This is a genomic window from Ancylobacter sp. (assembly GCF_965229075.1).
Classification (GTDB): domain Bacteria; phylum Pseudomonadota; class Alphaproteobacteria; order Rhizobiales; family Xanthobacteraceae; genus Ancylobacter.
Window position 1 is genome coordinate 1,860,001 of record NZ_CBDDIO010000002.1, and the last position, 110,516, is coordinate 1,970,516.

The window sequence follows — 110,516 nt, forward strand, 5'->3', positions numbered from 1 at the left end:
GGGTCTCTCAAAACCGCCACGCCCCCACGAACCGCCGCTCGGGTTGCACACCCGGACGGAGCCCGGTTCGTGTTTGGAGTTCCATGGGGTGGGTATCGAAGATGAGAACGATCAAGTGTCTTAAGGGCATTCGGTGGATGCCTTGGTGCTGAGAGGCGATGAAGGACGTGGTACGCTGCGATAAGTCACGGGGAGCTGCGAACAAGCTTTGATCCGTGAATTTCCGAATGGGGAAACCCACCTTCGACGACTGGGACTCTGAAGTCTTGCCACACTGGAGCGATCCGGTGCGATGAGGCTTTGGAATTCCAGTTGTCAGATGAAGGTATCAAATCCTGAATACATAGGGGTTTGAAGCGAACCCGGGGAACTGAAACATCTAAGTACCCGGAGGAAAGGACATCAACAGAGACTCCGTTAGTAGTGGCGAGCGAACGCGGACCAGGCCAGTGGTGAATGTGCGACAAGTGGAATCGGTCAGGAAAGCCGAGCCTTAGTGGGTGATAGCCCCGTACACGTAATGCAAGCATTCATCCTCGAGTAAGGCGGGACACGAGAAATCCTGTCTGAACATGGGGGGACCACCCTCCAAGCCTAAGTACTCCTCAGCGACCGATAGCGAACAAGTACCGTGAGGGAAAGGTGAAAAGCACCCCGACAAGGGGAGTGAAAGAGTTCCTGAAACCGGATGCCTACAAACAGTAGGAGCCCAAGGTTCGTCCTGGGTGACTGCGTACCTTTTGTATAATGGGTCAGCGACTTAGTCTGGCGAGCAAGCTTAAACCGATAGGTGTAGGCGCAGCGAAAGCGAGTCTGAACAGGGCGTTCAGTTCGTCGGATTAGACCCGAAGCCGAGTGATCTAGCCATGAGCAGGTTGAAGGTGCGGTAACACGCACTGGAGGACCGAACCGGTGCCCGTTGAAAAGGTCTCGGATGACTTGTGGCTAGGGGTGAAAGGCCAATCAAACTCGGAAATAGCTGGTTCTCCGCGAAAACTATTTAGGTAGTGCCTCGCGTGAATACTCCAGGGGGTAGAGCACTGGATGGGCTAGGGGGATTTACCATCTTACCAAACCTAACCAAACTCCGAATACCTGGAAGTACTGCGCGGGAGACAGACGGCGGGTGCTAACGTCCGTCGTCGAGAGGGAAACAACCCTGACCTACAGCTAAGGCCCCCAAGTCGTGGTTAAGTGTGAAAGGATGTGAGAGTCCGAAAACAACCAGGAGGTTGGCTTAGAAGCAGCCATCCTTTAAAGAAAGCGTAACAGCTCACTGGTCTAGGATTCTTGCGCCGAAAATGTAACGGGGCTCAAACCACGCGCCGAAGCTTAGGGTTCATCTTCGGATGAGCGGTAGCGGAGCGTTCCGTAAGCCTGCGAAGGAGGACCCGTGAGGGCCTCTGGAGGTATCGGAAGTGCGAATGCTGACATGAGTAACGACAAACAGTGTGAGAGACACTGTCGCCGAAAGTCCAAGGGTTCCTGCGTAAAGCTAATCTGCGCAGGGTTAGCCGGCCCCTAAGGCGAGGCCGAAAGGCGTAGTCGATGGGAATCAGGTGAATATTCCTGAGCCTGTGGGTAGTGACGAATCCCGTGTGTTGTCAGACGAATTGGTTCTGTTCTGGCTTCGAAGGGGTTCCAGGAAATAGCTCCCACAACATAGACCGTACCCGAAACCGACACAGGTGGACTGGTAGAGTATACCAAGGCGCTTGAGAGAACTATGCTGAAGGAACTCGGCAATTTACCTCCGTAACTTCGGGATAAGGAGGCCTCCATTCTGGGCAACCAGTGTGGAGGGGCACAGACCAGGGGGTGGCAACTGTTTAGCAAAAACACAGGGCTCTGCGAAATCGCAAGATGACGTATAGGGTCTGACGCCTGCCCGGTGCCGGAAGGTTAAGAGGAGAGGTGCAAGCTTTGAATCGAAGCCCCGGTAAACGGCGGCCGTAACTATAACGGTCCTAAGGTAGCGAAATTCCTTGTCGGGTAAGTTCCGACCTGCACGAATGGCGTAATGACTTCCCCGCTGTCTCCAGCATAGACTCAGTGAAATTGAATTCCCCGTGAAGATGCGGGGTTCCTGCGGTCAGACGGAAAGACCCCGTGCACCTTTACTGCAACTTTGCACTGGCATTCGTGTCGGTATGTGTAGGATAGGTGGTAGGCTTTGAAGCGAGGGCGCCAGCTCTCGTGGAGCCATCCTTGAAATACCACCCTTATAGATATGGATGTCTAACCGCGGTCCGTCATCCGGATCCGGGACATTGCATGGTGGGCAGTTTGACTGGGGCGGTCGCCTCCCAAAGAGTAACGGAGGCGCGCGATGGTGGGCTCAGACCGGTCGGAAATCGGTCGTCGAGTGCAATGGCATAAGCCCGCCTGACTGCGAGACTGACAAGTCGAGCAGAGACGAAAGTCGGCCATAGTGATCCGGTGGTCCCACGTGGACGGGCCATCGCTCAACGAATAAAAGGTACGCCGGGGATAACAGGCTGATGATGCCCAAGAGTCCATATCGACGGCATCGTTTGGCACCTCGATGTCGGCTCATCACATCCTGGGGCTGGAGCAGGTCCCAAGGGTTCGGCTGTTCGCCGATTAAAGTGGTACGTGAGCTGGGTTCAGAACGTCGTGAGACAGTTCGGTCCCTATCTGCCGTGGGTGTAGGAATATTGAGAGGATTTGTCCCTAGTACGAGAGGACCGGGATGAACGTACCTCTGGTGGAGCTGTTGTGGCGCCAGCCGCAGTGCAGCGTAGCTATGTACGGACGGGATAACCGCTGAAAGCATCTAAGCGGGAAACCCACCTCAAAACGAGTATTCCCTTGAGAACCGTGGAAGACGACCACGTTGATAGGCCGGGTGTGTAAGTATGGCAACATATTGAGCTTACCGGTACTAATCGTTCGATTGGCTTGATCGTTCTCATCCTCGATGGCCATCCCATCAAGGATCAAAGACATCCAAAGACCAGGCGCAAACGCGCCGACCCTAACGGGTCCTTGCTTCGCAAAATGCTGTGCTTCGCCGGCCTGGTGGCCATTGCGAGGAGCCCCAACCCGATCCCATCCCGAACTCGGCCGTTAAACTCCTCAGCGCCGATGGTACTATGTCTCAAGACCTGGGAGAGTAGGTCGCTGCCAGGCCTGCTAAGCACAGCAAAACAGCTTCTTCACACCCCAATCAAAACCCCGCCCGTGAGACATCACAGGCGGGGTTTTGCTATGGGGACGCGGCTGAACTACCGCAGCCACGCGTCCCGACCAGAGCCGGCGCGCCGACGGGCGACGAAGTGTGCCGATCGCAAAGCGACATCCGCTCGGCAGCACAACCTGCGAAAGCCGGCGGCTGCGCGACCGGCCGGTCCGCCACGGGCATCACAAGCCAGGAATTCTCAGTCGACCCCCGTCCGGTTCACCACCACGCTGAACCGAGGCGCTTCCATGCATGCGCCACTTCCGCGCCTCGTCGCCGCGCCCCCTCAGGGGGCATCCACACGATACAGATCGGCTGCGACCGGCCTTCCCGCTGTCGCGGGGTGGGGCTCTCACCGCCGCGCCTCAACACTTGGCCGTCCCGTCACCACACGCTCCGCGCCCCACCGGCCACCATCTGCAGAGGTGACAGCTCCGCGCGCCGGCGACTGTTTCCCCTGGGTCCGGCGCCCGCGAGGGGCGGCGGGCGACGCAACAAAAAGGGCGAGCCGTGGTTCACACGGCACGCCCAGTCGGGTCTTTGGGAGAGTGGCCGTCCGTTCGCGGCGGACGACCGATAGCCGGCTTATTGTGGGGCGACCTACACCGCCTTCTTGAACTTCGCCGCTTCTTCCGAGCCGCCGGTCGCGTTGCCCTTGGAATAGGAATGCGCGCCGACACCCGCGAGGTTGCCGCCCTGGACGATGAGGTATTCGTCCCGGATCGCCCGGCCCTCGAAGAAGCATTCGAGAATTTCCCGCGTGCCGGCGGCGTAGCGGGTCTGAGCGGTGAGCGAGGTGCCGGACATGTGAGGGGTCATGCCGTTCCAGGCCATGGTGCGCCAGGGGTGATCGGCCGGCGCCGGCTGCGGGAACCAGACATCTCCGGCATAGCCCGCGAGCGTGCCGTTCTCCAGCGCCCGGGCAATCGCGTCGCGGTCGCACAGCTTGCCGCGCGCGGTGTTGACGATATAGGCGCCGCGCTTGAACAGCTTCAGCGTCTCCTCATTCACCATATGCTCGGTCTCGGGATGCAGCGGACAGTTCAGCGTCACCACATCGCAATGCGGGTACATGTCGGTGGGCGAGGCGTGCCAGGTGAGGTTCAGTTCCTTCTCCACCGACTCAGGCAGGCGGTGACGGTCGGTGTAGTGCAGCTTCACGTCGAAGGGCGCGAGGCGGCGCAGCACGGCGAGGCCGATACGGCCGGCGGCGACGGTGCCGACGCTCATCGCTTCCAGATCGTAGGAGTGCTTCACGCAGTCGGCTATGTTCCAGCCGCCCTTGCGCGCCCAGTCATGCGCGGGGAGATAGTTGCGCACCAGGCCGAGGATCATCATCACCACATGTTCGGCGACGCTGATCGAGTTGCAATAGGTGACTTCCGCCACGGTAACGCCGCGATCAATAGCCGACTGAAGGTCGACATGGTCGGAGCCGATGCCGGCCGTCAGCGCCAGCTTGAGGTTCTTCGCCTTGGCGAAGCGCTCGGGCGTGAGATAGGCCGGCCAGAAGGGCTGGGAGATGACGATGTCCGCGTCCGCCAGCTCCCTTTCAAACACCGAATCCGGGCCGTCCTTGTCGGAGGTCACCACCAGCGTATGGCCGTTGGATTCGAGGTATGTGCGCAGGCCGAGCTCACCGGAGACGCTGCCGAGCATGGTGCCCGGTGTGAAATCGATCGCCTTCGGCGTCGGCAGGGTCTGGCCGCCGGGATAATGATCAATCTTCGGCAGGTCGTCGCGGGCATAGGTGGTGGGGTAGCCGTCGATCGGGTCATCGTAGAGAACGCACAGAACCTTCGCCATCGGGTCATTTCCTCGCTTGGGGTTGAGCGGGGACGTTTCCGCCGCGTCGCGCGGCAGAGCCTGCCTGCCGGCCGGGCCGGCTTCTCCATCTCAGCAGGGCACCGGTCGGGGAAACAGTTCCGAAACGGCGCGGCGGTCGTCCTTGTGCCGGGCGGGGCGGGGTGATCGGCCCCGCCTCTCGCCGGCCCGCTGACACTGGCCCGGGGGCGAGGCCGCTTCAAATTGAAAGCAGTGAACAATTGATAGACGGCGGATATGAAGGTTCGGGCATCGGCCGGCGCTTCGCCCCGCGCGGGGTTGTCGGAGGCGGTTCGGAACGGCCCCGCCGGTGGTGCATCAACTGAACAGCCCTTCCAGCGTCCCCTCACGCGCCAGTTTCTGCGCCAGCCGGTGCAGCGCGCCGGCCACCGGGCTCAGCGGGTCGCGCTCGGAGAGCACAAGGCCGATCGGCTGCACATGCACCGGGTCCACCAGCGGCACGGCGGCGAGATCGGCGCCGTCGCCCAGCCCGCGAAAGCTCGCCTCCGGCACCAGGCTGTTCCACGGGCCCCGGCGGACGAAGGACCACACGCCCATGAAGGAATTGGTCTCGATGACCGGGGCGGAGGCGAGGCCGGCCTCGGCCATCACCTGGTCGATGATGCGGCGGTTCTGCATGTCCGGGGTGAGCAGGCACAGAGGCTGCGCCGCCGCTTCCGCCCAGCGCAGGCTGCGCCGGCGGGCGAGCGGCTCGTCCGGGCGGGTGATGAAGACATAATGCTCGCGGTAGAGCGGCACGCGGCGCACGCGGTTCAGCGGCTCATTGTCGAGATAGGTGATGCCGGCGTCGAGCTCCATCGCATCGAGCCCGCGCTGGATCGCCGCCGAGGAGAGGGTGAGCATCTGCACCCTAACCCCGGGATGGCGGTCGCGGAACGGGGCGAGCAAAGCCGGGGCGGCGGCGGTCGCGGCGGGAATGGCGCCGACGCGCAGCGTGCCGGTGATGCTGCTGCCGGTCTCCACCTTTTCCTGCTTCAGGCTCTCATAATCGGCGGCGATCTGCCGGGCCCAGCCGAGCACCCGCTCGCCTTCCGCGGTGAAGCCGAGAAAGCGATGGCCGCGCGCGACGATGGGCACGCCAAGTTCCTGCTCCAGCTTGCGGATGCCGGCGGACAGGGTCGGCTGGGTGACATGGCAGGCGGCTGCCGCCCGGCCGAAGTGCTTCTCGCGGGCCAAAGCGACGAGATAGTGCATCTGCCGCACGAACATGGGCGGGTCCCAATCTCTTCAAGGGCGCGGCATGGGCGTCCCGGCCCCGCTATTTCCGCTCGGATACAGCAGACATATAGGCGGAAAGCCGGCGGCGAAAGGCCTTCGGCTTCTCCGCAAACAGCCGGGCGTGGAGTAGCAGGGCGGAATGGGCGAGCTTGGCCTGCCGCGCGGTGATGGCGGCGAGCAGCGCGGCGCACCAGGCCGGGGGCCGGCCGGCGCGCGCGGGCTGCACCTCGGTGAGGGTGCGCAGCACGGCGAGATCGTGATGCTTGCCGAGCTTGTCGCGCAGCCGCTGCAATTCGTCGACCCAGAACTGGCCGAGCGCCGGCCAATCGGCGACCACCAGCTCCATCTGGTAGCGCTGGGCGATCACATCCTTGCGCAGCTCATGCAGGCTGTCGTCGTCGGCCGGATCGACGGCGCGGCCGGCGCGGCGCGCCTTGGCATAGGAGGCGGCCAGAGCCGCACACAGCGCGTCGTCATCCAGCGCGGCGCCGAGCCGGGGCAGCGCCTCGGCCAAAGCCGCCATCTCCGCCTCCAGCGCGGCACGATGCGCGCCGACGCCGTCGCCCGCCGGGGCCGGCGCGTCGGTGCTGGCGAGAGCGCGGCCGGCGGCGCGGCGAGTGGTCTTGGCGAGGCCCGCCTTGGCGACGAGATCGTCCAGCGCGTCCTCCCGCGCCGCCGCGTCGCGGGCCTGCGCGAGATGGCGCGCCGTTTGCGCCAAAGCGCGCCGGGCGGCGCGGGCTCGCTGGGAAACCGCGCGTGCGCGGGCGGCCTCGGCGAGGCGCAGCAGCGCCCGCAGCCGCTTGAAGCCCTTGCGCACCCCATGCACCGCCGCTTCCGGATCGCGGAGGGCAAGCGCGTCGCGGGCCTCGGTGAAGGCGTCGTCCAGGGCCAGCGCCAGACGCGTGGGCGGCGTATGGTCCGCCGGAACGGGGCTATCCACCGCTGCCGCAGCGCTGTCCGAAACCTTCTCCACGATGAAACACCTTTCCAAATCAGCCTGTTAGGTGCTTTCTCAACGCCCGAGACGACGATAGGGTGACAAAAAGATAGCCCGGACCCCTTTCATTTGGCCATGCGGATTGCTAGATAGCCGCCATAGGCAAGACGCCACGGCGACTTCCCGTCTCTGACGCGGGGTGGAGCAGCCCGGTAGCTCGTCAGGCTCATAACCTGAAGGCCGCAGGTTCAAATCCTGCCCCCGCAACCATCAAGACGACAAAACCCGCAGCCTTGGCTGCGGGTTTTGTTTTTCTGGCGGTCCGCCCTCCGCCGCGGCGCGGCCCGCCCGCCGCGTTGATGGCCGGGCGCCCGCGGCCGAGGTGTCCCGCATGCCCGGAACTGATGGTTGCATGCCCGAAAAGCATTGCCGCTACGGCATTTAGCTCCGGTAGTCTCCAGCATTCCCGATCGCCGGGTGCGATGGGTCGGAAGGAGATCAGATCATGCGGCAGGTCGAGGTAGCGGTCATTGGCACGGGCTGGTGCGGCGGGATCCGCGCCGAGACCCTTTCGCGATCGGCACTGGTGGACAAGCTGCACATCTGTGACATCCGGCCCGAGCGGCTCGAGGAGGTGCGCACCCTCACCAACGCGGCCACGGCGACCCTCGACTATCGTGACATCGTCGAAAACGACGCCATCCAGGTCGTCTACATCTCGACCACGCCCGAGAGCACGCACTACCCGATCGCCCGCGACTGCCTCAAGGCCGGCAAGCATGTCCTGCTGGAGAAGCCGATCGCGATGGAGCTATGGGAGGCGAATGAGCTGATCGAGCTGTCGAACCGCAACAGGGTGAAATTCACCATCGGCTATTCGCAGCGCTTCAACCCCAAGATCGCCTACGCCAAGAAGCAGATCGCCGAGGGGACTCTGGGCCGCGTGGTCAATGTGATGGTGTCACGCCATTTGTCGCGCAGCCTTGGCAAAAAGATCGCCTCGCGGGTGAAGCTGTCACCGGCCGCGATGGAATCGACACACGACCTCGATTTCGTGTTCTGGCTCCTGGAGCCGGCCAAGCCCGTGCGGGTCTATTCGCAGGGTGCCTATGGCTACATGCAGGATGTCAACGGTTCCTATGATTGCATGTGGTCCACCGTGACCATGGATAATGGCATGCTGGTGGTGATTGGCGGCGGCTGGAACCTGCCGCCGGCCTATCCGAACTATTGCGGCACCTGGATCGAGATCACCGGCACCGAGGGAGCCCTGATCCTCGACGACACGCAGCGCGATAACTGGCTGAGCACGGTGAGCGGGGGCACGCGCTTCCCGATGTCGACCATGCCCGGCGAGCAGGTCGATCACGTCTTTGCCGGCCAGATGGGGCCGGAGACCATCCATTTCCTTGAATCGGTGCTGCTCGACCGCGCGCCCATGGTGGCGCCCGAACATGCCCGTATGGTGATGGAGAGCTATCTGGCGGCCGATCTCTCGGCGGCGATCAACGAGCCGGTGGACCTGCCGCTGTCGAACCGCTCCATCGCCCAGATCAACGATCTGAAAGCGGCGATGATCGCCGCTTCCTGACCCTCAGCAAAGCGATGCCGGCAAGCGACCGGCGCCCGTGGGCGCCGGTCGTCTCATGTCAGGCGGTCGCCGGGCGCCGGCCGCTTCGGCGCGCCTGACTCGACCGCCGGAAGGCCAGGACCACGGTGACGAAGGAGATCAGCAGCAGGCCCATGGTGATCGGCCGTGTCAGCATGAAGCTGAGATCGCCGCCATGGATCACCATGGCCCGGTTGAGATTGGATTCGACGATCGGGCCCATGACAAAGGCGAGCACGATCGGGATCACCGGCATCTGGATCTTGTCGAACCAGAAGGCGACCGCCCCGAGCATCAGCGCCATGATGATGTGCGGGGTATAGGTCTGGTCGGCGAAGACGCCGATGGTCAGAAGGATCAGCACGAACGGGCCGAGTATGTAGCGGGGAATCTGCGCGACGAGCGCGAAGACCCGGACACCCGCCATGCCGACGAGCAGCATCAGCAGCGCCGAGACGACGAGGCCGACAAAGATCGCCATTACCAGCAGCCCGTTCCGCTCGAACAGCAGCGGGCCGGGCACCACACCCTTGGAGATCAGCAGGCCGAGCAGGATCGCGATGGCGCCCGATCCCGGTACACCCAGTGCCAGCGAGGGGATGAGCGCGCCGGCGACGATGGCGTTGTTGGCGGTTTCCGGCGCGGCGACGCCTTCATCGCAGCCGGTGCCGAATTTCTCCGGGTGTTTGGAGGCGCGGCGCTCCTCATTATAGGCGACGATCGAGGACACGGTGGCGCCGGGGCCGGGAATGGAGCCGATGGCGGTGCCGATCACCGTCGCGCGCAGCATGGTCGGCGAGAGCTTCTTCATCTCCTTCCAGCCGACATGGTTTTTCTCGCGGTCCGCGCCCTTGATCGACTGCAGGTCGAGCCCGGCCTCGCCCTTGCGTGCCATCAACAACCGGAACGCTTCCGGCATTGCCATGAGGCCGGTGATGACGACGATCAGCGGCAGGCCTTCCATCAGCGATTCCAGGCCGAAGGTGAAGCGTAGACCGGCAAAACCGGAACTGCCGATGGTCGCCAGGAATAGGCCGATGCCGGTAGCGACGAAGCCCTTCACTGGGCTGTTGCCGAAGAACGAGCCGATCATCGACAGACCGAACACGCCGACCGCGAACATTTCGCTGGGGCCGAACTGCAGGCCGATCCAGGCCAGGCCCGACGCGGCGAACAGGAAGATCAGGCTGGAGGCGATGGAGCCGACCACGCCGGTATAGAGCGAGATCTTGAGCGCGCGCGCCGCCTTGCCCTGCTGGGCCATCGGGTAGCCGTCGAGCAGCGTGACCGCCGCCGCTGCAGTCCCGGGCGTGCGAATCAGGATCGCCGGGATCGAGCCGCCATATTCCGCCGCCGCATAGATCGAGATGAAGAACAGCGCTCCCGCTTCCGGCGACATGAAGAAGGTGAAGGGGAACATCAGCGCCAGCGCCTGCGCCGCGCCGAAGCCCGGCAGGGCGCCCAGCACCGTGCCGACGACGACGCCGGCCAACATGATCAGGATATTTGTCGGCGACAGGACCAGAAGCGTCGCCGGGATCAGGTTGTCGAGTAGAACCTCCATCGCGGCCTCCTCAGAAGGTGATGTAGCTGGGCAGGAAGGCCAGCGGGATCGACACGCCGAGGGCCAGCACGAAGACGAGATAGATCGTCAGCATGGTCGCAACGGCGGCGAAGGCGCTCGTCGCCGGGGAATCGAGCCGCGGATAGAGCAGCGCGAAAGCGATCGCCACGCAGGTGATCTCGAAGCCGACCGTGTCGAGGCCGACCGCGAACAGAGCGCCGGCGCCGATGGCGACGGCGAAATCGCGATACTCGAAGACGACCGGCGCCGCCTCCGCTTCCGCCTCGGGCGACCCCGGGTCATGCCGGCGGCCCCCCCGGCCGAGATAGAGCCGGCCGAGCCAGAGTAAGGCGAAGGCGCCGGTGAAGAGCAGGATGATGCGGGGAATGAAGCCGGGGCCGGGATAACCGCGCATTGGCGATGGCGGCAGGCTCAGGCTGTTGATGAACAGGGCTATGACGGCGGCGAGAACCACCAATGCGGTGACCACCTCCGCGACGCCGCGATTGATGCGGACGATGCCACGCTCTTCCATGGCGATGCTCCCTTGGATCGGGGCCGTTGACGGGCCGTCCGCGCCCTTTGGCCGATCGCGGACAGAAGGGGGCAAGGCTCAGAGAATGCCGTTCTGCTGCATGAAGGTGCGGTAGCCCTCACGTTCGTCGTCGAACGATTTCTTCAGCTTCGCGCCATCGGTCTCGAACGCCTTTTCGACATGCGGGCTGTTCTTCAGATATTCGGCATATTCCGGCCCATCGACCACCTTCTGAAAGGCGGCGCGCACCTTGACCTTTACGTCCTCGGGGGTGCCCTTCTTGACGAAGATGCCCTGCCATTGATGCGAGATCGGGTAGACGTAGCCGAGCTCCTGAATGGTGGGCACGTCGGGCATTTTGGGCGAGCGCGTCTCGTTCAACACCACGAGGGTGCGCAGCTTGCCGGCTTCCTGATGCGGCATGATCTGGCCGATCGTGCCGAGCCCCGCCGGGACATGGCCGCCGAGCAGGTCGCGGATCGCGTCGCCCGAGCCCTCATAGGGAATGTGGTTGACGTTCGCGCCCGCCGCCGTGAAGGCGGAGAGGATGTGCTTGTGGTGGATTGAGCCGATCTTGTTGCCGGCGACGCCGATGCTGCCCGGCGCCAGCTTGGCGGCGGTGACCAGTTCACCGAAGGTCTGGTACTTGCTGTCGGAGCGGACGGCGAGCGCGTAGACGAACTTCTCGACCTTGACCACGAATTCGAAATCATCCGGCTTGGCGGAGAAGGTCGGCAGGTTCATGTAGCCCGCGAAGCTCGCGCTGGCGTGCAGCAGCGTGTAGCCATCCGCCGGGCGGCTCATCACATAGACCGCCGCCTCATTGCCGGAGCCGGCGCCCTTGTAGACCACGTTCACCGGCTTGCCGAGCACGTCGGGCTTGGAGAGCACCTGCGCCATGAGCTGGCACCATTGCGCGGCGGTGGAGCCGGGCGAGGTCGAGCAGACAAGTTCAATCGGTTTGGCGGGATAGACCTGCGCATGCGCCGCCGGGGCGACGGCGACGGAGAGCATCACGGCCGCGAGGCCGGCGGCGAGTTTCATCATGTGTTTTCCTCCCAGGTTTTGGCCGCGCGGTTTTTGTGCGCTGGCCGGCCCGCGCGCACCGGCGCGGTGCGGGCGGTCGAGAAGAGACGCGGGTGTTGGCGCAGCCGCGTCTTCCGGGCGATCAGGCTTGCATCAGGCCTTGGGCTCGAAGCCCTTTTCATAGAAAGCGCCGCTGTTCTTGCCGTCGGCGGCGACACCGGCAATGCCGAAGGACAGATCCTTGGCGACAAAGAAGATCACGTCTTCGTCCGGCAGGGCGACGGTGGAATGGACCTTGTTGGCGGGAAAGAAGATCAGCGTGCCGGGACCGGCGATCCGTTCCGGCTCGCCCTCGATGTTCACGCGCAGCCGCCCCTGAATGACGTAGTTCCACTGCTCATTGGGGTGCGAATGCGGCCGGGCGCCCGTGCCGCGCGCCTTGCGCATCAAGCCGACCTGCGTGCGCTCGCCTTCGACCACCGGGCCGATGGCGGTGCTGTAGGTCGGGCCGGCTTCCATCTTATCGAGGGTGAGCAGGTCGAAAATATAGGCGCCGTCGCCGGCTTTCACCGCGCCTTCGTTCTTGGTTTCACGCGACATGGCGGCTTGTGCGGACATGTGTGGCTTCCTCCCGTTGCAGTCCCGCCGGCCCGTTCTTCGGTTTGCGTGGCGGGATCGATGTCAGGACGTGTTCGGCGCATGCTCCAGGCAGGAGGAGCGCCGCACCGAATGAGATTAACATATGAACGATGTTTGAACATTTTTCACAAGTCAATAAATTCTGACTAATTTTCGAACCGACGTCCGGAGGACCCGTTCTGACCTTGGTACCGGTCCTGCATCCATGCCCTTTCACTATGTCCCAATGGCGAAAGAGCATTTGCGCGGCCTCGAAACGCATGGTCCGCTCCACATCAACAACAACGGTTGAGCAGGTGGAAACCATGAGGAAAACGGACGGCGACGCCAGCACTTCGCGTCCGCAGGCCGATGTCTGCGTCGCGGCGGCAGAGGGATCACGGTGATGGGTCGCCAGTCTCCCAAGGGTATTGGCCTCGCCATCATCGGCGCCGGACGTGTCGGCCTGTTCCGCGGCGCTGTCGCCGCGCGCCATCCGGCGGTGGAATGGATCGGCCTCGCCGAGATCAATCCCGAGCGCGGCCAGCGCGTGGGGGCCGAAATCGGCGCCGACTTCATCACCACCGATCATCGCGAATTGCTGAAGCGGCCGGAGGTGACGGCGGTGATCGTCGCCACCGACGAGCATCTGCATGTCGAGCCAGTCATGGCGGCGCTGGAACGCGAACTGCCGATGCTGATCGAAAAGCCGCTCGCCACCCATCTCGACGATTCCATGCGTGTGCTGCGCGAGATCGAGAACGCCGGTGTCGACGCGGTGGTGGGCTATACCCAGCGCTTCCGCCGCCGCTGGCTCGCCGCCAAGGAGAAAGTGCGCACCGGCGCGCTCGGCGACGTGACCATGGTGACCTCTCGCGCCTTCATGAACCGGCTGGTCGCCATCGATAATTACCGGCGCTCCGATGCGCCGAAGACCATCTCGCCTATGGTGATTTCCGGCACCCACGCCCTCGATATCGTGATGTGGTACCTGGAGGCGAAGACCCCGGTCGAGGTCTATGCCCGCTCGGTCGACAAGGTGCTCGGCGCCGACTGGCAGGGCATCGACGGCACCGCCGGCATGATCATGATGAGCGACGGCTCGGTCTATCACCTCGCCATCTCGTGGGCGCTGCCGGTGACCTGGCCCGGCGCGGTCTACAGCCTTGAGGTGGGCATTGTTGGCACCACCGGCGTGCTCACTATCGATGACACCCATCGCGATATCGTGTTGGCGGTCTCGGCGCCACAGGAAGAAGGCTATCTGCCGGACAAGACCCGGCTCGTCGATTTTATGGGCAGCTATCCGCCGGGCGACATGGCCCTTGGCGAGTTGCGCGGCCCGATGCGCACCGAGACGGAATCCTGGCTTAACCGCGTCGCGCTCGACCTTCCGACCCAGCACGCGACCGCGGCCGAGGCCCATAACCGGCTCATGCTGACCAAGGCGCTCGATCTTTCCGCCAAACTCAAGCGGCCGGTGAAGCTGCCGCTCGAAGTGGAAGGCGAGCGCGAGATGATGCGTGAGGCCGCCATGGCCTGAAGGCGCCGTGCCTGACATCGCTAAAGCGAGCCGGCGTCAGCCAGAATAAGAAGCGGCGCGGCTATCCTGGGAGGGAACGATGAACACGTCCGTCACGCGCCGTGCCGTAAATTCCTTAGCCGTGTGCGCGGCCGCCGCACTCGCCGTCGGCCTCGCCACCCCGCGCCCCGCATCGGCACAGTCCGACTATCCGACCCAGCCGATCACGCTGATCGTGCCCTTCGCGCCCGGCGGCGCGTCGGACTTTGCCGCCCGGCTGCTGCAGCCGCGCCTCTCGGAAATCCTCGGTCAGCAGATCGTCATCGAGAATCGTGACGGCGCGGCCGGCAATGTCGGCATGGACTTCGCCGCCCGGGCCAAGCCGGACGGCTACACGCTGTTCCTCGGCAATGTCGGCACGGTGTCGATCAACCCGTCGCTGTTCTCCAGCCTGCGGGTGAAGCCGCTGCAGGACTTCATCCCGATCTCCATCGTCGCCGACACACCCGGCCTGCTGATTGCCAACCCGCAATTCCCGCCGAACAACGTCAAGGAACTGGTCGAGTATGTGAAGGCCCGCCCCGGGCAGGTGAACTTCGCCTCGCCCGGCACCGGCTCGGTGAACCGGCTGGAAATAGAGGCGTTCCGGCGCGAGGCAGGGCTCGACATGATCCATGTCCCCTATAAGGGCGGCGCCGGCCCGGCCACGGCCGATGTGATGGGCGGCCATGTCAGCCTGATGTTCGTGACCATCTCGTCCGGCATCAACCATGTGAAGGGTGGGCGGCTCAAGGCGCTGGGCGTTTCCACCAAGGAACGCGTGTCGCAACTGCCGGACGTGGCCACCATGACCGAGCAGGGCTTCCCCAAGAGCGTGTCATCGTCCTGGCAGGGCATTCTGGCGCCGGCCGGCACGCCGCAACCGATCATCGACAAGCTGCATGCCGCGATCGTCGAGGCGATGAAGGATCCGACCATCAAGACGCGGATGGCGGATGCCGGCGTGATGGCGGTGTCGAGCCCCAGCCCGGCGGACTTCAAGGCCTATATCCAGGCCGACGCCGACAAATGGAGCGCCGTCATCAAGGATATCGGCGCCAAGGCCGATTGATGTCCCGCCAGCGAAGGGGCGGCGCCACAGCCACAGGCGTCGGCCTCTCGTTGTTCTGACCGATCCTTCCGCCTCGACGCCTCAAGCTGCGGCGGACCATCCATTGGGGTTGTGCATGGACATCAGGATTTCCTCCGATTTCGTGACCGGACTGTTCTTCTGCGCCCTCGGCGCGGTCGCCATGATCATCGGTTCCGACTATCCCATCGGCACCGCGGCCCGCATGGGTGCCGGCTATTTCCCGTTGATGATCAGCTGCGGGCTAATCCTGCTCGGCGGCATCCTCGTCCTGCGGTCCTTCCTCACCGAGACCGAAGAGGTCGGGTCGATCGACTTCCGGCCGCTGGCGCTGCTGATCGTCAGCATCCTGCTGTTCGGCCTGCTGATCGAGGACTGGGGGTTCCCGGTCGCCGGCCTGGTGGTCGTCATAGGCGCGCGCATCGCCGGCAAGCACTACAGGCCGCTGGAGACCGGGCTGCTCGCGGTCGGGCTGGTCGGTTTCTGCCTGCTCCTGTTCTCCTATGGGCTGGGCCTGCATCTGCCCGCCACGCATCTGTGGTGAGGGGCAGTGATGGAACTCTTCAACGATGTCTTCCTCGGTTTCTCGGTGGCGATGACGCCGGCAAACCTGGTCTATGGTTTTCTCGGCGTGCTGCTCGGCACGATCATCGGCGTGTTGCCCGGCCTCGGGCCTGTCGCGACGATCTCGATCCTGCTGCCGGTCACCTTCGCGCTGCCGGCGCCGGCGGCGCTGATCATGCTCGCCGGCATTTATTACGGCGCGCAATATGGCGGCTCGACCACGGCGATCCTCGTCAATCTTCCCGGTGAGAGTTCCTCGGTGGTGACGGCCATCGACGGCTACCAGATGGCCCGCAAGGGACAGGCCGGGCTGGCACTCGCTACGGCGGCGCTCTGTTCCTTCATCGCCGGCACGCTGGCGACCGTCGTGATCGCGGTGGCGGCGCCGGCGCTGGCGGAGGTGGCGCTTGATTTCGGGCCGGCCGACTATTTCTCGCTGATGCTGTTCGGCCTGGTGGCCGCCGTGATCCTTGCGCACGGATCTGTCGTCAAGGCGGTGGGCATGATCCTGGTCGGCATCCTCTTCGGAACGATGGGCATCGACGCCAATACCAGCCTGGAGCGCTACACCTTCGGCGTTCCCGCCTTTGCCGATGGCATCGACTTCGCCGTGATCGCCATGGGCATGTTCGGCATTGGCGAGACCATCTCCAATCTCACGCAGAAGGACGAGGAGCGCAGCTTCGTGAAGGAAGTGCGCGGGCTTTGGCCGCGCTGGGCGGATTTTCGCCGCTTCGTGCCGCCGGCCTTGCGCGGAACCCTGCTCGGCGGCGCGCTCGGCCTGCTGCCGGGCGGCGGGCCGGTGCTGGCGTCGTTCTCCACCTACGCGCTGGAAAAGAAGCTGTCGAAGACCCCTGGCGAATTCGGCAAAGGCGCCATCGCCGGCGTCGCCGGGCCGGAGGCGGCCAATAACGCTGCGGCGCAGACGGCCTTCATCCCCATGCTGACGCTGGGCCTGCCGTCGAGCGCGGTGATGGCGCTGATGATCGGCGCGCTGATGATGCAGGGCCTGTCGCCCGGCCCGCAGCTCATGACCCAGCGGCCGGATCTGTTCTGGGGCCTCATCGCCTCGATGTGGTTGGGCAATCTCATGCTGGTGGTGCTCAACCTGCCGCTGGTCGGCATCTGGGTGAAGCTGCTTTCGGTGCCCTACCGCATGCTCTATCCCGCCATCATGCTGTTCTGCTGCATCGGCGTGTACAGCATCAACAATAACGCGCTCGATGTGGTGCTGGCAGCGGTGTTCGGGGCGTTCGGCTATCTGATGAAGCGCCTGCATTGCGAGCCGGCGCCCCTGCTGCTCGGCTTCATCCTCGGCCCGATGATCGAGGAAACGCTGCGCCGCGCGCTGCTGATCTCCCACGGAGACCCGATGGTGTTCGTCCAGCGGCCCATCAGCCTAAGCTTCTTGGTGATGACGGTCCTGCTGCTGATCGTGCTGGTGGCGCCGATGATCCGCATGACACGCCAGCGTGCCTTCGAGGAGAGCGCGGATTAGGACCTGCTCTCTGGCTCAAACGACAACGGCCGGGCAGGGGGCCCGGCCGTTTTGCTGTGGGGGAGGCGGAAAACCCGTCAGGCCACGCCGGCAAGGGTGCGGTGCTGCGGGGCGGCCCAGTGCGAGGCGTTGGTGTCCGGGAGCGCGCTGAAGATGCCACGCTGGGCCAATGTGTCGATCTCGGCGCGCAGCAGTCCCATTACCGCATGCGCCGCCGGGCTGACCTTGTCGCCGACATGCGAGAGCATGATGGTGCGGCTGAGATTGACGCCGCCAACCGCAAGCCCGGTGAGCTGGCCTTCGTCGATCTCCTTGCGAAAGGTCGAGATCGGCATGATCGAGGCACCACGCCCACGCAGCAGCATCCGCCGAATGGCCTCCACCGCATCGATTTCGCAATCCACCTCGACGCAGATGCCGTGCGAGGCGAGTTGCTCGTCGACCAGCGCGCGGATGCCGCGGGTGACCAGCATGGGCGTCGAGGCCAGTTCGTCCAGCGTCACCACCGGCGACACGCCACGCTGCTGGCGCGGCATCACCACGACGATCGGCTCGGTCAGCACCGCCGTGAAGCGCAGGGCACGGTTCGGCGGCGGGTTGGTGAGCAGGGCGAGATCGACCTGGGCATTGACCAGATCGACCTGCAGCCGCCGGGTGAACTCCTCGACGATGGTGAGGTTGATCGCCGGGTAGGTCGCGACACAGCGCTCGATGAGTCCGGGCGCGAGAAGCGAGGAAAGGGTCGGCGAGATGCCGACCACCACCTTGCCCGACACGCCGTCACCGCCAATGTTCATCTCCTGCGCGGCATGAGCCACCTCCTGGAGGATGCGGCGGCTGTGCTGGAGGAAACGACGACCGGCGAGGGTGAGCTGCACCCCGCGGGGCAACCGGACCAGGAGTTGGGCGCCGATCTCGGTCTCGATGCGCTGGATATGCCGGCTCAGCGCCGGCTGGACGATACCGAGATCGCGGGAGGCGCGTGTGATGCTGCCAAGTTCGGCAACGCGCACGAAGGCTTCAATGCTTCGCAATTCCATGGCGTCTTCCTCCGGAAGGGCGCCTATTGTTTTGTGGCGTGCCCTTCGTGCTGATCGCAAATCCTCTCACGCGGGCGAGGGAACCCGAAACACCCGCAGGGCGATGGCAAGCATCGAGTAGTAGCCGAGCAATCCGGTCAACTCGATCACCGTGCGACGGCCGAAGCGCGTCACTGCTGCCGCGAACAGATCGTCCGGCACATCCTTGTGCTGGTAGATCGCGGCGGAAAAATCATGCACCAGCGCGGCGTCGTCATCCGTGAAATCCGGCCGGCGGCCGGCGGCGAGCGCCTCGATCTCGAATTCCGGCACCCCGGCCTTGCGCGCCTCGCCGGCATGCACGCCAAACTCATATTCCGCGCCCCAGAAGGAGGCGGTGGTGAGAATGGCGAGTTCCGACAGGCGCGGCGAAAGACCGGTGCGATAGCGGCAGAAGGCGCCGACCGCCTGCGCGGTCGCGGCCAACTCCGGGCTCTCGACATAGATGTGGAAGGGCGCCGGCACCGCACCGGCCCGCGGACGGCCGATGGCGTCGAAGATGCGGAGCTGGTCGGCATCGAGATCGGCGGGGTTCAGTTCGCGGTAGCGGGGCGGGGCGTCGGTCAGGCTGTCCATGTCACCTCCTCAGGCGCTGACGGCGAGCGAGGGACGGTCGAACGGCGCGGCCGCCTCGACCGCGACCGGCATATTGGTCGCCACCGAGCGGCAGATCGCTTCGAGCACGGCGATGTTGCCGACCTTCTGTTCGTCGGTGAACACGTAGGGCGCGTCCGTCTCGATCGAGCGGGCGAAGGCTTCGAGATTGGCGCGCACCGTGTCGGTCCACTCATATTCGCGCACGTCCCGCCGCCCGTCCTTGTACTGGATGGTCAGCGTGGTCGGGCCAGGGGTGTCGGGGTGTGTCTGGTTGCGCGCCTCGACCCAGGCATCGGTGCCGAAAACGGTGATGCCGATATAGAGCGGCGTCACCAGTATGGCATTAAGATAGCCGGTGGCGCCGGACGCGAAGCGCGTGTGGACCGAGACCACATCGCCATTCGGCCGGTCGGTCGCCCGCGTCGAGGTCGCGGCATAGACCTCGCTGATCGGGCCGAACAGTTCGAGAAAACCGTCGGTGAGGTGAATGCCCATGGCGGTCATGCCGGCGGCGGGCGCATCGACAGTGGAGGCGCGCCAGTCGGTCTTCGGCACGGCGGCAAGCTTGTCATGGCTGAAATTCGCCTCGACATGCATGATGGTGCCGAGCGCGCCGGATTGCACGAGCTCCTTGATCTGCAGCATGGCGAGTTCGTAGCGACGCTCATGGCCGATGCCGAGCCTGACCCCCGCGGCGCGGCAGGCAGCGACCGAGCGCTCGGCGTCAGCGCGGGTCAAAGCGAGGGGCTTCTCGCAGAACACGTGTTTTCCAGCCCGCGCGACCATGGCGACCTGCGCGGTGTGCAGCGAATGCGGGGTGCACAGGATCACCGCGTCGATCGAGGGATCGGACAGGACGTCGTCCCAGTTCGTGGTGAGCGGGATGCCATGCTCGGCGGCGAAGGCGGCCTGGGCGTCGGATGTGTCGATGGCGGCGACGATGCGGAGCTGGTCCGAATCCGCCATGCGGCGGATCATGTGCTTGCCCCACCAGCCAAGGCCGGCGATTGCGGCGCGGATCATATGGTCCTCCCTTGCCGCCTTGCCGGCGGCTCTTGATCTTGGGGATACTATTCGGCGGCTGCGGAGTGGCGCCCGGCATTCACCGCCGGCATCACTTTCTCCGCCATCAGCTCAAGGGAACGGATGGCGAGTTGCTTGTCCGCCCAGTCATGGCCGGCATAAAGCAGGGTTCCGAAGTCGCCGACCTCATCCTGGAACGCGGCAAGTTCGTCGGCAACCTTGTCCGGTGTGCCCCAGATGACGAGATCCGACAGCACGCTGTCGACCGTCACGGAACTGTCCGGCGCATTCTGGTCGCGCTTGAACAGGTTCGCCCGGCCATTGCCGACCAGCTTGGTCGCCAGCGAGTTGTAATAGGCATAATAGGGGCTGCCGGGCTCGGTCGCGTAACGCTTCGCCGTGGCGAGGTCATCAGCGACGAAAATGCTCTTGGCGACGCGCCAGTTGGCGGGGTCGGCCGGTCGACCGCCTTTCTCGCAACCTTCGACATATTTCGGCCAGTGGGTCTTGACCCAGCAGGGCAGCAGGAAGTTCGCCGAGATCGGCTCCCAGCCGCGCTGCGCGGCCTCGGTTACGCCCTTGGAGAACGGCGCGACCGCGGTGATGACGATGGGCGGGTGCGGCGATTGATAGGGTTTGTGCATCGCCCCCTGTCCGAGCGCGGGGATGTAGGTCCGCTCGGTGGTGATGTTCCAGTACTTGCCTTCCCGCTTGTAGGGCGGCTCACCCGACCAGATGGCGAGGATGTGATCGATGGCCTCGACGAACATCTCGGTGCGGTTCTTGTCGAGATTGCCGAACACTTCGGCGTCGGATAGCAGGCCGCCAGGGCTGATGCCCATGAGATAGCGGCCCTTGGCCATGTGATCGAGCATCGCCACCTCGCCGGCCACGCGCGCGGGGTGCTGGTTCGGCAGGTTGATGGTGCCGGAGCCAAGCTTGATGGTCTTGGTCTCGTTCAGCAGCCAGGCGATGAAGATGAGCGAGGAGGTAATGGTCTCGGCGGCGTCGGTCACATGCTCGCCGAAGAAGCCCTCGCAGAACCCCAGCTTCTCGGCGATGAGACAGAACTCCCGGTCCTCCTGCAGCGTCTCGGTCAGCGGCCGGTGGAGCGGGTGGATGGGCATAGTGAAAAAGCCGAGTTTCATGATGCGCGTTCCCGGTTCGCGAAAGCGTTGTTCGCGGAGCTGTCGTTGGCCAGCGTGTCGGCCGGCAGAGTCGCGGCGCTGCAAAGAGCGCCGGTGGCGAAAATCAGCGGTTCGCCATCGCGGTGCGCGGCGCGGAGCACCCGGCCGAGGAAGATGAGATGGTCACCGGCCTCGATGATCTGCTCGGTGCGGCACTCGAAACGGGCGATCGCATCCTCGATCAGCGGCGCGCCGTGATCACCGATGCGGTGCGCGACGGTTTCGAACTTGTCCGGCTGCGGCGTCGCGAAATGCCGGCACAGATGCTTCTGATGGGTGCCGAGCACATTGACCGCGAAATGGCCGGCCGTTGTGAAGTTCCCGAGTGAAGGAGCCTGTCGGCGCAGGCTCCACAGCACCAGCGGCGGATCGAGCGAGACCGAGGAGAAGCTGTTGGCCGTCAGCCCTTCGAGCTTTCCGTCGGCCGTGCGCGTGGTGACGATGGTGACCCCGGTGGCGAAGCGCCCGAGCGCCCGTCGGAAATGACCATGATCGTCGGTAGATCGGAAATCGATGACATGTTCGCTCATGAGGACGACGTTAAGGCGGTGGCGCTCGCTGTAGAAATGATATGATCTGCTCGTCTCCATCAGGAATCGTAATGGCGATGAGCGACACCTTGCGCGACATCCGGCTGTTTGTGGCGGCCTTTGAAGAGCGCTCCTTCACTGCCGCAGCGGAGCGCGAGAACGCCACCCAGTCCGGCGTCTCCCAGCACATCCGCAAGATGGAGGACCGTTTTGGGGTGAAGCTGTTCGCGCGCGGTGGCGGCACGGTGCAGCCGACACCGGCGGGCGAAAGCTATTACCGGCACTGTATCGAGCTGTTGCGGCTTAACGAGGCGGCTAATCGCTCGGTGGGCCGGTTCGGCGCCGGCCTCGACGGCGAGATGGTGGTGGGACTGATGCCGACCATGACCCGCTCTGTGCTGGCTCCGGCGCTCGCCCGCTTCGTCGCGCTGCATCCCAATGTCGTGGTGCGCGTTACCGAAGCCTATTCGGCGATCCTTACCCAGCAGGTGCGGGCCGGCGAGCTCGCTTTCTCCGTCGTGCCGGCCTCGACCGCGACAGTCGGTGTGAAGACCACGCGGTTCGCCTATACGCCGGAAGTTCTGGTCTCGGCGGCGGACGCGGAGCGGGAGCATATGCGGCCGGTGCGGCTTGCCGATCTCCGCTCTCTAAAAGTTGTGGTGCCGAGCGCGCAGAACGCCCGGCGCGCCAGCATCGAAACCTATCTCGCCTCGAACGGCGTCGCTGTGGAGCAGCGACTCGAACTCGATGCCATGATGGGCACGCTGGACTTCATCGCCTCGACCGACTGGGTCGCGATCCTGCCTGGGCTGATGATGGCGCAGGAGGTCGCATGGTCGGCCGGATCCGACACCATGCGTCGCTTCACCGTCAACCCGATCGACGATCCCCCGCTCGGTATCGACCTCGTGCAAATCGAGCCGGCGCGCCGCTCACTGGAGCCGGCGGCCGCAGCCTTTCTCGATATCCTCGCGCAGGAGACGGCGCGGATCGGCCGGGTCTGGGGCGAGCGCGCCGGGCTGTATGAGGATGCCGGCGTGCCGTAGCGATCGCCGGCCACCGTGCCGTCCCGCGCGTTCAACGCCGGCGACGGTGCCCGCCCGTCCATTTTCTTCACACGCGGCGGGCGAGCGGCGGAATAGCGAGATCGGCGGCGAGCGTATCGAGTTGGCGTTGCAGAGCTGCCGGCATCGGTACGCCATCGCGGGCGCGGGCCTCGCGCAGCACGGCGCGGCGGTCGCCGGGAATGCGCACGCCATCGGTGCCGGGCAGGGGGACATCGTTGCGCAGCTCATCGAGCTGGGTCGCCAGCAGCGCCGCGAAAGCCTCCGGCTTCATGAACCGGGCAACATCCAGCGCCAGAATGAAATGGCCGGTATTGGTTTCCGTAGAGGAATCGGCGTTGAAGTCGACCACTTCGCTGCCGAAAGCCGCGCCATTCAGCGTTCCGGCGAGCAGGCCCAGCATCAGGGCGAGGCCGGAGCCCTTATAGCCGCCGATCGGCAGCAGCAGGCCCTCGCCGCTCCGCTTGGGGTCGGTGATGGCGCTGCCATCGGCCTTGCTGACCAGCCAGCCCGCAGGCATCGGAACGTCGTTCAACAGGTGCTTCTTCACGGTGCCATAGGAGACGACGGTGGTAGCGATGTCGAGCAGCACCGGCGGCTTGCCCTCGCCGGCGGGAATGGCGATGGCGAGCGGGTTGGTGCCGAGCAAGGACGAGGTGCCGCCCCAGATCGCCATATGGTTCGAACTCGCAACCACGGAATAGATGCCGACCATGCCGCGCCTTGCGAGCATGTCGACATAAAGCGAGGCCGGACCGGCATGATTGGAACGGCGCACGCCGACCCAGGCGACGCCGATCTCGCGGGCCAGCTCCGCCGCCGTGTCGACGGCGGTCGACATCACCAGATGGCCCATGCCGTTATCGCCATCGACCCGCGCGACGCCGGGGGCGGCGCGCTCGACGGAGATGGTCGGGGTCGGATTGACCGCACCACCCTTTAGCCGCCTCACATATTGCGGCAGGCGGAAGATACCGTGACCGTCGGCGCCGGTAAGGTCCGCCTCGACCATCAGGGTCGCGACGCGCTGCGCTTCATGGGTCGGCAGGCCGCAAACTCGCATCGCGTCGGCGATCAGGCCTTCAAGGGCGGCCGGCGGAAGGGGGGCGGCGGAGCCGGACTCCGGCTTCACGGCAGCATTCATTGGGGCGTACCTGCGGAAGGGGTTTTCGGGCCTGCCGAATGTTCGGAAGCGATGGAGCGGGTCTCGCCGCTTGCCGTCAGGGTGCGGGTGGCCTCGACATCGGCATAGGTCCAGAAGATGGCGAGCGGCGCATTGTCCGAGGCGTTGCGGAAGCGGTGCGGCACGTCCGGGGGAATCCAGGTCGTGTCGTGCTGCGACAGCGAATAGGTGACGCCGTCGATCTCGAACACTGCGTCGCCTTCGAGGATGATCACGCTCTCCTCGCAATTATGGCTGTGCAGGGGGATCGCCGCGCCGGGGCCGAAGCGGGTGATACCGTTCAGCAGTTTCTGCGAGCCGATCTCGGCGGTAACGAGCCGGACGGTGCGCGCACCGCCGCCACGCTCGGTCACGGGCAGTTCGTTCGGGCGCAGGATGGCGGGAGCGGATGGCTGCGTGCTCATGCGTTCACCGCCTTGCGGGTCTGCGCGTCGAGACCGAACCAGCCGGCGGCGGTGCTGCCAAGGATCGTGGTCTCGTCCGCTTTCGACAAACCGGCGGCGCGGACCTGCCGGGCACCTTCCAGCGTGCCCATATCGAACGGGTAGTCGCTGCCCAGCAGCACATGATCGGCACCGAACGTATCGGCGAGATAGCGCAGCGCCGGACCGAAATGGGTCAGCGTGTCGAAATAGAGCCGGCGGATCGAGACTTCCGGGCTCTCCTTGATGAAACGCCGGCATTCCGGCCGCTCCTTCCAGCCATGGATCATGCGGCCGGTCTGGAACGGCATGAAGCCTCCGCCATGCACAAGGCAGATTCTCAGGTCGGGGTGGCGCTCCAGCACACCGCCGAACACCAGCGAGGCCGCCGCGATGGTGGTTTCCAGCGGATTGCCGATCAGGTTCTTGAGATAGAACTCGTTGGTCCGGTTGCCTGCCGCGGTCTTCTGCGGATGTATCAGGATGAAGGCGCCGAGTTCCTCGGCGGTGGCCCAGATCGGTTCCAGCGCCGGGTCGTCGAGGTTCTTGCCTTCGATGTGCGAACCGATCTGCGCGCCTTTCAGCCCCAGCTTGGTCACGGCGCGCCGCAGCTCGTCCGCCGCCCGGGCGGGATCCTGCATCGGCAGGGTGGCGATGCCGAGGAAGCGGGTCGGGTGACGCCGCACCAGATCGGCGATCGCCTCGTTCTGGATCTGGCACAGCGCGGCGGTGAGCGCCGCCTCGCGCTCATAAAGGAAGGTCTGCGGGCAGTTGGAGAGCACCTGCAGATCGAAGCCCGCATGATCGAGATCGGCGAAGCGCCGGTCGAGATCCCAGCCGCCGCGCGGAAACGGCCGCTGCACGATGTCGCCGACCTTCAGAACGCCGCCTTCCTCGTCGACCTCCGAGAGTGTCGGCCCGATCTCAGGCGCCTCGCGCCGCATGTGGGCCATCATTTCCTCGGTAAGGATATGGGCGTGAACGTCGATGACAGGAGCGGCAAGCGAGAGAGAGGTCATGCGGATGTCCTAATCAGAGGAATGCGACAGGGCCTCGGCAACGCCGGCACGGCGCGCCGCGCGGCGGGCGATGAGAAAGCTGAGCAGGGGCAGGGCGAGCGAGCCGATGACCAAGAGGGCCAGCACGGCGGAGAGCGGGCGCTGCACGAAGATCCCCGCGCTGCCTTCCGACAGCATCAGGCTCTGGCGCAGCGAGCTTTCCATCATCGGCGCCAGCACCACGGCGAGCACCAGCGGCGCCCGCGGTATGTCGGCGCGGATCATGAGATAGCCGACCATGCCGAACAGCAGCGTCAGCCCGACATTGAACAGGCTGAGGCTGATGGCGTAGGCGCCGACCAGCGAGACGATGAGGATGCCGGCGACGAGGTAGGAATAAGGGATGCGCAGCACGCTCGCGAACAGCGGGGCGAGCGGCAGGTTCATGATCAGCAGGATCACATTGCCGATGAACATCGAGGCGATGAGGCCCCAGACCAGATCGGCCTGCTCGGTGAGCAGCATCGGCCCCGGCCGGATGCCGAGCAGCACCAGCGCGGCAAGCAGCACGGCGGTCGAGGCCGAGCCGGGAATGCCGAGCGCGAGCATCGGTATCATCGCGCCATGGGCCGCCGAATTATTGGCGGATTCCGCCGCGGCCACCCCATCAAGGGCGCCATGGCCGAACTTCTCCGGGTGGCGGCTCGCCTTCTTCTCCACGACATAGGCCAGCAGCGCCGCAACCGTCGGCCCCGCGCCGGGCATGAGCCCGATGAGCAGGCCGATGAAGCCGCCGCGCACGATCGCCATCCGGCATTGCGCCCAGTCCTTGCTGGTCAGCCACATATCCTTGAGCCGGGTGCGGATGACCTGACCCGACTGGGTCTGCTCCATCGACACCAGAATTTCGGCGATGCCGAACACGCCGATGGCCACGGGAAGGAAATCGATGCCTTCCAGCAGATCCAGCGAGCCGAAGGTGAGCCGCGACGTGCCCTGGATCGGGTCAGTGCCGACAAGCGCGATCATCAGGCCGAGTGTGGCGCCGATCATCGCCTTGAGCGCCGAGCCGGTGCCGAGGCTGGCCGTCGCGGTGATGCCGAGCAGCGCCAGCAGGAAATATTCCGGCGCGGAGAAATTGAGCGCAAACGAACTGAGCGCTGGCGTCAGGAACACCAGGGCGGTGACGGAGCCGATGCCGGCGAGGAAAGAGCCGATGGCCGCCACGGCCAGCGCCTGTCCCGCGCGCCCCTGCTTCGCGAGCTGGTTGCCGTCAATCGCCGTCATGACGCTCGCGGCTTCGCCGGGCACGTTCACCAGCACCGAGGTGAGCGTGCCGCCATACATGCCGCCATACATGATGCCGGAGAGCATCACGAGCGCGGTGACGGGATCGAGGCCGAAGGTGATGGGCAGCAGCAGCGCCATGCCGGCCGATGGCCCGATGCCGGGCAGCGCGCCGATAAGCTGGCCGAGCGTGACGCCGATCAGCACGAACAGCAGGTTGGTGGGCGTCAGCGCGACGGCGAAACCGTTGGCGAGCGAGACGAGTGCGTCCATGTGCGGTCCCTCGCCTCAGATGCCGAGCGGGCCGGTCGGCAAAGCGATGCCGAGCCACGCGATGAAGACGCCATAGACCAGTCCGACCACGATCACGGTGGTGAACAGGCTGGCCATGACCGGGCGCCGCTCGATGCCGAGCAGCAGGAACAGACAGAACAGGACGCTGGCGGTGACGAAGCCCAGCGACGGGATCAACAGCACCATCAGCCAGAGCCCGGCGGTGAGCGCGGCAATGCGCAGGAGGCCGGCCCGACCGGGAAAGCTGTGGGGCTCGGCGCTGTCATCCATCACCGAGGTGACGAGAAGGCCGAGTGCCAGAATGACGCCGATCGCGCCGACCCAGAACGCGGCGAATGACGAGCCGGGGGCAAAGTCCGCCCAATAGGGCAGTTGCCACGTTCCGAGCAGCACCGTGGCGGCGAGGACGAGCAGCACCAGTGCTGCGATGATGTTGGTGAAGCGCATGCCGAACCCTTGTCTGAAGGCTGACATTGGCGGGCCGGGGATCGCCTGGCCCGCCGGGTCAGCTTCCTCACTGCACCGTGGGCTGTTTGGCGAGGCCGAGATCGCGCAGCAGAGCGAGGTGCTCGTCGTGCAGTTTCTGCATGTAGGGCTTCACCTGGGCGGCCGGGATCATCTGGCTGCGCAGGAAGTTCTCCTTCAGGCTCGCCTGCCATTCCGGGGTGGCGACCAGCTTGGCGATGGCGTCGTCCCAGAACTTCACCGTCTCGGCGTCGAGGCCGGGCGGGCCGGCAAGGCCCCAGGCCTGACCCCACACCACGTCGTAGCCCTGCTCCTTCGCGGTCGGGATGTCCTTCAGCTCGGGCGCGGTGCGACGCTCGCTGGCGAGGATCGCGATGATCCGCGCCTTGCCGGCCTTCACCAAAGGCAGTGCTTCGCCAGGTGTCAGGGTCATGAAGTCGACATTGCCGCCAAGGAACGCCGCCTGAGCGGCGCCGCCGCCGTCGAACGGCACATAGTTCAGCTTCACCTTTCCGGCCTTTTCGACCAGCCCGGACACCATGTGGTCGGTCGAGCCCGACTGGGCACCGGCGACCTTGACCGAGCGCTCGCGCTTGGCGGCCAACTCGACGAGTTGCTTCATGTCCTTGATCGGCGAGCTTTCCTGGACGACCAGAACCAGATCGCCCTGGATGAACATGCTGATCGGGGTCAGCTTGTCATAGAGCGTCGGCAGGCCCTGGGTGATCGGCGTGGTCAGGATCGGCTGGGCGATGCACAGCACGACGTTGCGGTCGCCCGCCTTGCCCATCACGAAATTGCCGGCGACCATCCAGGAGCCGCCAGTGCGGTTCTGCACCACCAGCGGGTTGGTGATGATCTTCTGCTCGTTGAGGATCTTGGCGGCACGGCGCATCAGCACGTCCGGCGTGCCGCCGGGGCTGGTGCCTGTGGTGATTTCGATCGGGCCGGTGGGGGCCCCCTGCGCCTGCAGGGCGGTGGGCGCGGCGAGGCAGGCGGCGCCAAGCGCGAACGCGATGGCGGTGTGCTTCAGGCGCAGATGAAGCGGCACGCGTGGCCGCATCTCAGTGTTTATCTGAATCATGTGGCGTTCCTTCCCAGGCTTGCGGCGGCACAGCGTCTTTTGACGTCTTGTGGTGCAGAGGAAATGGCGACTGCCCGGTGATGTCAAGTTAAAACGAAATAATTATGCGGCATAAGCCATGTCGAAACGGCATTGGTATAGTACAAATCGTTATCGGTTGTGTATAGGTGGTGTAGAGTGTCCACCTTCTGGGGTGTTTTGAGGTATCGATTCCGCTGGCGCGCGGTCTGACAGCGCACCCCGCGGTCTGGAGGTGCGTTGGTCTCTAGGTCAACTAGAGCGCTTGTGGCGTTCAAGCCGAAAAGCGCCAACCGATATTCTTTGAAATGAGAATTTCCCGTGCTAATATAAGAGAAATAAAACAAAGTCCGGAGGAAGCGAGAATGTCAGAATTACTTACAAGATTCTTGAATTATGTATACCAATGCTTAGTCGTTACTGGGGCTTCGCACTGTGTCGCGGCCGATGAGGGCGCGGGGGTGGGCCGTTCCAAAGGGCGCGATCCGGCATCACGCGGCGTTCCCCATCGCAAGGGTGTCCAGACTCCGCTGTAGCGCGGCGGGCGGTATATTGCGGGTGATGAAGACGATCCGCGTGGTGTGGTCCGCGCTCGGCCACGCCTCCAGCTGCACCGGTGGATGCAGCACGTTCTGCACCGCGTGGACGATGAGAGGCGCCGCTTCGCCGCGCAGCGCCACGATGCCCTTCATGCGCAGGAGATCGCGGCCGCGCAGCGAGAGGATGGCGCGCAGCCATCCGCGCAGCGCGTCGCGGCTGACCGGCCGATCCAGCGTGATCGCGAATGCCTGGATGCCATCGTCGTGGTGGGAATGGGCATGCTCCGCCGGTGCGTGTGGTGCCTGGGCGGCTGCGAAGGCGGCGTCGTTCAGCCAGCGCAGCACGTCGCCGCTGTCGCGCGTCGGCGCTCGCGCAGCGTGGGCGAACAGATCGTCCGGGGCGATGTTCCCCTGAACCACGGGCAGGATTTCGGCGCCGGGGTTTATCGCTCTCAGCCGCTCGCGCAGCGTCGCGATCGCCTCCGGCGTGGCGAGATCGGGCTTGGTAAGCACCAGCACGTCTGCGAGCCCGACCTGATGCCGTGCTTCTCCGAACTCGTCGAGCTGGCCGGCACCATTGACGGCATCGACCGTGGTGATCACCGCGCGTAGCGCGAAGCGCTCCGACAATGTGCGCTCCGTCAGGAACAGCTGCACCAGCGAGGCCGGATCCGCGAGGCCCGTGGTTTCGACGGCGATACGCGAGAAGGGCGGCACCTCGCCCCGCGCCGCCTTGCCGGTCAGGTCGTCCAGCGTATCGACAAGGTCGCCGCGCACGGTGCAGCAGATGCAGCCGCTCTGCAGCACGACGGTGTTCTCGATCGAACTCTCGACCAGCAAATGATCGATGGCGACATCGCCGAATTCGTTGATGACCACGGCGCTGTCCGCCATGCCGGGATCGCGCAGCAAATGGTTCAGCAGCGTGGTCTTGCCGCTGCCGAGGAAGCCGGTGATCAGCACGACGGGGATCATGGCGGCGTTTCCCCCTAGACGTCGAGTTCCAAGACATAGAGCCCGCCCGCGTGACGGTCGGCGCAGTAGACGATGCCGTTCTCGTCGACATAGACCTCGTTGATCTGGGTCGCCGGGACGCGCGCACCGGGCGCCGCGGCCGGCACGAAGGCCCCGACCTCGCGCGGAATCAGCGGGTCGCTGATGTCGTGGATGCGCAGGCCGCCATTGAACAGCGTCGAGAACAGCAGGGTCTCGGAGTGCAGGGCCGTCTCGCGCGGCGGGTTTTCATGCAGATTGTGGCAGCCGAAACGGCCGCCCTTGCGGGAATATTCGTCGAAGGAGGGCATGGGCAACGTCGAAAGCGGCACCGGGTTGTCCTCGCAGCGTATGTCGAGAAGCCAGGTCAGCTTCGGCCAGTCGAACCCGTCATCATGGATGCACTCATGGCTTGCGACCGCCAGATCGCGGCCGAACAGCGGCATCAGCGTATGGGCGAAGCCCGGGAAGGGCGGATTGGGGCTGAAGCGGGAGATGACGGTTGGACGAGACTTGTCCGAGATGTCCATCACGAAGAAGCCCCCGTCGATATAGCCGACATAGGCGCGGTCCGGGCGGGCCGGGTAGACATTGGTATTGTGGCAGCGAATCCCGGTGTCGATCTTCAGGCGCGGCGGTGGTGGGGCGTCATCGCCTTCCGCCGTGCCCGGCATCCACCAGCGGCCGGCCTCGACCGGCTTCGACGGATTGCGCACATCGATGATGCGGTAGGGTTGGTCGTCGAGCGGGTTGCGCGGGGTGAAGTCGGGTGCCCCGGCTGCGCAGTGGATGAATTCGCCATCGACGAACCAGACCTGATGCACGCCGCGCGAATGCGGGCCGGAGCAGTCGAAGAAGCTGACGGAGCGCGGGTGCTCGGGCACCGAGATATCGAACAGCTCGATGCCGGCAGGCTGCTCGCCATGCTCATAGGTCTGATAGGCCACCGCCATCAGATTGCCCGTGGTCTCCAGCGAATTCGAGCGCACCCTGTTATGCGGCAGGTCGGTCTGGACGATCACCTTGGGGCGGCGCGGATCGGTGACGTCGACGCCGGTGAAGTTCTTCGGCGGCCCTTCATGGGCCAGCCAGAGAATGCGGCGGCCGTCCGGTGCGCTCTGGAGCGACATGCCCTCGCCGATGCCGCCGAATCCGGCAATCGGGTCATGGGCGATGAGCTTCATGCCGTGGATCAGGTCGATCTTAACGTCGGCGACCCTGGTGTGGTCGAGCATGCACGGTCCTCCCGTTGGACCCACGCGGACAAGACCCGTCGATCGGTCCTTCTGATTGTTAATCAAAAGGATGTTCGAACAAAACTGCTATGTCAATAAAGACGAGTGTTGTTTGTTCGGTGCGCGGCTAGTTTCCCTCGTCGCCATTGCCCGCCGAAAGGCTCCGGGAGACCTCCTCATAGTTGCGGACCACCACTTCCACACTGCCCTGAAAATGCTCGGCGAGCACGACGGTGGCGCGGTCCGCGTCGCGGGCGATGGCGGCTTCCGCAATGGTGCGATGCTGGTCGCGCACGCGTTTCAGCAGCTCCTGCGACGACGAGGTGACGACGATCACGCCGCGCCGATAGCGCTGGAAATGATCGGACAGCGCCCCGCAGAAATGCAGCAGCCAGGGCGAGTCGCAGGCGGCGATCAGGCTGTGGTGGAAGCGGTCGTGCCGCAGCTCCCATTCGTCCACCGTCTTGCGGTCCTCGACCGAATGCGGCACCGGCGTGCGCTCCAGCCGGTGCAGAGCGGCCAGGATCTCCGCCTCCCAATCCTCGTCGCCGCGGGCGATGGCGCGGCGCAGCGCGTTGCAGCTCAGCTCGGTCCGCAGCGCGCACAGATCATGCAGGTCCGACAGCGAGAGCGGGGCGACGGTGTAGCCGCGATGGCCTTCGAAACGCACCAGCTGATCGGACACCAGACGCGACAGCGCCTCGCGCAGCGGCGCGATGCCGACGCCATAGATCGCGCTCAGCTGGCGAAAGCGCAGCCGCTCGCCGGGCTTGAGATGACCGGCGATCAGGTCGCGGCGCAGCCGGGCGTAAATCTCGATGCCGAGCGTTGTCGATTCGTCGTCCGCGACCGCGACGGGCTGAAGGGACACAGGGCACTCTCCACGGCTACAATTACCGGTGGATCATACGCGCGGGGGACGTTCGATCAAAGCGAAGATGTTCGAGGCCCAATTGGCCAATCGTCTAGCGCTTTGTGTTGTCCCCGGTTTCCCGACCGGCGAGGTGGGTCAGCACCGGGCCGACGCCGGAGAGGAAGGTGTCGACCGCGTTGCGGATCATGGTCGGCCGGTCGACGGGCATCGGGAACTGGTACACGATCTCGCGGACTCCGTAATAGAAGATGCCGCCCTGGAGGGTCCAGAACAGTTCGACCTCCTCCGGCCTCGGCGGTTCGTTCCCGCTCAGCCCGAAACTCTGCCGGGTCGCCAAGGTGATGGGCCGCAGGATCTCAGCCTCCACCTTTGCGGCATAGCGCCGGTTGATGTCGACGCCGCGCAGCCCCGCGAAGATGTAGATGCGGATCCATTCCGGCGTGAAGATGGTGCGCGTGTAGTCCTCATAGAAGTGAATGATGCGCTCGCGGATCGGGCGGTTCTCGTCCATCAATCCCTCGCGCCATTCGCTCTTCCAGCGATTGACGTAGATTTCCTGGTAGACGGCGGCGATCAGGTCGTCCTTGCTCGGGAAATACCGGTAGAGCAGCGGCTGGGTGACGCCAAGGCGCTGGGCAAGTTCGCGGGTGCCGGCTTCGAACCCGACCTCCGCGAACAGCTCGATGGCCCTGCGGATGAATTCGCGATGCCGGTCCTCGGGCTTGTTTCGGGTGCGCCGAGCCGCGCGAACCGCGCCGGCCGCCTCGGCGGATGGAGATGACGGGCCGTCCATTGATCTTGCGTCGATGTCCTTGTCGAGGCTGCGTCTCACACGGCCGGGTTGTCGGCTTCCATCCCGAGCGCGAGGCGCCCGAAGGCGGCGTTCGCGACATCGGTGCTGAAGGCGATATGGGCACTTATAGCATGGGCGTCGCGAAAACGGCGCTGCGGGCTTCCCGAAAGATAGAGCGCCTGCGCGCCGCCCGCGCCATTGATTTCGTCCACCGCCTGCGTCGTCAAGCCGGTCGCGAAGGCCAGATCCCGGCGATAGGCGAATTTCGTCACCAGATCGGGGACATGCCCGCGTTCGGCATCGCGCATCGCCTCGTTGCAGATCGCCAGCATCATGCGCCGGGCGTGGGACAGCCGGGTTGCGGCGCTGCCAATGTGAATCTGCACGCTCTGCAGTTCGGCCAGCCGCGCGCCGGTGTAGCTCGCCGCACGCTTGCGGGTGGAAGTGACGTGATCGGTGAGAGCGCCTTCGCCATTGCCGAGCCCGACGCCCGAGAGAATGGCCGGGAACAGGGCGAACACCGGCAGTCGGTAGAGTGGCGCGGGATGCCGCTCGGCACCCGGCGCCCCGCCGCCCTTCAGATGCGCGACGGAGACGGTCATCTCCTCCGGCACGAAAACCTCCTCGCACACCACGTCGTTGGAGCCCGTGCCCTTGAGCCCGGTGACCTGCCAGGTGTCGAGAATCCCATAGTCCGCGCGGGGCAGCAGGAACACACGGTGGTCCGGCGCCGCGCCGTCCTCGCGCACGATGCCGGCGAGCATGTTCCAGCCGCAGACATCGACGCCCGAGGAGAAGGGCCAGCGGCCCGACAGTACATAGCCGCCCGGCGCCTTCGCCACCTTGGCGGCAGGAAAGACGAAGGAGGAAGCAATGAGCGCGTCGCGGTCCTCGTTCCAGACGCGGTCCTGCGCGGCCGGCGGGAACATGGCCAGCATCCAGTGATGGCTGGCGAGGTTGGTGAGATTCCACGCCGTTGAGGCACAGCCGGCGGCGAGCGCGGCGCCGATGGTGATCAGGCTTTCGTAACCGAGTTCGGCGCCGCCGATCGCCTGCGGCTGAAGCATCCGGTAGAGGCCGCTGTCGTGCAGATCGCGCTCGCTTTCCGGCGGCAGGCGACGCAAATCCTCGGCGCGCGGAGCGCGTGCGGCAAACACCGAGGCGAGTTCGACGGCGCGCCCGAGCAGTTCATCGTGGCGCCGCTCCACCGGCGAACTGGCGATGGCGGGCGCCGAGATTGTGGAGATCATCACGGCCTCCCTCACGCGCGCCGGCGGCGGTCGAGATAGAGGGTCGCTTCGAGATTCTCGCCGACCTGCTCGAAGCGATCGGCGAGGCGTTTGAGCTCGGGAATCCGGGAGGTGTCGAGGCTGGAGACATCCGGCCAGTCGACCTCGACGAGATTGCCGCCGGGATCGCGCAGATAAAGCTGCACCGTGCCATCGGGCATCTCGTTCACGCCATTGCCGAAGGTCGCGTGGTCGATGAGGCCAGCGTCGCGGGCTCGCTCATACACGCCCATGAAATCGTCCACGTTGAGCGCGAAATGCTGGTAGTTCGGCGTCGTGTCCGGCAGGCCGAATATGTGCAGCTGTTGGTTGCCGCAGCGCAGATACTGGGTGCGGAAGCCGAAATTATACGTCGGGATGACCTCCATGCCGAACAGCTCGACATAGAAGCGAACGGATTCCTCGACATCGCGGGCGCCGATCGAAAGATGGTTCAGGCCGGTGGCGTGCATAGCGTTCCCTGCCATATTAGTTATCGACCGATAATTAACATGGCAGGTGGACTGCAGCAAGGCTTGACACTTGGCGGCGATTTAGTTTTCACTCGATAAATAACAATAGATATCGACGGATCGCGCCGAGCCTCGCCTCTCGCGTCAACGTTTGGCTCCCCCGGGCCAGGAGGAAACATGCCCCGCCATTTGAAGACCGCCCGCTCCATCGAGGAACGGGCCGAGGCCGACGCGCAGGTGCGCGCCACGGTCGAGACCATCCTGAAGGAGATCGAGACCGGCGGCGATGCTGCGGTCCGCACCTATTCCGAGCGCTTCGATAAATGGTCGCCGGCGAGTTTCAGGCTGTCCGAGCAGGAGATCGAAGCGGCGCTGTCGAAGGTCTCGAAGTCCGATCTCGACGACATCCGCTTCGCGCAGGCGCAGGTGCGCAACTTCGCCCAGATGCAGCGCGCCTGTATCACCGACCTCGAGGTGGAAACCCTCCCGGGCGTGATCCTCGGCCACCGTAATGTGCCGGTGGAGCGCGTCGGCTGCTATGTGCCGGGCGGCAAATATCCCATGGTCGCCTCCGCCCATATGAGCGTGGTCACCGCCAAGGTCGCCGGCGTGAAGAGTGTCGTGGCGGCGGCTCCGCCCTTCCACAACGGACCGCATCCCGCAATCGTCGCGGCCATGCATCTGGCGGGGGCTGACGAGATTCTCGTACTCGGCGGCGTTCAGGCCGTGGCCGCGATGGCGCTGGGCACCGAGACGGTCGCGCCGGTCGACATGCTGGTAGGACCGGGCAATGCCTTCGTCGCAGAGGCCAAGCGGCAGCTCTATGGCCGCGTCGGCATCGACCTGTTCGCGGGCCCGACGGAGACGCTGGTGATCGCCGATGACACCGTCGATGCCGAGATTTGCGCGACCGACCTTTTGGGCCAGGCCGAACACGGGCCGACGTCGCCGGCGGTGCTGCTCACCACTTCCGAGAAGCTGGCGCGCGCGACCATGGCGGAAATCGAGCGACTGCTCGACATCCTGCCGACCCGCGAGATCGCCTCGGTTTCGTGGCGCGATTTCGGCGAAGTAATTGTCTGCGACAGCCTCGACGAGATGGTGACGGAGGCCGACCGCATCGCGTCTGAGCACGTGCAGGTGATGACCGCGGACCCGGACTACTTCCTGAACAACATGCGCAATTACGGCGCGCTGTTCCTCGGCCCGCGCACCAATGTCGCCTATGGTGACAAGGTGATCGGCACCAACCACACGCTGCCGACCAAGAAGGCGGCGCGCTACACCGGCGGGCTCTGGGTCGGCAAATTCCTGAAGACCTGCACCTATCAGAAGGTGACCAGCGACAAAGCGAGCGCGGAAATCGGCGCGTATTGCTCGCGGCTCTGCGTGCTCGAAGGCTTCCTCGGCCATGCCGAGCAGGCCAATGTCCGGGTCCGCCGCTATGGCGGCGACAATGTCGCGTATGCGACGGCGGCGGCCAGCAAGATCGGGTGACCCCAGGGCCGACCGAACCCCTCCGAATCCATTTGCTCTGCCCGGAGCCGCAGTATGAGCCTTTTGAGCGAACGCGCGCCTTATCTCGCCTTTCCCGATCGGCCGCGCCTGCATCTGCCCGATGATGCCCGCGTCGCGGTGTGGATCATCGTCAATGTCGAAGAGTGGTCCATCGCCCGAGCCATGCCGCGCACTGTGCTGCCGCCGCCCATGGGCCAGCCGCTGATGCCTGATCTGCCCAACTGGGCCTGGCATGAATACGGCATGCGCGTCGGCTTCTGGCGGCTGCTCAAGGCCATCGAATCCCGCGGGCTTCGCGCCACTTTCGCGGTGAACGGCCATGTCTGCCGTTCCTATGAGCGGGTGGCGCGGGCGGCGCGCGATGCCGGCTGGGAGTTCATGGGCCACGGCTATGTGCAGCAGCCCATGCATCATGCGGAGGACCAGCGCAAAGCGGTCTTCGACACGGTGGAGGCGATCCGTGATTTCACCGGCCGCCCGCCGCCGGGCTGGGAAAGTCCCGGCCTCACCGAGAACGATGCGACGCTCGACCTCCTGAAGGAGGCCGGCGTCGGCTATGTCGCCAATTGGGTGATCGACGACCTGCCGCTGGAACTCGCCACCGCCCATGGGCCGATGCTGTCGGTGCCCTATTCGGTGGAGACCAACGACATCGTCGTGCACGCCGTGCAGCATCAGCCTTCCGACGCCTTTCTGCGCCGCTGCACGCTGCAGTTCGACCGGTTGTGGGAGGAGGGCGCGGAGAACGCCAAAGTGATGGCGATCAGCACGCATCCTTATCTCACCGGCGTGCCGCACCGCATCGGCTATTTTGAACAGTTGCTGGACTATGTGCGCACCCGGCCGCAGGTGGCGATGATGACCGGCGAGGCGATCGCCGACTGGTATCGCACGGCGAGCCGGTAATCCCGGTCTAGAAGCTCGGCAGCCGGGGCGCTCCGGGCGCGATGGGCAGCACATGGTCGCGCCAGAAGCCGCTGCCGCGTTCGCCGAGCAGTTCGGCGAAGATGCCGGGCCGGGCAAGATCGGCAGCGGTGATCGTCCGTACGGTTATCCCCGCCGCAGCGAGTTGCTCCTGCCGTCGGCGCTCGGCCGGAGGGAGCAGGGCCGAGGGGTCGAAAAGCACGGCGACGGCGGTCTCGCCAAGCCACAGGAACATGTCCACCGGGATTTGGGCCCCGGCGGCCAGCGGCACCAGTGCGCGCGGCAGCGGAAGGGGGGCGGCATAGAGCACGTCCTCCGGCATGAAAAGCCCGGCCATCCCGCCCAGCCGATCGCCAATCTCGTCGCGATGGCTGGAGATGACGGATCGGAGATGCACGAAATAGCCGTCGATGAACACACCGGCGCTGCGGTTCCATCCGCCGGCCAGCCGCTTCAGATGCTCGGCCAGCCTCACATCGGTTGGCGTGTTCTCCTGCCCGATCGCAGGCGGCGGGAGATCGAGCGCCTCATCGCTGAGACGCAGCACCTTCCCCGGACGCACGGGCACCCGGAGGAGATTGTCGAGGCAGCCATTAGCCGGTGCCTTCTCGACGCCATAGGCGACGAGTGGCGGTGCGCCGGCGAGGGTGGGGAGACGGCCTGTCACCGCCGGCTCTCGGGATGCCAAATCAGCAGACGGCGGCGGACGATTTCGAGACTCTTCACCACGACGAAACCGAGAATGATAATCTGGACAATGCCAGCGAACACGCCAACCGAGTCGGCGAAGCGCCCGGCCATGATCATCGAGCCGCCCACACCGCGTCCACCCATCAGCATCTCCGTGACGATGGTGGTGATCATGCCGGTCGGCAAGGCCACCTGAAGGCCGGTGATGATCTGCGGCATGGCCATGGGCAGATACACTTCCCACAGCAACTGGTGCTCCTTGGCGCCCAGCGATCGGGCCGACCAGATCGGCCATTTGTCGAGGCCGGAGCAGCCGGCATAGGTCGCCGCGACGATCGGGAAGAAGCAGGCGAACGACACCATGATGATCTTCGACGTATCATAAATGTCGAACCAGAGTATGAAGATCGGCAGGAAGGCGATCTTCGGCATCGGGAAGCCGATGGAAACCACCGGGTCGAGGAACCAGCGCATCACCGCCGAGCGCGCCATTAGAATGCCGGCGGGAATGCCGATCACCGCGCCTATGACGAAGCCGAGCAAGGCGCGATAAAGCGTGAGGCCGAGATCGACCAGCACGGTGCCTGCGAGCAAATCCTCCCAGATCCGCCCCAGCACCACGCTGAGCGGCGGCAGCAGGAACGGGTTGAGCGCGCCGAAGCGTGCGCCGAATTCCCACATGCCGGCAAGCAGGGCGACCACCGCGATCTGAACGAGGGTGTCGACCGTCTTTGCTGAGAGGGTGCGGGCCGGACGCGGCGCCGTCACCTTCCTGGCGGGCCTGTCGGGAGCGATGTCGCGTGCCTGAGCCATGGTCATCACGCCTCCCTCCAGCGCAGCGAGCGCCGGGCGAACATCGCGTAGAGGCGATCTGCCGCGAAACCGATGCCAGCGACGAAAAAGATGGCGGCGAACATGGCCGGATACTGTCCGCCATCGCCGAGCGAGGAGATCATGAAGCCGACGCCATCGGTGGCGATGACGAATTCCGAACTCACCATCAGGATGAAGGAGAAGGCGAGCGCGGTGCGGCAGCCGTTGAGAATGTCGGGCATCGCGCCGCGCAGCACCACTTCGCGCAGCACGTCGAAGCGCGAGGCGCCGAGGCTTGCCGCCGACCACAGCAGGAACGGGTTGACGCCCCGCGCGCCATTATACGTGCCGACCACGACCGGGAGCAGGCAGCCGAGAAAGATCAGCAGGATCTTGGAGGAATCCCCGAGGCCCAGCCAGATCATGACCACGGGGATCAGGGCGGATTTCGGCATGGGGTAGAAGATCTGCACGATCGGATTGACCAGCAGCCGGGCGGCGCGGAACTGCGCCATCATCAGCCCGATGACCACGCCGACAATCACCGCAGCGCCCAGTCCTGCCGCCGCGCGGCTGATCGAGCGGGCGGTGTTGTAGAGCAGGTCACCATTGACCAGCATTTGCACGAAGGCGGAAAACACCTCGCCGAGCCCCGGCAGCATCTGCTGCGAGACGATGCCGCTAAGGCCCAGGAACTCCCAGAAGCACGCCAGCAGCAGCAGCGGCGAGAAGCGGAAGGCTGTCTCGATGACGGAATAGCCAAGGCCGGGGGAGCGCCGCCCGCCGGCGAAGATGTCGCTCATCAGTGCACCCCCCGCGTCGCGGCCACCGCCTGCTCGCGCACCAGACGCCAGATGTGCTCGCTGAGCCCGATGAAGTCGCGATTTTCGAGGATTTCCTCGCCGCGATCCTTGGGCAGGTTGACATCGATGACGTGCTGGATGCGGCCCGGCCGCGCGCTCATGATCGAGATGCGGTCGGCGAGGAACACCGCTTCCTGTACGTCATGGGTCACGAACACCACGGTCTTGCGGCTCTCGCGCCAGATCGCGCGCAGCTCTTCCTGCATCACGCGCCTTGTCTGCGCGTCGAGCGCGCCGAACGGCTCGTCCATCAGCAGGATGCCCGGATCGACCGCCAGCGTGCGGGCGATGGCGGCGCGCTGCTGCATGCCGCCGGAGAGCTGCGAGGGATAGGCATTCCCGAAGCCGGTGAGATGTACCATGTCGATGTAGCGCTGGGCGCGCGGCTCGCGTTCGGCGCTGGGGTAGCCGGCCTTCTTCAGGCCGTAGAGCACATTGTCCTTCACGGTCTTCCACGGGAACAGGGCGAAGTTCTGGAACACGATGCTGCGGTCCGGTCCCGGCGCCGTCACCAGGCCGGCGGCGGTTGAGATCGTCCCGGACTGCACCGGGATGAAGCCGCCGACGAGATAGAGCAGCGTGCTCTTGCCGCAGCCCGAAGGGCCGAGCAGGCAATGGAACTCGCCATCACCGATCTCGAGATTGATGCCGTCCAGAGCTAGTACCCCGCTGCCGCCCTGCGCGCCGTAGCTGTGCGACACATCGCTGATCGAGATGCCGCTGGCGAGATGAGCGCCCTGTCGCGGGGCGGCCGATGCGTCGGTCCTGCTCATTGGCTCGCCTCGATCCGCTTCTGTGCCTCCTTGACGAAGCTGAGGTCGACATAGTCGGGATCGACCTTGATGCCGCGCTGGGCGAGGCCGAGATCGACCGCGATATCGATGCTCTCCTGAATCGCCTTCACGTTCGGCACCATGAAGGGATCGCGGAAATAGTCTTCGTTGGTGAACAGGTAGCTCAGCGACTCCGGCGGCTGCTGCATGAAGTTGGCGATGATCTTCACCGCCTCGTCATGGTTCTTCGGGTCGGTGAACCAGCGCACGGCACGCACATGGTCCTCGAAGAAGTCCATCAGCGCCAGGCGGTTGTCCGCGAGGAACGTGCCCTTGGCGGCGAGAAAGACGAGCTGCGACGGCCCCATCGCATCCTTGGAGGTGAACAGCACCTTGTAATCGCCGGTGGCGAGCAACTGCTTGGACATCGGCTGCAGCACGGTGCCGAGGTCGATCTTCTTCTCGTCCAGCATCGCCGGGATGTTGGGGAAGGCGACCTCGACCATCGTGTAGTCGCGCTTGTCCTGCATGTTGTTCTTGCGGAACATGGCGCGGATGCCGGTGTCGGACGCCGAGCCGATGGCGTTGGTGCCGACCCGCTTGCCCTTCATGTCCGTGATGCTGTTGATGCCGGAATCGGCGCGGACCATGAAGGTCTCGCTGTGGCTGTCGCCGACGCCGTCCTGGATGATGTCGGCCACCACCTTCACGTCGAGCCGGGCATTGGTTGCGGCGAGCGCGAGCACCAGCGGGCCGAACGCGGCCATGTCGATCTCGCTCGCCGCCATGGCGGTGATCTGCGGCGAAGACCCGCGGAACCGAATGGGCTCCACCGTGTAACTCTTGCCGTAATATTTGAGGATGTCCGGCTTGCTGTAGAGCACCGGAATGAGATGGCCCGGCATGGTGGACCAGCCGATGCGGATCTTGACCGGGTCGGCCTTTGCCGGAGTCAGCCCGCCGGGGGCAAGGATGAGGGCCGCCATCGCGGCCGCGAGCGCCAAGGCGCCGCGTCGTGTTGCCATGATCGTTTTCTCCCGATGCGCCCGGGCTTTGGCCGGATCACGTGTTTCTGAGCAGAGAAGATCGGGGCGTCCCACGGACTCCGCGCGGGAGAGGCGAGCGTCCCGGTCGGCTTGGCGTCACCCGCCGCTGGTTCTTCGCGCGGCAGTTCCTGCTTATTTATCGATTGATAATCACTCTGATTTTCGATCATGTCAACGATGCAAGATGATCGTGCCCTCGTTCGCAAGCCGTGAGGCGCGGATGGGGATGCCGGCTAACGCCCGCCTCCGACGGGAATAATCGCGCCCGTGACATAGGCGCTGGCCGCCGAGGCCAGCCACATCACGACATCGGCAACTTCCCCTGCCGTGCCCGGCCGCTGCATCGGAATCATCGGACCGAGCCGCTCCAGCCGCTCGGGCGCGCCGGCGGCAGCGTGCAGATCGGTGGCGATGAGACCCGGTGCGACGGCATTGACGCGAATGCCTTCCGCCGCCACCTCGCGCGCGAGACCGATGGTGAGGCTGTCCACCGCGCCCTTGCTGGCCGCATAATGCACCCACTCGCCGGCCCCGCCGAGTTCGGCGGCGCGCGAGGACATGTTGATGATGAGGCCGCCGCGCCCGCCACGGCGCGTCGACATGCGCTTCACCGCCTCCCGGCAGCACAGGAAGCTGCCGATGACGTTCACGGCCATGATGTCGGTGAGAGCGCGGGCGGTGATCGCCTCGACGCGGCCGAGCGGACCGACACCGCCGGCATTGTTGACCAGCACGTCGGGCGGGCCGAAACGGGCATCAACCGTGCGGAACAGCGCGAGGATGTCGGCCTCGACGGCGACATCCGCCTTGACGATGAATGCGTCGCCGCCGGCCGTCGTGACAGCCTCGGCAACCGCTTCCGCACCGGCCGCGTCCTCCTTGTAGGTGAGGGCGACCCGATAACGGGCGGCGCCCGCGGCACGGGCGATGGCCGCGCCGATGCCCTTGGAGCCTCCCGTGACGATGATGGTCCGAGACGTGGCGGATGAAGGCATGGCACTCCTCCTCAGGCGACGGTGACGAAGCGATCCTTTCCGGCGGCGGCGACGATGGCTTCCAGCACTGCAACGCCGTGGATCATCTCGGCGGGCGTCAGGGGATAAGGCGGGCCACCTTGGGCGGCCTGGGCGAAGGCTTCGAGCTCCGCCCGCAACGTATCGAAGCCGGCCACCGTGTCGTGCGTGGTCGGCGCCGCGGGCACCCCGGAGGCGGCTGGCACCGGCTGCAGGCTGAAACTGTCCAGCGTCGCCCCGGTGATCGTCGCGGTGGCGGCCGAGCCGGCCACCATGAAGCGATAGGTCGGCGCCGCGGTGGTGAAGGCGAGCAGCGAGCCGGTCTGGCCGCTCCTAAAGCGCAGCAACACCGAGGTGGTATCCTCAGCGCCCGAGGGCGCGGCCCGGTGAACGCTCTGGCAGGCAACGGCGTCTATCTCGCCGAACAGGTCGATCATGCCATCCACCAGGTGGATGCCGAGCCCGGTCATCCCGCCGGCCGGCGACTGTTCGGGATCGGTGCGCCACACGCCGGGCGGCAGGAACAGGCCGGTCGGCGAGGCCATTTCGCCATGGCCATGCAGCACCGTGCCGAGTTCGCCCGCCCGCACGAGAGCGCGCAATCGGTGCATGTGGGGATGGAAGCGCCGGTTATGGCCGAGTGCCAGCGTCACGCGGGCGCGCGCCGCCGCGGCGACGGCTCGCTCGGCGCTCACCTTCGTTAGGGTGAAGGGCTTTTCGACGAAGATGTGTTTGCCAGCTGCCGCCGCCCGCGCGACCTGCTCGGCGTGCTGGAGATGCGGCGTCGCCAGCACCACCGCCTCGACCGAGGGATCGGCGAGCACGGCCTCAAAACTGTCCTTGAGTTCGATGCCGGCGGAGGCGGCGAAGCCCTCTGCCTTGGCGCGGGTTCCGGTCGCGGCGCAGGTGAAGCGGATGAGGTCGCTTTTCCCCTGGACCGAACCCACGAGAGACTGGCCCCAGCGGCCGAGCCCGATGATCGCGGTGCGCAGCATGGTCTAGAAATCCACCTGGTCCGCGCCCTTGAGCGCGAGCATGTCGCGGGCCTCTTCGGGCGTGGCGAGTTCGAGACCCATGCCTTCGAGGATCTGCCGCGCCTTGCGCACCTGCGCGGCGCTGGAGGGTGCGAGTTCGCCCGGCCCGAGCCAAAGCGAATCCTCCAGTCCGACGCGGACATTGGCCCCCATCGAGGCGGCCATGGCGGCGACCCGAAGCTGCGAGGCCCCGGCGCCGAGCACCGACCAGCGATACTGGTCGCCGAACAGCCGGTCTGCCGTGCGCTTCATGTGGATGATGTCTTCGGGATGCGTGCCGATGCCGCCGAGAATGCCGAACACCGACTGCACGAAGAGCGGCGGCTTGACCAGGCCGCGATCGAGGAAGTGCTTGAGATTGTAGAGATGGGCGATGTCGTAGCACTCGAACTCGAAGCGCGTGCCATTGCCGTAGCAGGTCTGGAGTATGTACTCGATGTCCTTGAAGGAATTGCGGAAAACCAGATCCCGCGTCGCTTCCAGGTGCTGGCGCTCCCACTCGAACTTGAAGTCCTTGTAGCGGTCGAGCAGGTGGTACAGGCCGAAATTGATCGACCCCATATTGAGCGAGGCGACCTCCGGCTTGAAGTGCGCCGCCGGCAGCACACGCTCTTCCACCTTCATATAGGGGCTGCCGCCCGTGGTAATGTTGATGGCGGCGGAGGTGCGCTGCTTGAGCTGCGGCAGGAAGCGGCCGAACGCCTCGGGGGTTTGGTCCGGCTTGCCGGTCTCCGGGTTGCGGGCGTGAAGATGCAGGATCGCGGCACCGGCTTCGGCGGCGCCGATGGCGTCGGCGATGATCTCGTCCGGCGTGATCGGCAGATGCGGCGACATGGAAGGCGTGTGGATCGCGCCGGTGCAGGCGCAGGTAACGATGACCTTGCGGGCGGCAGCCATGATCGGCTCCAGTGATGCGAGCAGCGAGGGGACGGCACGGGTCTGGGCCGCCCTGCGATATCGGCCGATGCGGCGGCGCTACTTGATCGCCTGCGGATTGATCGGCGAGCCGGTGCCGCCGGTGATGATCAGCGGCGGGCCGCAGAAGAAGAACTCATAGATGCCGTCCTTGGCGCAGTCCTCGGCGAGTTCCTTGACATAAAAGATCTCGCCCATGCACAGCCCCATGGCGGGGATCACCACCCAGTGCCAGGGCTGGTTGGCCTCGGTGGTCTCGTTCGGCCGCACCTCGACGCCCCAGGTGTCGGAGCAGATCGCCGCGATCTCCTTGTCGTGGCACCAGTAGCAATTCTCGAACTTCACGCCCGGCGCATCGCCCCCGGCATAGCCGCCCCATTCGCCCTCGGCGAGGCAGCGTTCCATTTGGCCGGTGCGGACGATGACGAAATCGGCCCGGCGGATGTCGACGCCCTGCTTTCTGGCGCAGGCGTCGAGTTCGTCATTCGAGATGGATTCGCCGTCCTGCAGCCAGTCGACACCGCGGAAACGGGCGATGTCGAGCAGCACGCCGCGCCCGTTCATCTTCGACTTGGAGTGCTCGATGCCGAGGACGTTGAGACCGCGCGCATTGATGTGACGGGGATCGTGGCCGTTATAGGCCTTGTCCTCATAGAAGATGTGGCCGAGCGCATCCCAATGGGTGGCGCCCTGCACGCACAGATTCAGCGTGTCGTCGGCATAGCGGATCTTGTTCCAGTCCTGCTGGCCGGTGATGGCATCGGTGCCGGTGGCGAGCATCTGGTGGATCGGATTGAAGCGTCCGCCGAACAGGCCGTTCTGCGGCCCTTCGCGGTCGAGCGGGATGCCGAGCGAGAACACCCGGCCGGTTTTGATGAGCCCGGCGGCGTCGACGATGTCCTGCGGCGTGACGTGATTAAGCGTGCCGCTGTGATCGTCTTTGCCCCAGCGCCCCCAGTTGGAGAGCTTGCGGGAGGCCTCTTCGATGGCGGCAAGACCGACATTGATGTCCATTGGTTTCCTCTCTTTTCTGATTTCTTATTCCGGCCGCAAGAGCTGGCGCCGGCCGGGTGGCAGTCAGGGCACGCGGATCGGTTTCTTCGGCGAGACCGTTCACGTCCGGGCTTTCCAACCTTGTGCGATTTGTTTATCGTCCGATAAATATCAGGTCGGCGTGACGGTCTTGTCAATCGCTCACCGTGAGCCGAAGCCAAAGTCGCCGACGATCAGCATTGATGATCGGCGGGATCAGAACTCATGGTTTCGAGCCCGACGGGGAGGTCGTTAGCGTTCACCCGGACCGGAGGCGGCAAACGCCTCGGTAACAACAATTGGAGAGGAGCCGCCCATGACGACCGACTTCGTCACCTCCGGCGACGCCGAGATCGCCGTACGTATCGATGGAGCGGAGCATCTGCCCTGGATTGTGCTGTCGAACTCGCTCGCCGCCGATCTCACCATGTGGGACGACCAGATCCCGTTCCTCACCCGCAGCTACCGCGTATTGCGCTACGACACCCGCGGCCACGGGAAGAGTTCGGCGCCGGCCGGGCCCTACAGCTTCGACATTCTCGTCGGCGATCTCGTCGTGGTCATGGACCATTTCGGCATCGAACAGGCGGATATTCTCGGTCTGTCGATGGGGGGCATGACGGCGCTGGGGCTTGGCCTGCGCTATCCCGAGCGCGTCGGCCGGCTGATCTGTGCCGATGCGCGCGCCGATGCGCCGCCGGCCTTTGTGGCGGGCTGGGATCAGCGGATCGCGGCGGTGGAAGCCGGCGGCATGGCGGCGATCCTTTCGGGCACCCTGGAGCGCTGGTTCACCGCCGCGACGCGCGAAACGCGGCCGGAAGTCGTCGATCGCGCGGCACGCATGGTGCTGTCGACCTCGCCGGTTGGCTATATCGGCTGCGCCAACGCTCTGAAGGGGCTCGATTATCTGCGCCATCTCAAGCACATGGCGCCGCCGACGCTCTACCTCGTCGGTGCCGAGGATGGCGCCGCGCCGGCCGACGCGATGCGTCAGATGGCGGCGGAAACGCCGCGCGGGCGGTTCGACATGCTGCCGGCCGCCGCCCATATCGCCAACATGGAAGACGTGGCCGGCTTCAACCGGGCGGTCGCCGATTTTCTCGACATTTCCCGACAAGCGGCGGAGTGAGACGCGTGACGAGCGAGACCAAAGGGACCGTTGGCATCATCGGTCTCGGCATCATGGGTTCGGCGTATGCCGCCAACCTGCTGGCCGACGGCTTTAGGGTGATCGGTACCGATGTCGCCGAAGACGCGAGGACGGCGCTGGCACAGCAGGGCGGACAGCCGGTCGGCTCGGCCGGGCAGGTGGCGGCGGGTGCCGATATTCTCCTGCTCGCCCTGCCCTCGGTGAAGGCGCTGGAGACGGTGACAGCCGAGATCGCCGACGCCATTCGACCCGGAGCGGTGGCCTGCGAGATGGGCACCCTGCCGATCGAGGCGAAGGAGGCGTGCCGCGCCGCGCTGGCGGCGAAGGGCGCCGATGTGCTCGATTGCCCGGTGAGCGGCACCGGCGCGCAGGCGGCCCGACGCGACCTGTCCATCTATGCCAGCGGCGACGAGGCCGCCTTCCGGAAGGTTGAAGCGTCCTTCGGCGCCTTCGCCCGAGACGTCCGCTATTGCGGCAGTTTCGGCACCGGAATGAAGCTGAAATACATCGCCAACCTGCTGGTCACGATCCACAATCTATCGACCGCCGAAGCATTGCTGCTCGCCGAGCGCGCGGGCCTCGATCTCAACCTTGTCTATGACGCCATCCGTCCCGGGGCCGGCGGCTCGCGCATGTTCGACGTGCGCGCGCCCATGATGATCGAGAACCGCTACGAACCGGCGACGATGAAGATGGACATCTACATCAAGGATTTGCAGCTCATCATGGACTTCGCCCGCGAGATGCGCACGCCTACTCCGCTGATGGCGGCGAGCCTGCCCTTCTATTACGCGGCGCTGGCGGAGGGGCGCGGCAAGCAGGACACCGCCTCGCTGTTCGCCGTGCTCAAGGGCATGACCGCGCCGCACGACAAGGGAGAGTGACATGGGTAATCTCACTCTGGCTCATGCCGATGTGATCGGCCGTGTCGCCCTGGAGGACGGCCGGCGGCGCAGCGCCAAGCCACTGACCGTGGTGGTTCTCGACGCCGGCGGTCATGTGAAGCTGGTGCGCCGCGAGGACGGCAGCGGGATCGCGCGGTTCGACATCGCCTTCGGCAAGGCCTGGGGCGCCCTCGGCATGGGCATTTCCTCGCGGGGCCTGTCGGTGCGGGCGGCAAAGACACCCGGCTTCTTCACCGCGCTCGCCGCGGCGACCGATGGCCGGATGGTGCCGGTGCCCGGCGGCGTGCTGGTGCGCGCCGGTGTGGACGGACCGATCATCGGCGCGGTCGGCATCAGTGGCGATACCTCGGATGTCGACGAATTCTGCGCGGTCGCCGGCATCGAGGCGGCCGGTCTCGTCGCGGATATCGAGGAGCGCTGAACCATGCTTCTTGAGGGCAAGACGGCCCTGGTCACCGGCGCCGGCCGCGGCATCGGGCGGGCGACGGCGCTCGCCCTGGCGAAAGCGGGGGCCAAGGTGATCGCGGTGGCCCGCACCCAGGCCGATCTCGACGAACTCGCGCAGGAAGGCGGCGGACGCATTGAAGCTTGGGCCGCGGATGTGCGCGATGCGGCCTTGCTCGCGCGGATCGAGGCGATGCGCGATCTCGACATTCTCGTCAACAATGCGGGCGGCAATCGTCCCAAGCTGATGGTCGATGTCGATGACGAGACGCTCGACTGGATGATCGACCTCAACATCCGCTCGGTCTACCGGGTGGCGCGGGCCGCGGCGCGGGCGATGGGCCAAGGGGGTGTCATCGTCAACATGTCCTCGCAGATGGGCCATGTCGGCTCGCCCAAGCGCACCGTCTATTGCATGACCAAGCATGCGGTGGAGGGGCTGACCAAGGCGATGGCGGTGGAACTCGCCCCGCGCGGCATCCGGGTCGTCGCGATCGCGCCGACCTTCGTGATGACGCCGATGACCCATGGCATGTTCGAGGACGCGGAATTCCGGCGCTTCGTTTACGACATGGTGCCGATGAACGAACTGCCGACGCCCGAGGACATCGCGGAGGGCATCCTGTTCCTCGTGTCGCCGGGGGCGCGCTTCATCACCGGCGACAGCCTGCGTGTCGATGGAGGCTGGACGGCGCGCTAGCGCGCGTGTGCCAAACGCGGCGGCTGGCGGTGACAGCCGCCGCCGCGCCCGATCACGCCGCGAACTGAGCGAGGATCGCTTTGTCGAGCTTGCAGATATAGGTGTATTTCGGGTTCACCACCTGGGTGCAGCGGGCCTCGGCGATCTGGCCGAGCAGCATATAGCCCTCCGGCGCCGGGATGCCGTAGTCGTCCTCCAGCCAGTAGATCATCTCCTGGAAGGCGGTGCGCATCGCGTCCTCCAGCGGGCGGGCGCAGCCGAGCGTACAGATATGCGTCGGCGTCTCGATGCGGGGATGGGTGAGTCGCGCCGGGGCCGTCTCCAGCGTCACCCGCACGGTAAGCGTCGCCGCCACCTCGATGGCGCCCATGCCATTGGCCTCGCCATCGCCCTGCAGCGCGTGGCAGTCGCCGAGGAAGAGATGGGCGCCGTCATGGTTGACGCGGAACATCACCTTGTTGCCGGCCGTGATTTCCTGCACGTCGAGATTGCCGCCATGGGTGCCGTTGTCGACGGTTAGCACCGCACCATGGACCGGGGCGACGCCGGCGACGCCGATCATCGGCCGCACCGGCAACTTCACCTTGTCGCTCCAGTGAACGAGACCGTCCTTGATCTCCACCACATGGGTGCGCAGGCCGAATTCCTTCTGCCGCACCCAGTCCGGGAACATGCCGATGCCGGGCCACAGCGCGGTGAAGCCGAGCGTGTCGACCTCCATCTTCACGATCTCCAGCACCAGCATGTCGCCCGGCTTGGCGCCGGCGACCTCGATCGGCCCGGTGGCGCCATTGACGAAGGGCAGGGTCACGTCGGCCTCGGTCAATTGCTGGCCGACATGACGGATCGTGCCGTCATTGGCGTTGATGGCGCACTCGACCACGAAGGTCTCGCCGGGCGCGACGCGGGCGATGAAGGCATCGGCGGCGGACAGGGCGTATTTGATGTTGCCTTCTTTGGCGACACGCTGGGTCATGGTCACTCCGTTGGGCACTGGGGGGCAGGGGGGGGCGGTTCAGCCGAGGCGGCGCCAGGGCATGAGCAGCTTTTCCACCTTGCCGACGATGAAGGTGAGGAGAAGGGCAAGCGCGATGGTGGCGACCAGCGCGGCGAACACTTTCGGGATGATGTAGAGCGAGCCGGCCTTGAAGATGGCGTGGCCGAGCCCTTCCGAGGACGACATGAACTCGCCGACAATGGCGCCGATCAGCGCGAAGCCGACGGTGAGCTTGAGCCCGGCGAAAATGTCGGTGAGCGAGGCCGGCACCACCAGCTTGCGGAAGATCTGGAATTTCGAGGCGCCGAGCGTGCGCATCAGGTTGATCTGGTCCTCATCGACCCCGATGGCGCCCTTATAGGAGGTGACCAGCGCCACGATCACCACCGAGAGCGTCGACATGGCGATCTTCGACATCAGCCCGGTGCCGAACCAGATGATGATGATCGGCGCCAGCGCGATGATAGGGATCGAGCCGAGCGCGATGACGAAGGGCTGGATGACGCGGGAGACGAAGCGCGAATACCACAGCGACAGGCCGATCAGCGTGCCGATGACATTGCCGACGGCAAAGCCCAGCAGCGTCTCGACGCCGGTGACATAGGTGTCGCGCCACAGGCTGCCGTCGCTGGCCATGGTCATGAGAAAGCCGGCGATGGCCGAGGGCGAGCCGAACATGAAGGCCGCCTGCCGGTCGAAGGCGGTCATGTACTCCCAGAAGGCGATGAAGGCGGCGAGCAGGGCAATCTGGCTGAGGAGCACCAGCGCCGTGGCGCGCCGGCGGGCGCGCCGGTGGGCGGCGAGGCGCGCCGCCGCGCGGTCGTCCGTCTCGCGGGTATCGGTGGGGATGAAGCGGGCGGATGCGTCCATGCCGCTCCTCCTAATTCCGCGCCACGTCGAGATCGGCCCAGATGCGCCGGACATAATCGACGAATCCGGGGCTCTCGCGGGCGGCGATCATGTCGGTGCGGTCGCTGTCGAGGGAGATGTTATACACCGCCTTCACCCGGGTCGGCCGCTTGGACAGCACGATGACGCGGTCGGCGATGGAGACCGCCTCCTCGATGTCATGGGTGATGAGCAGCACCGAGCGGCGGCTTTCGCGCACCAGCCGGGCGGTGTCGCTCTCGATCAAGAGCTTGGTCTGGAAATCGAGCGCGGCGAAGGGCTCGTCCAGCAGCAGCACGTCCGGCTCGTTGACGAGGGTCCGCGCGAGCGCCACGCGCTGGCGCATGCCGCCGGACAAGGTGGTGGGATAATGCTCGGCAAAGCCGTGCAGGCCGAGCTTGTCGAGCACCACATGGCTGCGCTCCTCGGCGTCGGACAGCGGCACGCCGCGTATTTCCAGCCCGAGCATGACGTTGCGCAGCGCGGTGCGCCAGGGCAGCAGCAGATCCTTCTGCAGCATGTAGCCGACGCCGGCGGGCTGGCCGGAAATCTCCCGCCCGTGCCAGCGTATGCGCCCGGCATCGGCGGAGATGAGCCCGCACAGGGTGTTGAGCAGCGTGGTCTTGCCGCAGCCGGAAGGGCCGACAATGGCGACGATCTCGCCCTCGTTCAGGTTCAGCGACAGATCGCCGATGACGGGCACGATGCGCCCGTCCGCGTCGTAGCTCTTGGCCACGTGCTCGACGACGAGAGGCGGCGCGCCAGCCGGCGCGGCCGCCCCTCCCGCGATGGCGGGGGGAGCCACCGCGCTCACCCGAGCTGCTTGATGGCTTTCTCGGCGAAGGAATTGTCGATGATCTCGTCGAACTTCACCGTGCCCTTGATGTTGCCGAGATAGAGCTGCATGTCCATCAGATTGGCCCACTGGTCCGGCTTGGTGATCACCGACTGCGCCGGGATGAGATATTGCAGCTCGGCGTCGATCGCCTTGTCGACCACGTCCCCCGGCAGATCGGGGAATTCGAGCCGCGCCACTTTCTTGGCGAAGGCGGGGTCGGCATAGGTCTTGCGCGAGGCTTCCTCGAAGGAGGTCACCAGCGCCTGCACCATGGCCGGGTCCTTGGCGATGGTGGAGGGCAGCACCATGATGCCGGTGTTGCAGAACGGGCCGATATAGTTGGAGAAGTCGAACACCACCTTGGAGCCCTGCGCCTCGGCGGCGGCGACGCTCGGCTGATAGGCCACTGCCATATCGGCCTGGCCGGCGAGCATGGCGCCGATCTCGGTGCCGGGATTGACCGGCACGATGGTGACATCGGTGCCGAGCTTCATGCCGGCTTTTTCCACCATGCGCTTGGTGACGGAATAATTGGTGTTGGGCTCGGGCGAGGTGACCACCTTCTTGCCCTTCAGCGCCATCGGGTCGGTGAAGGGCTCCATGGTCTTCGACACGCCGAAATAATGCGCGCGCTGCACCACCGTGCCAACCACCACGCCGGGGCCGCCATTCTCGCGCGAGATCTGCGCCATGGTCGCGTCGCCAATGGCGAAATCGGCGGAACCGCCGAGCACGGCGGCGAAGGTCTGGGTGTCGCCGCCGGCGGCGGAGACCTTCATGTCGAGGCCGTTCTTCTCGAAGATGCCGGAATGCATGCCGACATAGAGATTGATGTAGCCGAGGTTATGCACCGCCTCGCTGAAATTCACCGTCTTCAGCGCCGCGGCGCTGGCGCGCCCGCCGAGATAGGGCGCGGCGATCAGGCCGCCGCCGATCAGGGCCGAGGTCTTGAGGAAGCCGCGACGATTGAAGCCGTCGGTTGTAATCCGGGACATGGGTTGCTCTCCACCGTGCTGAATGCCGCATGAGCCTCGGTGGAAAGGAAAAGACCGGGTGCCGCGTGGCGCAAGCGCAAATAGAGCGCAGTAATCTGCCGCGAGGGGCGGCATGTATTGGCTGCGCCACCCAGAGGGGCGGAGAGGAGATGCTGTCGCAGCATTCGCGGCCTTGCCGCGCACACGCAGTCGGCGGAATGATTATTTCCGCCGCGCGGCCCGGATCATTCTGTCAGTTTTGCCATTTGGCGCGCCTAAACAAGCGGCAGCGCCTCAGCGGGTGACACGCACCGAGGCAAAGCGGCCGACCACTGCGCCGCCGCAGCGCTCCGCCGCCAGCATCGAAGCGCGGTGCGGCGGCATGGCGCCGGCCGGCAAGGGAAGGCGTCCGGGCCGGCGCGGCCGCTCGCCGGGCGGTTCGCTGCGCGGGGGCTCGTGCAACTGCTGCGACAGGTTCGACACCAGCGCCCGCAGCCGGCGGTTCTCCGCTTCCAGTTCCTTCATCTGCATCACCGCCGGCGCGCTCAGCCCGCCAAAGCGGCGGCGCCAGCGGTAGAAGGTGCGCAGCGAGACCTGGGCGGTGCGGCAGATCTCATCCACCGGCACGCCGGCATTCGCCTCCTGGATCAGGTGGATGATCTCGCTTTCGGTGAACTGCGAACGTCGCATCGGATCGTCCTCATGACTGTTGACGGATCGAACGGTCGAACCTGTCCCCACACCCCAAGCCGGTCATCTGACGTGGCGGCCGTCAGCCGCACATCAGATAAGCATGCGCTTAATATGAGCACAGTAACGCGTCTCGCCCCGCGCGGCGACCGAAATCCTGCGCCGCGTCACCGCTGGGCCCGGGTGCTTGGCGGCGTGGGCGAACGCGGGCGGTTGCCGCCCCGGCACGTGCGGCGGCGGGCGCCGAGAGGCGCGCGCCGGCTAGTGGCAATTCTGCCAGAAACGGCGCGAGGACCGGCCCGGTGCCGCGCCATTGGGCAGGGCTGAACATTATATGAAGTTGCGCCGGGACGGGGGTTCAACAGAATTCGCGGCATCTTCCGCTCATCGAGGTGTCCGTCCCATGGTCAAGTTCTCGCGGCGTTCCTTCCTGCAGGCGAGTGGCGTTGCGGCCGCCGGCCTCGCCTCTCCCCTCGCCATGCCGGCCTATCTGCGCAGCGCCCGTGCCGCCGGTCCGGTGAAACTCGGCTGCCTGTTCTCCTCCTCCGGCACCATGGCCAATCTGGAGGGCCGGCTGAACTATGTGGTGAAGATGGCGGCCGACGAGATCAACGCCAAGGGCGGCGTCAACGGCTCCACCATCGAAGTGCTGGTGTCCGATCCCGCCTCCGACTGGCCGCTCTACGCCCAGTCCGCCAAGCAGATGCTGCAGCAGGAGAAGGTCGCGGCGCTGTTCGGCTGCTGGACCTCGGTGTCGCGCAAGACCGTCCTGCCGGTGGTGGAGCAGGAGAACGGGCTGCTCTACTACCCCCTGCATTTCGAGGGTGACGAGAACTCCAAGAACGTCGTCTATGTGAACTCGCCCCCGGCCAGCTCGGTGTTGCCGGCGGTGGACTATCTGATGGGCGACGAGGGCGTCTCCGCCAAGCGCTTCTTCATGCTCGGCTCGGATTATGTGTGGCCGCGCACCATCAACAAGCAGCTCAAGGGCTATTTCAAATCCAAGGGCATCAAGGAGAGCGCGTGGAAGGAGGAATATGTCCCCTTCGGCTTCTCCAACTTCCAGACGCTGGTCAACCAGATCCGCGCCTTCGCCGATGAGGGCGGCGGCCAGCCGGTGGTGATCCTCACCGTGGTCGGCAATTCGATCCCGGATTTCATGCGCGAATTCGCCAATCAGGGCATTCTCGCCACCGATATTCCGGTGCTCGGCCTCGACATGGTGGAGGCCGATCTCGAAGGCCTCGACACCTCCAAGCTGGTCGGCCACCTCAATTGCTGGGCCTATCTGCAGAACGCCAAGGGCCCGGCCAATGAGGCGTTCCTGAAGAACTGGGCGGGCTATGTGAAGGCCAAGAACGTGCCCTTCAGCCCCGATGTCTCCATCGACCCGATGGTGTCGGCCTATGACTCGGTGCATCTGTGGGCGATGGCGGCGGCAAAGGCCGGTTCCTTCGACGTGCCGGAAGTCTCCAAGGCCTTCGCCGGCCTCACCTTCGACTGCCCCTCGGGCTACAAGATCTCGATGACGGGCGAGAACAACTATGTCGCCCGCGGCGTGTTCATCGGCTCGGTCAACGACAAGCAGGGCTTCGACATTCTCTGGCAGTCCAAGGACACGCCGAAGCCCGTGCCGTTCAGCCCCTATGGCTGAGTGCCGTCCCGTCCCTCCCGACCGAAGAAACGGCTGCCCTCGCAGGAGGGCGGCCGTCTCGAGTTTCCGCATGAAACACTGGTTCTGGCTTGTCTTTGCCGGCTTGGTTTCGGTCCTGCCCGTCGCGGCGCAGGCTGCGCCGCTCGACCGCGCCGCGCTGATCGCCAAAATGTGCGGCGATGCCGGGGCGATGGGCGAGGCGGGCACGGCGCTGGCCGCTCTCGCCGCCAGCGGCGACACGGCTGACCGCGCCTGGGCGGCGCCGCTGCCGCGTGCCGCCATCGACCGCACGCTCGCCTGCGACGAGGCCGGTGCCGTGCTGACGACTGGTGGGGTCGATGCCGTCACCGGCGCGTCGCGCGCCGCACAGGGCACGCCGCGCACGCCGCTGCTGAGCCTGAAGAACCGCCCGGTCTATGAACTCGCCGACGCCGCCTTCACGCTGCGCATGGCTCCAAGCGCTGGCCAGAGGGCGGCGGCGCTGAAAATACTGGAGCGGCGGCCGGCGCTGATCCCGGCGGGCCTGTTGGAGGGTGCCGCGCAGGCCGAGACCGACGCCGGGCTGAAGGCGCAGATCGAAAACCTCGCCCAGAGCGCCGCGCTCAATGCCGCCGATCCCGTGCTGCGCCTCTCCGCCATCGCCCGCCTGGCCGAGAACCCGAACCGCCGCACGCTGACCCAGCTCACCGGGTTGAAGAACGACGCCGCCTATGCCTCGGACGCGGCGTTCCGGCAGGCGGTGGAGACAGGCATCGCCAAGGTCGAGCGCGGCATAGCGCTGGGGGATGCGTTGGCGACGCTCTATAATGGCGTGAGCTTCGCCTCCATCCTGTTCATGGCCGCGATCGGCCTCGCCATCATCTTCGGGCTGATGGGGGTGATCAACCTCGCGCAGGGCGAGCTGATCATGATCGGCGCCTATGTCACCTGGCTGGTGCAGCAGGGGCTGCGCAGCCTCGCGCCCGGCCTGCTCGACTGGTATCTCGTGCTCGCCATCCCCGTCGCCTTCCTCGTCACCGCTGCCATCGGCATCGCGCTGGAAGCGAGCCTGCTGCGCCATCTCTACAAGCGCCCGCTGATGAGCCTGCTCGCCACCTGGGCGGTGAGCCTGTTCCTGATGAACCTGGTGCGCGTGCTGTTCGGCACGCAGAACCTGCAATTCGAGACGCCGTTCTATGTCACCGGCGGCGTGCCCGTGATCGGCGACTTCATCTTCACCTGGAACCGCATGTTCGCGATTGCCTTCGCCGTGGTGACGCTGGCGCTGACCTGGGCGGTGGTGCGCAAGACGCCGCTCGGCCTCAACATTCGCGCGGTGACGCAGAACCGCGACATGGCCGCTTGCATCGGCATTCCCACTCGCCGCGTCGACATGATGGCCTTCGGCCTCGGCTCCGGCCTTGCCGGGCTGGCGGGCCTCGCTTTGTCGCCGATCTATTCGGTGAACCCGCAAATGGGCCAGAACTTCATCATCGACGCCTTCATGGTGGTGGTGCTCGGCGGGGTCGGCACCATCGCCGGCACGGTGGTGGCCGCGCTCGGCATCGGCCAGATCAATGTGCTGATCGAACCGCTGTGGGGGGCGGTGGCGGCCAAGGTGATCGTGCTGCTGATGATCATCGGCTTCCTGCAATGGCGGCCGGAAGGGTTGTTCGCCGTGAAGGGGCGCCGCAAATGAGGCCGCTGTCCAAGGACCGTCCCTTCCTCGCGCTGGTTCTGGCGCTGGTCGCCGTGGCGTTGGCGATGGGGCTGCTCGCCGGCACGCCATTCGCGCTGTCGCGCTACCTCGCCAACGCCATCGGCCAGCTCGCCGCCTTCGCCGTGCTGGCGCTCGCGCTCGACCTCATCTGGGGCTATCTCGGCATCTTGTCGCTCGGCCATGGCCTGTTCTTCGCCATTGGCGGCTATGTCATGGCCATGTACCTGCTCAAGCACTCCTTCGTGGTGACGGGCACGGTGCCGGACTTCCTGCAGTTCATGGGCTGGAAGGACTTCCCCTTCTACTGGGCCGGGTTCGAGTTCTTTCCCTATGCGCTGTTCGCCGCCGTGGCGGTCACCGGGCTGATCGCCGGCATCTTCGGCTATGTCTCGTTCCGCTCGCGGGTGGGCGGGGTGTACTTCGCCATCATCACCCAGGCGCTGGTCTATGTCGCCATGCTGCTGATGTTCCGCAACGACACTGGCTTCGGCGGCAATAACGGCATGACCGGCTTTGCCGTGCTGTTCGGTTGGCCGATGGGCACGAGCGGCATGATCACCGCGCTCGCCATCGCCTCGCTCCTGGTGCTGGCCGGCGTGCTGGTCGGCTGCCGCCTGCTCGTCGGCAGCCGTTTCGGCGCGCTGATGCTGGCGACGCGCGACGACGAGACCCGGCTGCGTACGCTGGGCTATGAGACGCTGCGGCTCAAGCTCGGGGTGTGGTGCCTCTCGGCGCTGATCGCCATGCTAGCCGGCATGCTCTATGTGCCGCAGGTCGGCATCATCAATCCGCGCGTGCTCTCGCCGGAACTGTCGCTGGAAATCGCCGTCTGGGTGGCGATCGGCGGGCGCGGCCATCTCGTCGGCGCGGTGATCGGCGCGCTGTTGGTCAATGCGGTGAAGTTCTGGCTGTCCTTCGCCGCGCCGGACATCTGGCCGTTCATCCTCTCCGGCCTGATCGTGCTCGTCGTGCTGGTCTTCCCCAATGGCTTGATGGATCTGGCGACGTTCAAACTCGCCCGCCCCTTCGGGCCGCGCCGCGCGGCGGCCGCGCTGGAGGAGGGGCGCTGATGGCGGTCACCGCTCTCCTTGTCGATGGGCTCACCGTGCGCTTCGGCAGTTTCCGCGCCATCGACGCGCTGTCGCTCGCCATCGATTATGGCGAGGTGCGCGCGGTAATCGGCCCTAATGGCGCGGGCAAGACCACGCTGCTCGATGTCATCTCCGGCATCACCCGGCCGAAGGAGGGCCGGGTGCTGTTCGACGGCGCGTTCGACCTGACGCAGGCCAGCGACTCCGCCATCGCCCGCGCCGGCATCCGCCGCAAGTTCCAGAAGCCCAGCGTGTTCGAGGGGCTGAGCGTGCGCCAGCACATCGCCATCGGCGCCGATGCCGGCTTCCGCCGCGCCCTCGACGTGCCGGCGCTGGAGGACCGCGTCGGCGAGGTGCTGGAGACGGTCGGCCTCGCCGGGCACGCCACACACCTTGCCGGCCAGCTCAGCCATGGCCAGAAGCAATGGCTGGAAATCGGCATGGTGCTGGCCTCCGATCCCAAGGTGCTGATGCTGGACGAGCCAGTCGCCGGCCTCACCGATGAGGAGACCGAGCGCACGGCGCAGCTGGTGCGACGGCTCAACCGGCCGGACCGCGCCATCATCGTGGTCGAGCACGACATGGATTTCGTCGAACGCATCGCCGACCGCGTCACCGTGCTGCATGAGGGCCGCACCTTGTTCGAAGGGCCGATGGACAAGGTCCGCGCCGATGCCGGCGTCATCGAGGTCTATCTGGGGCGCTGAGCATGCAGTTCCGTATCGAGGCACTCGACCAGCATTACGGCTCCTCGCAGGTGCTGCGGCAGGTGGGGCTTGAGATCGCGCCGGGCGAATGCCTGGCCGTTCTCGGCCGCAACGGCGCCGGCAAGACCACGCTGCTCAAATGCGTGATGGGGCTTATCGCGCCGAGCGCGGGGCGGGTGCTGCTCGACGGCGCGGATATCACCGGCTGGTCGCCTAACCGCCGCTCCCGCGCCGGCATCGCCTATGTGCCGCAGGGCCGCGAGATCTTCTCGGAGCTGACGGTGGGCGAGAACATCGAGGCCGCCGCCCGCGCCCACGGCACCTATGGCACGGCGGCGATGGAGGAGGCGGTGAGCCTGTTCCCGGTGCTGGCCGAGATGTGGAAGCGCCCCGGCGGCGCGCTGTCGGGCGGGCAGCAGCAGCAGCTTGCCATTGCCCGCGCCCTCGTCACGCGCCCGCGCCTGCTGATCCTCGACGAGCCGACCGAGGGCATCCAGCCCAATATCGTCGCCGCCATCGGCGAGGTGCTGCGCGCGCTGAAGGGCCGGCTCTCCATCCTGCTGGTCGAGCAATATCTCGACTTCGCCATAGAGACCGCCGACGCTTTCCTCATCCTCTCGCGCGGGGCCGTGGTGGAGAGCGGCCGCGCCGAGGCGATGAGCCGCGCCCATCTCACCCGCTTCATTGCCGTCTGACACGCGCTCGCGCCTCGCATCAGGAGTTCCCCATGTCGCGCCGCTTTGAAATCCCGGCCACGCCGGAAAACATGGTCTGGGGCTATCTCGACAGCCAGACCCCGCCCGTGCTCGAAGTCGCCTCGGGGGATGTGGTCACGCTGCATTCCTTCCCCGCCGGCGGCAAGGAGACGCTGCCCGAGACCCTGCCGGTGCCGGAGGATTACCGGCTGGCGCTCGACACGCTGCCGCAGGGGCCGGGGCCGCATTTCATCACCGGCCCGATCTATGTGAAGGACGCCAAGCCCGGCGACGCGCTGCAGGTCGACATTCTCGACGTGAAGGTGCGCCAGGATTGGGGCTTCGTCTCCATCCTGCCGCTGCTCGGCACGCTGCCGGACGAGTTCACCGATTACGAGACCATCCACCCGGTGGTCGACCACGCCAAGAATGTCTGCATCATGCCCTGGGGCACCGAGATTCCGCTCGACCCCTTCTTCGGCATCATCGCTACCGCCCCGCCGCCGGCCTGGGGGCGTTGCGGCTCGCCGGTGCCGCGCGCCTTTGGTGGCAATATGGACAATAAGGAGCTGCGCGCCGGCACCACGCTCTATCTGCCGGTCTTCAACGAGGGCGCGCTGTTCTTCGCCGGCGACGGCCACGGCGTGCAGGGCGATGGCGAGGTGTGCATCACCGCGCTGGAAACCGGCGTCACCGGCACGTTCCGCCTCACCGTGCGCAAGGATATGGCGCTCGACTGGCCCTTCGCCGAGAGCGCGACGCATCTGATGTCGATCGGCCTCGACGAGGACCTCGACGACGCTGCCAAGCAGGCGACGCGCGAGATGGTCAAGCATGTGTGCGAGCGCACCAATCTCTCGCGCAACCAGGCCTATATGCTGTGCTCGCTGGCGGGAAATCTGCGGGTGACGCAGATGGTCGACGGCAATAAGGGCGTGCACATGCTGCTGCGCAAATCGCTGCTGTGAGGCTGCGCCCGCGTTGATGGGAAGCCGCCCGCGGTGGCGGCTTCCTTGTGTGCGGCTTGCCTGTCCTGCCCGGTCCGGGCGCGCGTCGTCCTTCCCTGGCAGGGCCGGGGACGCCGCGATGGCCGGAGCCTGATCAGTTCTTGCGGATGTAGAAGCCGTGCTGGCTGCCGGGCACCAACTCGGTGGACAGGCCGAGCACGCTCTCGGCGCCGCCGAGTACGAGATAGGCGTCCGGTGCCATGACGCTGGCAATGCGGCTGAGCACGTCGCTTTTCGTCGGCGTGTCGAAATAGATCAGCACGTTGCGACAGAACACGATGTCGAACTGCCCGAGATGGCCGAAGGGTTGCAGCAGGTTCAGCCGGGAGAAGCGGACCATGGAGCGTATGTCGGCATTGATCCGCCACATGTCGCCCTCCTGGTTGAAGCACTTAAGCAGATACTGCACCGGCAGGCCGCGCTGCACCTCGAACTGGGTGTAGAGACCCTCCTTCGCCCGGTCGATCACCTCGCCGGAGAGATCGGTGGCGATGATCTCCACCCGCCTTCCACCGAGCAGCCGCTCATTGTCGCGCAGCAGCATGGCGATGGAATAGGGCTCCTGCCCGGTCGAGGCCGCGGCGCACCAGATACGCAGCGGCTGGCCCGGCGGGCGGCGCGAGACGATGCCCGGCAGGATCAGCGAGGCGAGCTGTTCGAAGGGCCGCTTGTCGCGGAAGAACAGCGACTCGTTTGTCGTCATCGCCTCGATCACCGCCTCGGCGAGCGGGGAGGTGCCGCGCTCGCGCAGGGCAGCGACAAGCTGGGTCACATTGGGGATCGAGGCCTTCCGCATGACCGGATCGAGCCGCGTCTCCAGCAGATAGTGCTTGTCGTCGGAGAGGGCGAGGCCGGATTTTTCCTTGAGGAAGCGACGGAGGAAGTCGAATTCGACGGGCGCGATCATTCGCGGCCTCCCGTGAGCAGCCGGTTGACCCGTGGGCCGATCTCCACCAGCGGCAGAATGCCGGCGCAGGCGCCGATCGCCGCCGTGGCGCCGGGCATGCCCCAGACCACGCTGCTTTCTTCGTCCTGGGCGATGACGCTGCCCCCGAGATCGGCGATCTTCAGCGCGCCGCGCGCGCCGTCGCTGCCCATGCCGGTGAGCACGACGCTCAGCGCCGCGGCGCCATAGATGCCGGCGACCGATTCGAACATCGGGTCGACGGCCGGCTTGCAGAAGTTGACCGGCGCGGTGTCCATCAGGCGGATCCGGCTTACGCCGCCGCTCTGCACCACATCCATGTGCAGGCCACCCGGCGCGACATAGATCTGGCCGGCGACGAGGTCTTCGCCGTCGCGCCCTTCGGCGCAGCGACGGCCCGAGGCGCGGGCGATGTGCTCGGCGAGGATGGCGGTGAAGGTGGGCGGCATGTGCTGCACCACCAGCACCGGCACGCGGCCGATGAAGGGACCGATATCGGCGAAGAGCTTGGTCAGCGCCTGCGGCCCGCCCGTAGAGCTGCCGATGGCGAGGAGGGCCGGCGGCATGCGCGAATAGGCGCGCAGCTTGCCGTCCGTCTTCGGAAGGCCGCTGATCCGTAACGGGGCGGCGGCCGGGGTCGTCGTGGGCGTGCCGGCCGCGGGCGTGCCGGCCGCGGGCGAGCCGACCGGCGGGCGGGGCATGGAGCGGCGGCGCACGCGCTGGCCGAGGCTGCGGGCCTTGGCCAGAAGCTCGGCGCGGAATTCCTCCGCCGCCACCGGGCCACGCGCACTATCGGGCTTGGGCAGGTAGTCCGCCGCGCCGAGGGTGAGCGCGCGCAGGCTGACCTCTGCGCCGCGACGGCTCAGCGCCGAGGCGACCAGCACTGCCGTGTTGGGCTTGCGCTCAAGGATGAGCGGCAGGGCGGTAAGGCCGTCCATGTCGGGCATTTCGAGATCGAGAATGACCACGTCGGGCTGCGAGCTCTGGACATCGTCGGCGGCGCGGCGGCCATTGGGATGGGTGCCGACCACGGTGAACTCGCCGGATTCGCCGAGCCACTTGCTGAGGATGCCGCGCATGAACACCGAATCGTCGACGATCATCACCTTGATCGGCGGACCGGAAGGCTGCGCCTGCGCCGGCGCGGCAGGCGTGCCCGGGGGGCGTGCGAGCGTCATGTGGGCTCTTCCTCCAGCAGACCGACCTCGACAAGCTTCTCCCGCAGAATGTCCGCGTCGAACGGCTTCATGATGTACTCGTCCGCGCCGGCCGAGAGGGCGGAGGCGATGTGGGAGGCATCGTTATTGGTGCTGCAGAACACCACGCGCGGCGCGGTGCCGCCGGCCTCACTGCGCAGCTGCTCCAGGAATTCGACGCCGGTGAGCTCCGGCATGTTCCAGTCGAGCAGGATGCCGTCCGGCATCTGCCGGCGGCAGCGCACGAGCGCGACGGCGCCGTTCTCGGCCTCATCGACCTCGAACGACCATTCTTCCAGCATCCGCCGCGCGACCTTGCGCACCACACTGGAGTCGTCAACGACAAGAAACGTCTTCATCGGCTTCGTTCCCGGCTCCGTTCCCTCATGCCGCGCTGCGCACGCCACCGACGGTGGCGAGCACACGCTCGACATCGAGCACCACGAGCAGTTCCGTCTCCAGGCGATGGACGCCCTCGGCGAACTGCGTCCACTCTTCTTCGAGATTGGGCGGGTTGCTCTCATAGGTGCTGGGGTCGAGCAGCAGCACGTCCCCGACCCCGTCGATGAGCAGGGCGAACGCCTCGCCCGTGCGCTCGATGCCCACCGCCATGCGGGCGAGGGTGCCGTCCGACAGGCCGAGCAGGCGGCGCATGTCGATCATGGTGACGATGCGGCCGCGCAGGTTCAGCACCCCGTCGATCTCGCGCGAAGCGAGCGGCACCGGGGTGATGCGGTCGGGGACGAACACCTCGTTCACCGAGGAGATCGGCAGGCCGAAGAGCTGTCCGCCGACGCGGACCGTCACATATTGATGGGCGTCGCTGCGCCCTTCCACATTGGCAGCTGCCGTGCTCATGCCGCCTTCTCCTCATCCTCGTGGACCGCGAATTCGCGCAGGGCGGCGAGGAGGCCGTTGCGGTCGAACTTCGCGACATAATCGGTGAAACCGGCCATCCGGCCGCGTTCGATGGAATCCGGGTCGCCGCCGGTGGCGATGGCGATGATCGGCAGGTTCTGCATGTGCAGCACGCTGCGCACGCGCTCGGCGAAGCCGATGCCGTCGAGGCCACGCAGATCGACCTCGCTGACCACCGCGTCGAAGCGGGCGTCGCCGGAGAGCTTCTCCAGCGCCTCGCTGGCGGAGGTGCAGGTGGTCACGGCATAGCCGTTGCCCTTCAGCACCGGTTCCAGCATGGCGCGATGGAAGGCGTTGTCGTCCACCAGCAGCAGCCGGCCATTGCGCTCATGGCCATGCCCGACGGGAATGTCGAAGCTCTCGCCGAAGGCGCGCTGCACGAAATGGGCGACATCCAGCACCTCGGTCGCGGTGCCGTTGATGATCGCTCCGCCCATGATGTCCGGAGAGGTCGAGGACAGCTTGAGCTCGAAGGCGGTCTCGACGATGTCGACGATCTGGTCGACGACGAGGCCCATGGTCCGCTCGCCTTCCGAGAAGATGAGCAGCGGCTGCTTGCCGGAGGTCTTCCGCTCCACTTCGTCATTGGCGTAGAGGATCGGGATGAGCGTGCCACGATACTGCGCGACGCAGCGATCCGACAGGCGCTCCACATCCTCAGCGTCGAGTTCTTCGAGCCGGGTGACGAGGGCGAGCGGCACCGCCTTGAGCCCTTCCGCGCCGGCGCGGCACAGCAGCAGCGACATCCGGTTGGTATCGCCGGTCTTGGCGGCATCCGCCTCGCTCTTGGTCGCTTCGCCGGTCTTGTCCGAGCGGGCGGCGGCGAGCTGGGACAGGCCGTTGGGATCGATGATCATGATGACGCGCCCGTCGCCGAGAATGGTGCTGCCCGAGACCAGGGAGATGCCGCGCAGCACCGAGGCGAGCGGCTTCACCACGATTTCCTCGGTGTGCGAGACGCTGTCGACCACCACGCCGAAGCGCTGGCTGCCGACCTGCATCACCACGATCAGCTCGCCTTCGGGGCGCTCGCCCCAATGGCAGGACAGGCCCATCACCGTGCCGAGATCGAGGATCGGCAGCAACCGATCGCGCAGGCGCAGCACATGGGCGTGCTTGATGAAGCTCAGCGAATGCTCGCTGTCGCCGCGCACCCGCACCAGCTCGACCACCGAGGTCTGCGGCAGGGCGAAGCGCTCGCCGGTCGACTCGACGATCAGCGCCGGGACGATGGCCAGCGTCAGCGGGATCTTGATGGTGAAGGTCGTGCCCTCACCGCGCTTGGAGCGCACATCGACCGTGCCGCCGATCGCTTCGATATTGCAGCGCACCACATCCATGCCGACGCCGCGGCCGGACACGCTGGTGACCTGCTGGGCGGTGGAGAAGCCGGCCTGGAAGATGAAGCGGAAGGCCTGCGCATCGGTCATGCGCGCGGCATCGGCCTCCGAGCACAGGCCGTTCTCGACCGCCTTCGCCTTGATGCGGCTGACGTCGAGCCCGCGCCCGTCATCGGCGATCTCGACGATGACATGGCCGCCCTCGTGATAGGCGGCGAGGCGGATCGTGCCCTTCTCCGGCTTGCCGGCGGCACGCCGCGCGGCGGGCATCTCCAGACCGTGATCGGCGGAGTTGCGCACCATATGGGTGAGCGGGTCCTTGATCTGGTCGAGCAGCTGCCGGTCGAGTTCGGTCTCGGCGCCGTGCTGTTCCAGCTCGATATGCTTGCCGAGTTCATGCGCGAGGTCGCGCACGATGCGCGGCAGCTTCTGCCAGGCATTGCCGATCGGCTGCATGCGGGTGCGCATCACCGCTTCCTGCAATTCGCCGGTCACGGTGGAGAGCCGCTGCAGCGGGCTCTTATACTCGCTGTCCTCGTTGCGGCGGCTGATTTCCATCAGCTGGTTGCGGGTCAGCACCAGCTCGGACACCATCGTCATCAGATGTTCGAGCACGGAAACGTTGACGCGGATGGTCTGCGCCGCCGCCGCCGCCGGGTCATGTCCGGCCGCGGCCGGCTCGCCCTCGGCGGCCTTCGGGGCGGGAACCGCAGCAGCGACCGCCTTGGGGCGGGCTTCCACCGCCGTCTCGCGGAACATGCGCTCCAGCTCGTCCAGCGGCACTTCGCCCGGCAGCAGTTCGCGCTCCAGCGTGCCGGCGGCGGAGACGGTCTCCACCGGCGCCGGCATGGCGGCGGCGAGCGGCGGGGCGACCACCTCTTCCTCGACGCTTTCCTGCGCGGCTTCCGCTTCCAGCGCCGTGATCAGATCCTCGTCCGCGCCCGGAGGCTCGACGCCGTCGGTGCGCTCGATCTCGGCCAGGATCAGCTTGATCCGGTCGATGGTGCGCAGGATCAGGTCCACTGCGCCCGACTTCACCGGCCGGCCGTTGCGGAACTCATCCATCAGCGTCTCGGCGGCATGGGCGAGCCGTGCCAGCCGCGCCAGGCCGATGAAGCCGCACGTGCCCTTGATGGTGTGCACGAGGCGGAAGATGTTGTTGAGGATGTCCCGGTTGTTCGGGTCGGTTTCGAGCCTCAGAAGTTCGCCGTCGGCGACGTCGAGGCTTTCGCTGGTTTCCGTCAGGAATTCGCGGAGCAGATCGTCCATGACACTCACTGGATTGGGGTGATCTCGGAGCCGGCGCGCACGGCGCCGGCGGGGCTCAGGCGGCGCGGATGCGTTCGATGAAGGTGTCGACCTGGGTGCGCAGGCGGCTGGCCTGCGACGACAGATCGGTGGCGGAGCGGACGATCTCGGCGGAGACGCGGCCGGTGTCGGCGGCGGCGACGCTCACCGTCGAGATGCTGGAAGAGACTTCCTGCGTACCCTGGGCCGCCTGGTGGACGTTCTGCGCGATCTCACCGGTCGCCGCCCCCTGCTCGTCGATCGAGGTGGCGATGGCGCTGGAAATCTCGTCGATGCGGCGGATGGTGCCGGTGATGTTCTCGATCGCCCGCACCACATCGTTGGTGGCGCCCTGCACGGCGGCGATCTGCGAGGAAATCTCGTCGGTCGCCTTCGAGGTCTGCTCGGCGAGGGTCTTTACTTCCATCGCCACGACCGCGAAGCCGCGTCCCGCCTCACCCGCCCGCGCCGCCTCGATGGTGGCGTTGAGGGCCAGCAGATTGGTCTGCGAGGCGATGTCGGTGATGAGGTTCACCACCTGGCCGATGCGCTGGGCGTTGGTGGCGAGGCCGCGCACCACATCGGCCGTGCCGGTTGCCTGTTCGGTGGCCTCGCCGGCGATCTTGGCGGCGGTGGCCACCTGATGGCCGATCTCGCGCACCGAGGCTGCGAGTTCCTCGGCGGCGGAGGCGGCGATCTGCACATTGCTGGTCGCCTGCTCGGCGGCGGCGGCGACGACGGTGGACTGCTTGCTGGTCTCGTCGGCGGACGAGCTCATGCTGGAGGCGGAGTGTTCGAGCTGGCTGACGGCGGCCGCCACGGAGCGGACGACGCCGGAGACCTCGCTGTCGAAGCGCTCGGCGAGATCGCGCATGGCGACGCGCTTCTCGGCTTCCATGCGCTCGGCATTGGTGGCCTGCTCGGCGCGCAGCTGCTCGGCATCGCGCAGCGTGCCCAGAAGCTCGCCGGTGGAGCGCCAGAGGTCGCCGATCTCGTCCTTGCCGGGATTGGTCTCGACCGCGACATCGAGCTTGCCATCGGCCACGGCCTTCACCGTGTCGATGACCCGGCGGATGGGACGGCTCAGCGTGACGACGCCGATATAGAGGCCGGTGCCGATGCCGATGAGAAGACCGATGATCGTCGCGGACAGGATGACGAAACCGGCCCAGCTGCTGACCTTGTTGAACTCCTCGCGCAGCGGGTCGGTCATGTCGCGCAGCCGCTCGACATGTTCGTTGAGCGAGGTCTGCAGCGCCTTGCGGTTGGCGCGGTTGGCCTCGTTGTTGCCCTGGGTGTTGGCCGCCTGCGGCCCTTCCACGGTGGCGAGCCGCGCGGTCTCGGCGCGGAAGGTGACGAAGTCGGCGACATCTTTGGCGACCGGGCCGAAGCTCGCCCGCACATCGGCGTCATTGGTCGAGGTCACCTCCTGCGCGGTCTCCTCCAGGTGGTTGAGGCTGCGCTTCAGGCCGGCGACGAAGGGCTTGGCGGCTTCAGTGTCCTTCGACATGTAGATGCCGCGCGCGTCCATGACGACGGTGCTGACCAAGCCGTTGATGCGCTCGGCGAGGAAGGCCTGGCGGTGCAATTGGTCGAGCTTGTTGGCGAGGCGGGTTTCGTGTGACAGCGTATAGATCGAAATGCCGCCGACGATCGCCGTTGTCAGGCCCAATGTGGCGACGATGGTATAGATTTTACCGGTGATCTTCATGTGGACATTTCCGGGTGAGCTCAATGCGTTGCTTTTTCGCCTGAGGCGGCGGAGGATTTCTTCTTCGGCGCGTCGCCGGTCCGGTCGACAAGGGCGCGTATTTCGGACTTGTCGATGTAGTTGATGCCGTCGACGAGTATTTCGGTGATGACATCGCCTTTGAGCTTTTCATTGGCTCGCATGCGTATATTGGCCATCATCTCGGCGAGGTTGTATTTAGACAACTTGCCGAATTCGATGCGGCCTTCGGTATAGATCTCGTCAAAGGCCGCGTTGGTGACGAAGATCTGCGGTTCGATCGGCAGCTTGCGCAGCGTCCCCGCGTCGGCGGTGAACACCAGCTTGGCGATGACATAGCCGCGCACGGTGCCGTCGATGATCATCGGCACGTTGATCGGGTCGAGCCGGCGATATTCGAGCCCGGCGAGGTAGGGTTCCTCGCTCTTGGCGCCGGCCGATCCCGCCATCCAATAGGCCCCGCCATAGCTCGCCAGCAGCGTCACCAGGCAGACCCAGAGGCCGATGAACAGCAGACGCATCATCGCGCGGCCTGCCGGTTGAGCTGGGCGAAGGAGTAGGTGCCGTCGGATTCCGCCTCGCCCATCTCGCGGCCGAGAAGGGTGGCGATTTCCTGCGCGGCGGAAAGATGGATGCGCAGCATGTCCTGATTGGCCTCCAGCCCGGCCCGCAGCCGCGCCAGCCGCGCGGACAGCCCGCCTTCGCGGACGGCGTCGAACGCCTCGGGCAACGAGCGAATGGCGCGCGTCAGTTCCAGCAGGCTGCGGCTCTTGCGGCGGTTGATCTCCTCGAAGTCCAGCGGCCGGCGCTGGGCGAGCGCGGTGGTTTCCTCCTCCACCGTCTCTTCCAGCCGGTCGAGCAGGCCCTTCAGCGTCGCAAGGGCGGGATTGGCGGTCATGATGCGCTCGGCCCGCCCCGCGCGGCGGCGAGGTGCTGGGCGATGCCGATGCCGCCGGACTTCGCGACTTCGTCGGCGATGCGCTCGGCCAGCATGGAGCGCCAGACCTGCCCGGCGGTGCCGGCGCCGAACAGGGTGGCGCTCGACTTCGGCAGCAGCTGTTCGACGAAGCCGCTCAGCACCATCGCCTCGAAGCGCCGATAGGGCGAGGCGCCGGGCGCCTCGTGACGAGCGGAGAGAGCGGTGGCGTTGGACAGCGCCCGGGCGGAGAAGCCGCCGAGCGGGCCGGTGCCTTCACCGAGGACCGGAGCGGCGACACCTTCGCTGGCGAGGGCGTCGTCGAAACCCGCGCCCTCCGCGAGGTCCACGGCCCCGGCCGGACCGGCGGACGCGACCTCGCGCAGCCGCGCCGCCATAGCTTGCGCCTTGTGCGGATCGGCGGCTTTCACCACGTCGAGAAGGATATCGGAGGGCGGCTGAATGCTCATCGGCTGCACCGTTACATTTTGACGGTTGCAGCCTCGCAGGTCAGGCTGGCGGGAAGCTTGCGCCACTCCGGGCGATGAAAGCCTCCAGCGCGTCGTCGAGATCGGCGCGCTCCTGTGCGGCGTTGGCGTGCGTGGCGGCCTTGCCGGTCAGGCGTTCCGCCCGCTTCAGCCGCATCGCGGCGTCCAGCGCCACCACTTTCTGGTGCGCCACTTCCTGCTGCAGCCGGGCGATCTGCGCGTCGAGCGCGCGCAGGCGCGGGGCGGCGAGGGCGATGACGAAGGAGGGCACGGCCTCGTTGTTGAGCACGGCGAGCACCTCGCCCCGCTCCCGCTGCACCTCGGCCAGCGCCCGCTCCAGCTGGGCGAGCGCGCTCTCGGCGCGCTGGTGCATCTGCCCCTGCACCGATTCGATGCGGCGTGCCTTGCGCAGTGTGGCGACCATGGTTCAGCCTTTCACCAGCCAGGAGGCGAAGGCCTCCAGGAACATGCGCAGCACATCGTCCACCGTCGCGTAGAGCAGCAGCAGGCCGCCGGCGGTGATGATGGGCATGGCAATGAAATAGACGGGAAGCTGCGGGGTCAGCTTGTTGATGAGGCCGACCGCGAAATTCACCACCACGGAATAGATGAGGAACGGGCTCGCCAGCCGCAGCGCCAGCAGGAAGGTGTCGGTGAGCCGGTCCACCACCAGGGCGAGCGAGGCGCCGGTCTGGAAGGTGCCGGCCGGCGGCAGACGCGCATAGGAATCGATGAGCGCGCGCAGGATCTCCCAGTGCTGTTCGGTGGCGAAGAGCAGGGTGACGGCGGACAGCGCCATCAGCGTCGCGATCTCCGGCACCTGGCCTTCATCGTCGGCCATCATGCTGGAAGGGGTCGCGAGGCTGAGCGCCTGCGCCGCCGCCGTCATCAGCGTCTGCAGGGCGAGAAAGAAAATGCGCGCCAGCAGGCCGATAATGCCGCCGGTGGCGAGTTCGCCGCCAATCGCCAGCAGCAGCTGGGCCTGCGACAGGCCGGCCACGGTGCGGGCGATGCCGTCGCCGAGCAGCGGGACGAGGGCATAGGAAATGCCCAGCGCCAGGAACAGCCGGACCTTGGCCGGCAGACGGCTGCTGGAAAAGGCCGGCATCAGCATGAAGCAGGCGCCGAGGCGACAGAAAATAAGGAACGCCGCGACGAGGGGCGCCTCCGCCGCGCTGTTCACGCGATGGCCCCGAGCGAGGAGATTTCCACCCCGCGGGCGATTTCCACATGCGAGAGCACCGGCAGCGCCGGGAACATGCGCTCGATGATCATCCGCACATAGGGGCGGGCGTCGGGGGCGGTGACGAGGGCGAAGCTGCCGGCGCTGCGCATGCGCTCGCGAATGGCGGTGGAGGCCTCGGTGCCGAACTGCTCGACAAGGCGCGGGTCGATGTCGAACTCCGCCACCTCGCCCTTGGCGTCGCGCTTCAGGCTCTCATGGAAGGTGAGATCCCATTTGCCGCCGAGCCGCAGCACCTTCAGCACCCCGCCCTCGGAAAGATCGCCGCAGATCTGCTGCGCCATGCGCATGCGCACATGTTCCACCACCTGCTCGGAACGGCGGGCATGCGGCACGATCTCGGCGATGGCTTCGAGGATGAGGTGCAGGTTGCGGACCGAGACGCGCTCGGCCAGCAGCAGCTTGAGCACCGCCTGCAGCCCGGAATAGGAAATCTGCGAGGGGCACATATCCTCGATCAGCCGCTTATATTCGGGATCGAGCCGGTCGAGCAGCGCGCGCATGTCCTTGTAGGACAGCAGCTGGGCGAGATTGTTCGACACCACCTCGCTGACATGGGTGAGCATGATGGAAAGCGCGTCGATGGGAATGAAGCCCTCGCGCTTGACCTCGGCGGCATAGGCATCCGACACCCATAGCGCCTTCATGCCGAAGGCCGGCTCGCGGGTCTCGTCGCCCGGCACGTCCGGGCGCGGGCCCTCGCCGATCACCACCAGCGCTTCGCCGATCCGCATCTCATGGCCGGTGATGGCGGTGCCGTGCAGCCGGATCTGGTAGTTCTTCGCCGGCAGGCCGAGCCCTTCCGTCACGCGGATGTCGGGCACCACGAAGCCGTAGCGCTCGGCGAATTTGCGCCGCATCTTGCCGATGCGGTGGGCGAGTTCGGCCGGGTTGCGCAGCACGAGGGTGGCGAGCTGCTTGCCGACCACCACCTCGACCTCGGCGGTGCGCAGCGATTCCTTGACCGAGTCCTTGGCCTCGGCGGCGGCCTGCTGCTGCGCCTGCGCCGCCCGGGCCTGCTCGGCCTCCTTCTGCCGGGCGAGGTGCTGCGGCACCTTGTAGCCGACAAAGGCCATGATGGCGCCGAGGCCGGCGAAGGGCACCAGCGGCAGGCCGGGCACCAGCGCCAGGCAGAACAGCAGGGCGGCGGCGACATAGAGCGCGCGCGGATAGGCGCCGAGCTGGCCGAGCACCGCCTTTTCCGTGGCGCCGCGGGTGCCGCCCTTCGACACCAGCAGGCCGGCGGCGAGCGAGACGATGAGGGCGGGGATCTGCGAGACCAGCCCGTCACCGACGGAGAGGCGGGTATAGATGTCCGCCGCCTCGTGCAGCGCCATGCCGTGACGGGTGACGCCGATGATGATGCCGCCGAAAATGTTGACGGCGATGATGATGAGGCTCGCCACCGCCTCGCCGCGGACGAATTTGGAGGCGCCGTCCATGGAGCCGAAGAAGGAGCTTTCCTCCTCCAGCTCGCTGCGCCGCTTCTGGGCTTCCTTGTCGTCGATGAGGCCGGCATTGAGATCGGCGTCGATCGCCATCTGCTTGCCGGGGATGGCGTCGAGGGTGAAGCGCGCGCCGACCTCGGCGATGCGGGTGGCGCCCTTGGTGATGACGAGGAAGTTGACGGTGATCAGGATGACGAAAACGACGATACCGATGACGAAATCGCCGCTCATCACCAGCTGGGAGAAGCCGCTGATGATGTGCCCGGCGGCGTGAACGCCTTCGCCGCCTTCCGCGAGGATCAGGCGCGTGGTGCCGATGCCGAGCGCGAGGCGCAGCAGGGTGGCGATCAGCAGCACGGTGGGAAAGGCGCTGAATTCCAGCGGCTTCTGGATCCACAGCGCCACCATCAGGATCAGCACGGAGAGCGCGATGGACAGGGCCAGCCCCATGTCGATGAGCGGGGCCGGGATCGGCAGGAACAGGATGGTGAGGATGGCGACGATGCCCGCCGCGAAGCCTATGTCACGCCGTGAGGCGCGCTCAGTGGCGGGTGCGGCGGTCAGGGCGCTCATGATGCATCAGAATCCGGTGCCGATGCGGCCATAGACCTCCTGCGTGAAGGCGAGGATCTGCTGGCCGACGAAGGTGGCGGTGAGGGCGGTGACGATGAGCACTGCGATGATTTTCGGGATGAAGGTGAGGGTGACTTCCTGCACCTGCGTCAGCGCCTGGAACAGGGCGACGCCGATGCCGACCAGCATCGCCGCCGCGACCGCGGGGCCGGACGCGATGATGATGGTCCAGATGGCGGACTGGACGATATCGAGAGCGTCGGCCTCGTTCATCGCTCAGGCGATCCGGATGCCGGAGCCGAGGGTGATCTCCCGCCCGTCGGTAAGGGTGGCGACCGGCGCTTCCGAGGTGATGCGCACCGAGGCCACCTGTCCGGTCACGCTGCCATCGGCGCTGGTGACGGTGCGCCCGACGGCGGCATCGGCGATCTGAAGCGCGGAGGAGGTGAGCAGCCGGTCGAGCTTGGCATTGGCCGAGACGCTCTGTTCCACCTGCGAGAAGGAGGCGAGCTGGCCCAGATATTGGGCGCTGTCCATCGGTTTGGTCGGGTCCTGCGTCTTCATCTGCGCGACGAGCAGCTGCAGGAAGGCGCTGTAGTCGAGCGTGCTGCCGCCCGGCTTGGCCGGCGCGGCCGCGCTTGTGCTGCCACCGAGGGCGTTGATGCTGGTCATGGCGGAACTCCCTTGGGGCCGCATGCACGAGGCGGCGGCGGTGGGCGGCGCGGTGGTGGCGCGGAAAAAGCTCTAGGCGGCCCGGGGCGCGTCGCAGCCGAGGATGGTTTCCTCGACGAGGAACAGGCGGCGGATGGAGCGCAGCGCGTCGAAATAGCGGCCGGTATCGACGAGATCGCCGATCTGGGTCAGCGCGGCCACCATCGACTCGGTGCGGAAGGAGACGACGAGCGCGGCGAGCTGCTCGCGGAACAGGCGCTGCGCCTGGTTCATGCGGTGCGGCTCGATCAGCATCATCTGCACCACGAAATAGAGCTGGCGCAGCGGCGTGGTGGTGTCCTCGACCTGGAGAACATGGCTTTCCAACAGGAAGGCCACGTCATTCATCAGCTCGACGGTCACCCGGCGGTCGACGCGGATGACGGCGCCGTTGAGAAACAGGCGTTCACCGGGCTTGAGGGAAATCTGCATCGCCGCGCCTCACATCAGCCCGTCGCGGATGGAACGGTTTACCTCGATGAGGGCGGCGAAATTGGAGGAGCGCTCCTGCACGATCTGGTCCGCCTCCTTGATCACCCACAGGCCGATGGAGATCAGATTGCCGCGCAGCTGCTCGGCCAGCTCGTTGTGCGGATCGCTGAGGTCGCGGATCAGGAAGCCCCAGAGCTTCTGCAGATAGAGCACCGCCTCGGCGGCCTCCGGCGAGGACGGGCCGTTGGCCTGTGCGCGCGTCAGCATGTCGATGGCGCGGTCGAGCGCGAGGCGCTCCTCGTCCCGGGCTTCGGCAGCGGAATCGCCGAGTATCTCGGCATAGGAGAAGCGGTACATCTTTAGACCTTTCGTCCTAGACGTAGTCCATGATGGACAGTTTAAGTATTCGCGCGGTCAGCGAGTACGACATCTCGACCTGGGTGGTCATGGTGTCGAACCGCGTCTTGGCTTCGGCGGGGTCGACGGCTTCGAGCACGTTGAGGCGGCGATCCGTGGCGTCGATGGCGCTACGCATCAGGGTGTCGGCGGCGGCGATGCGGCTCTGGGCGGAGCCGACCCGGGTCGATATGTCGGTGACGCCGGAAATGGCGCTGCCGAGGAGACCACGGGTCTTGTCGAGCACGGTGTTCAGCGCGTCGCCCTTGAGGCCGGAGCCTCCCAGCGTCGCCATCATGGTGTATGCCATGGCGAGCTTGCGCATGGCTGGCTCATTGGCGCTGGCGCCGACCTCGATCTGGGCGGTGGAGGAAATGGCGGCGCGGCGGTTCTCGCTGCTCGCGTCCGACCAGGTGGCGCTCCAGCCCGGCTCCTCGAAGGAGGCGGCGAAGGTGGTGTCGATGAAGTCGGCGAGGTCGGCGACGGGGATCTGCGCCACGGCCGGGTCCTTCATCGGATCGGCGGGATCGAGCCCGAAGCGGGCGGCGAAGGCCCCTGCTATCGCCGCCTCCGGCCCCTCGTCGAAGCCGGCCATCGGCTTGGTGCCGCTGTTCAGTCCGCCGAAGAGATAGCGCCGGCCGTCGGTGAGGTTGAGCGTCGAGGTGAGGGCGTCGAGGGCGGAACGTCCCTGCGCCGCCAGCACGCCGGCGCCGCTATTGGCGTCGGAAATGCCGACCATGGCGCTGAGGAAACGGTCGGCCTGGCCGCGAATGTCGTCGAGCGCGGTCTGGGTGCGGTCGAGCACGGCGCCGGTCGAGGCGTTGCCGTCGATCAGGCTCTGTAGCGAAGTCTGGTCGCGGCGTAGAGTGAGGTTCTCGCCCACCGCCACGCCGAGATCGCGGCCGATATCGGCGCGCCGGCCGGTGGTGAGTTCCTGGCTCGCCTTGGCGAGTTCGCTCTGCAGCCGGGGCAGGGCGGCGCGCGGCGCATTGTTGAGCGTGAGGGTGGAGATGAAGCTGGAGTGCATCGCTTACCTCAGAGCCTGGAAGAGCGCGTCATAGAGGCTGCTGACCACGGCAATGAGCTTGGACGAGGCCTGGTAGCTGCGTTCGAGGTCGAGCTGCCGGGCATATTCGTCGTCCATGTTGATGCCGGTGGCGTTGGACAGCGCCGAGGAGGCATGGGCGAGCAGCGCGGTTTCGCTTTCCGTCTCCCGCGCCGCCACCTGACGCTGGCCTTCCAGCCAGCCGGTGGAGGCGGCGGCGAAATCGGCCATGGTGGAGCGCGCGGGAATGCCGGAAGCGGGGTCGAAATCGCGCACTTCGGCCAGCGCGGCGGCGCCTGCCTGCAGATGGGCGCCGAAGCTCGGCTGGGCGCTTGTATTGACCACATAGGCCGCGCCATTGATGCCGCCGTCGCGCAGCCGGCTCGGGCTGCCCCCCTGCGCGGGATCGACCGCCGGGTTGACGGTGAGGCGCGCGGCGAGGCCGGTGGGGCCGGCCGGCAGGTTCGCCGTGCCATCGGTGAACAGGCCGGGCGCGTCGGGCGCGCCGCCGCCGGTCTGGTCCGTCTCGGCAAAAGCCTGGGCGAGGCCGAACGCGAGGGAATCGAGCTGCGTCTCCAGCGTCACGGCGGTGCGGTCGCGCAGTTCGGCGAGGCCGGCGATCCGGCCGGAGCGCAGCGGCATGGTGGCATCGGCGCCGGTGACGCTGACGCCGTCCACCATCACCGCCTTGCCGGCCATGCCGGCGGCGAGCACCGGCGTGGTGGCGAAGCTCACCGTGCGCGGCGTGGTCTCGAACAGGGTGGCACCGCCATCGGTGTAAAGCACGAGGTCGTTATTGCCGCGCGAGACCGCGGTGACGCCCATTTCCTCGGCGAGGCTGGCGAGCAGCGTGTCGCGCCGGTCCATCGCATCGCTGACATCGCGCCCGGCGCCGGTGCCGCGCACCACCGTGTCGTTCTCGGTGGCGAACTGCTTGAGCAGGTCGTTGACCCGTGCCACCGAGCGCGCCATGCCGCTATCGGCCTCGGAGCGGACGGTGCGCACGGTGGCGGCGGCGCTGTTGAGCGTGGTCGCGAGGTCCTGCGCCATGGTGACGGTGCGAGCGCCGAGCGCGGGATCGTCCGGGGCATTGGCGAACTGGGCGAGCGCGTCGCCAAGCGCACCGAAGCGTGCCGCCGGCGAATTTTCGCCGGTGACATCGCCCATGCCGGTGCGCAGCCGGTCGAGCCCATCCAGCACCGCCTGCCGGTCGGCCGCGTTCGAGGTCGCGCCGAGCATGCGCGTATAGAGCGGTCCGTCGCTCGCCCGCGACACGGTGACGACATAGGCGCCGCCGGTCGCTTCCGTCGTGGTGACGGCGATCTTGCGCGAGGAGCCCGGCTGACCCGCATTGGCGATGTTGCGGGTCGTCGTCTCGATCTGCGTCGAGGTCGCCGCGAGCGAGGCGCGGGCGGTGTTGAAGGCGAGCGACAGGCTCATCGGCGTATCACCGCTTCAGGCTCATCAGCACGTCGAGCAGTTCGGAGCCGGTCTGGAACACCTTGGAGTTGGCGGTGTAGTCGCGCTGGGCGCTGATCATTTCGGTCAGCTCGGACGCCATGTCGACATTCGAGCGCTCGGTGGCGCCGGACACCATGGTGCCGAGCCCGCCCTCATTGGCGAAGCCGATCTGCAGCCCGCCCGATTCCCGCGTGGTCTCGAACACATTGCCCGCCTTGGGGGCGAGTTTGTCGGCGCTGGTGACGAAGGCGAGCGGGATCTTGTAGAGCGGCGACTTGCGCCCGTTGAGATCGACGGCGGAAACGACGCCGTTCTTGTCGATGGTGACGCTCGACACCGAGCTCGGGGCGTTGCCGTCCACCGTGGCGTTGAGCGGGGTGTAGCGGTCGGCCAGCTGGGTCATGCCGGTGAGGTCGAGGGTCAGCGTCTGGCCGCCCGGCACGTTCAGCGCCGTGGTCGGGGCGGAGGTGAGGTTGCCGAGCGCGTCGAAATCGAGCGTCTGGGTGGAGAGCGGGGCATTGGCATAGGGGAAGCCGCCGCCCGCCGCCGCGCCGGCGCGGTCGAAGGTGGTCATTTCCCACGCGATCGGGCTGTCGCTGGTCTTGGTGAGATAGATGTCGATGGTGACCTCGCTGCCGAGATTGTCGAAGGTCACCAGCGAGGATTTCTGCGAATAGGACGAGCCGGCAACGTTGGCCGCCGGGGTGCTGCCCGTCACCGCCGTGTCGGCGGCCGGCAGGTTGGCGGCGAAGGCGCCGTCGCGCGAGGGATTGGCGGCGAGCCGCACATCGGCGACGCGTACGGGCTTCAGCCCGCCGGCGCCGTTCAGCACCACATTGGGGTCGCCATTGGTGATGTCGTAGCCCATCAGCGTGAAGCCGGCGGTGTTCACCAGATTGCCGGAGGAGGCATCGACGGTGAAGGAGCCGGCGCGGCTGAGATAGGAGGTGCCGTTGGGGTCGGAAACCAGGAAGAAGCCGTTGCCCTGGATGCCGAGATCGGTGGCGGAGGTGGAATAGTTGAACGCGCCCTGCTGGCTCACCGCGTAGCGCACGCTGGTGTTGACCGCGCCGGAATTGTACTCGCCCGGCCCGCTCTGCAGCAGCAGGCTGGAGAATTCGGTGGACGCGCGCTTGTAGCCGGTGGTGCCCGAATTGGCGATGTTGTCGCCGATGGTGCCCAGCTTGTTGGACTGCGCCGCCATGCCGGACACACCGGTCCGCATCATGCCATAGAGGCTCATTTCATCACTCCTCGGTGTCGTTGCCGCAGTTGACCCTGTCTGGCTTGCGCGAGACTGGCGTGCAGGGCGTGGTGGGCTCGGAGGGCTCGTCGCGCAGGGCTAGCCGCGGATCGCTAGCCACGTATGGCTTGGGCGAGTTCGGCGAAGGGTTCGCGGCTCGGCGGCGCGTCGGCATATTGCGACAGCGCCTCATAGATGCGCGGCACCACCTTCACCGCCTGGTCGAGCTCGGGGTCGGCGCCGGGGTGGTAGCCGCCCATCAGCCTGAGGTCGCGGGTGTCCTCGAAGCGGGCGATGAGGCTGCGCAGGCGGCGGATCAGGTCGCGCTCCTCCGGGCTCCAGACGAGATCGGCGAGGCGCGAGACCGAGCGCAGCACGTTGACGGCGGGAAAGCGGCCCTGGTCGCCGATCGCGCGATCGAGCACGATATGGCCGTCCAGCGTGCCGCGCACCGCGTCGGCCACCGGGTCGTTATGGTCATCGCCGTCCACCAGCACCGAGAATATGGCGGAGATCGCCCCCTTGCCCTCCGGCCCCGGTCCGGCGCGTTCCAGCAGGCGCGGCAGGGTGCTGAACACGCTCGGCGCATAGCCGCGCGCCACCGCCGGCTCGCCCGCCGCCAGCGCCACGTCGCGCGCGGCATGGGCGTAGCGGGTGACGCTGTCGATGATGAGCAACACCTGCTCGCCGCGGTCGCGGAAATACTCCGCCACGGCGAAGCCGGCGCGCGGCGCGAGGCGGCGCATCATCGCGCTCTCGTCGCTGGTGGCGACCACCACTACCGAGCGGTGGCGGTTGGGCGCCAGCGGACCTTCGAGGAATTCGCGCACCTCGCGCCCGCGCTCGCCGACCAGCGCGACGACGATGGTGTCGAAGCCCTCGCAGCGCGCCAGCATGGCGAGCAGGGTGGACTTGCCGACGCCCGAGCCGGCGAAGATGCCGATGCGCTGGCCTTCGACCATGGGGGTGAACAGGTCGATCACCCGCACCCCGGTGCGCAGCGGCTTGTGGATGCGTGCCCGGCTCATCGCCTCCGGCGGGTCGGCCTCCAATTCGCGTGCCTCGTCGCCGAGGGTGAGCGGGCCGAGCCCGTCCAGAGGCTGGCCGAGCGCGCCGATCACCCGCCCCTTCCATTCCTCATGCGGGCGGAAGGCGAGGGCGCGGGCGCGGTGCGCCGGGGCGCCGAGGCCGATTGCCACGCGCTCGTCGAACGGCTTCACCGTGGCGCCGCCCTCGTCGAGCCGCACGACCTCGCCGATCAGGTTTCGGCCATTGGCCTCCACCGACACGCAGGCGCCGAGGGTGAGATGGGAGGACAGGCCGGAGACGCGGAAATGCGTCGGCGTGACCTCGCGCACCGTGCCGGAGACGCGCACGAAGGGCAGATCGTCGAGCCCGGATTGAACCGCCGCTTCCAGCCGCGCCAGCGCGTTCATCTCAGGACGGCCCGAGCGTGCGGATGGCCTCGGAGGTCTGGTCCTCGCTCTGCTGCACCGCCTGGGCGGCCATCTCGAACGTGCGCTGCACGGCGATAAGCCGCGTCATTTCCATGATCGGGTCGACATTCGAGCCCTCGACATAGCCCTGGCGGACGCCGAGGCTGGAGAAATCCTGCACCGGCAGGCCGGGGCGGTCGGGGACGACCGCATTGCCCTGGCGGGTCAGCTTGGCACCGGCCGGCAGGGTGAACAGGCCGAGCGTGCCGACGCGGTTGGCGCCCTGGGTCATCGCGCCGTCGGCGCCGATGCGGATCTCGCCGCCAGCGGGGTCGACGAGCATCGCGGTGCCGCCGGCATCGAGCACCGGCAGGTTATCGACGGTGAGCAATTCACCGGTCGCGGCGATATGCAGACGCCCGTCGCGCGTATAGGCCCGCCCATTCGGGGTTTGCACCGCGAACCAGGCGTCGCCCTGCGGCGCCACGTCGAGCGGGTTGCCGGTGTAGTTGACGGGGCCGGCGGCGAGCGAGGTGTAGGTCTCGCCCTCGGAGACGAAGGCCACTTCCTGGTCGCCGGCGGTGGAGAGCAGCCGCTCGAACTTGATCGACTCGGCGCGGAAGCCTGGGGTGCTCATATTGGCGATGTTGTTGGCGATGGTCGCCATGCGCCGTTCGGTCGCGACCTGTGCGGCCAGCGGGACGTAAAGGCTCGGCATGGATCAGCCTCCATATTTGAGGTTCAGCAGCGCCATGCCGGTGCGCATGCCGACGCCATTGGCCGGAAACAGCGCCAGCGTCGGTGAGGCGGCGACGCCCTGGTCGGCATCCCAGCGCGCGGTGAAGCGGCGGATCAGCCGGTCGAGCTTGGTCGGGTCCTGTAGCTCGGCGAGCTTGAGGCGCTGGGTGACGGCGTTGGCCTGTTTCTCGATGTCGGCGGAGGCCATGGCGGTGGGAAAGCCGTAGACGGTCTTCAGCACCTTCCACAGCGCGGGATCGGCGAGCAGCCCATAGGCCGACTTCACCTTGGGCGCCTCGCGCTGGAAATAAAGCGCGAGCCGCACGCCCTCATTCTCCGCCCCGGCATCGACTTCGAGCTTCTGGCGCACATAGGCGTCGACCACGTCCTGCCGCGCCGCCGGGCGGCTGGTGGTGAGCGGGCCGTAATTGTCGAAGTCGAACGCCTTGGCGAAGGCGGTGAAGCGCTCGTCATTCAGCCGGTTGGCGAAGGATTTGGGGTCGACGATGCCTTCGGTCAGCACCTTGCGCATATAGCCCTTGGCATAGGCCATGTCGCCGAGCCCGAAGGCGTTCATCGCATAGGTGAAGACGCGGGTGTTCTTGAGGAAGGCGTCGACCGTCTTGATCTTCGGGATGGTGGCGAGGAAGTGCTTGGTCTCCAGCGCCACCGACGGTTCCGCCGCCTTCTGAGAGAGCGTGCGGGTCATGTTGCGCGTGAGCGACTGGAAGGTCGCGAAGGTGGTGGTCATGGCGGTTCCCGGCTCCGGTCCGGCCGCCACCGTGGCGCGGCAAGCTTGCGCCGGGCTTCCGCGCCGTCCGGCCGGGCAGGGCCAGCCTCGCGCAATCTTGCTTGCCTAGACCCTCAGCCAACAACGGAGGGGTCGGCATTGTTCATTCTGATTGGCATCGTCCTGGGGTTTGCCTCGATCGGAGGCGGCTTCGTCGCGATGGGCGGCCATCTCGAAGTGATTTGGCAACCCTTTGAATATGTGATCATTTTCGGCATCGCCTTCGCCACCTTCCTGATCGCCAACCCGATGTCGACCGTCAAGGACACCGGCAAGGCGATGGGGCAGGCCTTCGCCGGCAAGGCGCCCAAGCGCAAGGATTTCCTCGGCCTGCTCGGCCTGCTCTATGCGCTGATGCGCGAATTGCGCACCCGTCCGCGCAACGAGGTTGAAGGCCATATCGACGACCCCGCCAATTCCGCGCTGTTCCAGCACTTCCCGGACATTCTCAAGGACAAGGAGCTGACGCAGTTCATCTGCGACTATGCGCGGCTGATCGTCATCGGCAATGCCCGCTCGCACGAAATCGAGGGGCTGATGGAACAGGAAATCTCGACCATCAAGAAATACAAGACCAAGCCGGCCGGGGCGATCAGCACGGTAGCCGAGGGCATGCCGGCCATCGGCATCTGCGCGGCGGTGCTCGGCATCGTCAAGGCGATGGGCGCCATCGACCAGTCGCCGGAAATCCTTGGCCATTACATCGCCTCGGCGCTGGTCGGCACCCTGATCGGTATCTACACCTCCTACGCGATCCTTGGGCCGATGGCGCATTACATCAAGATCATGCGCGAGAAGCAGGTCCAGCCCTACATCATCGTGAAGCAGTCGCTCATCGCCTACATGAACGGGGCGCTGCCGCAGATCGCGCTCGAACATGGGCGCAAGACCATCTCTTCCTCCGAGCGCCCGAGCATCGACGAAGTGGAAGCCGAGGCGATTTCCAACGTGCCGAACCTCACGGCCGTTCCCCAGGCAGCCTGATCACATGAACATGCGCGCCACCCCCTCCGCCGGCACGCCGGCCGATATTCGCGACCTTCTGCTCGACGCTGCCGGGCTCTCGCTCGACAAGCTGCCGATGCTGCATGTCATCTTCGACCGCATGGCGACGCTGTGCGCGGAGAGCCTGCGCCAGCTGGCCTCCTCGCAGGCCTATTACTCGCTGAGCCAGGTGGAGAGCGGGCGCATCGGCGACGTGCTCGACAGCTATGAGGGCATGGCGATCGTCGGCGTGTTCCACTCCCCGGAATGGGACAGCCACGTCATTGTCGGCTTCGACCGCGACTTCGTGTTCAGCATGGTCGAGGTGCTGTTCGGCGCCGACGGTTCCGAGCCGCCGGTGGATGACGAGCGCTCCTTCTCCAATATCGAGCTGCGCATCGCCATCGCTTTGTTCGAGCAGGTGGCGAAGGCGCTCCAAGGCAGCTTCGCCCTGGTGAGCCAGGTCAGCTTCAAGTTCCAGCGCCAGGAAACCCGCATGGATTTCGCGGTGGTGGGCCGGCGCAACAACCTCGCCATCTGCGCCAAATTCCTGCTGCAGGCGCTCAATCGCGGCGGCGAGATGTTCGTGCTGATCCCGCAGGGTGCGCTTACCCCGCTGCGCCAGCAGCTCGCCAGCACCACCGCCGGCGAATCCTCCCCGCGCGACCCGATCTGGACCAAGCACATACGCGGCGAGGTGCAGCGCACCGAGGTGCGGCTGCGCGCGGTGCTGGAAGAGCGCGAAATCACGCTCGGCGACGCCGCGCAGCTGGAAGTCGGGCAGATCCTGCCGCTGCAGGCGACGCCGCGCAGCCGGGTCAAGCTGGAGAGCGTCGAGCAGCCGCTGTTCTGGTGCAGCCTCGGGCAAGCTGAAGGGTCTTATGTGCTGCGTATCGAAGAGGCGGTCGACCTCGATCAGGAGTTCATCGATGACATTCTCCCCCGCTGAGGCGGTGCTGTTCGTGGCGCTTGTGGTGACGAGCGGTTGCGTCGTGCTGATGTATCGCAAGCTCAACGAGCTCTCGACGGTCGGGCGCCACTACCGGCTGGCGCTGCATGACAGCGCCGCGGCGCTGGGCGAGGCGCGCGATGCCGTCGCCCTGCTCAACAATGACAGCCGCGAGCTGATTTCGGCGCTGTGCACGCGCATCGGCGAGGCGGAGGCGCTGGTCGCCCGGCTCGACCGTGCCCGCACCGAGGCCGCCGCTGTTCTCCCCACCCCCGTGAACAAGGACCCGCGCGGATGAGCCACGAAACCTTCGCCCCGGAAGTGCTGTCGGCCAGCGGCACGGTTGAGGAGAGCTTCGGCGGCCGTGGCCTCGAATCGCTGCTGCGCGTGCCGGTCACGCTGCAGGTGGTGCTGGGCTCGGCGCACCTGCCGGTGGCGCAGCTGATGAAGCTCGGCCGTGGCGCCATCGTGCCCCTTGACCGCCGCGTCGGCGAGCCGGTCGACATCGTCGTCAATGGCCGCATCATCGCCCGCGGCGAAGTGGTGGTGGTGGACGAGGACAATTCCCGCTTCGGCGTGTCGCTGACCGAGATCGTCGGCGCGTCCGGTGCCGATCTCTCGCGCTGAGACGGTTGAGCGCGCATGTCCGCCGTCACCCGGGTGGCCCGCCCGCTACAGGGTTCCGACCGTGTCGCCGCTCTGCTCATGACCATGGGCCGACCGGTGGCGGCGCGGCTGATGAAGCACTTCCAGCCCGAGGAGATCAAGGCGATCACCCGCGCCATCGCGGAGATGCGCCCGGTGTCGACCGCGCAGGTCGAACTCGCCATCGAGGAATTCGCCACCCAGTTCGTCGCCGGCGCGAATGTGGTCGGTTCGCCCAGCGATGTGGAGCGCCTGCTCGACGGGGTTCTGCCCCCCGAGCAGATCTCCGCCATCATGACCGACATTCTCGGTTCGACCAATCACACCATCTGGGACCGGATTTCCGGCGTCTCCGAGGGCACGATCGCCGCCTATGTGATCAAGGAGCACCCGCAGATCGCGGCGCTGGTGCTGTCCAAGGTCAAGCCGTCCTGCGCCGCCAAGGTGCTCGGCCATCTGCCCGAGGCGATGCGCAACGCCGTGATGCGGCGCATGCTCGGCTTCAAGCCGATCGTCGACGAGACGATGCGCATCATCGAGAACACCATCCATGAGGACTTCATGGTGAACCTCGCCCGCAATGCGGGCGCTGACACCCATGCGCGCATCGCCGACATCATCAACAAGATGGAGCGCGACGACATGGAGAACGTCCTCTCCAGCCTCGCGAGCACGCGGCCGAAATCGGCGGAAATCCTCAAGGGGCTGCTGTTCACCTTCGACGACATCATCTCGCTGCCGCCGCGCGCCCGCACGGCGTTGTTCGACCAGGTGCCGAACGACCGCACGGTGATGGCGCTGAAGGGCACGGACGCGCAGTTCCGCGAGGTCATCCTGCAATCGCTCGGCTCGCGCGTGCGCCGCATGGTCGAGCAGGAGCTGATGAGCAGCGAGCCGGCCTCGCACCGCGACGTGCACGAGGCCCGGCGCGCCATCACCGACATGGCGCTGGAAATGGCCGGGCGCGGCGAGATCGAGCTCAACGCCGGCGGCGAGGACGAAGCCTATGTGCGCTAGGTCAGGCCACCCCGGGGGCCGCCATGTCCGAGGATAATGACAAGGAGAGCAAAACCGAGGAGGCGAGCGAGAAGAAGATCTCCGACGCGTTGGAAAAGGGACAGGTTCCGTTTTCGCGCGAAGCCCCGCTCTTTGCCTCGCTGCTCGGCATTCTCGTCAGCCTGTCCTTCTTCGCCGGTCCGCAGGTCACGCTTCTGACCGAGGGGATGGCGCGGCTGATCGACAATCCCGGCGGCTTCCGCATCGCCGGCAGCGAGGATGCGCTGGAGCTGTTCTGGCTCGCCTTCGGCCTTGCCGCCCGCTTCCTGCTGCCGATCGCGCTGGTGCTGGCCGCCTTCGGCCTCGTCGCCTCGCTGGCGCAGAACATGCCGCGCTTCGTGGGCGAGCGCATCCGCCCGCAATGGTCGCGCGTCTCGCCGGCCTCGGGCTTCACCCGCATTTTCGGCCGGCACGGCCAGGTCGAATTCCTGAAATCGCTGTTCAAGTTCGGCGCCGTCGCGGCGATCTGCGTCATGCTGCTGCTCTCCGCCAAGGACAGCATCATGGGCGCCATGTCGAGCGACCCGACGCTCGTTCCCTCCATGCTGCTCGGCCTCGCGGTGCGGCTGGTCTCCGCCGTCTGCGTCGCCACCATCGCGCTGGTGTGCATCGACCTCGTCTGGTCGCGGCTGAGCTGGCGCGCCGAACTGCGCATGACCAAGCAGGAGGTGAAGGAGGAGTTCAAGCAGGCCGAGGGCGACCCGATCGTCAAGGCGCGCATGCGCTCGCTGGCGAAGGAACGCGCCCGCCACCGCATGATGAGCGCGGTGCCGCGCGCCTCGCTCGTCATCGCCAACCCGACGCATTACGCCATCGCCCTGCATTATGACCGGGTGAAGGGCGGGGCGCCGCTGGTGCTCGCCAAGGGCGTGGACCTGATCGCCCTGAAGATACGCTCCATCGCCGAAACGTCCGGCGTGCCTGTTGTGGAGGACCGCGCGCTGGCGCGGGCGCTCTATGAGGCGGTGGAGGTCGACCAGTGGATTCCGGCGGAGTTCTACCGCCCGGTCGCCAAGATTCTCTTCTTCATCTACTCGCGAGGCCAAAATGCGCGGAAATGAGGGGCCTTGCCGTCTCGACATCGCCAGCCTGCCGGAACTGGCGCTGCTCACCTATGAAAAGCGGCTGGCCGAGGCGCTGCGCGGTTTTCTCACCGAGCTGTGCCTGACCAATGCCGGGGTGGTGATGGCCTATATCAACAGCGGCCAGGACAGTAACATCGACGACCTCATCGCCTCCTCGGCCGAGCTTTTTCTCAAGCCGGGCCAGCTCAGCTATGACCGCCACGCGGTGATCGAGAGCGACTGGGGCGCGCCGCCGCATGTCTCCCTCGCGCTCAGCTTCCGCCAGCCGGCGATGACGACCGCGTTCCATGTGGTGTTCGACGAGAATTCGGTCGGCGTGCATATCGACGCCATCGAGTTCGCCACTGCGGCGGGATCGGAGAGCGAGAATCTCCGCCGCTTCGAGGCGGCGCTGGCGGCGGCCCGGCTCAGCGAGCACTGAACGCTCCAGCCTCGTGCAAGGTTCTGGTCCTACGGTCCCCGCGTAGGAATGCGGAGACCCCCCTTGGACAAGATCTTCCTGTTCGATCTCGCCTCCCGCCACGCCGAATGGGCGTCGGTGCGGCAGGCGACGATCGCCGCGAACATCGCCAATGCCAATACGCCGGCCTATCGGGCGGCGGATGTCGAGCCGTTCTCGACGGTGCTCGACCGCACCCACCTGACCCAGGCGCGCACCTCGGCGGGGCATCTCTCCCCGGCGGGAGCCGAGGCGATGCGGGCCGAGGTGAAGCCGGCGGACAGCTGGGAAGTCTCCGACTCCGGCAACACGGTGAGCCTCGACCAGCAGATGGTCAAAGCCGCCGACACCAACGCGGCCTTTACCTTGAACACGAGCGTCGTGCGCGCCTTCCACCGCATGGTGCTCGCCAGTGTGAGGAACGCCTGATGATCGATTCCCTGAAGTCCATCTCCGCCATCGCCAGTTCCGGCATGGAGGCCCAGTCCACCCGCATGCGGGTGGTGTCCGAGAACATCGCCAATGCCCGCTCCACCGGCTCGACGCCCGGTGCCGATCCGTTCCGGCGCAAGACGGTGCATATGGGCGTGCCGGAAGGCCTTAGCGCCGGCCCGGGCGTCGCGATCCGCTCCATCGGCACCGACGACACCACGCCCTTCACCATCGAGCACGATCCCGGCAACCCGGCCGCCGATGCCGAGGGCAATGTGAAGCTGCCCAATGTGAACGTGCTGACGGAGATGGCGGACCTGCGCGAGGCCGGCCGTTCCTATTCCGCCAATCTCCAGATGATGAAGCAGGCACGCTCGATGATTTCGATGACCATCGATCTATTGAGGGCCGGGTGATGATGGACGCGCTCAATTCGATCTCCACCCTGCGCGGGACCGGCGGCACCGCGTCAACGGCCGCCACGTCCGCCACGTCGGCGGTTCGCCCGGCGGCAGGCACCGGCTTTTCCGACATGCTGGCCGACATATCCGGCCAGGCGGTCAGCTCGCTGCAGGGAGCGGAAGCCGCCGCCATAACCGGCCTGCAGGGCAAGGCCTCCGTGCAGCACGTGGTGCAGACCATCATGGCGGCCGAGACCACGCTGCAGACCGCGCTGGCGGTGCGCGACAAGGTGGTCGCCGCCTATCAGGAAATCTCGCGGATGGCGATCTAGCGCCGCCCGCGACACCTCGTTCCGCCCCCTGTTTCCCGCATCCCCGGCGGGCGGCGCCGTCGCCGCGCTGTCCGAGGCTGCCCCGAGGACGCCGACATGAAAGCACTGGCCATCGCCGCCACCGGCATGAGCGCGCAGCAGACCAATGTCGAGGTGATCGCGAACAACATCGCGAACATCAACACGACCGGCTTCAAGCGTGCCCGCGCCGAATTCTCCGACCTGCTCTACCAGGCCGAGCGCGCCCAAGGCGTGCCCAATGCGGAAGGCGGCCTGCCGATCCCGGAGGGGGCGCTCATCGGCCTCGGCGTGCGCACGCTCGGGGTGCGCAACCTGCACCAGCAAGGCCCGCTCGCCCAGACCGGCAACCCGCTCGACATGGCGATCAACGGGCGCGGCTGGTTCCAGATCACCGGCCCGACCGGCGAGACGCTGTATACGCGCGCCGGCTCCTTCAGCAAGGGACCGGCCGGCGAGCTGGTGACCAATGACGGCTATGTCGTGCAGCCGGCCATCACCTTTCCCGCCGACACCACCGAGATCGTCATCAACGAGACCGGCAACATCTACGCCAAGACCCCGGCGCAGGCGACGCCGCAGCTGCTCGGCCAGCTCAGCCTCGCCAATTTCGCCAATGATGGCGGGCTGGAGCCGATCGGCAACAATCTCTACCGCGAGACCGCCGCCTCGGGTCAGCCGGTCACCGGCGTGGCGGGCGATGCCGGCTTCGGCAAGATCCACCAGGGCTATCTCGAAGGCTCGAATGTCGATCCGGTGAAGGAAATCACCGAGCTCATCACCGCGCAGCGCGCCTATGAGATGAACTCCAAGGTGATCCAGGCCGCCGACGAGATGGCGGCGACGGTTGCCAAGGGCATCCGCTAAACAAGGATACCTGCGATGAATCGGCTGCTGCCGGGGGGCGTGCGCGCCCTCGCCCTTTCCTGCGCCGTTCTGTCGGCCACGCTGCCGGCCTTCGCGCAGGCCCTGGCGCAGGCTCCGGCCACCGCGCGCCAGCGGCCGATCGCCGACACGGTGTCCGGCCTCGACGCGCCGCCCGCACCGGCTCCGGTTGCGCCCGCGCCGGCGGCGGTCGCCGCGCCGGATCAGATCAGCCTGCCGGTCGCCGCGACCAATATTGCGCCGGGCGAGACCATCACCGCCGCCATGCTCGGCGAGCGCGCCTTTCCGGTCTCGATGGCGCACCAATACCCGCTGGCGGTCAATACGGGCCAGCTGGTCGGCAAGGTGGCGCGCCGCCCGCTGGCGGCGGGCAACGCCATTCCCGTCGCTGCGGTCGCGGAGGCGCAGCTGGTGACGCGGGGCGTCGCGACCGAACTGCGCTTCGAGCAGGACGGGCTCAGCATCCGCGCGATCGGCGTGCCGCTCGAATCCGGCGCGCTCGGTGCGATGGTGAAGCTGAAGAACGCCGACAGCGGCAAGGTCGTCGCCGGCATCGTGCAGGCCGACGGCTCGGTGAAGGTGACCGTGCCATGATCGGCTGGACACGGCGCCTGATGCGCGGGCGCGGCCTGTGCGCGCTGCTGCTGGTGCTCGCCTTCGCCCCGGCGGCCGAGGCGGCGACCCGCATCAAGGACATCACCAGCGTGCAGGGCGTGCGCGACAACCAGCTGATCGGCTACGGCCTCGTCATCGGCCTGCAAGGCACCGGCGACACGCTGCGCAACTCGCCCTTCACCGAGCAGGCGATGCAGTCCATGCTCGACCGGCTGGGCATCAGCACGCGCGGCGTGCCGCTGCGCTCGCGAAATGTCGCGGCGGTGGCGGTGACCGCAAATCTGCCCTCCTTCGCCGGGGTCGGCGGGCGCATCGATGTCAATGTCGCCTCGCTGGGTGACGCGACCTCGTTGAAGGGCGGCACGCTGCTCATCACCCCGCTGAACAGCGCCGACGGCCAGACCTATGCCGTGGCGCAGGGCCAGCTCGCCGTCACCGGCTATGTCGCCGCCGGCGAGGCCGAGAGCGTGACCCAGGGCGTGCCCACCGCCGCGCGCATCCCCAATGGCGCGCTGGTGGAAAAGCCGGCGCCGGGGGAGCTGGCGGAGCTGCCGCAATTCGTGCTGGAGCTGAACAACCCCGATTTTGCTACGGCCGCCCGGGTGGCCGACGCCATCAATGCCCGCTTCGGCAACAATGTTACCGACAATGGCAAGATCGGCGGCCCGGTGCGCCCGACGGCGCTGGCGCGCGACCAGCGCTCCATCGTCGTGCTGCGGCCCCCGCGCATCAGCGCCGCCCGCTTCCTCGCCATGGTCGGCGATCTCGCGGTGCAGACCGACGCGCCCGCCCGCGTGGTCATCGACCAGCGCTCCGGCACGGTGGTGATCGGGCGCAACGTCAAGATCTCCACCGTCGCGGTCACGCAGGGCAACCTCACCGTGCGCGTCACCGAGACGCCGCAGGTCTCCCAGCCCGCGCCGTTCTCCTATGGCGAGACGGTGGTGGTGCCCAATACCGAGGTCCAGGTGCAGCAGGACGGCGGCTATCTCAGCGTGGTGCGGGGTCCCGATCTCGACACCCTCGTGCAAGGTCTGAACCGTATGGGAATGAGGCCGACGGACATCATCTCCGTCCTTCAGGCGATCAAGACAGCCGGCGCCCTGCAAGCCGAGCTGGTCATCCAGTAAGCGCCGCAGGGCGCATCGGCCGGGAGTTCCCGCATGAGCATGATACTGGTCGTCTCGCATCTCGCCGCCCTCGTCGTGGGCGGCCTGCTCGGGCTGCTTTCCGCCGCCCTCTGCTTCGCCGCCCGCGACAGCGAGCCCGGCGGCGAGGATAACGAGGCGGAGGCGATGGGCTGGACGGTGCCTGCCCGCCGCCTGCCGCTGCCGCGCCGCGACGGCAGCGCCGGCATCGTCAAGGCGCTGGTCATCGTCGCGCTCGCCCTCGGCACCAGCTTTCTCGGCGCGATGAGCCTGCGGGCGGAAACGGCGCCGGCCCCCGAGGCCGCGGCACCCATCGCCGCCTCGCGCCCCGCCCCGCCGGCGCCGAAGGGCGACAATGCCGATCAATATTGCGAGGCGATGGTCGACGCGGTGCGCGATGCCCGCTTCGCCCGCCAGCGGGCGGCGCTCGCCGCGCTGGAGAAGGACATCGAAGACCGGATTGCCCGGCTGGAGGCCAAGCGCGCCGAATTCGAGAAATGGCTGACCCGGCGCGAGGACTTCCTCAACAAGGCGGACGCGGCGGTGATCTCGGTCATCTCGCAGATGCGCCCCGACGCCGCTGCCGCGCAACTCACCATCATGGGCGACGACCCCGCCGCCGCCATCCTCGCCAAGCTCAACCCTCGCGTCGCCAGCGCGATCCTCAACGAGATGGACCCGGCCCGCGCCGCCCGCCTCACCGGCGTGATGGTGGGCATCGCCAAGCGCCCGCCGCCTCCGGATGGAAAATCATCGTGACCCGCACCCGTTCGACGCTTCCTCTCACGGTGTCCCTTGTCGCGCTCGCGCTGGGCGGCTGCCAGAAGACCTATGACAGCCTGGCCTTCGGGCCGAGCCTCACCCCGGTCGGCTACGGCATCAACCAGCCGACCGACCCCATTCCGATGAGCTTCCCCGCGCCGCCCAAGCGCAGCTTCGCCTCGACCTGGGACCAGGGCACGCAGAGCATCTATCGCAGCATCCGCGCCAGCAAAGTCGGCGATGTGGTGACGGTGACCATCGCGATGAACGACATGGCGCAGTTCGACAACCAGACCGACCGCTCGCGCAAATCCGCGCAGCAGGCAGGGCTCGATGTCGCCGTCGCCGCCGAAGGCTTCGGCTGGAGCGGGGCGGCCGGCTCGGCCAATGGCAACCTCACCATGAACTCGGACACCGCCGCCAAGGGCAAGGGCTCGATCGACCGCTCGGAAAAGCTGCAGGTCCAGATCGCGGCGGTGGTCACCGACGTTCTGCCGAACGGCAATCTGATGATCAGCGGCTCGCAGGAGATTCTGGTGAACTACGAAGTCCGCGTGCTCAACGTCGCCGGCATGGTCAACCCGCTGGATATTTCCGGCCGCAACCTCATCTCCTACGACAAGATCGCCGAAGCCCGCATTTCCTATGCCGGACGCGGTCGACTCATGGATGTGCAGCAGCCCGCCTGGGGCCAGCGCATCTATGATGTCGTGGCGCCGTTCTGACGGGGGCGGGCCATGGCAGCCAAGGCAGTCGCCGTCAAAGGCGACGACAAGAAAAGCGGTGGCGGGCTGATCGTGCCGCTGGCCATCCTCACCCTCCTCGCCGCCGGCGGGGGCGGCGGGCTCGGCATCCAGCTCGCCTCCAGCGTCGAGAAGACGGTGAGCGAGAAGGCGAAGGAGAAGCCGCCGGAGCCCGACACGCCGCCGCTGAAATACGCCGGCACCGATGTGGTGATGGAGCCGATGAAGGCGATCGTCTCCAATCTCGCCGCGCCCTCGCAGACCTTCGTGCGTATCGAGGCCGCGATCATCTTCAAGAAGGACGCGCTGCCCGACCCGAAGATCGCCGTCGCGCAGATCCGCGACGACATCATGGGGTATCTGCGCACGCTCTCGCTCAGCCAGCTGGAGGGGCCGAGCGGGCTTCTCCACCTGCGCGAGGATTTGAGCGAGCGTGCCAAACTGCGCACCGAGGGCAAGATCGACGAGCTGATCATCGAGACGATGGTGGTGCAATGAGCGCGTTCTCCCGCCGTCTCGCCCGGCCCCTCGCGGTGGCGGGCCTTGCCGCCGCCGGCCTTTTCGCCAGCGCCGTCCTCGCCGCCCCGGCCTTCGCCCAGTCGCTGCCGGGGCTGAACGATCTGCTCCAGCAGTCGGGCGGCGGGGCGGCGAGCGGGCGCATCGTGCAGATGATCGCCCTGCTCACCGTGCTGTCGGTGGCGCCGGGGCTGCTCATCACGGTCACCAGCTTCACCCGGCTGGTCATCGCCTTGTCCTTCCTGCGCTCGGGGCTCGGCCTGCAATCGACGCCGGCGAATATGGTGCTGATCTCGCTGTCGCTGTTCATGACCTTCTATGTCATGGGCCCGACCTTCGACCGCGCCTGGCAGCAGGGCATCCAGCCGCTGACCGAGGGCCAGATCAGCGAGCAGGAGGCGCTGACGCGGGTGGCGGCGCCGTTCCAGGACTTCATGATGTCGCAGGTGCGCCCCAAGGATCTGCAGACCTTTGCCGATCTCGCCGCCGCCAACGGCCAGGCGCCCGCGGCGACGGAGGACAAGGTGCCGCTGCGCATCCTCATCCCCGCCTTCATGATCTCCGAGCTGCGGCGCGGCTTCGAGATCGGCTTCCTGATCATGCTGCCGTTCCTGATCATCGACATGATCGTGGCGACGCTGGTCATGTCGATGGGCATGATGATGATGCCGCCGGCGGTCATCGCCCTGCCGTTCAAGATCCTGTTCTTCATCCTGATCGACGGCTGGAATCTTCTGGTGGGCGGGCTGGTGCGCTCGTTTTACTGACGCACTTCATAGACCGACGGATTGACAACAATAGCGGGGCGGTGCGCGCGAGCGGGCCGCCTCGCCGGCGTTTTGCCGGCTTCGTATCGCGATGTCCGGTCCCGTGCCGGATGCAAGCCCCGCGCAAGCTAGCCGTGCGAGGGTAGGTTCATGGCAGATTGATTGCCCGCCCGCTTCGGGCCGGCACTCGGATTGCGCTCTCGGGCCCGATCATCAAAGGCATGATGCCGCCTCTGCCATGCCGGTGTAAGCCCGGTATGTCCCGTGAAAAACTCACATCAACTCAAGGGACATTCCTATGACCAGCCTGATGACCAACACGTCCTCCATGGTCGCCCTGCAGACCCTGCGGACCATCAACTCTTCGCTCGACGACACCAACAACCGCGTCTCCACCGGCCTGCGCGTCAATTCGGCGTCGGACAACGCGGCCTACTGGTCCATCGCCACCACGACCCGCTCCGACAACGGTGCGCTCGGTGCGGTGAAGGACTCGCTCGGCCTCGCCAAGTCCTCGGTCGACACCGTCAACACCGGTCTCGACACCGTCCGCAATGCCCTGCAGAAGGTGAAGGAAAAGCTCATCACCGCCGCGTCCCCGGACGCCGATCGCGCCAAGCTGCAGACCGAAATCGGCAGCCTGCTCGAAGAGGTGAAGAACAACGCCAAGAGCACGGTCATTTCCGGCAGCAACTGGCTGTCGGTGGATTCGAGCGAAGCCAACTACAATGCCAACAAGGCGGTGGTTGCCTCGTTCTCCCGCACCGGCGACTCGGTGCAGGTCGACACGATCAACATCGACACCAGCAAGTTCAAGCTGCTGGATTCGAACACCACCGTTCACTCGGCGGTTGACGCCGCGGTGACCACGGCGTCGGCGACCTACTCCACCGCCGCCACCACCGCGACGACGGCCTTCGATACTGCGAAGACCACGGCGACGACGGCCTACGACACCGACATTGCGGCCGCCGACACGACCTTCGCCGGCAGCGCCATGGACGCCGCGGCTGTGGCCGCCCGTGACGCCGCCTATGCGACGGCCAAGAACACCCGTGACAGTGCCTTCACCACCGCCGAAACCACGAAGAAGACGGCCCTCGACGGCGCGGTTCTCGCGCTGAAGAACTCGCTGGGCGCCTCGGGCACCGATAACCTCGGCATTCTCGACAAGTCCCGCGTGGCCGCCACGTCCAATGGCAAGGCGACGGTCAGCTCGATCATGGATATCGACATTTCCAAGCTGACCTCGAGCCAGAACGACCTCGACCAGATCGCGAACTATACCTCGATCGTCGATGCCGCCCTGACCGATCTTACGGATGCGTCCACGAGCCTCGGCTCCACGGCCAGCCGTATCGAGTCGCAGACCAACTTCGTGCAGGCGTTGCAGGACGCCAACAACCGCGCCATCGGCTCGCTCGTCGATGCGAACATGGAAGAAGAGTCGACCCGTCTGAAGGCGCTGCAGACTCAGCAGCAGCTCGCCGTTCAGTCGCTCGGCATCGCCAATTCCAGCTCGCAGAGCGTGCTCAGCCTGTTCCGCGGCTGATACGGCCGGGTTCGCGCCCGGTTTCTCCGACCCCGCCGCCGTGTTCCACGGCGCGCCTCGGGCCACGCTTCTCCTCCCAGGGGCGTGGCCCTCTTTTTTAGCGCTCCCCCGCGCAACGCTCAGGCAAGCTCGCCGACGCACTCTCCCCTCCGACGGATCGGCCCTCCTCGCAGGCGGGCCCCGCGCGCGGCCCGCGCCAAGGGCCCTTCGCATCATCTAGGGAGCGGGAGAGCAGATGTTCGCACGCCAGCAGCTCGACATGCTTCTGAGCAATCTGCGGCAGCTCGGCGCCCGCCGCCTGTTCGCGCTGGCGATGATCGGGCTGGCGGTGCTCGCCGCCATCGGCCTCGGCGCCTATTATCTCAGCCGTCCCGCCACCGAGACGCTCTACGCCAATCTCAGCCGCGAGGACGTGACCCGCATCGGCGCCGCGCTGAAGGATGCCGGCATTTCCTTCGACGTGAACGCCGATGGCACGGCCGTGCTGGTCGCCCCCGCCGACACGGCGCGCGCGCGCATGCAGCTGGCGGAGAAGGGCCTACCGCAGAGCTCCAGCTCCGGCTACGAACTGTTCAACGACGTGAACTCGCTCGGCCTCACCTCCTTCATGCAGGAGGTGACCAAGGTGCGCGCGCTGGAAGGCGAACTCGCCCGCACCATCCAGACCATGAAGGGCATCAAGGCGGCGCGGGTGCACATCGTGCTGCCCGACCGCGCCTCGTTCCGCCGCGACCAGCAGAGCGCCTCGGCCTCGGTGGTGATCCGCACGGAGAACGCCGAGGACGGCACCTCAGCGGAAGCGATCCGCCATCTCGTCGCCGCCGCCCTGCCGGGCATGAAGGTCGACGCCGTGACCGTGCTCAACACCGAGGGCGCCATTCTCGCCTCGGGCGACGACCCGGCCAATGCCTCCTCCGGCAAAAAGGCGATGCTGCAGGAGCAGATGAACCGCGAGACCGAGGCGAAGATCCGCCGCGCGCTCACCCCCTATCTCGGCATCGACAATTTCCAGATCAGCGTTACCTCGCGCCTCGACATCGACCGCGTCACCACCAATGAGACGACCTACGACCCCGCCTCCAAGACCGAGCGTTCGGTGCGCGTGGTCAAGGAGACCGGCACGTCGCAGAACCGCTCCAAGCAGGCGGCGGCCTCGGTGCAGCAGAACATGCCCGGCCAGGCGGGCGGCGCGGATACCGGCAACAACTCCAATGAGGAGAGCAACCGGCGCGAGGAACTGACCAATTTCGAGATCTCCTCGCGCAGCACCGAGACGGTGCGCGAAGGCTTCACCGTGCAGAACCTGTCCATCGCCATTCTGGTGAACCGCGCCCGGCTGGTGCCGGCGGAAGGGGCGGGCGATGGGGCCGTGCCGCTGGAGACGCAGATCTACGAGATCGAGCAGCTCGCCGCCGCTGCCTCCGGCTTCGACAAGGCGCGCGGTGACAAGCTGAAGGTCTCCGCTGTCGGCTTCGCCGATGGCAATGGCCAGCTCGAACCGGTGGCCGCGCTGCCCTGGTCGGAAGTGCTGATGCGCCAGGCCGGCACGCTGGTAAACGCCGCCACCATTCTCATCGTCGCCGTCCTGCTGATCTGGTTCGGCCTGCGCCCCGCCGTGCGCGCCATCGTCGCCCGGCCGGAGGATGCCGAACTGATCGAGACCGCCATGCTCGCCGGCACCGGCGGCGCGATGGGCGAATTGCCGGCGCCTGACGGTGGCGGCGCCATGACGCCCGGCGTCACCGAGCCGGTCAGCCTGATCGAGGACCTCACCAGCAAGATGAACCGTTCGCCGCAGAAGCGCCTGGAGCAGATCATCGACTTCGATGAGGAGCAGGCCGCCGCCATTCTGCGGCAATGGCTGCAGCAGGAGGCCCGGGTCTGATGCGGGCGCTCATCGACCATCTTCCCGATTATTCCGGCCTTGCCCCGCGTGCCGCCGAGCCGGCGCACCCCCGCGCCGCCGAGGCGCCGGCGCGTCCCGCCGCGCCGCATCCCGCGTCGCCGATTGCGTCGCCGATCCCTGCCGCTCCCCCCGCGCCGGACCTCGCCCTGTTGATGCAGGAAGCCGAGGCGGCCGGGCGGGCGGCGGGTGAGGCCGCCGCGCGCGCCCGCTTCGACCGGCAGCGCACCGAGGACGCCGCACGGGCGGAGGAGCGGCTCGCCGAGGCGCGCCGCGCCTGGACGCAGGCGGAGAGCGAGCCACTGGCGCAGGCGCTGGCCGAGGGGCTGGAGCAGCTGGGCGAGGACCTCGCCACCCGGCTCGGCCGGGTGATCGCCCCCTTCCTCGCCGACGCCCTGCGCGAGCGTGTGCTGGCGGACATGGCGAGCGCGATCACCCGCGCCCTCGCCGACGGCACCACGCCGCTGCTTCACGTGCGTGGCCCGGCGGCCCTGCTGGAGGGGCTGCAGGCGCGGCTCGATCCGCGCGCGCCGGTGTGCTTCGAAGCCGGAGCGGGCGGCGAGATCGTCGCCGTCGCCGGCGCGACCACATTCGAGACGCAGATGCAGGCCTGGGCCGCGCGCCTCGCCCTGGCGCAGGAGTAGACGGCCATGGCCGGTCCCGAACATCAAGAACTCATCATCATCAAGCGGCATGACGACGAGGAGCACGAGCACCATTCCAGCGCCTGGAAGGTTGCCCATGCCGACTTCATGACGGCGATGATGGCGTTCTTCCTGATCATGTGGCTGATCAACGTCACCGACAAGGATGTGCGCAAGGCGATCGCCAATTACTTCAACCCGGTGAATCTCGCCGACAGCGTGAGCGAGCGCAAGGGACTGAACGACCCCGAGGACGTCAAGGATGTCGGTACCTCGGACGATGGCGACCAGATGTCCGCGCTCAAGGACACGGTGGGCGAGAAGACAGGCAAGGGCGAGGAGGTGCAGCAGGGCCCGCGCGAGGCGGCGCTGTTCCAGGACCCCTATGCCGTGCTGGCCGAGATCGTCGCCGATGCCCCGCCCGGCACGCCGACCTCGCTCGACGCCCCGATCGGCGTCAATAGCGAGCCGGGTACCGGCAGCGGCGACGCCACGCGCGACCCGTTCGACCCAGTCTATTGGCAGATGACCTCCACCCGCAAGGCGCAGGCGACGGCGCCCGGCACCGCCGGCATCGGCGCGCCGCAGGGCACACGGCCGGATGCGGGCGCCAAGCGCGACACGCCGAACCCCGCCGTCGAGGGAATGGATGGCTCGCCCGCCGGCGGCCCGACGCCGGATTCCGCCCGCGCCGGCGGCATTGCCGGCGCGACCAAGGCTGCCTCGTCGACACCCGACGGCGACAGCGCCAAGGCGGTGGCCGCCAACGGGCCGGCCCGCACCGAGGGCGCGCAGGGGCCGGCGGAAAAGCTGGAAGAGCAGATCAAGGCCGACCTCGCCGCCGCCATGGGCGGCGCCACCGGGCCACAGGTGACGGTGCGCAAGACCGGCGACGGCACGGTGATCAGCCTGACCGACGATCTCGACTTCTCCATGTTCCCCATCGGCTCGGCGGTGCCGGATGCGCGCATCGTCGCCGCCATGGCGCGCATCGCCCAGACATTGAAGGACCGGCCGGGCGATGTGGTGATCCGCGGCTATACGGACGGGCGCCCCTTCCGCTCGCCGACCTATGACAATTGGCAGCTCTCCGCCGCCCGCGCCAACATCGCCCATTACATGCTGGTGCGCGGCGGGCTGGACGAGGGGCGCATCAAGCAGATCGTCGGTTTCGCCGACCGCAATCTCAAGAACAAGGCCGACCCCAACGCGCCGGAAAACCGCCGGATTGAAATCGTGCTGCAGGAGCCTGCCCGATGAGCCGCGTCGCTTTGCTCGCCACACTCCTCGCCGCGCTGCTGCTGGCCGGCCGTCCGGCTCTGGCCAAGGATTCGTGGGGCGGGGTGCGCCCCGCCGATGCCGCGCCGGCCGATGCGGGCGGGCAGGAGACGGGCGATGGCGAAGCGCTGCCGGAACTCACGCCCGTGCGGGTGCCGCTGCCCCAGCCGAAGCCGGCGGTGATGCCCCCGGCGGCGCCGCGCCAGATGCCGCGGGAGGCGCCGCTGCCGCTGCCGCGTCCGGCCGATCTCGCGGCGCAGGCTCCCGCCGTTGCGGCCCCCGCGACGGTGGAGCCGGGCACTGGTGCCCCGGAGCCCCTTGCGCTGGCGGATGCGCCGGCCGATCTGCCGAACGCTGCCGCGCCCGACGCGCCGGTGGCGCGGGTAGCGACGCTGCGCGTGCCGCTGCCCCCCGCGCGGCCGGCGTTGGGCGGCGCGCCGGCGCGGTCGCCGGTCGCCTTCCAGCCCGCGCCCGTCGAGGTGCCGGTCGTGGCGCCGGAGGACGCGCCGACCCCGCCGCCCTTCGCCGGGCTTGTGCCGGCACCCGCGCTCTTGGCGTCGGAGGCCGTGGGGCCGGACACCTTCGCCGCGCTGGCCTTTACCGCCGATTCCTTCGACCCCCGTTCCTTCGCGCCGGCCGTTTCGGCGGCTTCGAGCGCGGCAGCGCCGGCAGTGTCCCCGGTCATCTCGCCGGCGGCCGCGCCGATGGTCGCCCCGGCTGTCGCCCTCGCGGCGCCCGAAGCCCCCGCCGCACCGGCGCCTGAGCCTGATCTGCCGGAGCCGATGGAGCGCACCACCGCGCTGCTCGCTCTGCCGACGCTTGGCGTGTTCTCGTCGGCGCAGGCGGCGGAAGCTACCGCTCCGGAAGCCGCCGACAAGGAGGCGCACGCCAAGGATGAGCCCGCCAAGGATCCCGCCGCCTCCGCCGCGAACGCGCCCGAACTGCCGCCCGCGCCGCCGCTCTACCGCGAGGTGCGCGAACTCCAGCGCCTGCAGGACCGCATGGCGGCAGGCGAGCCGAACGCCCTGACGGCGCAGAACGCGCTGATCGCCCGTATCGACCAGAGCTTCCGCGCGGCGGACGCCTCCGCCTGGAACGACCCGCAAAATGCCCGCGCGCTCATCGTCTTCGCGCTCAGCGGCGGCGGGCCGGGCGTGCTGCGGTCCGTGCTGGGCCAGGGCGCCAGTCCCGCCGTCGATGAGCGGCTGCTGCGCGGCACGCTCGCCTATCTCGAAGGCCGTGAGCCCGAGGCGCTGAAGCAGCTCGGCGAGATCGACGCGCGCCAGCTGCCGGACAGCCTCGCCGGCCAGGTGGCGCTGGCGCAGGCCGCGTTGTGGGTGCGCCGCGACCCGCCGCGCGCCTCGGTGCTGCTGGGCCGCGCCCGCCTTTTGGCGCCGGGCACGCTGGTGGAGGAGGCCGCGCTGCGCCGCGAAATCTTCATCGCCGCCCAGGCCAATGAACTCGCCACTTTCGAGCGCCTGACCTCGACCTATCTCGCCCGCTACCGCCACTCGGTCTATGCCGGCAATTTCCGCCTGCGCTTCGCCGCCGCGCTGACGCGGATGAGCTTCATCGACAGCGCCGACGAGTTCCACCGCGTGCATGAACTGCTCGCCCCGCTCGAGCCGGAAAGCCGCCGCGAGGTCGCGCTGCTCATCGCGCAGGCGGCGCTGGCGCAGGGCAAGACCACCGCGGCGGCGCTGGCCTCGGAACTGGTGCTGAAGGGCACGGTGTTCGGCAGCCTGGAAGCCGACCGCGCCACACTGTACCGCGCCGCCGCGATCATCGCCGCGCCCGGCCGCTTCGACGAGGCCAGCGCCGCCCTCGCCAGCGTCGCGCGCGAGCGCTTTGGCAGCGAGGATACGCGGCTGCTCGGCGCGGCGCTGGCGGTGGCCGCGTCGATCAATGATGCGGTCAATGTGGCCGTCCCGCCGCCGGCCGGGCTCGGGGGCGAGGCCGGCGCGCCGGAAGCCCAGGGGCCGGTCGCCCCGGAGCCGGGCCAGGACGGCGGCAAGGACGCCATGCCGCCCGCCGTGCTGGCTTCGGCCCAGGCCGCGCTCGAGGCCGCCGACAAAGCGCTGGGAGACGCGCCGCTATGATCCCGGTTCCGCTCAACGCCGCCCGCACCGCCACCGCCGACGATTTGCCCGGCCGCGCCGAGCGCGGGGACGGCGGCGACGCCTTCGCCGCCCTGCTCACCGAGATGGGCGGACGGCCCTCCGCCGTGCCCGAGGCGCCGGCGCCTTCCGCCGGCCCGCGACCCGAACGATCCGCGATGGCGGCGTCGCGCCTCGGCGTGCCGGTGCGGCTGGAGGCGGTGGAGACGTTGCCTGCCCCCGAGCCGGCGGCCGAACTAGCCGCCCCGCCCGCTGGCCCGATGACCGAGACGGAGCTGCCGGTGGCGGCGATGGACCTCGGCGCGCTGCTCGCGCGGTCCGCCCGCCCGGCCGCCGTCTTGTCGTCCGCCGCCCTGCCGTCCGCCGCCGCGCCGGCCGAGGCGGGTTCGTCGCCCGCACCGGCCGCTCAGCTTTTCACCGAGCCGCCTGCCAACGGCGCAGGCGACGCGTTGGACGGGATCGGGGCGGCGATGCGCCCGCTTGCCCCGGCGGTGGCGGAAGCTGGCTTGCCCGCGCCGCCGGCGTCCCACCGACCCGCCGCGTCCAGCACTGTGCCGCACACGATCTCGACGCCGGCCGCGCCGTTGCGCCCGCCTTCGCCTTCCATCCTCTCCCTGCCGGGCGAGGAGGCGGAAACCGTGGCTCAGATGCCGTCCGCCCCGATGAAGGCAGCCCCCGCGCCCGCCGCTCGGCCCGACTCCGACGCCGGGGCGGGGGAGGGCGCGGACGCCCCTGCCGCCCCGCCATCGATGACGGCGGACGAGGCCGCGCCCCGCCCGGAGTGGTCCCCGCCCTCCTCGTCGCCGGCACTGGTGAGAGCCGATGCCCCCCGCCTGCCCACCACCCGCGTGGAGGCGACGCCCGCATCTTCGGTGGCGGAGGAGGGCTCGCCGCGTTCTCTCCCGGTCGAGGCCGGTCGGTCCGCCGCCACGTCGTGGCCGGAACGCCTGGAGGAGGTGCCAGCCACCCCCTCGGCTGCCGGGAGCGACATGTCGCCCTCAACGTCTCCACTGCCGCCGGCGATGTTCGCGTCCCTGCTGCCCGCCCCTTCGGCGCTGCCGGAAGAGGCCGATGTGCCGGAAAGCACGAGCGACCCGGCCATGATCGCGACGCTGGAGGAAGGGGCCACGCTGGACGAGGCGCCGGTGCCCACCGCCAAGGTCGTGCTGTGCGAGACGCATTTCGCCCCGGTACTGCCGCGCGAGGCCGGGCCGACCGCGCCTTCTGTTCCCGATCAAGCAAAGCCGGCTCAGTCACCTTCCGTCGCGCTGCCGCCGGCGGTCGAAGCGGAGGTGCAGGCTGCGGCTGTCGCGGTGCCGGCGGCCACGATCGCTGCCGCTTCCGCCTCTGCCGCTTCCGCCTTGGCTGCGTCCGAAGGGCCGGGGCTCGACCGTCCGGTGCCCGCCTTGAGCGAGCGTCGCCCCGCCGCGCGCGTTGTCGCCATGGCCGCCCAGGTGGGCGAGGCGCCCGCGCCTTCCACCGACACGGCCCCGCCCGAGGAACGCCCCACCGCGCGGATGCCGGCACGGGCGGCGGCCGGCGCGGAGCGGGCGCGCGGCGCGCCTGAGATCGCCGCCGAGACGCCGACCCCCGCTCCGGTTGCCGGCAGCGCCGCCTCCACTCCCGCGCCTGTCGCGGCGCCGGCGGGGGCCGCTCCGTCGTCAGCGGCGGTGCAGCTCGGCAGCGTCCTTGCCGAGGCGGTGCGCGCGGAAGCGCCGGCCTCTTCCGCCGCCGGCGCGGCCATACCCGCGGGTGGCCCGGTGCGGGTGCTGGAAATCCAGCTCCGCCCGCTGGAACTCGGCCTGGTGACGGTGCGGCTGCGCACCGGCCGCAACGGGCTGGAGATCCACGTTCACGCCGCGCGGGCGGAAACGGCGCGCCTGCTGGAGCAGGACCGCGCCAGCCTCATCGCCACGCTGGCCGATGCCGATGCCGGCCCGCTCGACCTCACCATCAGCCAGACCGGCCTGCCGCCCCGCCTCACCGGCGAGGACGCCTTTGCGCCGGCGGACTGGGAGCGCCGCGAGGGGAGCGGGTCCCGCGAGGGGAATTCCGGCGATTCCGACCCGCGCCGAAGGAGACAACAGGATGAAGATGCAGCTTTCCGCGCTGTTGATGGCGGCGCTGCTGAGCAGCAGCCCTGAGCTTGCCGCCGCGCCGAACGCCTCGGTGACGCAAACGCCCCCCAACACGCCTACCGGCGCGCCCCCCAGCGCGGGGGGCGGGGCGCGTTTCGGCGTCTGCGAGGCGGCGATGGCGCGCGCCTCCACCAAATATGGCGTGCCGCTGGCCATACTCTACGCGGTCGGCATGACCGAGACCGGCGGCAATGGCACGCTGCAGCCTCTGGCGATGAATGCGGGGGGGAAAAGCCTTGTCGCGACCAGCCCTGCCGATGGCGTGCGCAAGCTGGCGGAGTTCAAGGCGCGGGGAGTGACCCTGGTCGATCTCGGCTGTATGCAGATCAACCATCGCTGGCATGGCGACCAGTTCGCCTCGGTGGCGGAGATGTTCGATCCGGAGCGCAATGTCGACTACGCCGCCCGCTTCCTTGCGGAGCTGCGGCAGCGTCATGGCAACTGGACGATGGCGGCGGCCCGCTACAATGCCGGGCCGGATAATGATCCGGCGCAGAAGCGCTATGTCTGTGCCGTCATCCGCAATCTGGTCCGGTCCGGCTTCGGAAGCTGGACCGCCCAGTCGCGGGCCTTCTGCGCCTGATCTCAGGCGAAGAGGGAGTCGATGTCGTCCTGCGAGACGACGTTCTCGTCATCCGCCAGCGCCGGCCCGTTGAGCAGCGCGTCGTCGCCGGTGCGCTCGGGGGCGATGGTCTCGGCGATGCGCGCAACCTCTTCCTGCCCGCCCCAGATGTTGGACATGCGCTCGACCCGCTCCTCGATGAAGACCATGAGGTCGACCACCTTGCGGATGCGCTGGCCGCTAATGTCCTGGAAATTGCAGGCTTCGAAGATGCGCGTGGCATAGCTGTGGATCGCCTGGGCCAGCATCTTGTGGCTGCCTTCCAGCTCCGCCACCAGCGAGATCGCCGCGCCGTCGATATTCTCGGCCATCTGCAGAATGTCCTCGGTCGCCGCCTCGGTGTCGGCGACGACGGCGTCGAGCTCGTCGGTCGCGCGGTTGAAGCGCGCGCCCTTGGCGCCGCCGGCCTGCAGCGTGGCCAGCTCGTTCTTGGTGTTGTCGATGGCTTGGCGGATCGTCTCTACATCCATCAGCATGGCGTGGCGCGAGCATTCGGGGTCGGCTTCGGGGCAACGGCGGTCGAACCGTGCGATCACGCCGCGCAGTTCGTGCAGCTCTTCCAGCACACGGCCTATCTGGGCGGAGACGGAGCCCTGCATCGTCACTGTGCTGGCGACGTGCTTCTCCGCCGCCCCATTGTGTCGTTCATTCGCTTCAATCCGGAACGGCCGCCGGGCAGACGACATGTAAGTTCTCCCATTAATTCGCAAGTGTTCGATGATTTCTTATAGTTCAAAGCCAATCAGCTGAGAATAACCCTAGGTTTCGACCTGCAAGCTTCGCGCAAGCATTGCAATTCAGAACATCAACCTAGGAAAGGGCGGCATGTGGCTGTCCCGTGGAACTTGTTAGCTGAGGGACGGAGCGCTTTATGGCCGTGGATTTGTCGATGCCGGTTCTTGTAGTCGACGATTACAAGACCATGGTCCGCATCATTCGCAACCTGCTGAAGCAGATCGGTTTTGAAGACGTGGACGAGGCGTCCGACGGCGTCGAAGCCCTGTCCAAGCTGAAGGAGCGGCAGTACGGGCTGGTGATTTCCGACTGGAACATGGAGCCGATGACGGGCTACGAACTGCTGAAGCAGGTGCGCGACGACAGCGACCTCAACGCGCTGCCCTTCATCATGGTCACGGCCGAGGCGAAGTCGGAAAACGTCATCGCCGCCAAGAAGGCCGGCGTGAACAACTACATCGTCAAGCCCTTCAACGCGCAGACGCTGAAGAGCAAGATCGAGACTGTGTTCGAAGGCTGATTTCGCGGCCGTCGGCCCGGCGCTCGCGCATCGCGCGCATCGCCGCCGGGCCTGCGCACGCGGGCATCGCCAGGATCGATTCACATCGGATGGATCTCACACCAACGCCCCTCGGCTTACCCCGAGGGGCGGCTTTTGCGTTGCCGCGACCCGGCCCGAGGCGGCGATACCCCCCAGAATGGAAGGAAACCCACTCCAACCCTGAAGCAACTCGGCTTGAGTGGAGATATTTACCAAAATAGTTCTTTGGCCAAGGACACGTGCAGGCAGCAATCAACGAATTGCGTGACTGCAGGTTCAAGGCAGGGGAATTGAATCATGTATGTCATCGTCGACGACCGCTCTATTGTTGCCGAAAGCTATGTTTCCAGCTTCTCGCGGGAAGGTTTTTCCAGCTTCGGCCTGAACGAAGACGAGTTCAAAGGCTGGATCGAGAGCGCTTCGGAAAATGATATTGCTGCGGTGGAAGGTTTTCTGCTCGGCGATTTCGAGCGGCGCCCCACTTATCCCGAGATGATCCGTTCGCACAGCGCCGCGCCGATCCTGGCGCTGAGCGACCAGAAGAGCCTGGCGCAGACGCTGGAACTGTTCACCGCCGGCATTGACGACGTGGTGCGCAAGCCCGTCCATGTCCGCGAGATCGTCGCCCGCACCGATGCCATCTGGCGGCGCGTCAACGCCAATGCCGCCCCGGCCGCGGCCCGCGAGGACCGGCTGAAGGTGTTCTTCGACGGCCGCGATCCCGAGATCGACGGCGCCCCGCTGCCGCTGCCGCGCCGCGAGCGGCACATGCTGGAATATCTGGTCAAGAACGCCCGCCGGCGGGTGACCAAGACCCAGATCTTCAACACGATCTACGGCATCTTCAACGACGATGTCGACGAGAGCGTGGTCGAAGGCCATATGAGCAAGCTGCGCAAGAAGCTGCGGCTGAAGCTCGGCTATGACGTGATCGACGCCAAGCGCTATCTCGGCTACCAGTTCGTCGGCTGAACGCCTGCCGCCGGCCGTCCGCGCGCGGCCGGCTCAGTCCAGGGGAAGGCCGAGACGCTCGGCCTGGCGCTTGACGAAGGTTTCCATCCGCTGACGCCCGCTTTCCGTCAATTCGACGATGATCCGCCGACGATCGGCGGGGTCGGGGCGGCGCTCGATCAGCCCGGCGTCGCGCAATTCATCGATCCGCCGCAGCGCCGTCGTCGTCGGCGCGCCCGACGCGATGCACAGGCTGGTGACGGAGATCGGCCGGCCGGAGGCTTCCGCCACCGCGAGGTCGAGCAGCATGTCCCAGGCCGGGTCCGAGAACAGGTCGGACTGGAAGATAGCGTCGCGGTCGGCGCGGGCGGCCACCAGCGTCTTCAGATAATTCGGCCGGGCCACCGGCTTTTCCGCCACCGGCGCCGGCCCATTGGCCTGCCGGACGCTGTCCTCGACCAGCGAGAAGGCCCGGCGCACCGCCTGCGCGACTTCCTCAGGCAGCAGCGGCTTCTGCAGGAAATCCACCGCATTGAGACGCAGCGCGCCCACCGCCCGGTCGAGCGAGGCGTGGCCGGTGATGATGATGGTGGCGAGCGGGCGCTTGCGGCTCATCAAGGCGAGCTTCTGCAGCAGCTCGATGCCGTCGATGCGCGGCATTTGCAGGTCGGTCACCACCACCTGCAGCTGCTCGTTGCGCTGCACGAGGTCGATGGCTTCCACCGGTGTATTCGCGGTCAGGCTCGGCAGGCCGAGCATGGCCAGCCCCTCGCACAGTTCGATCAGCACGTCCGGGTCGTCATCGACGAGCAGAACGCGCGGCAGTTCCGAATCCACCCCAGCTGCACCCACCATTCGCACCGCCACACGCCCGCTCACGACGAAAACAATGTCACGCTCGGCGACTACCCCAACTACTATGTTAGTGCGGGCCTTCCGTCATTGTGAAATGACAAATTCAGAGTGTCAGGTTCCTTCGCAGCGGGTGGCGACGGGCGACCTTCGCCCTCAGGCCGGGGGCGGCGCCACGCTGGCGAGGAAACTGCCGATATCGTCGAGCACGTCCGTTGGATCGACCGGCTTCACATAGAGGAAGTCGCTGTCGAGATCGGCCGCCGTCACATTGTGCATGACATGACCGGTGATGATGATGACCAGCGCCGGGCGGAGCGCCGGCGGCAGGGAGCGGGCCTCGGCCACGACCAGCCGCCCATCGACCGCGCCGATGCGCAGATCGGTGATCAGCACCTGCGGCGCCAGCCCGCCGGTCAGCTGCGCGATCGCCTGCTCGGCCGTGATGGCGAGGGCGACACGCCAGCCCAGCGAGGCGAAATACTCGCCCAGCTCGTGCGCGAGCTCTTCCTCATCGTCGCAGATCAGCATGCTGGGAGTGGCGTTCATGCGGCGGCCCGCGCGGCGTTGATGAGCGAGGCCGGCACGGTGATGGTGAAGCGCGCGCCGGCGCCGACATTCTCAGCTACGATGGTACCGTTCATATCGCGCACCACGCTGCGGGCGAGCGACAGGCCGAGCCCGGTGCCCTTTTCGGTCGATTTGGTGGTGGCGAAGGGCTCGAACATGCGTTCCAGAATGTCCTCGGGGACGCCGCCAGCATTGTCCTGCACCGCGATCACCGCGTGCTCCTCCACTCGCCCGATGGACACCTGCACCTCCCGCCGGGCCGCGCCGACCGTGGGCATCCGCGAATTGTCCTGCGCTTCGCGGCTTTCCTGAGGCTCGCGGCTTGCCCGGGTCTCGCGAAGTTCCTGCGCCTCGAAGGCGTCGCGGGCATTGATCAGCACATTGACGATGACCTGCTCGAACATGGTCTGCTCGCCGAACACCAGCAATTCCGCCGGCACGCCCGCCTCGACCGACAGCACGATATTGGCGGCGCGGAACTGCTCGGCGACGAAGCCGGCGGCGAGTTCCACCGCATGGCGTAGCGAGAAGGGCAGGAGCTGCTCGGTCGGCATGCGGCCATAGCGGCGGACCTGGTCGGTGATGCGCTTGGCGCGGTCGACCTGCGCCGAGATGCGCTCCAGCTTGGCCGCCACCGGCTCCCCGCCCGGCAGCGGGTCGAGCAGGCGGCGGGCATTGGCCACCGCCATCTTGATTACCGCCAGCGGCTGGTTGAGCTCATGGGCGATGGCGGTGGCCATCTCTCCCAGCGTCGCCAGCTTGGCCGCCTGCATCACCTGCAATTCGGCATTGCGCACCTGCGAGGTGTCGACCACCACGATGAGCTGCTGCGGGCGTCGCTCCCACAAGACGATGCCGATCGATCCGCGCAGCGAGATGATGTCGCCGGGGTTGCGGGCATAGCCCATGCTCAGCGCCCCCCAGCGGCGGGTGTCGGGCTCGCCGGCGGCGGCGCGGATCGCCCGGACGAAGCGCGGCCAGGCGGGATCGTCGAGCGAGGGCGAGACGAGGGCGGCGGCGGACGGATTGATGAAGTTCACCTTGTCGGTGTCCGGGTCGGTCACCACCACGCAGGCCGGCACGGCCTGGATGACGGCGCGCAGATTCTCTTCCATCGCCGCCAGCGCCGCCTGTGCTTCCCGCACCTCATTGAGGCGCAGGCGGTCGCGGCGGGACTGGAGAATGAGCACGGCGGCGAGGCAGGCGCCGCTGACGAACAGCATCACCAGCGGCAACGCACCGGGCCGTTGCGCCATGGCGCGCTCGCGCTGGAAGATTTCCTGATTATAGGCGACGGACTGCATCAATATGGTCTGCAGGGCCTCGCCGAGCGGCTCCAACTGCTGGCTGAGCTTCTTGAGTTCTCGCGCCGTGCCGCCATCTTCCGCGTCGAGCTTGCCCACCTCATCGATGATCTCATCCAGCCGTGCTTCGAAAATCTGCGTCGGGCCGCGCGTGTCGACGACATCGCTGAGCACCCGGCCTTCGTCGGAATCATAGAGCAGCGGCAGCCGCGAGCGGAGCAGTTCGAGGCGCAGCATCAGCTTGTCCATGCCCTGGGCGCTCGGCACGATGGCGAGCTTGGCGAATTCGGCCTGCGTCTTCACGAATTCCAGCTGCGCCTGATAGGCCACCCAGCCGGAGGAGCGGATCGTCGCGGTGAGAAAGGCCTGCTGGCGGGTCTGCAGGACATAGACCAGGGTGGTCGCGAGAAAGAGCGCAACGGAAGCGACGACGAGGCCGAGCTTGAGAAGGCCGATCGAGCGACTATTGCGCGCTAAAATCAATGGACTTGACCTGCCAGACCATGCGCGACTGGTAATATTGCTGCCGCAGCGCCGGGTCGGAATCGATGGGGTACATCACCCAGAACGGCCCCTTGTCGCGCACCCGCATGGTCTTGCCATCGATCCGCGTGGTCAGTATGGCGCCATGCTCCTTCCAGTCTTCGGCGGGAATGGGGGCGACATAGTCGTTGAGCGCCATCACCTTCGCCTCCCGCACCGGCCGGCCGCCCAGCGCCGCGAGCGCCCCGAGCGAGGGGCCGGTGAAGCGCTTGAGGCCGTCCGTCCAGGGTGTGCTGGTGTCGATGGTCACCTGGGGAAGCCGGTCGATTTCGGCGAGCGTAAGCGTCTTCTCCAGCGCGACCTGGCCGTCCGCGCCGAGCCAGCGCAGGGTGAGTTCGTCCGCGCGCGCGCTATCCGTCACGGCCAGGCACACAAGCCCCAGCACGAGCGCGCAGATCAACCTGGCCATCATCGTCCGCTCCGTGGAAAAAGCCCGCCGCTCAACCGGTACGAGCGCCGCTAGGATCGCACGCGGCTTTCCGCCAAGCCTGCCGAAACGCTCCCATTCCGGCGGGGAAACGGCGGAGATCGCTCCATTTTGGATCGAGTTTACGGGGGAGGGCCCCGCGCCGGCCCAAAAAACCGGGCCGGCTGTCAAGAAAACGCAAGGATTCAGCGCCGTTTCAACTATCTCAGGTCGTGCGAGGCGCTAACGGGTGCGCACGATTGCATCCACAGGGCGGGGCGACTACGACATAATGAACTGCAAGAGTGTCCGGGTGCCGTCGGCCCCGAAGACACAGGTGCGGGGTGAGGCGGCAGCGACATGCCTTTTTCGACATGGCGGCGATGACGTCGCAGTCTTCAGCGCAGGCGGTGCCGAGCCCGCCCGATCCCTCCGCCATGCCGGCGCACGCCCCCCCGGCCATGCCGCTGTGGAAGGGCGCCTCGTACCGGCTTCTGCTTTTGTTCGTGCTCGTGCTGGCCTTCGTTCTGCCGGCATCGGTGGCGCTGATCGCGATCGAGCTGCATGCCAAGCATGAGGAAGAGGTCGCCATCGCCGCCTCGCGCAAGCTGGCGTTCGCGCTGACCTCGCATCTCGAGCGCACGGTCGAATCGATCGAAGCCTTCCTCGATGGCTTTTCCAACCTGCCGAACGACGCCTCGCCGCAGGAAATCTACTCCCGCCTGCTCACCGCCCGCCTGCCGGCCTCGGTCATCCAGGTGACCTATGTCGATCCCACCGGGGCCGTGGTCGCCAGCAATCTGCTGCCGCCGGGCAATGGCGTAAAGCTGGCCGACCGCGAACATATTCGCGTTCATATGAATGACGATCCGACCGATACCGGCATCTTCATCAGCAAGCCGGTGAAGGGGCGGATCAGCGGCGCCTGGTCGATCCAGTTCACCCGCGCGCTGCGCGCCGATGACGGCAAGCTGCGCGGTATCATCGCCGCCTCCTACCAGATTTCCGATTTCATCGAGTTCTATGAGAAACTGCTGCCGAAAGGCGACGGCCTGATCGCGCTCGTCGGCTTTGACGGGGTGGTGCGGGCCATCGTGCCGGCGAACCGGCAGATCGACGGGCTGCAGGCCGCCGCCATTTTGCCCCAGAGCGCGCTGGCCGGCGGCGCCTCCAACGGCCCCGAAGGCGGCCTCGCCTGGGACGATGCGGGGCGCGTCGGCTATTCCATGCATTCCGACCGTTTCCCCTTCTTCGTGGCGGTGGCGGTGGATCGCGCGGAGATCAATTCCGACAATCACGATTTTCATGTCGCGATCTGGGGCATTGCCGGCGGCCTCAGCCTGACGCTCGTCGCCCTCATTCTTTTCGGCGCGCGGCATGCGCGGCTGGAGCGGACCTATCGCGAGCGGGAACTGACGGCGCAGGCACAGGAGCGCGAGGCGCAGGTGCTGCAGGCGATCAGCCGCGTGCCGGGCATCCATGTGCTGCATGTCGAGAACGGGCGGGCGGTGCGCATCGGCGAGGCGGCGGACGGCCTGCTGCCCCGGCTGATCGCCGAGCGGGTGGAAACGCCGGAATTCCTCGCCCGCCTGCAGGAGGACGCCGCACCTTCGGTGGCGATGGAGCACTTCTCCGCCGATGGCGAGGAGTTCGAGGTCGGCATGGTCATCACCCGGCTGCGCCGCAACGGGCCGGGCCGCACGAATGCTGCCAATGCGCCCGCCGTGGTGTTCGCGCTCGACGAGACCGCCAAGCGCCTGAAGGAGAACAAGCTCTACCAGATGTCGAAAATGGCGGCGCTGGGCGAATTGGTGACCGGCCTCGCGCATGAGATCAACCAGCCGCTCGGCGTCATCCGGCTGGCGGCCAGCAATGCCCAGATGGGCCTGCGCAAGGGGCTGCCGGCCGAACATACCACCGAGAAGCTGGCGCGCATCGTCCGGCAGGTCGAGCGCATGAAGGCGATCATCGACCATATGCGCATCTTCGGGCGCAAGGACGCGCTCACCATCGATCCCTCCTCGGCGGAAACGGCGGTGGAGGGGACGCTGCAGGTGCTCGGCACGGAAATCCGCCTCGACGGCATCGAACTGACCGCCACGGGCAGCGCCGGCACGGCCCGCGTGCCCTGCCGGCAGGAACAGCTGGAACAGGTGCTGATCAACCTGGTGCTGAACGCGCGTGACGCCATCCGCGCCCGCCGCCAGCACGAGCCGGACTTTGCCGGCCGCATCGCCATCGCCATCGAGCGCCGCGTGACGGAAGGGCAGGGCTTCGTCGTCGTCACCGTGCGCGACAATGGCGGTGGCATCCCGCCGGCGGCGATCGGCAAGATTTTCCAGCCCTTCTTCACCACCAAGCCTTCCGGGCAGGGCACCGGCCTCGGCCTCTCCGTCAGCTTTGGCATCATTCGCGACTATGGCGGCACGCTCACCGTCGCCAATGTCGAGGGCGGCGCGCTGTTCACCATCGCCCTGCCGGAAGTGCCGGCGGCACCGGCGGACGACGCCGCCACGTCGGGCAACCGGAGCGAGC

At 66.9% G+C, this 110,516-nt stretch carries 110 protein-coding genes, 1 tRNA gene and 2 rRNA genes (1 of these 113 running past the window's edge); 48 read left to right on the forward strand and 65 right to left on the reverse strand.

Annotation, left to right across the window (positions count from 1 at the left end; genetic code table 11):
- The first annotated feature begins 109 nt into the window (after nt 1-109).
- A 23S ribosomal RNA gene (locus tag ACO07Z_RS14715) occupies nt 110-2,930 on the forward strand.
- A 108-nt stretch (nt 2,931-3,038) separates the two neighbouring features.
- Nucleotides 3,039-3,153, forward strand: a 5S ribosomal RNA gene (gene rrf / locus ACO07Z_RS14720).
- Nucleotides 3,154-3,802: 649 nt separating this feature from the next.
- On the opposite strand, the gene ACO07Z_RS14725 is transcribed toward rrf, so the two are convergent.
- From ACO07Z_RS14725 to ACO07Z_RS14735, 3 genes are all read right to left on the reverse strand, one after another.
- Nucleotides 3,803-5,008, reverse strand: a complete 1,206-nt coding sequence (locus ACO07Z_RS14725; protein ID WP_421699382.1) for an NAD-dependent formate dehydrogenase — start codon at nt 5,006-5,008, stop codon at nt 3,803-3,805.
- A 336-nt stretch (nt 5,009-5,344) separates the two neighbouring features.
- On the reverse strand, nt 5,345-6,256 hold the full coding sequence (locus tag ACO07Z_RS14730; protein WP_421699383.1) for a LysR family transcriptional regulator: 912 nt from the start codon (nt 6,254-6,256) through the stop codon (nt 5,345-5,347).
- 49 nt (nt 6,257-6,305) lie between these two features.
- Nucleotides 6,306-7,238: a CHAD domain-containing protein gene (locus tag ACO07Z_RS14735; RefSeq protein ID WP_421699384.1), complete on the reverse strand. Its 933-nt coding sequence runs from the start codon at nt 7,236-7,238 to the stop codon at nt 6,306-6,308.
- Between the two features lie 157 nt (nt 7,239-7,395).
- Here ACO07Z_RS14735 and ACO07Z_RS14740 point away from each other — a divergent pair.
- Together ACO07Z_RS14740 and ACO07Z_RS14745 are read left to right on the forward strand one after the other, a co-directional pair.
- A tRNA-Met gene (locus tag ACO07Z_RS14740) sits at nt 7,396-7,472 on the forward strand.
- A 235-nt stretch (nt 7,473-7,707) separates the two neighbouring features.
- A complete protein-coding gene (locus ACO07Z_RS14745; protein ID WP_421699385.1) occupies nt 7,708-8,793 on the forward strand; it encodes a Gfo/Idh/MocA family protein in 1,086 nt (361 codons plus the stop codon).
- A gap of 58 nt (nt 8,794-8,851) precedes the next feature.
- On the opposite strand, the gene ACO07Z_RS14750 is transcribed toward ACO07Z_RS14745, so the two are convergent.
- From ACO07Z_RS14750 to ACO07Z_RS14765, 4 genes are all read right to left on the reverse strand, one after another.
- Complete coding sequence (locus tag ACO07Z_RS14750; protein WP_421699386.1) at nt 8,852-10,375, reverse strand: tripartite tricarboxylate transporter permease; 1,524 nt, start codon at nt 10,373-10,375, stop codon at nt 8,852-8,854.
- Between the two features lie 10 nt (nt 10,376-10,385).
- Nucleotides 10,386-10,910 (reverse strand): tripartite tricarboxylate transporter TctB family protein, encoded by a 525-nt coding sequence (locus ACO07Z_RS14755; protein WP_421699387.1) that lies wholly within the window; start codon nt 10,908-10,910, stop codon nt 10,386-10,388.
- A gap of 78 nt (nt 10,911-10,988) precedes the next feature.
- Nucleotides 10,989-11,957, reverse strand: a complete 969-nt coding sequence (locus tag ACO07Z_RS14760; protein ID WP_421699388.1) for a Bug family tripartite tricarboxylate transporter substrate binding protein — start codon at nt 11,955-11,957, stop codon at nt 10,989-10,991.
- A gap of 132 nt (nt 11,958-12,089) precedes the next feature.
- Nucleotides 12,090-12,554, reverse strand: a complete 465-nt coding sequence (locus tag ACO07Z_RS14765; protein WP_421699389.1) for a cupin domain-containing protein — start codon at nt 12,552-12,554, stop codon at nt 12,090-12,092.
- 406 nt (nt 12,555-12,960) lie between these two features.
- On the opposite strand from ACO07Z_RS14765, the gene ACO07Z_RS14770 reads away from it, so the two are divergent.
- The 4 genes from ACO07Z_RS14770 to ACO07Z_RS14785 all read left to right on the forward strand — a co-directional run bounded on the left by ACO07Z_RS14770 (nt 12,961) and on the right by ACO07Z_RS14785 (nt 17,267).
- Nucleotides 12,961-14,097 carry a Gfo/Idh/MocA family protein gene (locus ACO07Z_RS14770; RefSeq protein WP_421699390.1) on the forward strand — a complete coding sequence of 379 codons (1,137 nt, stop codon included), beginning with the start codon at nt 12,961-12,963 and terminating at the stop codon, nt 14,095-14,097.
- Nucleotides 14,098-14,176: 79 nt separating this feature from the next.
- Nucleotides 14,177-15,187, forward strand: coding sequence for a Bug family tripartite tricarboxylate transporter substrate binding protein (locus tag ACO07Z_RS14775; protein ID WP_421699391.1), 1,011 nt, complete (start codon nt 14,177-14,179; stop codon nt 15,185-15,187).
- Between the two features lie 115 nt (nt 15,188-15,302).
- Nucleotides 15,303-15,749, forward strand: coding sequence for a tripartite tricarboxylate transporter TctB family protein (locus ACO07Z_RS14780; RefSeq protein ID WP_421699392.1), 447 nt, complete (start codon nt 15,303-15,305; stop codon nt 15,747-15,749).
- Between the two features lie 9 nt (nt 15,750-15,758).
- Nucleotides 15,759-17,267 (forward strand): tripartite tricarboxylate transporter permease, encoded by a 1,509-nt coding sequence (locus tag ACO07Z_RS14785; RefSeq protein ID WP_421699393.1) that lies wholly within the window; start codon nt 15,759-15,761, stop codon nt 17,265-17,267.
- A gap of 77 nt (nt 17,268-17,344) precedes the next feature.
- Here ACO07Z_RS14785 and ACO07Z_RS14790 read toward each other — a convergent pair whose 3' ends face one another.
- The 5 genes from ACO07Z_RS14790 to ACO07Z_RS14810 all read right to left on the reverse strand — a co-directional run bounded on the left by ACO07Z_RS14790 (nt 17,345) and on the right by ACO07Z_RS14810 (nt 21,683).
- A complete protein-coding gene (locus tag ACO07Z_RS14790; RefSeq protein WP_421699394.1) occupies nt 17,345-18,307 on the reverse strand; it encodes a LysR family transcriptional regulator in 963 nt (320 codons plus the stop codon).
- A 66-nt stretch (nt 18,308-18,373) separates the two neighbouring features.
- Complete coding sequence (locus tag ACO07Z_RS14795) at nt 18,374-18,922, reverse strand: carboxymuconolactone decarboxylase family protein (protein ID WP_421699395.1); 549 nt, start codon at nt 18,920-18,922, stop codon at nt 18,374-18,376.
- Nucleotides 18,923-18,931: 9 nt separating this feature from the next.
- Nucleotides 18,932-19,966: a Gfo/Idh/MocA family protein gene (locus ACO07Z_RS14800; protein ID WP_421699396.1), complete on the reverse strand. Its 1,035-nt coding sequence runs from the start codon at nt 19,964-19,966 to the stop codon at nt 18,932-18,934.
- Between the two features lie 47 nt (nt 19,967-20,013).
- A complete protein-coding gene (locus ACO07Z_RS14805) occupies nt 20,014-21,114 on the reverse strand; it encodes an LLM class flavin-dependent oxidoreductase (RefSeq protein ID WP_421699397.1) in 1,101 nt (366 codons plus the stop codon).
- On the reverse strand, nt 21,111-21,683 hold the full coding sequence (locus tag ACO07Z_RS14810) for a flavin reductase family protein (protein ID WP_421699398.1): 573 nt from the start codon (nt 21,681-21,683) through the stop codon (nt 21,111-21,113). The genes ACO07Z_RS14805 and ACO07Z_RS14810 overlap by 4 nt, the downstream gene beginning before the upstream one ends.
- A gap of 77 nt (nt 21,684-21,760) precedes the next feature.
- On the opposite strand from ACO07Z_RS14810, the gene ACO07Z_RS14815 reads away from it, so the two are divergent.
- Nucleotides 21,761-22,729 (forward strand): LysR family transcriptional regulator, encoded by a 969-nt coding sequence (locus tag ACO07Z_RS14815; protein WP_421699399.1) that lies wholly within the window; start codon nt 21,761-21,763, stop codon nt 22,727-22,729.
- A gap of 67 nt (nt 22,730-22,796) precedes the next feature.
- Here ACO07Z_RS14815 and ACO07Z_RS14820 read toward each other — a convergent pair whose 3' ends face one another.
- From ACO07Z_RS14820 to ACO07Z_RS14875, 12 genes are all read right to left on the reverse strand, one after another.
- On the reverse strand, nt 22,797-23,891 hold the full coding sequence (locus ACO07Z_RS14820) for an Ldh family oxidoreductase (RefSeq protein WP_421699400.1): 1,095 nt from the start codon (nt 23,889-23,891) through the stop codon (nt 22,797-22,799).
- Nucleotides 23,888-24,334: a cupin domain-containing protein gene (locus ACO07Z_RS14825; RefSeq protein WP_421699401.1), complete on the reverse strand. Its 447-nt coding sequence runs from the start codon at nt 24,332-24,334 to the stop codon at nt 23,888-23,890. The genes ACO07Z_RS14820 and ACO07Z_RS14825 overlap by 4 nt, the downstream gene beginning before the upstream one ends.
- Nucleotides 24,331-25,371, reverse strand: coding sequence for an amidohydrolase family protein (locus ACO07Z_RS14830; RefSeq protein ID WP_421699402.1), 1,041 nt, complete (start codon nt 25,369-25,371; stop codon nt 24,331-24,333). The genes ACO07Z_RS14825 and ACO07Z_RS14830 overlap by 4 nt, the downstream gene beginning before the upstream one ends.
- A 9-nt stretch (nt 25,372-25,380) precedes the next feature.
- A complete protein-coding gene (locus ACO07Z_RS14835) occupies nt 25,381-26,910 on the reverse strand; it encodes a tripartite tricarboxylate transporter permease (RefSeq protein WP_421699403.1) in 1,530 nt (509 codons plus the stop codon).
- A 15-nt stretch (nt 26,911-26,925) separates the two neighbouring features.
- A complete protein-coding gene (locus ACO07Z_RS14840) occupies nt 26,926-27,378 on the reverse strand; it encodes a tripartite tricarboxylate transporter TctB family protein (protein ID WP_421699404.1) in 453 nt (150 codons plus the stop codon).
- A gap of 67 nt (nt 27,379-27,445) precedes the next feature.
- The gene (locus ACO07Z_RS14845) at nt 27,446-28,480 is read right to left on the reverse strand and encodes a Bug family tripartite tricarboxylate transporter substrate binding protein (protein WP_421699405.1); all 1,035 of its coding nucleotides are present in this window, start codon (nt 28,478-28,480) and stop codon (nt 27,446-27,448) included.
- A 509-nt stretch (nt 28,481-28,989) separates the two neighbouring features.
- Entirely contained in the window at nt 28,990-30,012 is a 1,023-nt protein-coding gene (locus ACO07Z_RS14850) for a CobW family GTP-binding protein (RefSeq protein WP_421699406.1), read from the reverse strand.
- A gap of 14 nt (nt 30,013-30,026) precedes the next feature.
- Nucleotides 30,027-31,265 carry an LVIVD repeat-containing protein gene (locus tag ACO07Z_RS14855; protein ID WP_421699407.1) on the reverse strand — a complete coding sequence of 413 codons (1,239 nt, stop codon included), beginning with the start codon at nt 31,263-31,265 and terminating at the stop codon, nt 30,027-30,029.
- Nucleotides 31,266-31,392: 127 nt separating this feature from the next.
- Nucleotides 31,393-32,136, reverse strand: coding sequence for an FCD domain-containing protein (locus ACO07Z_RS14860; RefSeq protein WP_421699408.1), 744 nt, complete (start codon nt 32,134-32,136; stop codon nt 31,393-31,395).
- A gap of 94 nt (nt 32,137-32,230) precedes the next feature.
- Nucleotides 32,231-32,932 (reverse strand): TetR/AcrR family transcriptional regulator, encoded by a 702-nt coding sequence (locus ACO07Z_RS14865; RefSeq protein ID WP_421699409.1) that lies wholly within the window; start codon nt 32,930-32,932, stop codon nt 32,231-32,233.
- A gap of 35 nt (nt 32,933-32,967) precedes the next feature.
- On the reverse strand, nt 32,968-34,182 hold the full coding sequence (locus tag ACO07Z_RS14870) for an acyl-CoA dehydrogenase (protein ID WP_421699410.1): 1,215 nt from the start codon (nt 34,180-34,182) through the stop codon (nt 32,968-32,970).
- Nucleotides 34,183-34,193: 11 nt separating this feature from the next.
- Nucleotides 34,194-34,688, reverse strand: coding sequence for a VOC family protein (locus tag ACO07Z_RS14875; RefSeq protein ID WP_421699411.1), 495 nt, complete (start codon nt 34,686-34,688; stop codon nt 34,194-34,196).
- 162 nt (nt 34,689-34,850) lie between these two features.
- On the opposite strand from ACO07Z_RS14875, the gene hisD reads away from it, so the two are divergent.
- Together hisD and ACO07Z_RS14885 are read left to right on the forward strand one after the other, a co-directional pair.
- Nucleotides 34,851-36,170 (forward strand): histidinol dehydrogenase, encoded by a 1,320-nt coding sequence (hisD, locus tag ACO07Z_RS14880; RefSeq protein ID WP_421699412.1) that lies wholly within the window; start codon nt 34,851-34,853, stop codon nt 36,168-36,170.
- Between the two features lie 54 nt (nt 36,171-36,224).
- Nucleotides 36,225-37,097, forward strand: coding sequence for a polysaccharide deacetylase family protein (locus ACO07Z_RS14885; protein ID WP_421699413.1), 873 nt, complete (start codon nt 36,225-36,227; stop codon nt 37,095-37,097).
- Between the two features lie 7 nt (nt 37,098-37,104).
- Here ACO07Z_RS14885 and ACO07Z_RS14890 read toward each other — a convergent pair whose 3' ends face one another.
- The 9 genes from ACO07Z_RS14890 to ACO07Z_RS14930 form a co-directional block, all read right to left on the reverse strand.
- Nucleotides 37,105-37,782, reverse strand: coding sequence for a hypothetical protein (locus ACO07Z_RS14890; RefSeq protein ID WP_421699414.1), 678 nt, complete (start codon nt 37,780-37,782; stop codon nt 37,105-37,107).
- Entirely contained in the window at nt 37,779-38,624 is an 846-nt protein-coding gene (locus ACO07Z_RS14895; protein WP_421699415.1) for an ABC transporter permease, read from the reverse strand. The genes ACO07Z_RS14890 and ACO07Z_RS14895 overlap by 4 nt, the downstream gene beginning before the upstream one ends.
- Entirely contained in the window at nt 38,624-39,421 is a 798-nt protein-coding gene (locus tag ACO07Z_RS14900) for an ABC transporter permease (protein WP_421699416.1), read from the reverse strand. The genes ACO07Z_RS14895 and ACO07Z_RS14900 overlap by 1 nt, the downstream gene beginning before the upstream one ends.
- Nucleotides 39,421-40,254 carry an ABC transporter ATP-binding protein gene (locus ACO07Z_RS14905; RefSeq protein ID WP_421699417.1) on the reverse strand — a complete coding sequence of 278 codons (834 nt, stop codon included), beginning with the start codon at nt 40,252-40,254 and terminating at the stop codon, nt 39,421-39,423. Before ACO07Z_RS14905 ends, ACO07Z_RS14900 begins: the two co-directional genes overlap by 1 nt.
- On the reverse strand, nt 40,251-41,279 hold the full coding sequence (locus ACO07Z_RS14910; protein WP_421699418.1) for an ABC transporter substrate-binding protein: 1,029 nt from the start codon (nt 41,277-41,279) through the stop codon (nt 40,251-40,253). Before ACO07Z_RS14910 ends, ACO07Z_RS14905 begins: the two co-directional genes overlap by 4 nt.
- Before the next feature lie 254 nt (nt 41,280-41,533).
- Complete coding sequence (locus tag ACO07Z_RS14915) at nt 41,534-42,295, reverse strand: SDR family oxidoreductase (RefSeq protein ID WP_421699419.1); 762 nt, start codon at nt 42,293-42,295, stop codon at nt 41,534-41,536.
- An 11-nt stretch (nt 42,296-42,306) separates the two neighbouring features.
- On the reverse strand, nt 42,307-43,308 hold the full coding sequence (locus tag ACO07Z_RS14920; protein ID WP_421699420.1) for a Gfo/Idh/MocA family protein: 1,002 nt from the start codon (nt 43,306-43,308) through the stop codon (nt 42,307-42,309).
- Nucleotides 43,309-43,311: 3 nt separating this feature from the next.
- Nucleotides 43,312-44,244 (reverse strand): 3-keto-5-aminohexanoate cleavage protein, encoded by a 933-nt coding sequence (locus ACO07Z_RS14925; protein ID WP_421699421.1) that lies wholly within the window; start codon nt 44,242-44,244, stop codon nt 43,312-43,314.
- A 78-nt stretch (nt 44,245-44,322) separates the two neighbouring features.
- Complete coding sequence (locus tag ACO07Z_RS14930) at nt 44,323-45,276, reverse strand: cyclase family protein (RefSeq protein WP_421699422.1); 954 nt, start codon at nt 45,274-45,276, stop codon at nt 44,323-44,325.
- A gap of 334 nt (nt 45,277-45,610) precedes the next feature.
- Here ACO07Z_RS14930 and ACO07Z_RS14935 point away from each other — a divergent pair, with 334 nt between their 5' ends.
- The 4 genes from ACO07Z_RS14935 to ACO07Z_RS14950 are packed head-to-tail and all read left to right on the forward strand — an operon-like array spanning nt 45,611 to nt 48,493.
- On the forward strand, nt 45,611-46,423 hold the full coding sequence (locus ACO07Z_RS14935; protein WP_421699423.1) for an alpha/beta fold hydrolase: 813 nt from the start codon (nt 45,611-45,613) through the stop codon (nt 46,421-46,423).
- Between the two features lie 5 nt (nt 46,424-46,428).
- Nucleotides 46,429-47,328: an NAD(P)-dependent oxidoreductase gene (locus tag ACO07Z_RS14940; protein ID WP_421699424.1), complete on the forward strand. Its 900-nt coding sequence runs from the start codon at nt 46,429-46,431 to the stop codon at nt 47,326-47,328.
- A gap of 1 nt (nt 47,329) precedes the next feature.
- Nucleotides 47,330-47,770, forward strand: a complete 441-nt coding sequence (locus ACO07Z_RS14945; RefSeq protein WP_421699425.1) for a GlcG/HbpS family heme-binding protein — start codon at nt 47,330-47,332, stop codon at nt 47,768-47,770.
- A gap of 3 nt (nt 47,771-47,773) precedes the next feature.
- Complete coding sequence (locus tag ACO07Z_RS14950; protein ID WP_421699426.1) at nt 47,774-48,493, forward strand: SDR family NAD(P)-dependent oxidoreductase; 720 nt, start codon at nt 47,774-47,776, stop codon at nt 48,491-48,493.
- Nucleotides 48,494-48,545: 52 nt separating this feature from the next.
- On the opposite strand, the gene ACO07Z_RS14955 is transcribed toward ACO07Z_RS14950, so the two are convergent.
- The 5 genes from ACO07Z_RS14955 to ACO07Z_RS14975 form a co-directional block, all read right to left on the reverse strand.
- Nucleotides 48,546-49,469, reverse strand: a complete 924-nt coding sequence (locus ACO07Z_RS14955; RefSeq protein WP_421699427.1) for an acetamidase/formamidase family protein — start codon at nt 49,467-49,469, stop codon at nt 48,546-48,548.
- A 39-nt stretch (nt 49,470-49,508) separates the two neighbouring features.
- Nucleotides 49,509-50,360: an ABC transporter permease gene (locus tag ACO07Z_RS14960; protein ID WP_421699428.1), complete on the reverse strand. Its 852-nt coding sequence runs from the start codon at nt 50,358-50,360 to the stop codon at nt 49,509-49,511.
- A gap of 10 nt (nt 50,361-50,370) precedes the next feature.
- On the reverse strand, nt 50,371-51,192 hold the full coding sequence (locus tag ACO07Z_RS14965) for an ABC transporter ATP-binding protein (protein ID WP_421699429.1): 822 nt from the start codon (nt 51,190-51,192) through the stop codon (nt 50,371-50,373).
- Complete coding sequence (locus ACO07Z_RS14970; RefSeq protein ID WP_421699430.1) at nt 51,189-52,211, reverse strand: ABC transporter substrate-binding protein; 1,023 nt, start codon at nt 52,209-52,211, stop codon at nt 51,189-51,191. Before ACO07Z_RS14970 ends, ACO07Z_RS14965 begins: the two co-directional genes overlap by 4 nt.
- Before the next feature lie 273 nt (nt 52,212-52,484).
- Nucleotides 52,485-52,880 (reverse strand): transposase, encoded by a 396-nt coding sequence (locus tag ACO07Z_RS14975; RefSeq protein ID WP_421699431.1) that lies wholly within the window; start codon nt 52,878-52,880, stop codon nt 52,485-52,487.
- Between the two features lie 403 nt (nt 52,881-53,283).
- Between ACO07Z_RS14975 and ACO07Z_RS14980 the strand changes: the two genes are divergently transcribed.
- The 6 genes from ACO07Z_RS14980 to ACO07Z_RS15005 all read left to right on the forward strand — a co-directional run bounded on the left by ACO07Z_RS14980 (nt 53,284) and on the right by ACO07Z_RS15005 (nt 59,694).
- Nucleotides 53,284-54,534 carry a transporter substrate-binding protein gene (locus tag ACO07Z_RS14980; RefSeq protein WP_421699432.1) on the forward strand — a complete coding sequence of 417 codons (1,251 nt, stop codon included), beginning with the start codon at nt 53,284-53,286 and terminating at the stop codon, nt 54,532-54,534.
- 70 nt (nt 54,535-54,604) lie between these two features.
- Nucleotides 54,605-56,212 (forward strand): urea ABC transporter permease subunit UrtB, encoded by a 1,608-nt coding sequence (gene urtB, locus ACO07Z_RS14985; RefSeq protein ID WP_421699433.1) that lies wholly within the window; start codon nt 54,605-54,607, stop codon nt 56,210-56,212.
- Nucleotides 56,209-57,303 (forward strand): urea ABC transporter permease subunit UrtC, encoded by a 1,095-nt coding sequence (gene urtC / locus ACO07Z_RS14990; RefSeq protein ID WP_421699434.1) that lies wholly within the window; start codon nt 56,209-56,211, stop codon nt 57,301-57,303. Before urtB ends, urtC begins: the two co-directional genes overlap by 4 nt.
- Nucleotides 57,303-58,031 (forward strand): urea ABC transporter ATP-binding protein UrtD, encoded by a 729-nt coding sequence (gene urtD / locus ACO07Z_RS14995; protein ID WP_421699435.1) that lies wholly within the window; start codon nt 57,303-57,305, stop codon nt 58,029-58,031. The genes urtC and urtD overlap by 1 nt, the downstream gene beginning before the upstream one ends.
- A 2-nt stretch (nt 58,032-58,033) precedes the next feature.
- Nucleotides 58,034-58,726 (forward strand): urea ABC transporter ATP-binding subunit UrtE, encoded by a 693-nt coding sequence (gene urtE / locus ACO07Z_RS15000; RefSeq protein WP_244450407.1) that lies wholly within the window; start codon nt 58,034-58,036, stop codon nt 58,724-58,726.
- 32 nt (nt 58,727-58,758) lie between these two features.
- Complete coding sequence (locus tag ACO07Z_RS15005) at nt 58,759-59,694, forward strand: acetamidase/formamidase family protein (protein ID WP_421699436.1); 936 nt, start codon at nt 58,759-58,761, stop codon at nt 59,692-59,694.
- 133 nt (nt 59,695-59,827) lie between these two features.
- Here ACO07Z_RS15005 and ACO07Z_RS15010 read toward each other — a convergent pair whose 3' ends face one another.
- The 22 genes from ACO07Z_RS15010 to ACO07Z_RS15115 form a co-directional block, all read right to left on the reverse strand.
- Nucleotides 59,828-60,640 (reverse strand): CheR family methyltransferase, encoded by an 813-nt coding sequence (locus tag ACO07Z_RS15010; protein WP_421699437.1) that lies wholly within the window; start codon nt 60,638-60,640, stop codon nt 59,828-59,830.
- Nucleotides 60,637-61,836: a protein-glutamate methylesterase/protein-glutamine glutaminase gene (locus ACO07Z_RS15015; protein WP_421699438.1), complete on the reverse strand. Its 1,200-nt coding sequence runs from the start codon at nt 61,834-61,836 to the stop codon at nt 60,637-60,639. Before ACO07Z_RS15015 ends, ACO07Z_RS15010 begins: the two co-directional genes overlap by 4 nt.
- The gene (locus ACO07Z_RS15020; RefSeq protein WP_307021810.1) at nt 61,833-62,213 is read right to left on the reverse strand and encodes a response regulator; all 381 of its coding nucleotides are present in this window, start codon (nt 62,211-62,213) and stop codon (nt 61,833-61,835) included. Before ACO07Z_RS15020 ends, ACO07Z_RS15015 begins: the two co-directional genes overlap by 4 nt.
- A gap of 25 nt (nt 62,214-62,238) precedes the next feature.
- A complete protein-coding gene (locus ACO07Z_RS15025) occupies nt 62,239-62,712 on the reverse strand; it encodes a chemotaxis protein CheW (protein WP_244450412.1) in 474 nt (157 codons plus the stop codon).
- Nucleotides 62,709-65,381, reverse strand: coding sequence for a chemotaxis protein CheW (locus tag ACO07Z_RS15030; protein WP_421699439.1), 2,673 nt, complete (start codon nt 65,379-65,381; stop codon nt 62,709-62,711). The genes ACO07Z_RS15025 and ACO07Z_RS15030 overlap by 4 nt, the downstream gene beginning before the upstream one ends.
- A 55-nt stretch (nt 65,382-65,436) precedes the next feature.
- Entirely contained in the window at nt 65,437-67,110 is a 1,674-nt protein-coding gene (locus tag ACO07Z_RS15035; protein ID WP_421699440.1) for a methyl-accepting chemotaxis protein, read from the reverse strand.
- Between the two features lie 20 nt (nt 67,111-67,130).
- Nucleotides 67,131-67,652 (reverse strand): hypothetical protein, encoded by a 522-nt coding sequence (locus tag ACO07Z_RS15040; RefSeq protein WP_421699441.1) that lies wholly within the window; start codon nt 67,650-67,652, stop codon nt 67,131-67,133.
- Entirely contained in the window at nt 67,649-68,026 is a 378-nt protein-coding gene (locus ACO07Z_RS15045; RefSeq protein WP_421699442.1) for a hypothetical protein, read from the reverse strand. The genes ACO07Z_RS15040 and ACO07Z_RS15045 overlap by 4 nt, the downstream gene beginning before the upstream one ends.
- The gene (locus ACO07Z_RS15050; RefSeq protein ID WP_421699443.1) at nt 68,023-68,514 is read right to left on the reverse strand and encodes a rod-binding protein; all 492 of its coding nucleotides are present in this window, start codon (nt 68,512-68,514) and stop codon (nt 68,023-68,025) included. Before ACO07Z_RS15050 ends, ACO07Z_RS15045 begins: the two co-directional genes overlap by 4 nt.
- Nucleotides 68,515-68,554: 40 nt before the next feature.
- The gene (locus tag ACO07Z_RS15055) at nt 68,555-68,956 is read right to left on the reverse strand and encodes a hypothetical protein (protein WP_421699444.1); all 402 of its coding nucleotides are present in this window, start codon (nt 68,954-68,956) and stop codon (nt 68,555-68,557) included.
- Between the two features lie 3 nt (nt 68,957-68,959).
- Nucleotides 68,960-69,715, reverse strand: a complete 756-nt coding sequence (locus tag ACO07Z_RS15060; protein WP_421699445.1) for a flagellar biosynthetic protein FliR — start codon at nt 69,713-69,715, stop codon at nt 68,960-68,962.
- On the reverse strand, nt 69,712-71,796 hold the full coding sequence (gene flhA, locus ACO07Z_RS15065; protein ID WP_421699446.1) for a flagellar biosynthesis protein FlhA: 2,085 nt from the start codon (nt 71,794-71,796) through the stop codon (nt 69,712-69,714). Before flhA ends, ACO07Z_RS15060 begins: the two co-directional genes overlap by 4 nt.
- Before the next feature lie 6 nt (nt 71,797-71,802).
- The gene (gene fliQ, locus ACO07Z_RS15070) at nt 71,803-72,069 is read right to left on the reverse strand and encodes a flagellar biosynthesis protein FliQ (RefSeq protein ID WP_307021828.1); all 267 of its coding nucleotides are present in this window, start codon (nt 72,067-72,069) and stop codon (nt 71,803-71,805) included.
- 3 nt (nt 72,070-72,072) lie between these two features.
- Entirely contained in the window at nt 72,073-72,468 is a 396-nt protein-coding gene (gene flgD / locus ACO07Z_RS15075) for a flagellar hook assembly protein FlgD (protein ID WP_421699447.1), read from the reverse strand.
- A gap of 72 nt (nt 72,469-72,540) precedes the next feature.
- Entirely contained in the window at nt 72,541-72,939 is a 399-nt protein-coding gene (gene flbT, locus ACO07Z_RS15080) for a flagellar biosynthesis repressor FlbT (RefSeq protein WP_244450423.1), read from the reverse strand.
- A 9-nt stretch (nt 72,940-72,948) separates the two neighbouring features.
- Nucleotides 72,949-73,296, reverse strand: a complete 348-nt coding sequence (gene flaF / locus ACO07Z_RS15085; RefSeq protein WP_421699448.1) for a flagellar biosynthesis regulator FlaF — start codon at nt 73,294-73,296, stop codon at nt 72,949-72,951.
- Between the two features lie 16 nt (nt 73,297-73,312).
- Complete coding sequence (locus ACO07Z_RS15090) at nt 73,313-74,362, reverse strand: flagellar hook-associated family protein (RefSeq protein WP_421699449.1); 1,050 nt, start codon at nt 74,360-74,362, stop codon at nt 73,313-73,315.
- A 3-nt stretch (nt 74,363-74,365) separates the two neighbouring features.
- Nucleotides 74,366-75,820 carry a flagellar hook-associated protein FlgK gene (gene flgK, locus ACO07Z_RS15095; RefSeq protein WP_421699450.1) on the reverse strand — a complete coding sequence of 485 codons (1,455 nt, stop codon included), beginning with the start codon at nt 75,818-75,820 and terminating at the stop codon, nt 74,366-74,368.
- Between the two features lie 7 nt (nt 75,821-75,827).
- Nucleotides 75,828-77,084, reverse strand: a complete 1,257-nt coding sequence (locus ACO07Z_RS15100) for a flagellar hook protein FlgE (protein ID WP_421699451.1) — start codon at nt 77,082-77,084, stop codon at nt 75,828-75,830.
- Between the two features lie 113 nt (nt 77,085-77,197).
- Nucleotides 77,198-78,520 (reverse strand): flagellar protein export ATPase FliI, encoded by a 1,323-nt coding sequence (gene fliI / locus ACO07Z_RS15105; RefSeq protein ID WP_421699452.1) that lies wholly within the window; start codon nt 78,518-78,520, stop codon nt 77,198-77,200.
- A gap of 1 nt (nt 78,521) precedes the next feature.
- Nucleotides 78,522-79,238 carry a flagellar basal-body rod protein FlgF gene (gene flgF / locus ACO07Z_RS15110; protein ID WP_421699453.1) on the reverse strand — a complete coding sequence of 239 codons (717 nt, stop codon included), beginning with the start codon at nt 79,236-79,238 and terminating at the stop codon, nt 78,522-78,524.
- Between the two features lie 3 nt (nt 79,239-79,241).
- On the reverse strand, nt 79,242-80,009 hold the full coding sequence (locus ACO07Z_RS15115) for a DUF1217 domain-containing protein (RefSeq protein WP_421699454.1): 768 nt from the start codon (nt 80,007-80,009) through the stop codon (nt 79,242-79,244).
- A gap of 138 nt (nt 80,010-80,147) precedes the next feature.
- Between ACO07Z_RS15115 and motA the strand changes: the two genes are divergently transcribed.
- The 24 genes from motA to ACO07Z_RS15235 all read left to right on the forward strand — a co-directional run bounded on the left by motA (nt 80,148) and on the right by ACO07Z_RS15235 (nt 102,040).
- Entirely contained in the window at nt 80,148-81,032 is an 885-nt protein-coding gene (gene motA, locus ACO07Z_RS15120; protein ID WP_421699455.1) for a flagellar motor stator protein MotA, read from the forward strand.
- 4 nt (nt 81,033-81,036) lie between these two features.
- On the forward strand, nt 81,037-81,981 hold the full coding sequence (locus ACO07Z_RS15125; RefSeq protein WP_307021844.1) for a flagellar motor switch protein FliM: 945 nt from the start codon (nt 81,037-81,039) through the stop codon (nt 81,979-81,981).
- Nucleotides 81,962-82,279, forward strand: coding sequence for a hypothetical protein (locus tag ACO07Z_RS15130; RefSeq protein WP_421699456.1), 318 nt, complete (start codon nt 81,962-81,964; stop codon nt 82,277-82,279). Before ACO07Z_RS15125 ends, ACO07Z_RS15130 begins: the two co-directional genes overlap by 20 nt.
- A complete protein-coding gene (gene fliN / locus ACO07Z_RS15135) occupies nt 82,276-82,608 on the forward strand; it encodes a flagellar motor switch protein FliN (RefSeq protein ID WP_307021848.1) in 333 nt (110 codons plus the stop codon). Before ACO07Z_RS15130 ends, fliN begins: the two co-directional genes overlap by 4 nt.
- 15 nt (nt 82,609-82,623) lie before the next feature.
- On the forward strand, nt 82,624-83,643 hold the full coding sequence (locus ACO07Z_RS15140; protein WP_421699457.1) for a flagellar motor switch protein FliG: 1,020 nt from the start codon (nt 82,624-82,626) through the stop codon (nt 83,641-83,643).
- A 23-nt stretch (nt 83,644-83,666) separates the two neighbouring features.
- Nucleotides 83,667-84,743, forward strand: a complete 1,077-nt coding sequence (locus ACO07Z_RS15145) for an EscU/YscU/HrcU family type III secretion system export apparatus switch protein (RefSeq protein ID WP_244450436.1) — start codon at nt 83,667-83,669, stop codon at nt 84,741-84,743.
- The gene (locus ACO07Z_RS15150; protein WP_244450437.1) at nt 84,730-85,188 is read left to right on the forward strand and encodes a hypothetical protein; all 459 of its coding nucleotides are present in this window, start codon (nt 84,730-84,732) and stop codon (nt 85,186-85,188) included. The genes ACO07Z_RS15145 and ACO07Z_RS15150 overlap by 14 nt, the downstream gene beginning before the upstream one ends.
- Nucleotides 85,189-85,251: 63 nt before the next feature.
- Entirely contained in the window at nt 85,252-85,635 is a 384-nt protein-coding gene (gene flgB / locus ACO07Z_RS15155) for a flagellar basal body rod protein FlgB (protein WP_421699458.1), read from the forward strand.
- Entirely contained in the window at nt 85,635-86,054 is a 420-nt protein-coding gene (gene flgC, locus ACO07Z_RS15160) for a flagellar basal body rod protein FlgC (protein WP_421699459.1), read from the forward strand. Before flgB ends, flgC begins: the two co-directional genes overlap by 1 nt.
- Entirely contained in the window at nt 86,054-86,371 is a 318-nt protein-coding gene (locus ACO07Z_RS15165; protein ID WP_421699460.1) for a flagellar hook-basal body complex protein FliE, read from the forward strand. The genes flgC and ACO07Z_RS15165 overlap by 1 nt, the downstream gene beginning before the upstream one ends.
- Before the next feature lie 96 nt (nt 86,372-86,467).
- Nucleotides 86,468-87,256 carry a flagellar basal-body rod protein FlgG gene (gene flgG / locus ACO07Z_RS15170; RefSeq protein ID WP_421699461.1) on the forward strand — a complete coding sequence of 263 codons (789 nt, stop codon included), beginning with the start codon at nt 86,468-86,470 and terminating at the stop codon, nt 87,254-87,256.
- Between the two features lie 15 nt (nt 87,257-87,271).
- Entirely contained in the window at nt 87,272-87,868 is a 597-nt protein-coding gene (gene flgA, locus ACO07Z_RS15175) for a flagellar basal body P-ring formation chaperone FlgA (RefSeq protein WP_421699462.1), read from the forward strand.
- On the forward strand, nt 87,865-89,019 hold the full coding sequence (locus ACO07Z_RS15180) for a flagellar basal body P-ring protein FlgI (protein WP_421699463.1): 1,155 nt from the start codon (nt 87,865-87,867) through the stop codon (nt 89,017-89,019). Before flgA ends, ACO07Z_RS15180 begins: the two co-directional genes overlap by 4 nt.
- Before the next feature lie 33 nt (nt 89,020-89,052).
- Entirely contained in the window at nt 89,053-89,796 is a 744-nt protein-coding gene (locus ACO07Z_RS15185) for a MotE family protein (protein ID WP_421699464.1), read from the forward strand.
- Complete coding sequence (locus ACO07Z_RS15190) at nt 89,793-90,524, forward strand: flagellar basal body L-ring protein FlgH (protein ID WP_421699465.1); 732 nt, start codon at nt 89,793-89,795, stop codon at nt 90,522-90,524. The genes ACO07Z_RS15185 and ACO07Z_RS15190 overlap by 4 nt, the downstream gene beginning before the upstream one ends.
- 12 nt (nt 90,525-90,536) lie before the next feature.
- Nucleotides 90,537-91,040, forward strand: a complete 504-nt coding sequence (locus ACO07Z_RS15195; protein ID WP_421699466.1) for a flagellar basal body-associated FliL family protein — start codon at nt 90,537-90,539, stop codon at nt 91,038-91,040.
- Nucleotides 91,037-91,825, forward strand: coding sequence for a flagellar type III secretion system pore protein FliP (gene fliP, locus ACO07Z_RS15200; RefSeq protein ID WP_421699467.1), 789 nt, complete (start codon nt 91,037-91,039; stop codon nt 91,823-91,825). The genes ACO07Z_RS15195 and fliP overlap by 4 nt, the downstream gene beginning before the upstream one ends.
- Nucleotides 91,826-92,123: 298 nt before the next feature.
- Entirely contained in the window at nt 92,124-93,377 is a 1,254-nt protein-coding gene (locus ACO07Z_RS15205) for a flagellin (RefSeq protein WP_421699468.1), read from the forward strand.
- Nucleotides 93,378-93,612: 235 nt separating this feature from the next.
- The gene (fliF, locus tag ACO07Z_RS15210) at nt 93,613-95,262 is read left to right on the forward strand and encodes a flagellar basal-body MS-ring/collar protein FliF (protein WP_421699469.1); all 1,650 of its coding nucleotides are present in this window, start codon (nt 93,613-93,615) and stop codon (nt 95,260-95,262) included.
- A complete protein-coding gene (locus ACO07Z_RS15215) occupies nt 95,262-95,924 on the forward strand; it encodes a hypothetical protein (RefSeq protein WP_421699470.1) in 663 nt (220 codons plus the stop codon). The genes fliF and ACO07Z_RS15215 overlap by 1 nt, the downstream gene beginning before the upstream one ends.
- Nucleotides 95,925-95,930: 6 nt before the next feature.
- A complete protein-coding gene (locus ACO07Z_RS15220; protein ID WP_421699471.1) occupies nt 95,931-97,184 on the forward strand; it encodes a MotB family protein in 1,254 nt (417 codons plus the stop codon).
- Nucleotides 97,181-99,301 carry a hypothetical protein gene (locus ACO07Z_RS15225; RefSeq protein WP_421699472.1) on the forward strand — a complete coding sequence of 707 codons (2,121 nt, stop codon included), beginning with the start codon at nt 97,181-97,183 and terminating at the stop codon, nt 99,299-99,301. The genes ACO07Z_RS15220 and ACO07Z_RS15225 overlap by 4 nt, the downstream gene beginning before the upstream one ends.
- Nucleotides 99,298-101,463: a flagellar hook-length control protein FliK gene (locus tag ACO07Z_RS15230; RefSeq protein WP_421699473.1), complete on the forward strand. Its 2,166-nt coding sequence runs from the start codon at nt 99,298-99,300 to the stop codon at nt 101,461-101,463. The genes ACO07Z_RS15225 and ACO07Z_RS15230 overlap by 4 nt, the downstream gene beginning before the upstream one ends.
- Nucleotides 101,408-102,040 carry a lytic transglycosylase domain-containing protein gene (locus ACO07Z_RS15235; protein WP_421699474.1) on the forward strand — a complete coding sequence of 211 codons (633 nt, stop codon included), beginning with the start codon at nt 101,408-101,410 and terminating at the stop codon, nt 102,038-102,040. Before ACO07Z_RS15230 ends, ACO07Z_RS15235 begins: the two co-directional genes overlap by 56 nt.
- A 2-nt stretch (nt 102,041-102,042) precedes the next feature.
- Here ACO07Z_RS15235 and ACO07Z_RS15240 read toward each other — a convergent pair whose 3' ends face one another.
- Nucleotides 102,043-102,765 carry a protein phosphatase CheZ gene (locus ACO07Z_RS15240; protein WP_421699475.1) on the reverse strand — a complete coding sequence of 241 codons (723 nt, stop codon included), beginning with the start codon at nt 102,763-102,765 and terminating at the stop codon, nt 102,043-102,045.
- A 185-nt stretch (nt 102,766-102,950) separates the two neighbouring features.
- Here ACO07Z_RS15240 and ACO07Z_RS15245 point away from each other — a divergent pair, with 185 nt between their 5' ends.
- Nucleotides 102,951-103,334 carry a response regulator gene (locus ACO07Z_RS15245; protein ID WP_371347755.1) on the forward strand — a complete coding sequence of 128 codons (384 nt, stop codon included), beginning with the start codon at nt 102,951-102,953 and terminating at the stop codon, nt 103,332-103,334.
- Between the two features lie 318 nt (nt 103,335-103,652).
- A complete protein-coding gene (locus tag ACO07Z_RS15250) occupies nt 103,653-104,327 on the forward strand; it encodes a response regulator transcription factor (RefSeq protein WP_307021892.1) in 675 nt (224 codons plus the stop codon).
- A 33-nt stretch (nt 104,328-104,360) separates the two neighbouring features.
- Here ACO07Z_RS15250 and ACO07Z_RS15255 read toward each other — a convergent pair whose 3' ends face one another.
- From ACO07Z_RS15255 to ACO07Z_RS15270, 4 genes are all read right to left on the reverse strand, one after another.
- Entirely contained in the window at nt 104,361-105,161 is an 801-nt protein-coding gene (locus tag ACO07Z_RS15255) for a response regulator (protein WP_421699476.1), read from the reverse strand.
- Nucleotides 105,162-105,314: 153 nt separating this feature from the next.
- Nucleotides 105,315-105,707 (reverse strand): response regulator, encoded by a 393-nt coding sequence (locus ACO07Z_RS15260; protein ID WP_421699477.1) that lies wholly within the window; start codon nt 105,705-105,707, stop codon nt 105,315-105,317.
- On the reverse strand, nt 105,704-107,515 hold the full coding sequence (locus tag ACO07Z_RS15265; protein WP_421699478.1) for a sensor histidine kinase: 1,812 nt from the start codon (nt 107,513-107,515) through the stop codon (nt 105,704-105,706). The genes ACO07Z_RS15260 and ACO07Z_RS15265 overlap by 4 nt, the downstream gene beginning before the upstream one ends.
- Nucleotides 107,496-107,987, reverse strand: coding sequence for a hypothetical protein (locus tag ACO07Z_RS15270; RefSeq protein WP_421699479.1), 492 nt, complete (start codon nt 107,985-107,987; stop codon nt 107,496-107,498). The genes ACO07Z_RS15265 and ACO07Z_RS15270 overlap by 20 nt, the downstream gene beginning before the upstream one ends.
- A 377-nt stretch (nt 107,988-108,364) precedes the next feature.
- Here ACO07Z_RS15270 and ACO07Z_RS15275 point away from each other — a divergent pair, with 377 nt between their 5' ends.
- A protein-coding gene (locus tag ACO07Z_RS15275) for an ATP-binding protein (protein WP_421699480.1) crosses the window boundary here: on the forward strand, nt 108,365-110,516 show its 5' portion. Its footprint extends 23 nt past the window's final position; only the first 2,152 of its 2,175 coding nucleotides appear in the window; the start codon lies at nt 108,365-108,367; its stop codon lies beyond the right edge, outside the window.

Coding starts and splice junctions, on each gene's coding strand:
- ACO07Z_RS15185 (WP_421699464.1), top strand. CDS start 89,053: ATGAGCATGATACTGGTCGTCTCGCATCTCGCCGCCCTCGTCGTGGGC.
- flbT (WP_244450423.1), bottom strand. CDS start 72,939: ATGCAGATTTCCCTCAAGCCCGGTGAACGCCTGTTTCTCAACGGCGCC.
- ACO07Z_RS14975 (WP_421699431.1), bottom strand. CDS start 52,880: ATGCGACGTTCGCAGTTCACCGAAAGCGAGATCATCCACCTGATCCAG.
- ACO07Z_RS15240 (WP_421699475.1), bottom strand. CDS start 102,765: ATGTCGTCTGCCCGGCGGCCGTTCCGGATTGAAGCGAATGAACGACAC.
- ACO07Z_RS14970 (WP_421699430.1), bottom strand. CDS start 52,211: ATGTCCCGGATTACAACCGACGGCTTCAATCGTCGCGGCTTCCTCAAG.
- urtD (WP_421699435.1), top strand. CDS start 57,303: ATGGCGGTCACCGCTCTCCTTGTCGATGGGCTCACCGTGCGCTTCGGC.
- ACO07Z_RS15225 (WP_421699472.1), top strand. CDS start 97,181: ATGAGCCGCGTCGCTTTGCTCGCCACACTCCTCGCCGCGCTGCTGCTG.
- ACO07Z_RS14750 (WP_421699386.1), bottom strand. CDS start 10,375: ATGGAGGTTCTACTCGACAACCTGATCCCGGCGACGCTTCTGGTCCTG.
- ACO07Z_RS14790 (WP_421699394.1), bottom strand. CDS start 18,307: ATGGAATTGCGAAGCATTGAAGCCTTCGTGCGCGTTGCCGAACTTGGC.
- flaF (WP_421699448.1), bottom strand. CDS start 73,296: ATGTACCGCTTCTCCTATGCCGAGATACTCGGCGATTCCGCTGCCGAA.
- fliQ (WP_307021828.1), bottom strand. CDS start 72,069: ATGAACGAGGCCGACGCTCTCGATATCGTCCAGTCCGCCATCTGGACC.
- ACO07Z_RS14830 (WP_421699402.1), bottom strand. CDS start 25,371: ATGACCTCTCTCTCGCTTGCCGCTCCTGTCATCGACGTTCACGCCCAT.
- ACO07Z_RS14725 (WP_421699382.1), bottom strand. CDS start 5,008: ATGGCGAAGGTTCTGTGCGTTCTCTACGATGACCCGATCGACGGCTAC.
- urtB (WP_421699433.1), top strand. CDS start 54,605: ATGAAACACTGGTTCTGGCTTGTCTTTGCCGGCTTGGTTTCGGTCCTG.
- hisD (WP_421699412.1), top strand. CDS start 34,851: ATGCCCCGCCATTTGAAGACCGCCCGCTCCATCGAGGAACGGGCCGAG.
- flgG (WP_421699461.1), top strand. CDS start 86,468: ATGAAAGCACTGGCCATCGCCGCCACCGGCATGAGCGCGCAGCAGACC.
- flhA (WP_421699446.1), bottom strand. CDS start 71,796: ATGAGCGCCCTGACCGCCGCACCCGCCACTGAGCGCGCCTCACGGCGT.
- ACO07Z_RS14730 (WP_421699383.1), bottom strand. CDS start 6,256: ATGTTCGTGCGGCAGATGCACTATCTCGTCGCTTTGGCCCGCGAGAAG.
- ACO07Z_RS14865 (WP_421699409.1), bottom strand. CDS start 32,932: ATGGACGGCCCGTCATCTCCATCCGCCGAGGCGGCCGGCGCGGTTCGC.
- ACO07Z_RS14765 (WP_421699389.1), bottom strand. CDS start 12,554: ATGTCCGCACAAGCCGCCATGTCGCGTGAAACCAAGAACGAAGGCGCG.
- ACO07Z_RS15090 (WP_421699449.1), bottom strand. CDS start 74,362: ATGCACTCCAGCTTCATCTCCACCCTCACGCTCAACAATGCGCCGCGC.
- flgK (WP_421699450.1), bottom strand. CDS start 75,820: ATGAGCCTGTCGCTCGCCTTCAACACCGCCCGCGCCTCGCTCGCGGCG.
- flgD (WP_421699447.1), bottom strand. CDS start 72,468: ATGACCAGCATCAACGCCCTCGGTGGCAGCACAAGCGCGGCCGCGCCG.
- ACO07Z_RS15035 (WP_421699440.1), bottom strand. CDS start 67,110: ATGAAGATCACCGGTAAAATCTATACCATCGTCGCCACATTGGGCCTG.
- ACO07Z_RS14935 (WP_421699423.1), top strand. CDS start 45,611: ATGACGACCGACTTCGTCACCTCCGGCGACGCCGAGATCGCCGTACGT.
- ACO07Z_RS14930 (WP_421699422.1), bottom strand. CDS start 45,276: ATGGACATCAATGTCGGTCTTGCCGCCATCGAAGAGGCCTCCCGCAAG.
- ACO07Z_RS15100 (WP_421699451.1), bottom strand. CDS start 77,084: ATGAGCCTCTATGGCATGATGCGGACCGGTGTGTCCGGCATGGCGGCG.
- ACO07Z_RS15015 (WP_421699438.1), bottom strand. CDS start 61,836: ATGACGCTCGCACGCCCCCCGGGCACGCCTGCCGCGCCGGCGCAGGCG.
- ACO07Z_RS14755 (WP_421699387.1), bottom strand. CDS start 10,910: ATGGAAGAGCGTGGCATCGTCCGCATCAATCGCGGCGTCGCGGAGGTG.
- ACO07Z_RS14900 (WP_421699416.1), bottom strand. CDS start 39,421: ATGAGCGACATCTTCGCCGGCGGGCGGCGCTCCCCCGGCCTTGGCTAT.
- ACO07Z_RS15215 (WP_421699470.1), top strand. CDS start 95,262: ATGCGGGCGCTCATCGACCATCTTCCCGATTATTCCGGCCTTGCCCCG.
- ACO07Z_RS14805 (WP_421699397.1), bottom strand. CDS start 21,114: ATGAAACTCGGCTTTTTCACTATGCCCATCCACCCGCTCCACCGGCCG.
- urtC (WP_421699434.1), top strand. CDS start 56,209: ATGAGGCCGCTGTCCAAGGACCGTCCCTTCCTCGCGCTGGTTCTGGCG.
- ACO07Z_RS15195 (WP_421699466.1), top strand. CDS start 90,537: ATGGCAGCCAAGGCAGTCGCCGTCAAAGGCGACGACAAGAAAAGCGGT.
- ACO07Z_RS15030 (WP_421699439.1), bottom strand. CDS start 65,381: ATGGACGATCTGCTCCGCGAATTCCTGACGGAAACCAGCGAAAGCCTC.
- ACO07Z_RS14825 (WP_421699401.1), bottom strand. CDS start 24,334: ATGAGCACGCAGCCATCCGCTCCCGCCATCCTGCGCCCGAACGAACTG.
- flgC (WP_421699459.1), top strand. CDS start 85,635: ATGATCGATTCCCTGAAGTCCATCTCCGCCATCGCCAGTTCCGGCATG.
- ACO07Z_RS15130 (WP_421699456.1), top strand. CDS start 81,962: ATGACATTCTCCCCCGCTGAGGCGGTGCTGTTCGTGGCGCTTGTGGTG.
- ACO07Z_RS14845 (WP_421699405.1), bottom strand. CDS start 28,480: ATGATTCAGATAAACACTGAGATGCGGCCACGCGTGCCGCTTCATCTG.
- ACO07Z_RS15025 (WP_244450412.1), bottom strand. CDS start 62,712: ATGAGCACGGCAGCTGCCAATGTGGAAGGGCGCAGCGACGCCCATCAA.
- ACO07Z_RS15165 (WP_421699460.1), top strand. CDS start 86,054: ATGATGGACGCGCTCAATTCGATCTCCACCCTGCGCGGGACCGGCGGC.
- ACO07Z_RS14905 (WP_421699417.1), bottom strand. CDS start 40,254: ATGAGCAGGACCGACGCATCGGCCGCCCCGCGACAGGGCGCTCATCTC.
- ACO07Z_RS14835 (WP_421699403.1), bottom strand. CDS start 26,910: ATGGACGCACTCGTCTCGCTCGCCAACGGTTTCGCCGTCGCGCTGACG.
- flgA (WP_421699462.1), top strand. CDS start 87,272: ATGAATCGGCTGCTGCCGGGGGGCGTGCGCGCCCTCGCCCTTTCCTGC.
- ACO07Z_RS15045 (WP_421699442.1), bottom strand. CDS start 68,026: ATGACCGCCAATCCCGCCCTTGCGACGCTGAAGGGCCTGCTCGACCGG.
- ACO07Z_RS14815 (WP_421699399.1), top strand. CDS start 21,761: ATGAGCGACACCTTGCGCGACATCCGGCTGTTTGTGGCGGCCTTTGAA.
- ACO07Z_RS14945 (WP_421699425.1), top strand. CDS start 47,330: ATGGGTAATCTCACTCTGGCTCATGCCGATGTGATCGGCCGTGTCGCC.
- ACO07Z_RS15055 (WP_421699444.1), bottom strand. CDS start 68,956: ATGGTCGCCACACTGCGCAAGGCACGCCGCATCGAATCGGTGCAGGGG.
- urtE (WP_244450407.1), top strand. CDS start 58,034: ATGCAGTTCCGTATCGAGGCACTCGACCAGCATTACGGCTCCTCGCAG.
- ACO07Z_RS14955 (WP_421699427.1), bottom strand. CDS start 49,469: ATGACCCAGCGTGTCGCCAAAGAAGGCAACATCAAATACGCCCTGTCC.
- ACO07Z_RS15020 (WP_307021810.1), bottom strand. CDS start 62,213: ATGAAGACGTTTCTTGTCGTTGACGACTCCAGTGTGGTGCGCAAGGTC.
- ACO07Z_RS14850 (WP_421699406.1), bottom strand. CDS start 30,012: ATGATCCCCGTCGTGCTGATCACCGGCTTCCTCGGCAGCGGCAAGACC.
- ACO07Z_RS14780 (WP_421699392.1), top strand. CDS start 15,303: ATGGACATCAGGATTTCCTCCGATTTCGTGACCGGACTGTTCTTCTGC.
- ACO07Z_RS15150 (WP_244450437.1), top strand. CDS start 84,730: ATGCGCGGAAATGAGGGGCCTTGCCGTCTCGACATCGCCAGCCTGCCG.
- ACO07Z_RS14950 (WP_421699426.1), top strand. CDS start 47,774: ATGCTTCTTGAGGGCAAGACGGCCCTGGTCACCGGCGCCGGCCGCGGC.
- ACO07Z_RS14875 (WP_421699411.1), bottom strand. CDS start 34,688: ATGGCAGGGAACGCTATGCACGCCACCGGCCTGAACCATCTTTCGATC.
- ACO07Z_RS14745 (WP_421699385.1), top strand. CDS start 7,708: ATGCGGCAGGTCGAGGTAGCGGTCATTGGCACGGGCTGGTGCGGCGGG.
- ACO07Z_RS15115 (WP_421699454.1), bottom strand. CDS start 80,009: ATGACCACCACCTTCGCGACCTTCCAGTCGCTCACGCGCAACATGACC.
- ACO07Z_RS15180 (WP_421699463.1), top strand. CDS start 87,865: ATGATCGGCTGGACACGGCGCCTGATGCGCGGGCGCGGCCTGTGCGCG.
- ACO07Z_RS14920 (WP_421699420.1), bottom strand. CDS start 43,308: ATGCTGCGCACCGCGATCATCGGGCTCGGCCGCTGGGGCCAGTCTCTC.
- ACO07Z_RS14820 (WP_421699400.1), bottom strand. CDS start 23,891: ATGAATGCTGCCGTGAAGCCGGAGTCCGGCTCCGCCGCCCCCCTTCCG.
- ACO07Z_RS14960 (WP_421699428.1), bottom strand. CDS start 50,360: ATGGACGCATCCGCCCGCTTCATCCCCACCGATACCCGCGAGACGGAC.
- ACO07Z_RS14895 (WP_421699415.1), bottom strand. CDS start 38,624: ATGACCATGGCTCAGGCACGCGACATCGCTCCCGACAGGCCCGCCAGG.
- fliP (WP_421699467.1), top strand. CDS start 91,037: ATGAGCGCGTTCTCCCGCCGTCTCGCCCGGCCCCTCGCGGTGGCGGGC.
- ACO07Z_RS14925 (WP_421699421.1), bottom strand. CDS start 44,244: ATGGCTGCCGCCCGCAAGGTCATCGTTACCTGCGCCTGCACCGGCGCG.
- ACO07Z_RS15040 (WP_421699441.1), bottom strand. CDS start 67,652: ATGATGCGTCTGCTGTTCATCGGCCTCTGGGTCTGCCTGGTGACGCTG.
- ACO07Z_RS14870 (WP_421699410.1), bottom strand. CDS start 34,182: ATGATCTCCACAATCTCGGCGCCCGCCATCGCCAGTTCGCCGGTGGAG.
- ACO07Z_RS14800 (WP_421699396.1), bottom strand. CDS start 19,966: ATGATCCGCGCCGCAATCGCCGGCCTTGGCTGGTGGGGCAAGCACATG.
- ACO07Z_RS15255 (WP_421699476.1), bottom strand. CDS start 105,161: ATGGTGGGTGCAGCTGGGGTGGATTCGGAACTGCCGCGCGTTCTGCTC.
- ACO07Z_RS14770 (WP_421699390.1), top strand. CDS start 12,961: ATGGGTCGCCAGTCTCCCAAGGGTATTGGCCTCGCCATCATCGGCGCC.
- ACO07Z_RS15005 (WP_421699436.1), top strand. CDS start 58,759: ATGTCGCGCCGCTTTGAAATCCCGGCCACGCCGGAAAACATGGTCTGG.
- fliI (WP_421699452.1), bottom strand. CDS start 78,520: ATGAACGCGCTGGCGCGGCTGGAAGCGGCGGTTCAATCCGGGCTCGAC.
- ACO07Z_RS14840 (WP_421699404.1), bottom strand. CDS start 27,378: ATGCGCTTCACCAACATCATCGCAGCACTGGTGCTGCTCGTCCTCGCC.
- ACO07Z_RS15125 (WP_307021844.1), top strand. CDS start 81,037: ATGAACATGCGCGCCACCCCCTCCGCCGGCACGCCGGCCGATATTCGC.
- ACO07Z_RS15260 (WP_421699477.1), bottom strand. CDS start 105,707: ATGAACGCCACTCCCAGCATGCTGATCTGCGACGATGAGGAAGAGCTC.
- ACO07Z_RS14980 (WP_421699432.1), top strand. CDS start 53,284: ATGGTCAAGTTCTCGCGGCGTTCCTTCCTGCAGGCGAGTGGCGTTGCG.
- ACO07Z_RS15235 (WP_421699474.1), top strand. CDS start 101,408: ATGAAGATGCAGCTTTCCGCGCTGTTGATGGCGGCGCTGCTGAGCAGC.
- fliF (WP_421699469.1), top strand. CDS start 93,613: ATGTTCGCACGCCAGCAGCTCGACATGCTTCTGAGCAATCTGCGGCAG.
- ACO07Z_RS15230 (WP_421699473.1), top strand. CDS start 99,298: ATGATCCCGGTTCCGCTCAACGCCGCCCGCACCGCCACCGCCGACGAT.
- ACO07Z_RS14810 (WP_421699398.1), bottom strand. CDS start 21,683: ATGAGCGAACATGTCATCGATTTCCGATCTACCGACGATCATGGTCAT.
- ACO07Z_RS15140 (WP_421699457.1), top strand. CDS start 82,624: ATGTCCGCCGTCACCCGGGTGGCCCGCCCGCTACAGGGTTCCGACCGT.
- ACO07Z_RS14785 (WP_421699393.1), top strand. CDS start 15,759: ATGGAACTCTTCAACGATGTCTTCCTCGGTTTCTCGGTGGCGATGACG.
- ACO07Z_RS14910 (WP_421699418.1), bottom strand. CDS start 41,279: ATGGCAACACGACGCGGCGCCTTGGCGCTCGCGGCCGCGATGGCGGCC.
- ACO07Z_RS15245 (WP_371347755.1), top strand. CDS start 102,951: ATGGCCGTGGATTTGTCGATGCCGGTTCTTGTAGTCGACGATTACAAG.
- ACO07Z_RS15250 (WP_307021892.1), top strand. CDS start 103,653: ATGTATGTCATCGTCGACGACCGCTCTATTGTTGCCGAAAGCTATGTT.
- ACO07Z_RS14855 (WP_421699407.1), bottom strand. CDS start 31,265: ATGCTCGACCACACCAGGGTCGCCGACGTTAAGATCGACCTGATCCAC.
- ACO07Z_RS15145 (WP_244450436.1), top strand. CDS start 83,667: ATGTCCGAGGATAATGACAAGGAGAGCAAAACCGAGGAGGCGAGCGAG.
- ACO07Z_RS15220 (WP_421699471.1), top strand. CDS start 95,931: ATGGCCGGTCCCGAACATCAAGAACTCATCATCATCAAGCGGCATGAC.
- ACO07Z_RS15205 (WP_421699468.1), top strand. CDS start 92,124: ATGACCAGCCTGATGACCAACACGTCCTCCATGGTCGCCCTGCAGACC.
- ACO07Z_RS14795 (WP_421699395.1), bottom strand. CDS start 18,922: ATGGACAGCCTGACCGACGCCCCGCCCCGCTACCGCGAACTGAACCCC.
- ACO07Z_RS14915 (WP_421699419.1), bottom strand. CDS start 42,295: ATGCCTTCATCCGCCACGTCTCGGACCATCATCGTCACGGGAGGCTCC.
- ACO07Z_RS15270 (WP_421699479.1), bottom strand. CDS start 107,987: ATGATGGCCAGGTTGATCTGCGCGCTCGTGCTGGGGCTTGTGTGCCTG.
- fliN (WP_307021848.1), top strand. CDS start 82,276: ATGAGCCACGAAACCTTCGCCCCGGAAGTGCTGTCGGCCAGCGGCACG.
- ACO07Z_RS14775 (WP_421699391.1), top strand. CDS start 14,177: ATGAACACGTCCGTCACGCGCCGTGCCGTAAATTCCTTAGCCGTGTGC.
- ACO07Z_RS15010 (WP_421699437.1), bottom strand. CDS start 60,640: ATGATCGCGCCCGTCGAATTCGACTTCCTCCGTCGCTTCCTCAAGGAA.
- flgF (WP_421699453.1), bottom strand. CDS start 79,238: ATGCCGAGCCTTTACGTCCCGCTGGCCGCACAGGTCGCGACCGAACGG.
- ACO07Z_RS14885 (WP_421699413.1), top strand. CDS start 36,225: ATGAGCCTTTTGAGCGAACGCGCGCCTTATCTCGCCTTTCCCGATCGG.
- ACO07Z_RS14760 (WP_421699388.1), bottom strand. CDS start 11,957: ATGATGAAACTCGCCGCCGGCCTCGCGGCCGTGATGCTCTCCGTCGCC.
- ACO07Z_RS15050 (WP_421699443.1), bottom strand. CDS start 68,514: ATGAGCATTCAGCCGCCCTCCGATATCCTTCTCGACGTGGTGAAAGCC.